The organism is Burkholderia gladioli (assembly GCF_000959725.1).
In the GTDB taxonomy this organism is placed as follows: Bacteria; Pseudomonadota; Gammaproteobacteria; order Burkholderiales; family Burkholderiaceae; genus Burkholderia; species Burkholderia gladioli.
The window spans coordinates 2,089,733-2,201,788 of the sequence record NZ_CP009323.1 but is presented as its reverse complement, the minus strand read 5'-3'; the positions used below and the strand labels follow the sequence as shown (position 1 = coordinate 2,201,788).

The window sequence follows — 112,056 nt, the reverse complement described above, 5'->3', positions numbered from 1 at the left end:
GCCGCCGGCACGCCGCTGGCTTCCGGCACCACCGTCAGCTTGGCGAAATCGCCGTAGGTGCCCGGCGCCACCACGCCCAGCGTGCGGATCCGTTCCGCCACCGAGTCCACCGCAAGCCATAGCTCGTTGTACTGCTCCTCGAACATCAGGTGCAGCGTGTTGAACATCGGACCGGTGACGTTCCAGTGGAAATAATGCGTCTTCAGATACAGCGAAAACGTGTCAGCGAGCAGCTTCGACAGGCCTTCCGCGATCTTCTTGCGGTCCTTGTCGCTGATGCCGATGTTGATCTGCGTTCCGTTGCCCTTTTTGGCCATGTTGCTGACTCCTTATCAATGAGTTGAACCGGCGAAAACGCCTCGAGATGACTCGCCTGTTTCTGCCTGAAACGAGTGACTCCAGCGCGCCCAGTGTAACGTAGAACCTTCGAAAGGGACGGATGGCCCGCCCTTCAGGCCCCGTTCAGGTGGGCCATCGCCTGGGCGGCCAGCGTCACGATGCCGGCAAAGGTGATCGCGAAACCGAAGGTCTGGCGAAAGGCGGAAGTGGCGGCGTGATTGACGGCTGCGGCATGCGATTGCGCGGGGCGGGCGGCTTGCGGATTCTGGCCTTGCGTGTTCATGGCGTGCTCCTCGGAGGCGATATCGATCAGACGCCGAGCAGACGGTCAGCCAGATAGGCCAGGGCCAGCGGGCGCAGGTAGCGCACCAGGACGCGCGTCCTGGCGAGCATCGGGTCGTGCGCGGCCGGCTGGTGAGGCTTGTTCATGATGGCTCCGTCGTTCGGGATGAGGCGCCGGGCCTGCTGCAGTTCCGGCGCGGGCCGCCTGTCGCGACCCATGGATGCCATCATAGAAAACCCTATCGTCAATGTGAATTTAATTGAATTTATTTATTCGATAGGTAAAGCCTTGGGCAAAACAAAACCGGGGCGCGAAGGCCCCGGTCGCTTGGGTGCCGCACGCAACAGCGGCGGCCAGCCCCGGCCTCAGTTCAGCGTGGCGGGCATGTCGAGCTTGGCCACGCCGGGCAGATCGCAGGCGGCGATCGCCTCGCTGATCGCGTCGATGGCCGGCATGCGCGTGAAGCTCTTGCGCCAGACCAGCACCACGCGGCGATCCGGGATCGGCTCGTCGAAGGGCACGTAGGACAGCAGGTCGGAATCGGCGTTGTTGGCCAGCGGCCCGATCTCGCCCACCGACATGCGCGGCAGCACCGTGATGCCCACGCCGCTCGCCACCATGTGGCGGATGGTTTCCAGCGAGGACCCCTCGAAGGTCTTCTGGATGCCGTCGGCGGTCTGCGAGAAGTGCATCAGCTCGGGACACACGCCCAGCACGTGATCGCGGAAGCAATGGCCGTTGCCCAGCAGCAGCATGGTTTCCTGCTTGAGGTCGGCCGCGTCGATCTTGCGGCGCTTGGACCAGGGATGGCTGGAGGGCAGCGCGACCACGAAGGGCTCGTCGTAGAGCGGGCGCACCATCAGGCCGGTTTCCGGGAACGGCAGGGCCATGATGGCCGCGTCGATCTCGCCCTGCTTGAGCAGCTCCAGCAACTTGAGCGTGTAGTTCTCCTGCAGCATCAACGGCATCTGCGGGACACGGTGGATCATCTGCTTGACGAGCGTGGGCAGCAGGTAGGGCCCGATGGTGTAGATCACGCCCAGCCGGAACGGCCCGACCAGCGGATCCTTGCCCTGCTTGGCGATTTCCTTGATGGCGAAGGTCTGCTCCAGCACGCGCTGGGCCTGGGTGACGATCTGATCGCCGATCGGCGTCACGCTCACCTCGCTCGCGCCGCGCTCGAAGATCTGCACGTTCAGCTCGTCCTCGAGCTTCTTGATCGCAACCGAGAGCGTCGGCTGGCTGACGAAGCAGGCTTCGGCCGCGCGGCCAAAATGCCGCTCGCGAGCGACTGCGACGATGTACTTCAGTTCAGTAAGCGTCATTGTGGGTCAATCACAGGAATACAGGCGATAGCTTTAATTTATACACCGGATAGAAGCGTTCCGCCAGCGTTCTCGGCGGCAATTGCTTGTTGCGATGCAGCATAGATAAACGGGAACAGCCCGAACCTTGCCCGATATCCCGCGCCAGGCGCCGGATTCGGAGAAATCAGGCCTTCAGGAACTGCTCGCGCGCGCCGAGCCAGCGCGCCAGATGCTGGGTAACCACCTCGGGATGATGCGCGATCAAGGCCGCCGCGGCCTCGCGGGCCGGCTCGATCAGCCAGCCGTCCTGCTCCAGGTCGGCGAAACGCAGCATGGCCGCGCCCGATTGTCGCGCCCCGAGAAATTCGCCGGGGCCGCGGATCTCGAGGTCGCGCCGGGCGATCTCGAAGCCGTCGTTGGTCTCGCGCATGGTCTTCAGGCGCGCGCGGCCAGCGATCGACAGCGGGCCACTGTACATCAGCACGCAGGCCGACGCTGCCGTGCCGCGCCCGACGCGCCCGCGCAACTGGTGCAACTGCGCGAGCCCGAAGCGCTCGGCATGCTCGATCACCATCAACGAGGCGTTCGGCACGTCCACGCCGACCTCGATCACGGTGGTTGCCACCAGCAGCTGCACCTCGTTGCGCGAGAAGGCCTCCATCACGCTGGCCTTCTCGGCCGGCGAGAGCCGTCCATGCACCAGGCCGACGTTGACGCCGGGCAGCGCGGCCGCGAGCGTCTCGTAGGTCTCCACCGCGGTCTGCAACTGCAGCGTCTCGCTCTCCTCGATCAGCGGGCAGACCCAGTAGACCTGGCGGCCGCCCAGCGCCGCGTCGCGCACGCGGCCGATCACCTCCTCGCGGCGCGCGTCGGCGACCAGCTTGGTGACGATCGGCGTGCGCCCCGGCGGCAGCTCGTCGATGGTCGAGACTTCGAGATCGGCGTAATACGTCATCGCCAGCGTGCGCGGGATCGGCGTGGCCGACATCATCAGCTGGTGCGGCTGGAAGCCCGCCGGGCCGCCCGCCTTGGCACGCAGCGCGAGCCGCTGCGCCACGCCGAAGCGATGCTGCTCGTCGACGATCACCAGGCCCAGTCGCGCGAACTCCACCGTGTCCTGGATGATCGCATGGGTGCCGATCACCAGTTGCGCGGTACCGAGCGCGGCGGCCTCGATCGCCGAGCGCTTGTCCCGGGTCTTGAGGCTGCCGGCCAGCCAGGCCACCGTCACGCCGAGCGGCTCCAGCCAGCCGCGCAGCTTGCGCGCATGCTGCTCGGCGAGGATTTCGGTCGGCGCCATCAGCGCGGCCTGGTAACCCGCGTCGATCGCCTGCGCGGCGGCCAGCGCGGCCACCACCGTCTTGCCGCTGCCCACGTCGCCCTGCAGCAGCCGTTGCATGGGATGCGCGAGCGTGAGGTCGCGCGCGATCTCGTCGACCACGCGCGTCTGCGCGCCGGTCAGCGAGAACGGCAGCGCCGCGAACAGGCGCGCCACCAGCGAATCCTGGTCGTCGGCGCCACGGCGCGGCATGGCCGGCGCCGCGCGCGTGCGGCGCTCCTCGTGGGCGCGCTTGAGCGAGAGCTGCTGCGCGAGCAACTCGTCGAACTTGATGCGAATCCAGGCCGGGTGGGTGCCGTCGATCAGCGCGGTCTCGTCCGAATCGACGCCGGGGTGATGCAGCTGGCGCACCGCGTCGGCCAATGCCGGCACGCCGAGCGGGCGCAGGTACGCGGCCTCGACCTCGGCCGGCAGCAGCTCGGGCAGCGGCGTGCGCACCAGCGCGTTGTCGATGGCCTTGCGCAGATAGGCCTGCGAGACGCCGGCCGTGCTCGGATAGACGGGCGTGAGCACCTGCGCCAGCGGCGTGTCCTCGTCGACCACGCGCACCGCCGGATGCACGATCTCGAGTCCGAAGAAACCGCCGCGGACGTCGCCGCGCACGCGCAGCCGCTGGCCGACCGCCATCTGCTTGACCTGCGAGCCGTAGAAATTCAGGAAGCGCAGCACCAGCTCGCTGCCGTCCTCGTCGCGCAAGCGCACCAGCAACTGGCGGCGCGGGCGATAGGTGATCTCGTTGTCGTAGACCACGCCCTCGGTCTGCGCGAGCTCGCCGGGCAGCAGTTCGCGCATCGGCGTGAGGGTGGTCTCGTCCTCGTAGCGCATCGGCAGGTGCAGGACCAGGTCGATCGAACGCGTGAGGCCGAGCTTGGCGAGCTTGTCGGCGGTCTTGACGAGCTTGGGCGCGGCCTTGGCGGCCTTCTCCTTGCCCGCCTTCGCGGGCTTGTCGCCGGCGCCTTCGGCATCGCCCTGCGCCGCGTCCGCGTCGGCCGATTCACTCTCGGCCGCCTTGCGCCGGCCGCGTCGGGCCGGCTTCGGCGCGGCGGCGTCGGCAGCTTCCACCGAGGGTTCGGCGAGCCGCCCGTCGGGCCCGCGCCGCGGCGTGCGCGAGCGCGCCGGCACGCGCGCCGCGTCGTCCTCGCGCCCGTGCTGCCCGTCGCGCGCGGGTTCGCTGCCGGTCTCGGCATCGGCGGCGGCATCGGCGGGAACGCTACGGCGGGAAGGTACGGGCATCGGATCGGAATTCGGCAAGGGACAAGCAAGTACAATGGCGGCTTTTGACGTCGCATCGTCGCACGGCCCGGCGGCGCCCGCGAGCCACGCGACCCCGCCATCATAGCGGCTCGCGCCGGCCATGACGCGGCTCGCGCACGGCTACGCCCCCATTTTCCATGTTCAAGCTTTCCGATTTCGATTTCGACCTGCCCCCCGAGCTGATCGCGCAGACCGCGCTGCCCGAGCGCAGCGCCAGCCGCCTGCTGGAGGTGGACGGCAGCGTCGCGCCCACGCGCCTGACCGACCGCCGCTTCACCGACCTGCCCGAGTGCATCGGCGCCGGCGACCTGCTGGTGTTCAACGACACCAAGGTGCTGAAGGCACGCTTCTTCGGCCAGAAGGCCAGCGGCGGCAAGATCGAGGTGCTGGTCGAGCGCGTGATCGGCCCGCGCACGGTGCTGGCGCAGATCCGCTCCAGCAAGAGCCCCGTCGAGGGCAGCACGCTGCGGCTGGCCGAGGCCTTCGAGGTGACGGTGGGCGAGCGCGTCGAGCCCTTCTTCACGCTGCACTTCCCCGAGGATTGCCTCGCGCTGATCGAGCGCCACGGCCGCCTGCCGCTGCCGCCCTACATCGAGCACGATCCCGACGCGACCGACGAGACGCGCTACCAGACGGTGTTCGCCAGCAACCCGGGCGCGGTCGCCGCGCCCACCGCCGGCCTGCACTTCGACGAGGCGCTGCTGGCCACGCTGCGCGCGCGCGGCGTCGAGACCGCCACGCTGACGCTGCATGTCGGCGCGGGCACCTTCCAGCCGGTGCGCGTCGACAACATCGCCGAGCACAAGATGCACAGCGAGTGGTACGAACTCAGCGACACGCTGGTGGCGCAGATCGCGGCCACCCGCGCGCGCGGCGGCAAGGTGGTGGCGGTCGGCACCACCTCGATGCGCGCGCTCGAGGCGGCCGCGCGCGACGCGCAACGCGAGGGCCGGGCGCTCGCGCCCACCCGCGCCGAAACCGACATCTTCATCACGCCGGGTTACGCGTTCCGCGTGGTGGACCGGCTGGTGACGAACTTCCACCTGCCGAAGTCGACCCTGCTGATGCTGGTCTCGGCCTTCGCCGGGGTCGGGACGATCCGCGACGCCTATCGCCACGCGATCGCCGAGCGCTATCGCTTCTTCAGCTACGGCGACGCGATGCTGCTGACGCGCCGCGATCCCGAATAAACCCGAAACGAGCGCCCCGCCCTCGTCTTCCAGAACGCGCCGCCGCGATTCCCGCGACGGCGCCCACCATGAGCGCCGGACTGTTCTCCGGTAGCAAGGAGCACCAAGCGATGACCGATCGCCAATCGGAACCCGTGCAAGCGCACGTTCCGCCCGAGAACGGGCTCAAGTTCGAACTGCTGACCACCGACGGCCACGCGCGGCGCGGCCGCGTCACGCTCAACCACGGCGTGGTGGAGACGCCGATCTTCATGCCGGTGGGCACCTACGGCACCGTCAAGGCGGTCCAGCCGCGCGAGCTGCACGAGATGCAGGCGCAGATCATCCTCGGCAACACCTTCCACCTGTGGCTGCGCCCAGGCCTCGAGACCATCGGCGCGCACGGCGGCCTGCATCGCTTCATGGGCTGGAACAAGCCGATCCTGACCGACTCGGGCGGCTTCCAGGTGTTCTCGCTGGGCGAGCTGCGCAAGATCACCGAGGACGGCGTGACCTTCGCCTCGCCGATCAACGGCGACAAGCTGTTCCTGTCGCCGGAAGTGTCGATGCAGATCCAGAAGGTGCTGAACTCGGACATCGTCATGCAGTTCGACGAATGCACGCCCTACGCCACCGACGGCGTGCCGACCACCCACAAGGAAGCGGCCGAATCGATGCGCATGTCGCTGCGCTGGGCCAGGCGCTCGCTCGACGAGTTCAACGGCCTGGGCAATCCCAACGCGCTGTTCGGCATCGTGCAGGGCGGCATGTTCGAGGACCTGCGCGACGAATCGCTGGCGGGCCTGGCCGAGCTCGACTTCCACGGCTACGCGATCGGCGGGCTGTCGGTCGGCGAGCCGAAGGAAGACATGATGCGCGTGCTGCAGCATGTCGGCCCCAAGCTGCCGGCGCACAAGCCGCATTACCTGATGGGCGTGGGCACGCCGGAGGACCTGGTGGAAGGCGTGGCCAACGGCGTCGACATGTTCGACTGCGTGATGCCGACCCGCAACGCGCGCAACGGCTGGCTGTTCACGCGCTTCGGCGACGTCAAGATCCGCAACGCGACGCACAAGAACTCGCTGCGCCCGCTCGACGAGAGCTGCGGCTGCTACACCTGCCGCAACTTCACTCGCGGCTACCTGCACCACCTGCACCGCGTGGGCGAGATCCTCGGCGCGCAGCTCAACACGATCCACAACCTGCACTACTACCTGACGCTGATGAGCGAGATCCGCGAGGCGATCGAGACGCACAGCTTCGAGGCCTTCCGCCTGCGCTTCGCGGCCGACCGCGCGCGCGGCGTGGAGCAGCGCGAGTAGCGCGAACGGCGGCGCGGCGGGCCGAGAAACGGGCGGCGGCATGCTCGAAGCCCGCGGTTTCGTCATACCCTTGTCGAACGATGTCGCCATGCTCGCCGCTGCGCGTTTTCGGCCAAGGCGCCGGCCGCGGCGGCGCCGACACATTACAATCTGCTTTCGCGAATCAGGGCGAATGCGCGGGAAATACGGGGCAAATCCCCGGGTGACGGCTTAACAGCTTGATCCCAAAGCGCATTTGCCATGCTGTCGCGGTTTTCGCCGGTGGTAGAATGACCGGCTATTTTTCTGATTTTCCCCAACGGAGAGACCAACGTGTCGTTGTCCATTATCAGCAATGCATTCGCGCAAGGCGCTGGCGGCAGCGCCGAATCGAGCCTGATGAGCTTCCTGCCGCTCATCCTGATGTTCGCGGTGCTCTACTTCATCATGATCCGTCCGCAGATGAAGCGTCAGAAGGAGCATCGCAACATGCTCGCCGCGATGGCCAAGGGCGACGAAGTCGTGACCAACGGTGGCCTGGTCGGCAAGGTCACCAAGGTCGGTGAAGCCTACGTCGGCGTCGAGGTGTCGGAAGGCACCGAGATCACGGTCCAGAAGTCGGCCGTGACGACCATCCTGCCGAAGGGCACGATCAAGTCGCTGTAAGTCGCACTTCGAGCGTCCGGCATTCCGGCAGGTCCGCGCATTCGACGCGCGGGCCACGCGGGAGCCGGACGCGACGCTTTTCAAGCCAACTATCCCGTTCGGCCCTTTCATGAATCGTTACCCAATCTGGAAATATGTCGTGATGGTCGTCGCGCTCGCGATCGGCCTTCTGTACACATTGCCCAACTTCTACGGCGAAGCGCCGGCGGTGCAGGTGTCGAGCGGCAAGGCCACGGTCAAGATCGACTCGGGCACGCTCGGCCAGGTGCAGGCCGCGCTGGCCGCCGCCCAGGTCGCGCCGGACGACATCACCTTCGACAATTCGGCGAACAACGCGAACATCCGCGTGCGCCTGAAGGACACCGATACCCAGCTGCGCGTGAAGGATCTCTTGCAGAAGGCGCTCAACAGCGACCCGAGCGATCCGCAATACGTCGTCGCGCTGAACCTGCAGAGCGCCTCGCCGCGCTGGCTGACCGCGCTGCACGCGCTGCCCATGTACCTCGGCCTGGACCTGCGCGGCGGCGTGCACTTCCTGCTGCAGGTCGACATGACCGGCGCGCTGACCAAGAAGCTCGACTCGGACGCCTCCGACGCGCGCTCGCAACTGCGCGACAAGGGCATCCGCGACGGCGGCGTGAACCGCGTCGACCTCTCGGTGGTCGCCAACTTCGCCGACCAGGACACCGCCGAGCAGGCGCGCCGCTTCCTCGCCGGCTCGATCACCGAACTGCAATGGGCCACCCAGCCCGGCGGCGGCGGCTACCAGGTGGTCGGCACCTTCTCGCCGGCCGTGCAGGCCACCGTCGAGGACGCCGCGCTCAAGCAGAACCTGACCACCCTGCACAACCGCGTCAACGAACTCGGCGTGTCGGAGCCGATCCTCCAGCAGCAGGGCCGCGACCGCATCGTGGTCGAGCTGCCGGGCGTGCAGGACACCGCCAAGGCCAAGGACATCATCGGCCGCACCGCCACGCTCGAAGCGCGCCTGGCCGACCCGGTCAACCTGCACCCGAACCCGAACGACCCGGTGCCGCCGGGCGACGAGCTGTTCACCCAGGGCAACCAGGCGCCGGTGCTGCTGCGCAAGTCGGTGATCTTCACGGGCGATCGCATCATCGACGCCTCGGCCGGTTTCGACGAACACCAGCGTCCCTCGGTCAACATCCGCCTCGACGCGGCGGGCGGGCGCGCGGTGCGCGCCGTGTCGCGCGAGAACATCGGCAAGCCGATGGCGATGGTGCTGTTCGAGAAGGGCAAGGGCGAGGTGCTGACGGTCGCGACCATCCAGTCCGAGCTCGGCGACCGCTTCCAGATCACCGGTCAGCCGACCCCGCAGGCCGCCACCGACCTGGCCCTGCTGCTGCGCGCCGGCTCGCTGGCCGCGCCGATGGACATCATCGAGGAACGCACCATCGGCCCGAGCCTGGGCGCCGACAACATCCGCATGGGCGTGCACTCGGTGATCTGGGGCTTCGTCGCGATCGCGGTGTTCATGATCGCCTACTACATGCTGTTCGGCCTGGTCTCGGTGATCGGCCTGTCGGTCAACCTGCTGCTGCTGGTGGCCGCGCTGTCGATGATGCAGGCCACCCTGACGCTGCCGGGCATCGCCGCCATCGCGCTGGCGCTGGGCATGGCGATCGACTCGAACGTGCTGATCAACGAGCGGATCCGCGAGGAGCTGCGCAGCGGCGCGGCCCCGCAGGTCGCGATCCAGCAGGGTTACGCGCACGCCTGGGCGACCATCCTCGACTCGAACGTCACCACACTGATCGCCGGCCTGGCGCTGCTCGCCTTCGGTTCGGGCCCGGTGCGCGCGTTCGCGATCGTGCACTGCATCGGCATCCTGACCTCGATGTTCTCGGCGGTGTTCTTCTCGCGCGGCCTGGTCAACCTCTGGTACGGCGGCCGCAAGAAGCTCAAGTCGGTGGCGATCGGCCAGGTCTGGAAGCCGGCCGCGGCCGACGCGGCAGGCGCCGGCCGCCAGGTCTTCCTCGAACAGGACGGCGACACCGATACCGCGAAGGCGGCTCGTCCGGCCGCGGCCAAGGGCGCCAAGGCAACGGCTGGCAAGGGCGGCGCGAAGCCGGTCGCACGCCGCCGCTCCGGCCCCGGCGTGCCGCCGAAGACGCCGGGCTCGTCCAACTAAGCGCCGGAGAACGCACATGGAATTTTTCCGCATTCGCAAAGACATCCCGTTCATGCGGCACGCGTTGGTCTTCAACGTGATCTCGCTGGTGACCTTCCTGGCCGCCGTGTTCTTCCTGGTGCATCGCGGCCTGCATCTGTCGGTCGAGTTCACCGGCGGCACGGTGCTGGAGGTGCAGTACCAGCAGGCCGCCGAACTCGAGCCGGTGCGCGCCACGCTCGGCAAGCTCGGCTACGGCGACGCGCAGGTGCAGAGCTTCGGCACCTCGCGCAACGTGCTGATCCGCCTGGCGCTGAAGCCGGGCCTGACCTCGGCCCAGCAGAGCGACCAGGTGATGGCGGGCCTCAAGGCGCAGAACGCCGACGTGCAGTTGCAACGCGTCGAGTTCGTGGGCCCGCAGGTGGGCAAGGAGCTCGCCACCGACGGCCTGCTCGCGCTGGCCTGCGTGGTGATCGGCATCGTGATCTACCTGTCGTTCCGCTTCGAGTGGAAATACGCGGTGGCCGGCATCATCGCCAACCTGCACGACGTGGTGATCATCCTCGGCTTCTTCGCCTTCTTCCAGTGGGAGTTCTCGCTGTCGGTGCTGGCCGCCGTGCTGGCCGTGCTCGGCTACTCGGTCAACGAGTCGGTGGTGATCTTCGACCGGATCCGCGAGACCTTCCGCCGCGAGCGCAAGATGACGGTCCAGGAGGTGATCAACCACGCGATCACCAGCACCATGTCGCGGACCATCATCACCCACACCTCGACGGAAATGATGGTGCTGTCGATGTTCTTCTTCGGCGGCCCGACCCTGCACTACTTCGCGCTCGCGCTGACGGTCGGCATCATGTTCGGCATCTACTCGTCGGTGTTCGTGGCGGGTTCGCTGGCGATGTGGCTCGGCATCCGTCGCGAGGACCTGATGCGCGAGAAGAAGGGCGCGCACGATCCGAACGATCCGAACGCCGGCGCGCAGGTCTGATCGACCCGCCCCGCTTGATGCGAAAAACCGGCCTTCGGGCCGGTTTTTTTTCGTCCGCGCGCTCTTGCCCACGCGATCGGGTGGAGCCGGCGGAGCCGATGACGGCATGGCGGTGTAAGCTCGACGCACCCGAACCCAGGAGCCGCGGCATGACGGAAGCCCGACAGATCAGCCGGACCCGGCACCCCGTCACGTCGGCGAGCCTCGCCGCCGACCTGCGCGCGCTCGGGCTGCGCGCCGGCGAGCTGGTCATCGCGCACAGCTCGCTCAGCGCGCTGGGCTGGGTCAACGGCGGCGCCGTGGCCGTCATCGAGGCCCTGCTCGACACGCTCGGCCCGCAAGGCACCCTGGTCATGCCCAGCCAGTCGCCGCACCTGAGCGATCCCGCCAACTGGAGCGCGCCGCCGGTGCCCGAAACCTGGTGGGACACGATCCGCGCCACCATGCCGGCCTACGATCCGCGCAGCACACCCACCAGCGGCATGGGCCGCGTGGCCGAGGCCTTCCGCGGCTGGCCGGGAGCGATCCGCAGCGCGCATCCGGCCAACTCCTTCGTCGCGCTCGGCCCGCTCGCCGCCGCCGTCGTGCGCGAGCACCGGCTGGAGGACCCCTTCGGTCCCGGCTCCCCGCTGGCCGAGCTGCATCGGCGCGATGCCCGGATCCTGCTGATCGGCGTCGGCTTCGACGCCTGCACCGCCCTGCACTTCGCCGAGCATCGCGCCTGGGCGCGGCGCCCGCTGGTTCGCGAAGGCGCGCCGCTGATGGTCGACGGCCGGCGGCAATGGGTGCGCTTCGAGATCGCCGAGCCGCTCGACAGCGAGCGCTTCGTGCCGGTCGGCGCCAGCGCACTGGCGGCCGGCATCGGCGCGCAGGGCCCGCTCGGCGAGGGACGCGGCGTGCTGGTCGCGATGCGGCCGCTGATCGATCACGCGTTGCGCTGCTGGTCCGGGGAGCCCGACGGCGACGCCTCCAGCGCCTGAGCATCGGTGTCGTCGCTTGCCCACGCGCCACACAGCGCTTTTGCACAGCCCGCCGTGGACAAGCGCTGTGCGCCACCCGCAACCGCCCATTCAAAAAAAATCGCCGCGCCCGTTTCCGAGGGCGCGGCGATCGAATCACATCGCGCGGCCGACCACGCGACGTCGTGAGGCTTGCAGCAAGGCGCTTACTGCGCGACGCCTTCCGCCGTGATCAGCAGCTTGGTCTGCATCTTGAAACCATAGGCCTTGCCGTAGTCGAGGCCGAACTCGTCGCGGTTGAATTCGCCGGCGGCATCCACGCCGCAGACTTCACGCTTGAGCATCGGGTGCTGCATGCACTTGAAGGAGTTGATGGTCAGCGTCAGCGGCTTGGTCACGCCATGCAGCGTCAGGTTGCCGACCGCGGCCACCGGCTTGTCGCCGTCGAACTTCAGGGTGCCCTTGAAGGTCGCGTCCGGGTACTTGGCGGCGTCGAAGAAGTCCGGCGTCTGCACGTGCTCGTCGAGCTTGGCGCTGCCGGTGTGGATCGAGGCGATCTTGGTGGTAACCTCGACGCTGCCCGTGTGGGCCGCGCGATCGATCGTCACCGTGCCGCTCGAGGTGTCGAACTTGCCGCGCCAGACCGACAGGCCGCCGAAGTGATCGGTCTCGAAGCTCGGGTAGGTGTGGCTCGGGTCGAGCTGGTAGGTCACCGGCGCGGCCATCGCCGGGATCGCCAGCGCCGCGGCGAGCGCGCCCGCCGCCATGATCAGGGTCTTCTTCAAGTCATTCTCCTAGCTACGGTTGGATGGAAGGCCACGGCGAGTCGCGGCCCCCGGAAGCGATTCGTCGGCGCGGCTTATTTCGCGGCGACGAGATGGAACTTGATCTGCACTTCGTCGGCGACGATCGAGGTGTCCTTCCACTCGCCGGCGCCGATTTCGAAGGTCGAGCGCTTGATCGGCAGCACGCCGTCGAACACGCGCTGGCCGCCGCTCTCGGTGACGGTGACCGGCACCGTGACCGGCACGGTCTTGCCCTTGATGGTCAGCTTGCCCGCGACGTTGTACTTGTTGCCGCCGGCCGGCGCGATCGAGGTGGAGACGAAGCTGGCCTGCGGGTAAGTCTTGGCGTCGAACCATTCCTTGCCGGCCACCTGGTCGTTGTACATCTTGTCGCCGAGGTCGAAGCTGGCGATATCGATGTTGACCTGGGCGTGGCCCTCGGCCGCCTTGGCCGGATCGAACTTCAGGTCGGCGCTGAATTTCTTGAAGCTGCCCTCGGTCGGCACGTTCATCTGCTTGGAGACCGCCGACACCTTGCTCTTGGCGAGGTCGACCTGGGCCGCGGCGGCGCCCGAGAAGGCCAGCGCGGCGGCAGCCACGGCCGCCAGCAGGGAGCGATTCAGGGAGATCTTCATGGCTTTCCTTTTCTTATTTGAGGAACGGGAGCATGCGGCCCAGCACCCCGTCGCGATCGACGACCTGGTGCTTGAGCGCGGCCAGCACGTGCAGCGCCACCAGCGCGAGCAGCGTGTAGTTGAGGAAGACGTGCAGCGTCTTCAGCGTTTCCTTCAGGACCGGATCGGGATCGATCAGGCGCGGCAGCGGGATCAGGCCGAGATAGACCACCGGGATGTTCGAGGCCGAGCTGTAGAGATAGCCGGTGATCGGGATCGCCAGCATCAGCAGGTAGAGCAGGCCATGCACTGCATGCGCGGCGCCCTTGGCCAGGCGCGAGGTGCCGGCCGGCAGCGGCGGCGCCGCGTGGGTGGCGCGCCACAGCACGCGGATCACGGCCAGCGCGAACACCGTCACGCCGATCCACTTGTGCCAGGAGAAATACTTGAGCTTGGTGGGCGTGAAACCGGGAATGTCGGTCATCACCCAGCCCAGCGAGAAACCGCAGATGATCAGCAGCGCGATCAGCCAGTGCAGCGCGATCGCGGTGCGCGTATAAGTGTCCGGCCGGTTCAGCGTGAGCGACGATGCCATAACGGAAAGCCTCGGATGGTGCGGGACGCGGCGCCGGCCCTGCCTGTAGGATTCCGACGCATTCAAGGCCGCCATGCTACCGCAACAATCCGGCAGGCGAGGAAACTGAAAACTGGCGCGGCGGTCAGAATTTGGCTCGTCTGCCCGATCCCGGCCCGGCCGGGCGCGGCGCGCCCCGAGCCGGGCTTGACACAACGAAAATCGCGTTTTGGTAAGATTGGCGCGGGTTCCAACCCGTCCCCGCGTCCCCCATGATGGCGCGCAACCGGCCTCCGAGATGGAAACACACGACCTGATTGCCTGTCATGAGTGCGACGCACTGTTGCACAAAACGCAGCTTAGCGGCAAGGACAGCGCCCGCTGCCCGCGCTGCGACGCGCTGCTCTACCGCAATACCGCCAACCAGATCGAGCGCATCTGCGCCCTGACGCTGGCCGCCCTGATCACCTTCGTGATCGCCCAGACCTTCCCGATCCTCGAGATGGACGTCAACGGCATGCGCGTGCAGACCACCCTGCTCGGCGCGCTCGAGGCGCTGTGGAACCAGGACATGCAACTGGTGGCGGTGATGGTGTTCTGCTCCACCCTGCTGTTCCCGCTGATCGAGATGGCCGCCCTGCTCTACGTGCTGCTCTCGCTGCGCGCCGGCCGTGTGCCGCCGGCCTTCAACGCGGTGCTGCGGGCGATCCAGCTGGTGCGCCCCTGGGGCATGATCGAGGTGTTCATGCTGGGCATCCTGGTGACCATCGTCAAGATGGTGAGCCTGGCGCGCGTGGTGCCGGAGGCGGCGCTGTTCGCGTTCGGCGCGCTGACCCTGATGCTGGCCGCGGTGATGATGTTCGACCCGCGCGCGCTGTGGGACCTCGCCGACGAGATCCGCGCGCGCCGCGCGGCGCAGCGGCACGCCCCTGCTGCCCCGGCCGCGCCGGCCGGCGGCACGCCCGCGAGCCACGCCGGAGCGCCGCGCCGATGAAGATCACCTCCGCCGCACGCGCGGGCATGGCGAGCTGCCATGCCTGCGGCCACGTGCAGAAGCTCGCGCGCGCCGACGCGCATCCGCCCGAGCGCTGCGCGCGCTGCGGCACCGCCCTGCACCTGCGCAAGCCCGACAGCATCGCGCGCACCTGGGCGCTGCTGCTGGCCGCCGCGATCCTGTATATTCCCGCCAACCTGCTGCCGATCATGCGCACCGCCTCGATCGTCGGCGCGCAGGAAGACACGATCATGAGCGGGGTGGTCTATTTCTGGGTGTCGGGCGACTGGCCGCTGGCCGTGGTGGTATTCGTCGCCAGCATCCTGGTGCCGATGCTCAAGCTCGGCGCGCTGACCATCCTGGTGATCTCCGCGCAGCGCCGTTCCGCCTGGCGGCCGGTGCAGCGCACCCGGCTGTATCGCATCGTCGAGCGGATCGGGCGCTGGTCGATGCTCGACATCTTCGTCGTCACGCTGACCGTCGCGCTGGTCCACTTCCGCTCGCTGGCCGAGATCACCGCCGGCCCGGGCGCGCTCGCGTTCGGCTCGGTGGTGATCCTCACCATGCTCGCCTCGATGCAGTTCGATCCCCGGCTGATCTGGGATCACGTCGTCACCTCTGGAAAACACCATGAATAGTCCGCAAGGCCCGCAACCCGACCCGAACCAGCCCAACCCGCCCGAGCTGCCCGAGGCCGTCGTCACGCGCCGCAGCGGCTGGCTGCCCTCGCTGGTCTGGCTGGTGCCGCTGGTGGCGGCGCTGATCGGCATCGGCCTGGTGGTGAAGTCGGTGTTCGACCGCGGCCCCGAGATCACCATCAGCTTCCGCAGCGCCGAGGGGCTCGAGCCGGGCAAGACCCAGGTCAAGTACAAGGATGTCGAGATCGGCACGGTCAAGACCATCAAGCTCTCCAAGGACCTCTCGCACGTGCTGGTCGACGTGCAGCTGAAGAAGGAGGCCGAGGACTTCGCCGTCAAGGGCAGCCGCTTCTGGGTGGTGCGCCCGCGGGTGGGCGCCTCCGGCGTGTCGGGCCTCAACACGCTGCTGTCGGGCGCCTACATCGGCGTCGACGCCGGCCGCTCGCCCAATACCCAGACCGACTTCGCCGGTCTGGAGACGCCCCCGCCCGTCACCGGCGACGACAAGGGCACCTCCTACGTGCTGCATGGCGATTCGCTGGGCTCGGTCGACATCGGCTCGCCGGTCTACTACCGCCGCGTGCAGGTCGGCCAGGTGGTCGGCTTCTCGCTCGACAAGGACGGCACCGGCGTGACCTTCAACGTGTTCGTCAACGCCCCCTACGACCAGTACGTCGGCACCAACACGCGCTGGTGGCAGGCCAGCGGCGTGGACCTGCGCCTCGATTCGAGCGGCTTCAAGCTCAATACGCAGTCGCTGGCCACCGTGATCCTCGGCGGCCTGGCCTTCCAGTCGCCGCCGAACCAGTCGGCCGGCGGCCCGGTGTCGAACGGCGCGACCTTCCGGCTCGGCTCCGACGAGGGCGACGCGATGCGCGATCCGGACGGCCTGCCGGTCGAGGTGGTGATGAACTTCAACCAGTCGCTGCGCGGGCTGTCGGTGGGCGCGCCGGTCGACTTCCGCGGCATCGTGCTGGGCAACGTCACCAACATCGCCATCGACTACGACCCGAAGACCAAGAACTTCCTGATGCCGGTCACCATGAACATCTATCCGGAGCGGCTCGGCAAGCGCTTCCGCGACCTGGTCGAGAAGAAGGGCGAGCCGGCCCAGCGCGACATCCTCACGCGCCTGGTCGAGCACGGCCTGCGCGGCCAGTTGCGCACCGGCAACCTGCTGACCAGCCAGCTCTACGTGGCGCTCGACTTCTTCCCGAAGGCGCAGAAGGTCCAGATCGACCTGACGCGCAAGCCGGTCGAACTGCCCACCGTGCCGAACACGCTCGACGAGCTGCAGCTGCAGGTGGCCGACATCGCCAAGAAGCTCGACAAGGTGCCGTTCGACCAGATCGGCAACAACCTCAACGACGCGCTCAAGCATGCCGACCAGCTGTTCCAGCAGCTCGACACGCAGGTCGCGCCGCAGGCGCGCGACACGCTGTCGGCGGCCAAGCAGACCTTCACCACGGCCGAGGCGACCCTGCAGCAGGATTCGCCGCTGCAGGCGGACGTGCGCGGCGCGCTCAAGGAGCTCACGCGCACCCTGCAGTCGCTGAACAACCTCGCCGACTACATGGAGCGGCATCCCGAGTCGCTGCTCCGCGGCAAACCCGGAGACCAGAAATGAGCGCCACCCCGCCCCGTTCGACTCGCCGCGCCGCGCGCGGCAGCCTGCCGGCGCCGGCCGCCGCGGCCTCCCGTACTTCCCTCGCGGCCCTGGCGGGCGCGGCGCTGCTGGCCGGCTGCGCCTCGGCGCCCTCGCACTTCTATACGCTGTCGGGCGACGCCGGCGCCGTCACGGCAGGCCGCAGCCTGCCGGCCAACCCCGCCTTCCTGATCCAGGTGCCGGCCGTCAACGTGCCCGAGCAGGTCGCCAAGAACCAGCTGGTGGTCCAGCGCGGCGAGTCGCGCGTCGACGTGCTCGAGGAGCATCGCTGGGCCTCGCCGCCGGCCGACGAGATCCGCCGCGCGCTGTCCTCGGCGCTCACGCGCCGGCTCGGCACCATCGACGTGGCCGACGCGCCCGCGCCGCCGGGCGTGCCGGTCTACCGCGTCAGCGTCGACGTGCAGCGCTTCGAGTCCTGGCCCGGCGACAAGGCCGCGCTCGATGCGGTGTGGAGCGTGCGCTCGCTGGCCACGCAGTCGGTGATGACCTGCCGCAGCACCCTGGTGGAGAAGGTCGGCAGCGGCTACGACGCGCTGGTGGCCGGCCACCGGCAGGCGGTCGGCGAGCTGGCCGCGCGGATCTCGGCCGGCGTGCGCGTGATGGCCGCCCAGCCGGCCCCGCCGAAAACTTCCACCAAGGGCGCGGTGCCGCCACCGGGCGCGGTGCGCTGCCCGAGCGAGGCAGAGGCCGCCGACGCCCAGCCGGCCGGCTGAGGCGCGGCGCTGCGGCCGGTGCCGGCGCGGTTCACCGCGCCGCGCGCATCGCCTCCTCCGGCCCTCTCCCTCTTCCGCTGCCTCGAATTCCCCCGAAAAACCCGCCCCGTCGCGGATTTGACAATTCTTGTCATGCCGCGCCGGAACCGCCGTCCGATGCGCCGGTCGGCTTGCCTTTTGCGCGACGATTGACGATCCTAGGCGCCTCCCGGCAAGCTCGACGCGGCGCAACTGCGCGCCGCCGGCGCGGCCGCCCACCGGCGGGCCGCGCGCGGCTTGCGCTGTCCGACGACCTGCGCCGCCATCCGCGGCGCCCGACCGTGCGCTGCCATGTTCCGTTCCCTGACCACTCTCCTGAAGAAATGGCGTGCCTCGCGCAGTGCCAGCCACCAGCTCGACGCGCTGCTGGCCACGGCCGACGCGAACGCGCCGCATGCCGAGCGCAGCGAGTGGCTGATCGAGCTCGCGCACTGGCTGCGCCGCGAGGGCAGCGTGCAGCCGCCGGCCGCCGAGGGGGCCGCCGCCGAGCCGCCGCGCGGTTTCACGGCCCACGCGCGACTGCGCTACGTGCTGCATGTGCTGGACCGCAATCCGGCCTGGAAGGCCAACGTGGCGCGCATGCTGCGAGCGCTGCTGCGCGAGAGCGACGGCATCTCCCTGCTCTGCGACGCCGGCATGCCGGTGCATTCCGGTTTCTTCGGCGCGCTGTTCGAGCGCATCGACGCCTCGCTGATCCCGCCCGCGCCGAACCGGCGCGAGCTGGCCGCGCTGTTTACGCTGATGTTCCCGGCGCCGTCCGACGCGGCCTGGATCGACGCGCTGCCCGAGGACCTGCTCGCGCGCCTGCAGGCGCTGTTCGCCTACGAGATCACCGAGACCGAGCGCCATGAGCCCGGCTCCTTCTCGCGCGACCTGCTGGCCGCGCTGCACAACCTGACCCTGCAGATCAGCTCGACCGGGCTGTCGCAGACGGTGCGCAGCCGGCTGTCGGGCGACGAGGCGCGCAAGCCCGCCGAGGCCCAGCCCTTCTACCGCCTGACGCGCGCCATGCTGGCGGTGGAGAGCGCGCAGGCCGCGCTGGAAGACAGCGGCCCGGGTGGTTCGGGTGGCGAGGCCAGCAAGCTGCTGCACGAGGTCAACTACCTGCGCGTGCTGCTCGACGAATGCCGGCAATCGGCCGACGAGGTCTCGGCGCACCTGTACCGCAACGGCGTGTCGGTCGACATCGTGTTCCAGGTCGAACGCATGCGCATGCGCATCCACCGCGCCGAATCGCTGCTCAACGCCTGGATGGCGCGCGACGAGCCGCGCGGCCTGGCGCGCCTGACGGCCGAGCTGGTGGACGCCAACCAGAACAGCCAGAGCGTCTCGCACCTGGTGCGCAGCAACTTCTCGCTGTTCGCGCGCAAGCTGGTGGAGACCAATGCCGATACCGGCGAGCACTACATCACGCGCGGCCGCGCCGACTACCTGAAGATGATGCGCATGGCCGCCGGCGGCGGCCTGGTGACGGTCGCCACCGTCTGCGTGAAGTTCTGGATCACCGGCGCGCACCTGCAGTCGATGATCGAGGGCTTCCTGGCCGGCATCAACTACGCGGCCAGCTTCACGCTGATGCACTTCCTGCACTTCACGCTGGCCACCAAGCAGCCGGCGATGACCGCGCCGACGCTGGCGCGCGAGCTCGACGACATCGGCCACGAGGAGGGCGTGAAGCGCTTCGTGGCCTCGGTGGTGGCGCTGATCCGCACCCAGGCGGCCGCCATCGCCGGCAACGTGCTGGTGGTGCTGCCGGTGTGCCTGGCCGTGCAGCTCGGCGCCCACGCCCTGCTGCATGCCGATGTGATCTCGGCCGACAAGGCCCATGCCACGCTGCGCTCGTTCGCGCTGCTCGGCCCCACGCCGATCTACGCGGCGCTGACCGGCGTGCTGCTGTGGGCCTCCAGCCTGATCGCCGGCTGGGCCGACAACTGGTTCGTGCTGCATCGGGTGGGCGACGCGATCGCCTACCACCGGCGCCTGCGCCTCACGCTCGGCGTGAGCGGCGCGGCGCGCCTGGCGAGGTTCTGCAAGAGCAACGTGGCCGGGGTGGTCGGCAACGTCGGGCTAGGCATGATGCTCGGGCTGGTGCCGGCCATCGTCAGCGCCTTCGCGTTCGGTTTCGAGGTGCGCCACGTGACGCTCTCGGCCGGCTCGATCGGCGTGGCGCTGGGCGTGCTCGGCAAGCCCGCGCTGGCCTCGGGCGAACTCTGGTGGGCGGCGGCCGGCGTGCTGTCGATGGCGGTGCTCAACGTGGCCGTCAGCTTCGCGCTGGCCTTCACCATGGCGGTGCGTTCGCGCGCGCTGCGGCCGACCAAGGTGCGCGCGCTGATCAGCGCGATCTGGCGCGCGGTGCGCGCCGATCCGATGAGCCTCATCTGGCCGCGCGCCGCGCGTGGCCCGCACGAGGCCGCGTCGGGACCGGGCGCGCACTGAGGTCGGACGGCCCCGGCGGCGCGCGCGCCGACGCCCGGCCGGCGGCGTCGCGCGATCGCGCCCCTTGGCGGCTTGCCGGGCCGCGTACAATGTCGGCTTTTGCACGCGCCGTCCCGCCCCCCTATGTCCTCCTCTGATTTCGATTTCTTCGCTCCCTGCCCGCGCGGGCTCGAAGCCGCGCTCGCGGCCGAGCTGGCCGAGATCGGCGCGCGCCGCACCGGCGGCGCACCGCTCGATGTCGGCGCCCAGGTGCCGGGCGGCGTCCATTTCCGCGGCGGCTGGACCGCCGGCATGGCCGCCAACCTGCATTCGCGTGTCGCCAGCCGGGTGCTGCTGAAGATCGCCGAGCGCGCCTACCGCAACGAGCAGGAAGTCTATGCGCTGGCGCTCGAGCAGGGCTGGGAGCGCTGGTTCGCCTCGACCCAGACGCTGCGGGTGGACATCACCGCCATCAAGTCGCCGCTCAAGAGCCTCGAATTCGCCACGCTGCGCGTCAAGGACGCGATCTGCGACCGGCTGCGCGAGAAGACCGGCTCGCGCCCGAGCATCGACACCGCGATGCCCGACGTGCGCGTGTTCGCCTTCCTGACCGCCAACCAGTGCACGCTCTACCTCGATACCTCGGGCGAGCCGCTGTTCAAGCGCGGCTGGCGCCTCGACAAGGGCGCGGCACCCCTGCGCGAGAACCTCGCCGCCGGCATCCTGCGCCTGGCCGGCTGGACCCCCGAGCTGCCGCTCTACGACCCGATGTGCGGCAGCGGCACCTTCCTGGCCGAGGCCGCCCAGATCGCGCTGGACGTCGCCCCCGGCGTGGAACGCCGCTTCGGCTTCGAGAAGCTCAAGCAGTACGACATCACCGCCTGGCAGACCCTCAAGGTCGGCGCGATGGACGCCAAGCGCGCCGCGCGCGGCCGCCGCGACGCGCTGCCCGTGTACGGCAGCGACATCTCGGGCGACATGCTCGACAAGGCGCGCGCCAACCTCGAGCGCGCCGGCGCGCCGGGCGTCTCGCTCAAGCAGGTGGACGCGCGCTTCATGGCGCCGCCCTGCGACGCGCCGGGCCTGATCATCGCCAATCCGCCCTATGGCGAGCGGATCGAGGTGCGCGGGCGCAGCGCGCGCGGCGAGGTCCGCGAGACGGGCCGCAACCGCGGCGCCGACGATGCCTTCCGCCGCACCCACACCGATGCGCCCGACGGTGAGTTCTTCGCCGCGCTCGGCACCGCGCTCAAGCAACGCTTCACGGGCTGGCAGGCCTTCCTGCTGAGCTCGGATCGCTCGCTGCCGGGCCAGCTGCGCCTGCGCGAATCGGCCAAGACGCCGCTGTTCAACGGCGCGCTCGAATGCCGGCTGTTCCGCTTCGACGTGGTGGCCGGCAGCGTGCGGCAGCGGCCGGCCGGCGAGGCTGGCGCCGGCGCGGACAACGCCGGGACGGGCCAGGACTGATGCCTGGACCGGCGCCCGAAAGGCGTCGCGCATGACACGACAGGGCCGGAATTTCCGGCCCTGTCGCGTTTCGTGAGCCCGCCCCGCGGCGCGCGGGCCGCGGCCATGCTGCCGGCTGCTGACAGCACGCTGTCAGCAGGGCCCCCGCACACTGCGTCTCACCGCATCGGCTGCGATGCGAACCACCCCGCCCCTCCAGGAGACGCAGATGAACACCGCCACCACCACCCGCGCGATCAGCTGGTTCGAGATCCCCACCCACGATCTCGATCGCGCCACGCGCTTCTACGAAACCCTGCTCGACAAGCGCCTGAAGCGCGAGAATCTCGGCGGCTCGCTGCTCGCGATCTTCGAGCACGACGACGGCCAGACCGGCGGCGCGCTGGTGCAGGACCCGCTCGGCAGCAAGCCGGCCGCGGCCGGCCCGGTGCTCTACCTCGAGGCCGGCGAATCGGCGCAGGCCGCGCTGGAACGCGCCCGGCGCGCCGGCGGCATCATCGAGGGCGCGGTGATCGAGCTGCCGCGCGAGATCGGCTACATCGCCTACGTGCTCGACACCGAGGGCAACCGCATCGGCCTGCACGCGCGGGGCCGATGAGCCGCTCCGGCACCGATCGGCACGCCAACCGGCCCAGGCCGTGCCAGGCGCACCGGGCGGCGCTATCATCGCCGCACCACCCTCGTGCCCGCTTGCCTCGTCACCATGACCCGTCGCGCCGACCGCCTGTTCCAGATCGCCGAGCTGCTGCGCGGCCGCCGCCTGACCACCGCGCAGCAGCTCGCGCAATGGATGTCGGTGTCGCTGCGCACCGTCTATCGCGACGTACGCGACCTGCAGCTCTCGGGCGTGCCGATCGAGGGGGAGGCCGGCATCGGCTACCGCCTGGACCGCTCGGCCAGCCTGCCGCCGCTCACGTTTACGGCCGACGAGCTGGCCGCGCTGGCGGCCGGCGCGCGCATGCTCGAATCCTGGGGCGGCGCGCGCTTCGCCGGCGGCGCCCGCTCGGCGCTGGCCAAGATCGCCTCGGCGATGCCGGCCGACAAGCGCATCGTGCTGGACCGGCTGCCGGTGTTCGCGCCCTCGCAGCGCGTGGACGCCACCTATTCGCAGACCATGGACGTGCTGCATCGCGCGCTCGACGAGCGGCGCGTGGTGCATTTCCAGTACCGGGACAAGCAGGATGCGGCCAGCGAGCGGCGCATCTGGCCGCTCGGGCTGGTGTATTGGGGCGGCCAGTGGACGCTGTCGGCCTGGTGCGAGCTGCGCGGCGACTTCCGCAACTTCGACGTGGCCCGCATCCGGGGGCCGAGCGTCCACGAGGTCCATCCCGACCTCGACGGACGCCGGCTGGCCGATTTCCTGCGCATCGCCCATCGCGAATGCGGGCAGGATCTGGACGGCAAGGCCCGGCGCGGCGGCCGGGCCGGATAAGGCTGGCGACGCCGGTGGCGCCCGGCGCGCCCTACTCGACCGCCTTCACCATGTCCTCGACCACCTTCTTGGCGTCGCCGAACACCATCATGGTCTTGTCCATGTAGAACAGCTCGTTGTCGAGCCCGGCGTAGCCGGAAGCCATCGAGCGCTTGTTGACGATCACGGTGCGCGCCTTGTAGGCCTCGAGGATCGGCATGCCCGCGATCGGCGATTTCGGATCGTTCTTCGCCGCGGGGTTGACCACGTCGTTGGCGCCGAGCACCAGCACCACGTCGGTCTGCCCGAACTCGTTGTTGATGTCCTCCATCTCGTAGACCAGGTCGTAGGGCACCTCGGCCTCGGCGAGCAGCACGTTCATGTGTCCCGGCATGCGTCCGGCCACCGGATGGATCGCGTAGCGCACGTCGATGCCCTTGGCGATCAGCTTGTCGGTCAGCTCCTTGAGGGCGTGCTGGGCACGCGCCACCGCCAGCCCGTAGCCGGGCACGATCACCACCGTCTCGGCATTGCCGAGCATGAAGGCGGCATCGTCGGCCGAGCCCGACTTCACCGGCCGCTGCTCCTTCGCGCCGCCCGCCTCGGCCCCGCCGGCCTCGCCGCCGAAGCCGCCGAGGATGACGTTGAAGAAGGAGCGGTTCATGGCGTGGCACATGATGTAGGACAGGATCGCGCCCGACGAGCCGACCAGCGAGCCGGCGATGATCAGCATCGGGTTGTTCAGCGAGAAGCCGATCCCGGCCGCGGCCCATCCGGAGTACGAATTGAGCATCGACACCACCACCGGCATGTCCGCGCCGCCGATCGGGATGATGATCAGCACGCCGAGCGCGAAGGCGATCGCGGTCATCACGATGAAGGGCAGCCAGGATTGCGTCAGGAAGAACAGGACGCCGAAGCCGAGCATGCCGATCGCCAGCATCAGGTTGATCAGGTGCTGGCCGGCGTAGACCACCGGCGCGCCCTGGAACAGCCTGAACTTGTACTTGCCCGAGAGCTTGCCGAAGGCGATCACCGAACCGGAGAAGGTGATCGCGCCGACGAAGGTGCCGATGAACAGCTCGATGCGATTGCCGTAGGGGATGAAGTTGGCCGCGGCCGCGTCCTGCGGCACCAGGCCGAAGGCTTCCGGCTCGGCCACCACGGCATAGGCGATGCAGACCGCCGCCAGGCCGATCAGCGAGTGCATCGCGGCCACCAGCTCGGGCATCTTGGTCATCTCGACGCGAGCGGCCACGTAGGCGCCCACCGCGCCGCCGACCACCAGCGCGCCGAGCACCAGGGCCAGGCCAAGCGGCAGGTTGGCGCCGAGCCAGGCGGCCTGCCTGGCGATCAGCGCGATCGTGGTGAGGATCGCGATCGCCATCCCGACCATGCCGAACAGGTTGCCGCGCCGCGCGCTCTTCGGGTTCGACAGGCCCTTGAGCGCCTGGATGAAGCAGACCGAGGCGAGCAGGTACAGCAGGGTGACCAGATTCAGGCTCATCGCGCGCCCTCCTTGCCCTCGCCGGCCGCGCGTTTCGGTTCCTTCTTCCTGAACATCTCCAGCATGCGCCGGGTGACCAGGAAGCCGCCGAACACGTTGACCGCCGCCAGCGCCACCGCCACCGTGCCGAACACCTTGCCGGTGGTGCCCACCGTGAGCGCCGCGGCCAGCATCGCGCCGACGATCACGATCGCCGAGATCGCGTTGGTGACGGCCATCAGCGGCGTGTGCAGCGCCGGCGTCACGTTCCAGACCACGTGGTAGCCCACATAGACGGCCAGCACGAAGATGATCAGGTTGATCACCGTGTGATTGATCAATTCCATCGCGGCCTTCCCCTTACTTGCGCACGACCTCGCCGTCGCGACACAGCAGCGTCGCGGCGACGATGTCGTCGTTCATGTCGATGTTCAAGGCGCCTTCCTTCGTCACGATCAGCTTGAGGAAGTCGGCGAGATTGCGCGCGTAGAGCGCCGAGGCGTCGGCGCCGACCTGCGCGGCGAGATTGGTGTGGCCGGCGATGGTCACCCCGTGCACCTTCACCACCTGGTCGGCCACCGTCAGCGGGCAGTTGCCGCCGCGCCGGCCGTCGGCGTTCTCGGGGCCGCGCCCGGCGGCCAGGTCGACGATCACCGCGCCCGGCTTCATGGCGGCCACCGTGTCGGCCTGGATCAGGGTCGGCGCGGGCCGCCCCGGGATCAGCGCGGTGCAGATCACGATGTCGGCCTGCTTCGCGCGTTCGTGCACCAGGGCCGCCTGGCGCGCCAGCCACGAAGACGGCATCGGCCGCGCGTAGCCGCCGGTGCCCTGGGCGGCCTCGCGCTCCTCGTCGGTCTCGAAGGGCACGTCGACGAACTTCGCGCCGAGCGACTCGATCTGCTCCTTCACCGCCGGGCGCACGTCGGAAGCCTCGATCACGGCGCCCAGCCGCTTGGCGGTGGCGATCGCCTGCAGGCCCGCCACGCCGGCGCCGAGCACCAGCACGCGGGCGGCCTTCACGGTGCCCGCGGCGGTCATCAGCATCGGCAGGAAGCGCGGATAGAGCGCGGCGGCCACCAGCACCGCCTTGTAGCCGGCGATATTGGCCTGCGAGGACAGCACGTCCAGGCTCTGCGCGCGCGTGGTGCGCGGCGCGGCCTCCAGCGCGAAGCCGGTCACGCCGGCCGCGGCGAGCCGCGCGGCCTGTTCGGCATTGAAGGGATCGAGCATGCCGACCAGCACCGCGCCACGCTTCATCTGCGGCAATTCGTCGCTGTCTGGCGCCTGCACCTTCAGCACGATCTCGGCGGCATAGGCGGCGGCACGCTCGCCGAGCGTGGCGCCGGCCGCGGCATAGGCCTCGTCGGGGAAACTGGCGGCCGCCCCGGCGCCGCGCTCGACGCACACCGAGTGGCCGGCCGCCACGTATTTCTTCACGGTTTCCGGCGTCGCGGCTACGCGCGCCTCGTTCGCCCGCGTCTCGGCAGGCACTCCGATAAGCATCGTGATCCCTCCAGCTTGCGTTCTGATTCTTGGTTTCGACGGCAAGGCGAGCCGGGGAAGCGACGACCGGCTCGAAGGCAACGGCAGATTCCACGCGCCAATGTACCCGAAAGCGCCGGGCGCGCCGAGATCCGGCCCTTTCCCGGTGGACAAACCGTGCCGGATCGTCCAGGCACGGCGCGCGGCGCTGAAAACGGGGCGGCATCGATGCCGGGCGCGGGCCGGCGACGGGCGCCGCGCCGCATCGGCGACGACGCGCCGCGCGAGGCTCGCCCGGGGTTCGGCAGCCGCGCCCGCCAACCGGTAAAATGCACGCCCATGAAACCCGAACTCTGGACCCCGCACGTCACGGTGGCCGCGATCGTCGAGCGCGACGGACGTTTCCTGCTGATCGAGGAACACACCTCGGGCGGCCTGCGGCTCAACCAGCCGGCCGGCCATCTCGAGGCCGGCGAGACGCTGGTCGACGCCGTGATCCGCGAAACCCTCGAGGAAACCGCGCATCCGTTCGAGCCGCAGGCGCTGGTGGGCGTCTACCAGACGCATTTCGAGCGGCCCGCCAAGGGCGGCGCGACCTACCTGCGCTTCACCTTCTGCGGGCGGGCCGGCGAGGCCGTCGCAGGGCTTGCGCTCGACGAGGGCATCGTCCGCACGCTATGGATGACGGCCGAGGAGCTGCGCGCCGCCGAGAACCGCCATCGCACGCCCGCAGTGATGCGCTGCGTCGACGACTACCTCGCCGGTCGCCGCGTGCCGCTGGAGTTCGTCCATACGCATTCCGTCGCGCCCTATCGCGCGACGCCCGAACATCAGGCTGTCAGCAAATGAAGAAGCAACGTGTCGTGGTCGGCATGTCGGGCGGTGTCGATTCGTCGGTCACCGCGTGGCTGCTCAAGGAACAGGGTTACGACGTGGTCGGCCTGTTCATGAAGAACTGGGAAGACGATGACGACGGCGAGTACTGCTCGACGCGCCAGGACTGGATCGACGTGGTGTCGGTGGCGGACCTGATCGGCATCGACGTGGAAGCCGTCAACTTCGCCGCCGAGTACAAGGACCGCGTGTTCGCGGAGTTCCTGCGCGAGTACTCGGCCGGGCGCACGCCGAACCCGGACGTGCTCTGCAATGCCGAGATCAAGTTCAAGGCCTTCCTCGACCACGCCATGTCGCTGGGCGCCGAGACCATCGCCACCGGCCACTACGCGCGCGTGCGCGAACGCGAGGGCCGCTTCGAGCTGCTCAAGGCCTTCGACCACACCAAGGACCAGTCCTACTTCCTGCACCGGCTGAACCAGGCGCAACTGTCGAAGACGCTGTTCCCGCTCGGCGAGATGCCGAAGACGCGGGTGCGCGAGATCGCCGAGCAGATCGGCCTGCCGAACGCGAAGAAGAAGGATTCGACCGGCATCTGCTTCATCGGCGAGCGGCCGTTCCGCGATTTCCTGAACCGCTACCTGCCGACCAGGCCGGGGCCGATGAAGACGCCCGACGGCAAGCGCGTCGGCGAGCATATCGGGCTGGCCTTCTACACCTTCGGCCAGCGCAAGGGCATCGGCCTGGGCGGCAGCAAGGACGGCAGCGGCGAACCCTGGTTCGTGGCCGGCAAGGACATCGCCTCGAACACGCTCTACGTCGCGCAGGGCCACGAGCATCCCTGGCTGCTGTCGCGCGAGCTGGTGGCGGGCAACGTCAGCTGGGTGGCCGGCGAGCCGCCCGCCGACGGCTTCGCCTGCGGCGCGAAAACGCGCTACCGCCAGGCCGACGCGCCCTGCTCCTTCGCCCGCGCGAAGGCCGGCGAAGCGGGCGAGGCGCGCTTCTCGCTCGGTTTCGACACGCCGCAATGGGCCGTCACGCCGGGCCAGTCGGCGGTGCTCTACGACGGCGAGATCTGCCTGGGCGGCGGCATCATCGAATCGGTCGCGACCGGCCAGCCGGGCTCGGCCGAGGCGGTCGCCGCGGCGCGCACGCACGAACTGGCGAGCGGCCTGGCGAGTTGAGCGCCGCGCCGGCCGACCCGGGCAACCGGGGCCGGCGGCGCCTGCGAGAGGAGCGCCAAGCTTTCAATCGCCTTCAAAGAGGGCACGCTTCGAGGCGCGCTGACACATTCTCGGTTTAGACTTGCGGCACGCGACAATCGGTCGCTGATCGGTGGCAGCCCCACCGGCGGCCTGCCTCGCGCGCCGCCAGCCGCAGGGCCGGCGGCGGCATGGCGGCCAACCGAAGAACAAGGAATCCCCCATGTTTGCAAGACGTTATCTCGCGATGTGGTGCGCGACGCTCGCGCTCGTGCTGCTCGTCGTGCTCGCCTCGGCCCACCTGATCGCCTGGCCCTGGTGCCTGATCCCCGCCGCCTTCGTCGCGCTCGGCCTCTACGACCTGAAACAGGATCATCACGCGATCCTGCGGAACTACCCGCTCTGGGGCCACTTCCGCTTCATGTTCGAGTTCATCCGCCCCGAGATCCGCCAGTATTTCGTCGAGGACGACACCGACGAGAAACCCTTCTCGCGCGCGCAGCGCAGCGTGGTCTACCAGCGCGCCAAGAACGTCGCCGACAACCGGCCCTACGGCACCGAGCTCAACGTCAAGGCCACCGCGCACGAATGGATCAGCCACTCGCTGGCGCCGACCAAGCTCGCCAACCACGACTTCCGGATCCGCGTCGGCGCGAGCCGCGCCCAGCCCTACGACATCTCGATCTTCAACATCTCGGCGATGAGCTTCGGCTCGCTGTCGGCCAACGCGATCCGCTCGCTCAACCTGGGCGCGAAGAAGGGCGGTTTCGCGCACGACACCGGCGAGGGCTCGCTGTCGAAGTACCACCGCGAGCACGGCGGCGATATCATCTGGGAAATCGCCTCCGGTTACTTCGGATGCCGTAACGACGACGGCAGCTTCAATCCCGACAAGTTCGCCAGGCAGGCGGCCGACCCGCAGGTCAAGATGATCGAGGTGAAGCTCTCGCAGGGTGCCAAGCCGGGCCACGGCGGCGTGCTGCCGGCCGCCAAGATCACCCCCGAGATCGCCGAGACACGCGGCGTGCCGATGGGCAAGGACTGCATCTCGCCGGCCACCCATTCGGAGTTCTCGACGCCGCGCGGCCTGCTCGAATTCGTCGAGCGGCTGCGCACGCTCTCGGGCGGCAAGCCGACCGGCTTCAAGCTGTGCATCGGCCATCCCTGGGAATTCTTCGGCATCGCCAAGGCGATGCTCGAGACCGGCATCGTGCCCGACTTCATCGTGGTGGACGGCGCCGAGGGCGGCACCGGCGCGGCGCCGCTCGAATTCACCGACCACGTGGGCGTGCCGCTGCAGGAAGGCCTGCTGCTGGTGCACAACACCCTGGTGGGGATCGGCCTGCGCGAGCGCGTGAAGATCGGCGCGAGCGGCAAGATCATCACCGCCTTCGACGTGGCGCGCACGCTGGCGATCGGCGCGGACTGGGTGAACTCGGCGCGCGGCTTCATGTTCGCGGTCGGCTGCATCCAGGCCCAGACCTGCCATACCGGCCGCTGCCCGACCGGCGTGGCGACCCAGGACGAGGTGCGCCAGCGCGCGCTGGTGGTGCCCGACAAGTCCGAGCGCGTCTACAACTTCCACCGCAACACGCTGCACGCGCTGCAGGAACTGGTGCAGGCCGCCGGCCTCGCGCATCCGGCCGACCTGCGCGCGCATCACATCGTGCAGCGTATCGCGCCGCACGAGGTCCGGTTGATGTCGCAACTGCTCAAGTATGTGAAGCCGGGCGCGCTGCTCGGCGGCGAGAAGCTCGGCCTCACGCTCTACGACACCTGGTGGCCGGTGTCGCGCAGCGATACCTTCACGATCGGCGACGCCGCCTACGCGGCCTACGATTGAGCCTCGGCCGGCGCTGGCCTCAAGCGTCGGCGCTGCCGCGCATGCATGAAAAAAACGCCCCGCCGGCTGATCCCGGCGGGGCGTTCTTGCTGACGGGCGGCCAGCTCGCGACTCAGTCCTGCGGCACCGTGTCGATGAAGGTCTGGCGCTGCGACAGCTTCTGGTAGTGCTTGTCGAGATTGGGATGGCGTTCGCGCCAGCCCAGCTCCGGCATGCGGAAATCGAGATAACCGAGCGCACAGCCGAGCGTGACGTCGGCCAGCGTGTAGTGGTTGCCGGCGCACCACGGCTTGCCGCCGAGGCCCTGCGACATGGCCACCAGGCCGTCGTCGATCTTGCGCTGCTGGCGCGCGATCCAGGCCTCGCTGCGCTGCTCGGGGGTGCGCTGCACGTTCTCGATGCGGATCCCGACCGAGGCGTCGAGCACGCCGTCGCCGAGCGCCTCCCAGCACCGCACCTCGACGCGTTCGCGGCCCGAGGCCGGGATCAGCTTGCCGACCGGCGACAGCGTGTCGACGTATTCGCAGATCACGCGCGAATCGAACACGGCCGCGCCGTCCTCCATCACCAGGCACGGCACCTTGCCGAGCGGATTGGCGGCGTGGATCGTGGTGTCGGCTGCCCACACGTTCTCGAGTTCCAGCTTGTAGTCGATCTTCTTTTCGGCGAGCACGATACGCGCCTTGCGCACGTAAGGGCTGCTGAGCGAACCGATGAGTTTCATCATCCTGCCTGAAATGTAAATAGCGCCCGAGAGTATACGTCGTCGGCGATCATAACCGGGCCTGCCGGCTGTCCGCCAAGTCGGCCATCCGGCCTGTGGATCGGATGCAACAGCCGCCGGGCGCCATTCGGCGGCCCGCGCGGCGGTGCCGGGGAGCGGGCGCGGCGCCCGCCACAGCGCTACAATCGCGCCATGAACGCCGCCACCGAAACCACCCTCGCCCCCGACGTCTACCGCCAGCGCCGTGCGCGCGTGCTCGCCGCGCTGCGCGCGGCAGGCGGCGGCGTCGCGATCGTCCCCACCGCCCAGGAAGTGATGCGCAACCGCGATGCCGGTTACCCGTTCCGGCACGACAGCTACTTCTATTACCTGAGCGGCTTCTGCGAACCCGACGCGCTGCTGGTGCTCGACGCGAGCGCCGCCGAGGGCGAGCCGCAATCGATCCTGTTCTGTCGTGCGAAACATCCCGAGCGCGAGATCTGGGAAGGTTTCCACTACGGGCCCGAAGCCGCGCGCGAGGCCTTCGGCTTCGACGCCGCCTTCCCCAACGACGCGCTCGACGCCGAGCTGCCGCGCCTGCTGGCCGACGCGGGCGCGGTGCACTACCGCTTCGGCGCCTCGCCCGAGCTCGAGCGCAAGCTCGCCGGCTGGCTCGACGCGGTGCGCGCCAAGGCCCGCTCGGGCGTGGCCGCGCCGGCCTCCGCCCACGATCTCGCGCCGCTGCTCGACGAGATGCGGCTGGTGAAGGACGCCCACGAGCAGGCCATCATGCGCCGCGCCGCCAGCATCTCGGCCAGCGCACATCGGCGCGCGATGGCGGCCACGCGCCCCGGCATCCGCGAATACGAGATCGAGGCCGAGCTGCTGCACGAATTCCGCCGCCACGGCTCGGCCGGCCCCGCCTATGGCTCGATCGTCGCGGCCGGCGCCAATGCCTGCGTGCTGCACTACCCGGCCGGCAACGCGGTGGCGCGCGACGGCGACCTGATCCTGATCGACGCGGCCTGCGAACTGGAGGGCTACGCCTCCGACATCACCCGCACCTTTCCCGCCAACGGCAAATTCTCGGGCCCGCAACGCGCGCTCTACGACATCGTGCTGGCCGCGCAGGCCGCCGCCGCCGCGGCCACGCGCCCCGGCGTGCCCTTCGAGGCGCCGCACGAGGCGGCGGTGCGCGTGCTCGCGCAAGGCCTGCTCGACACCGGCATCGTGCCGAAGTCGCGCTTCGCGAGCGTCGACGACGTGATCGCCGAGCGCGCCTACGCGCGCTTCTACATGCATCGCACCGGCCACTGGCTCGGCATGGACGTGCACGATTGCGGCGATTACCGCCAGCGCGACGCCGAACGCGACGCGCAGGGCATGCTGCCGTGGCGCGCGCTGCGCGAGGGCATGGCGCTGACCATCGAGCCGGGCCTCTACGTGCGCGCGGCCGACGACGTGCCGGCCGAATTCCACGACATCGGCATCCGCATCGAGGACGACGCCTTCGTGACGGCCGACGGCTGCGAGCTGATCACGCGCGAGGTGCCGGTGGCGGCCGACGAGATCGAGGCGCTGATGCGCGACGCCCGCGGCAGCTCGGGCACGCCCGCGCGATGATGCCGGCTTCCACCACCAACGCCCCGTTCGACGCCGATATCGCCATCGTCGGCGCGGGCCCGGTCGGGCTCGCGCTGGCCGGCTGGCTGGCGCGGCGCAGCGCGACGCAGGCGCTGTCGACGGTGCTGGTCGATGCGCGCGATCCCTCGGCGAGCCTCGGCGACCCGCGCGCGATCGCGGTCTCGCACGGCAGCCGCGTGCTGCTCGGCGCGCTCGGCTGGCCCGCCGACGCGACGCCGATCCACCATATCCACGTCTCGCAGCGCGGCCACTTCGGCCGCACCCTGATCGACCGCGATGAACACGGCGTCGATGCGCTCGGTTACGTGGCGCGCTACGGCTCGCTGGTCGACACGCTGGCGCGCGCGGTGCGCGGCACGCGCGTGCAGTGGCTGACCTCGACCAGCGCGCGCGCGCCGCAACAGGACGCCGAGGGCGTGACGGTCACGCTGGACACCCCGCAAGGCGAGCGCGCGCTGCGTGTGCGCACGCTGGTCAACGCCGAGGGCGGCCTGTTCCAGGACACGCCGCGCGACGACGCCGGCGACACGCGCCATCGCCGCGACTACGCGCAGACGGCGATCGTCGGCACGGTGAGCGTCTCGGCACCGAAACCGAACGTGGCCTGGGAACGCTTCACCGCCGAAGGCCCGCTCGCGCTGCTGCCCACCGGCGGCGCCGGCCAGGCCGACTACGCGCTGGTCTGGTGCTGCTCGCCCGCCGAGGCCACGCGCCGCGCGACGCTGCCCGACGAGGCCTTCCTCGAGGAACTGGGCATCGCCTTCGGCGAGCGCATGGGCCGCTTCACGCGCATCGTCGGCCGCGCGGCCTTCCCGCTCGGGCTGGCCGCCGCGCCGACCCTGGTCAAGGGCCGCATTGCGATCGTCGGCAACGCCGCCCAGACGCTGCACCCGGTGGCCGGCCAGGGCCTGAACCTGGGCCTGCGCGACGCGCACACGCTGGTGGACACGATCTCCGAGCATGGCGCCACGCCGCTCGCGCTGGCCGCCTTCAACACGCGCCGTGCGCTCGACCGCCGCCTCACGATCGGCGCGACCGATACGCTGGCGCGCCTGTTTACGGTCGAATCGCGCTCGCTCGGGGCGCTGCGCGGCGCCGCGCTGAGCGCGCTCGAGTTCGTGTCGCCACTCAAGACGGCGATCGCGCGACAGATGATGTTCGGCCAGCGTCGCTGAACGCGCGACGGGGCCATGCAGGGCCATGCGCGGCGCGGCAGGCCGCCCGGCGTGGATCCGCCCCGATTTTCCGGCCGCGCGCGCAGCGCGGCTTTCGCCGCCCGCCATCGCGCGCCGTCACCGCGCTTTCATCAAAGCTTCATCGCGATTTGACGTTAGTCGACAATTACGCCCGCCCGGCCCCTCGCCCGCTTACGGTAAAATGCGCGTTTTCCCTCCGCCCGATCCCGGCCCGCGTCCACGCGCGGGCGCTGCCATTGCGATGCCCGTTCTCGGCTCTCACGTCCTGCGCAACAACCTGTTCGTCGCCCCCATGGCCGGCGTCACGGACCGCCCGTTCCGCCAGCTCTGCAAGCGGCTCGGGGCCGGCTACGCCGTCTCCGAGATGGTCGCCTCCAACGCCCAGCTCTGGAAGAGCGAGAAGACCATGCGACGCGCCAACCACGCCGGCGAGGTCGAGCCGATCGCCGTGCAGATCGCCGGCGCCGATCCGGCCATGATGGCCGAGGCGGCGCGCTACAACGTCGCCAACGGCGCGCAGATCATCGACATCAACATGGGCTGCCCGGCCAAGAAGGTCTGCAACGTCGCGGCCGGCTCGGCCCTGCTGCAGAACGAGCCGCTGGTGGTGCGGATCGTCTCGGCGGTGGTAGCGGCGGTCGGCAGCGGGCCCGACGCGGTGCCCGTCACGCTGAAGATCCGCACCGGCTGGGACCGCGACCACAAGAACGCGCTGACCATCGCGCGCCTGGCCGAGGAGGCCGGCATCTCGATGCTGACCGTGCACGGCCGCACCCGCGCCGACCTCTACCGCGGCGAGGCCGAATACGAGACCATCGCCGCCGTGAAGGCCTCGGTGAAGATCCCGGTGGTCGCCAACGGCGACATCACCTCGCCGCGCAAGGCACGCGCCGTGCTCGACGCCACCGGCGCCGACGCGCTGATGATCGGTCGCGCCGCGCAAGGCCGGCCCTGGTTGTTCCGCGAAATCGATCATTTCCTGCAAACCGGCGAAACCCTGCCGGCGCCGAGCGTCGACGAGATCCAGCAACTGCTCAACGAGCACCTCGAGGATCACTACGCGTTCTACGGTGAATTTACCGGCGTACGTACTGCGCGCAAGCACATCGGCTGGTACACTCGCGGCCTTTCGGGCGCCAACGCATTCCGGCACCGGATGAACACGCTCGATACCACACGCGAACAGCTTGCCGCCGTCAACGACTACTTCGACGCGCAGCGCGCCCAGTCCGATCATCTCGTCTATGTCGACGACGAGGACAGCGCAACCGACCCTATTCAATAGCAGCATGAGCAAGCACAACATCGAACAATGTGTCCGCGACAGCCTGGACGTGTATTTCCGGGATCTCGACGGCTCCAATCCGCATGACGTCTACGACATGGTGATGTCCTGCGTCGAGAAGCCGATGCTCGAGGTGGTGCTCGAACAGGCGGGCGGCAACCAGTCGCTCGCCGCCGAGTACCTCGGCATCAACCGCAACACCTTGCGCAAGAAGCTGCAGCAGCACGGGCTGCTGTAGTCCGGCGGGCTCGCTCGCGCGGCCGCTTCGTTCCCGTTTTCCTGGCTATTGGCTACTGGTGCTCCCCATCATGATCAAGCAAGCGCTCCTCTCCGTTTCGGATAAAACCGGCATCGTCGAATTCGCGACGGCCCTCTCGCAGCAGGGCGTCAAGCTGCTGTCGACGGGCGGCACCGCGAAACTGCTCGCCGAGGCGGGCCTCCCGGTGACCGAAGTGGCCGACTACACCGGCTTCCCCGAAATGCTCGACGGGCGCGTGAAGACGCTGCACCCGAAGGTGCACGGCGGGATCCTGGCGCGCCGCGACCTGCCCGAGCACATGCAGGCGCTCGACGCGCACGGCATCCCGACCATCGACCTGCTGGTGGTGAACCTGTACCCGTTCGTCGCGACCATCGCCAAGGACGACTGCACGCTGGCCGACGCGATCGAGAACATCGACATCGGCGGCCCGACCATGCTGCGCTCGGCCGCGAAGAACCATCGCGACGTGACGGTAATCGTCGACCCGGCCGACTACGCCGTGGTGCTCGACGAGATGAAGGCCAACGGCAACACGGTCGGCTACCCGACCAACTTCCGTCTCGCCACCAAAGTGTTCGCGCATACCGCGCAATACGACGGCGCGATCACCAACTACCTGACCAGCCTGACCGAGGAGCTGCAGCACGCCACGCGCCAGCCCTACCCGGCCACGCTGAACCTGGCCTTCGACAAGGTGCAGGACCTGCGCTACGGCGAGAACCCGCATCAGAGCGCCGCGTTCTACCGTGACCTGGCCGCGCCGGCCGGGTCGCTGGCGAACTACAGCCAGTTGCAGGGCAAGGAGCTGTCCTACAACAACATCGCCGACTCCGACGCGGCCTGGGAATGCGTGAAGACCTTCGATGCCCCGGCCTGCGTGATCGTCAAGCACGCCAACCCGTGCGGCGTGGCGCTCGGCGTGGACGCGGCCGAGGCCTATGCCAAGGCCTTCCAGACCGATCCGACCTCGGCCTTCGGCGGCATCATCGCGTTCAACCGCGAAGTGGACGAAGCGGCCGCGCAGGCGGTGGCCAAGCAGTTCGTCGAAGTGCTGATCGCGCCGTCCTTCTCGGCCGCGGCGCGCCAGGTGTTCGCCGCCAAGCAGAACGTGCGCCTGCTCGAGATTGCGCTGGGCGACGGCTTCAACGCCTTCGACCTGAAGCGCGTCGGCGGCGGCCTGCTGGTGCAGTCGCTCGACTCGCGCAACGTGCAGCCCGACGAACTGCGCGTGGTCACCAAGCGCCAGCCGACCCCGAAGGAACTCGGCGACCTGCTGTTCGCCTGGCGCGTGGCCAAGTTCGTCAAGTCGAACGCGATCGTGTTCTGCGGCAACGGCATGACGCTCGGCGTCGGCGCCGGCCAGATGAGCCGCGTCGACTCGGCGCGCATCGCCGGCATCAAGGCGCAGAACGCGGGCCTCACGCTGGCCGGCTCGGCGGTCGCCTCGGACGCCTTCTTCCCGTTCCGCGACGGCCTCGACGTGGTGGTGGCCGCCGGCGCGACCGCGGTGATCCACCCGGGCGGCTCGATGCGCGACGACGAGGTGATCGCGGCGGCCGACGAACACGGCATCGCGATGGTGCTGACCGGCATCCGCCACTTCCGCCACTGATCGCGCGCCTTCGGGCGCCCGCCCGGCGCACTGGCGCCAAGGCACGAAACGGCGGCCGGGCCCTGCCCCGCCGCCGTTTTTCATGCCCGGCCGACGGCGATTCGCCTGCCGTGCCGGCGATCGTTGTACCATCGCCCCATCCACGGCCTTTCCTCCCGCTCCCCATCCGTTCTTCATGCGTATCATCGGCATCGACCCCGGCCTGCGCGTCACCGGCTTCGGCGTGATCGACGTGCAGGGCAGCCGGCTCGCCTACGTGACGAGCGGCGTGATCCGCACCCCGAGCGCCGAACTCTCGGTGCGCCTGGGCACCATCTTCGACGGCGTCTCGACCCTGGTGCGCGAGTACCGGCCCGACCAGTCGGCGATCGAGAAGGTGTTCGTCAACGTCAATCCGCAATCCACCCTGTTGCTCGGCCAGGCCCGCGGCGCGGCGATCTGCGGCCTGGTGGCAGGCGGCATGGCGGTGGCCGAGTACACGCCCACCCAGTTGAAGCAGGCGGTGGTCGGCTACGGCCGCGCAACCAAGGAGCAGATGCAGCAGATGGTGGTGCGCCTGCTCGGCCTGTCGGGCCTGCCCGGCACCGACGCGGCCGACGCGCTCGGCATGGCGATCTGCCATGCGAATGCCGGCGACGCGCTAGCCACGCTCGGCGGCCTGGCCCCGGCGCTCGGCAAGAAGGGCTATCGCGTGCGGCGCGGCCGGCTGGTCGGCTGAAGCCGCTGCGGCGCGTACCGCGCCCGTGCCTGCGCTACACTCGCGCTTTCCGTCCCTCCTCGTTCCCGTCCTCGCCATGATCGGTCGCATTGCCGGCACCCTGCTCGAAAAGAATCCGCCCCACCTGCTCGTGGACTGCAACGGCGTCGGCTACGAGCTCGACGTGCCGATGAGCACCTTCTACAACCTGCCGCACACGGGCGAGCGCGTGGTGCTGCTCACCCAGCTGATCGTGCGCGAGGATGCCCACCTGCTGTACGGCTTCCTGACCCCGCAGGAGCGCACCACCTTCCGCGAGCTGCTGAAGATCAGCGGGATCGGCGCGCGCATGGCGCTGGCCGTGCTCTCCGGCATGAGCGTGCAGGAGCTCTCGCAGGTGGTCACCCTGCAGGACAGCGCGCGCCTCACGCGCCTGCCCGGCATCGGCAAGAAGACCGCCGAGCGCCTGCTGCTGGAGCTCAAGGGCAAGCTCGGCGCCGATCTCGGCGAACTGGCCGGCCAGGCCTCGCAGTCGGACCACGCGGCCGACATCCTCAACGCGCTGCTCGCGCTCGGTTATTCGGAAAAGGAAGCGCTGGCCGCGATCAAGAACGTGCCGGCCGGCACCGGCGTGTCCGACGGCATCAAGCTCTCCCTGAAGGCGCTCTCGAAGGCCTGAGGCAGCGGCGCGCGGGTCGGCGGTTCGGCCGATTCTTGGGCGGCAGGCCGCGCGGTACAATGCGCCCATGATCGAAACCGACAAACTCGCCGGCGAACGCGTGATCGCCGCCACGCCCGCCTCGTCGCACGAGGAGGCGTTCGAACGCGCGCTGCGCCCGCGCCAGCTCGACGAATACGTCGGCCAGGAAAAGGTGCGCGGCCAGCTCGAGATCTTCATCGAGGCCGCCAAGCGCCGCTCGGAAGCGCTCGACCACGTGCTGCTGTTCGGCCCGCCGGGCCTGGGCAAGACCACGCTCGCGCACATCATCGCGCGCGAGATGGGGGTGAACCTGCGACAGACCTCGGGCCCGGTGCTGGAGCGCCCGGGCGACCTGGCCGCCCTGCTCACCAACCTCGAAGCCAACGACGTGCTGTTCATCGACGAGATCCACCGTCTCTCGCCGGTGGTCGAGGAAATCCTGTACCCGGCGCTCGAGGACTACCAGATCGACATCATGATCGGCGAGGGGCCGGCCGCGCGCAGCGTCAAGCTCGACCTGCAGCCCTTCACCCTGGTCGGCGCGACCACCCGCGCCGGCATGCTGACCAATCCGCTGCGCGACCGTTTCGGGATCGTCGCGCGGCTGGAGTTCTACGACGCGGGGCAACTGTCGCGGATCGTCCAGCGCTCGGCCTCGCTGCTGCAGGCCCGCATCGATCCGCAAGGCGCGCTCGAGATCGCGCGCCGCTCGCGCGGCACGCCGCGGATCGCCAACCGCCTGCTGCGCCGCGTGCGCGACTACGCCGAGGTCAAGGCCGACGGCGCGATCACCGCCGAGGTGGCCGATGCGGCGCTGGCGATGCTCGACGTCGATCCGGTCGGCTTCGACCTGATGGACCGCAAGCTGCTCGAGGCGATCCTGCACAAGTTCGACGGCGGCCCGGTCGGCGTCGACAACCTGGCCGCGGCGATCGGCGAGGAACGCGACACCATCGAGGACGTGCTCGAGCCCTACCTGATCCAGCAGGGTTTCCTGCAGCGCACGCCGCGCGGGCGGGTTGCCACCCTGCTGACCTACCGGCACTTCGGCCTGCCGGTGCCTGATACCGGCAGCCCCGCGCACGGCGTGCCCGACGCCGACCAGCCGCGCTAGCCGGGCAACGGGAGCCGAGAGATGTCCGAGCCGCCGCGTGAACCCAGCACCAGCGCCCCCGGACATCGGCTCGCCGAGCGCCTGCGCCGTCATCTCGCGGGCGGCATCACCCTGCTCACCTCGGGCGGCGGCGGCCCGAGCATCGATTTTTCCTCCCCGCCCGGCGATCCGGGGCTGTTCGGCCCCGAAGCCGTCTGCTGGCGCGTGCATGGCGACTTCACCTCGATGATGGCGGGCGGCATCGCCGCGCTGCTGCTGCAGGCCCTGCATCCGCTGGCGCTGGCCGGCGTCTGGGATCATTCGAGCTTTCGCACCGACATCCTCGGCCGGCTGCGCCGCACCGCCACCTTCGTCGCCGGCACCACCTTCGGCAGCCAGGCCGACGCGCTGGGCCTGATCGCGCGCGTCAGGTCGATCCACGACGGCGTGACGGGCACGGCGCCGGACGGCAGGCCCTATCGCGCCAGCGACCCGGCCCTCCTGACCTGGGTGCACGTGGCCGAGGTGTCGAGCTTCATGGCCGCGCACCTGCGCTACGTGAACCCCGCCCTGGGCGGCGAGGAACAGGACCGCTACTACGCCGAGACGGCGCGCATCGCGATGCTGCTGGGTGCCGGGCAGGTACCGGTCTCGCGCGCCGAGATCCGCGCCTATCTCGAACGGATGCGCGGCGAGCTGATCGCCAGCGAGCGCACCCGGGAGGTGATCCGCGTGCTGCGCGACACGCCGGTGCCGCGCCCCTCGATGCGGCCGGCGCTGCGCCTGCTGTTCCATGCCGGCGTCGACCTGCTGCCCGACTGGGCGCAGGCCCAGCTCGGGCTCGCTTCGCTGGCACCGGTCCGGCGTGTGGTCGCGCGACCGGGCGTGAGGCTGGTCGCGCCGGTGCTGCGCTGGGCGCTCGTCAACGGCGCCTCGCGGCGCGCGCGACGGCGCGTGGCGGCAGGCACCGCCCCGGCCGCGGCCGGCGGCGAGCCGCCCGGCCAGGCCGCGGATCCGCGCACCGAAACCGGCCCGTCCTCGCGTTAGATCCGCCAGGCCGGCAGGCCCGCGCGCCTCACGCCTTACCACCTGCTGTCGACAGACTTGCGATCATGATCGACATCATTTCAAATTGCTGTCATATCGAACCGGCAAGCTGGCGCCTTTTCGCGCGCCGCCCATGCCGCGCCGCCGTCACTCTCACCGACCGCTCACACCATGCCTGTCTCGCTCAGCCGTTTCGCCCTGGCCGCCTCGTTCTCGTCCCTGCTCGCGCTGGCCGCCTGCGGCGGCGACGGCACGGCAGCCACGCCCTCGCTCGCCGCCGCGCCGGCGCCGTCCTCGTCGACCTCCACCACGCCGGCCACGCCCGCTCCCACGCCCGGCAAATGGCAATCGGCCAGCGCCGGCCAGATGCTCGACGTCGCGCTCGGCGAGCTGCACCCGACCCAAGCCGCGCTCGGCTACGACCAGATCTATTACAAGCTCGGCCGCTACGAACTCGATCCGACCAAGAAGTTCGACGACTTCTGCGCCGACGAAGGCCTCGGCGGCCTGGTCTCGGGCAGCTCGGGCGCAAGCGCCAGGCTGAGCGACGCGAGCAGCTATGCCTGCAGCACCAGCGACGCGAGCAAGCGCGACACCAGCGTGCTGAACCCGGTGGTGATCGGCCCGAACGGCGACACGCTCTACCTGACCGACGGCCACCACGGCCTGTCGACCTATTACGAGGTGCCGGACGGTGGCGCGGCGCTGCACGTGCACGTGATCGTCAAGGACAACCTGAGCGGCTACAGCGGCAGCGCGTTCTGGGCCGAGATGCAGCGCCGCGGCTACACGCGCCTGAAGGACGCCAGGGGCGCGGCGATCACGCCGGCGCAGTTGCCCACCGGCCTGGGCCTCAAGCTCGGCATGCAGGACGACGTCTATCGCTCGCTGGTCTATTTCACGCGCGACATCGGCTACAGCAAGCCGACGCCCTCCACCGACTTCCTCGAGTTCTACTGGGCCGACTGGCTGCGCGCGAACTTCCCGCTGTCGGGCTACACGCTGAGCAAGCTCGGCGCGACCGACCCGGATCCGGCCACGGCCGACACGGGCTACCTGAACGCGACCTGGAACGCCTCGCTGAAGATGGTGGCCACCACCGATCCGGTGATCGACGGCAAGAGCGGCGCCGATCTCGGCCGCCTCGCGCAGATCAACGCGGGCAAGAAGTACGGCAAGGGCACCTTCGGCGACCTGATCGCGCCGATCACGGCCTCCAAGCCCGGCAAGCTCGCCTACACGCTCGACTACAAGACGCGTCACGGCATCCGGTAAGAACCGTGCGCCAAATGCAAACGGCCCCGCCTGAGCGGGGCCGTTTGCATTCGTGGACGCGCTTCAGAGCACCTTGCGGTAGCCGTCGTCGTCGCTCTCGCCGCCGAGATGGTCGACATCGGCCCAGCGCAGGATGCGCGGCGCGTCACCGTCGAATTCGACCAGGTTGATGCTGGTGTTGAGCAGCGCGTACTGGCGCGGCGCCTCCAGCGGCAGCGAGGCCGCGCGGCGATAGACGCAGTCGAGCACGCCGCCGTGCGTGACGATCGCGATGCGCCCGCCCGGATGCGCGGCCACGATCGGCGCGATCGCGGCCAGCACGCGGTGATAAAAGGCGCGATGCGATTCGCCGCCCGCCGGCTCGAAACCCGGGTCGCGCGTCTGCCAGTGCGCGTAGGCATCGGGAAACAGCTCGGCGATCTCGCCGCTGTCGTGGCCCTGGAAGGCACCGTAGTTGCGCTCGCGCAGCCCTTCGCCCAGGGCCACCGGCAAACCCAGCGCGTCGGCGCTCGGCTGCGCGGTCTGGCGCGCGCGCTGCAGGTCGCTCGAATAGATCGCGTCGAGCCGAGCGCCCTCGCCGGCCTCGCGCGCGAGCCGCTCGGCCAGGCGTGCCGCCTGCTCGACGCCGGTCTCGGCGAGCGGGATGTCGATATGCCCCTGGATGCGCTTGATGCGGTTCCACGGCGTCTCGCCGTGACGGATGAAGAGGATTTGCGTGGTCATCGATGTCGCGAAGCGTGAAACGGGCCGTCGCTGCGCCGCCCTCAGGACGGGCGCACCTGCAGCCAGAAGGTGACGGGGCCGTCGTTGACGAGCGAGACCTGCATGTCGGCGCCGAACTCGCCGGTCTCGACGATCGGGTGACGCGCGCGTGCGGCCTCGACGAAGTACGAGAACAGCCGCGCGCCTTCCTCGGGCGGCGCGGCCGGGGTGAAGCTGGGTCGCATCCCGCTGTTGGTATCGGCCGCCAGCGTGAACTGCGAGACCAGCAGCAGGCCGCCCGCCCGGCCCCCGCCGTCGAGGTTGCTGAGCGGCAGGTTCATCTTGCCGGCCGCGTCGCTGAATACGCGATAACCGAGCAGCTTGGTCAGCAGCTTGTCGGCCGCGGCCTCGTGATCCCCGCGCTCGGCGCAGACCAGCGCGAGCAGGCCCGCGCCGATCTCGCCCGTGACGCGCTCGCCGACGCGCACCTCGGCGCGCCGCACGCGCTGGATCAGCGCGATCATGCGCCGAGCGTGACGCGTGCGAAGCGGCGCTTGCCGACCTGCACCACGTACTCGCCGGCCTCGACCTTGAGGCCCCTGTCGGACACCGTGGCGCCGTCGATCTTCACGCCGCCCTGCTCGATGTTGCGCAGCGCCTCGCTGGTCGAGGGCACCAGCCCCGCCTGCTTGAGCAACTGGCCGATCGCGAGCGGCGCGCCGCCCAGCGTGACGGCCGGGATATCGTCGGGCACGCCGCCCTTGGCACGATGGTTGAAGTCCTCCAGCGCGCGCTCGGCGTCGGCCTGCGAGTGGAAGCGCGCGACGATCTCCTGCGCCAGCAGCACCTTGAAGTCGCGCGGGTTGCGGCCCGCCTCGATCTCGGCCTTGAACCTGGCGATCTCGGCCATCGGGCGGAACGACAGCAGTTCGAAGTAACGCCACATCAGCACGTCCGAGATGCTCATCAGCTTGCCGAACATGTCGGTGGGCTTCTCGCTGATGCCGACGTAGTTGGCCTTGGACTTCGACATCTTCTCCACGCCGTCCAGGCCCTCGAGCAGCGGCATGGTCAGGATGCACTGCGGCTCCTGGCCATACTGCTTCTGCAGCTCGCGGCCCACCAGCAGGTTGAACTTCTGGTCGGTGCCGCCGAGCTCGAGGTCGGCGTTGAGCGCCACCGAGTCGTAGCCCTGCATCAGCGGGTAGAGGAATTCGTGGATCGAGATCGGAACGCCGCCCTGGAAGCGCTTGGTGAAATCCTCGCGCTCGAGGATGCGCGCCACCGTGTAGCGCGAGGCCAGCTTGATCATGCCGTCGGCGCCTAGCGGCATCGACCATTCGCTGTTGTAGCGGATCTCGGTCTTCTCGCGGTCGAGCACCAGCGCGGCCTGCTCGAAGTAGGTCTTGGCATTGGCCTCGATCTGCTCGCGCGTGAGCGGTGGGCGCGTGGCGTTGCGGCCCGAAGGATCGCCGATCAGCGAGGTGAAGTCGCCGATCAGGAAGATCACCGTGTGGCCCAGGTCCTGCAACTGGCGCATCTTGTTGAGCACCACGGTGTGGCCGATGTGGATGTCGGGTGCGGTCGGGTCCAGGCCCAGCTTGATCCGCAGCGGCGTGCCGCTGGCCTCGCTGCGCGCCAGCTTCTGCGCGAACTCGTCCTCGATCAGCAGCTCGTCGACGCCGCGTTTCGTGATCGCGAGCGCTTCGCGCACGCCGTCGGTGATCGGCAGTGCCGGCTTCGTTTGGGAATCTTGGCTCATCGGGGGCGGGAACGAGGTTAGTCGGGAAAACCGGGATTTTCCCATAACTCGCGCGCGGACCGGTATCGCTTAACGGCGTGCTCGCTTGCGCGGATAATCGGGACACCCGCGGCCGGGCATGTCGCCCGCGCGCATCACGACAGGAGCGAAACCGTGGCGCCCAATCCAGCCAAGCGCACCCAGCCAGGCCATCCCGCCGATGGCGTCTATTTCGGGCTGATGTCCGGCACCAGCATGGACGGCTGCGACGGCATCGCCGTGCGCTTCGCGGCCGGCGAGCCGCCTGCCGTGCTGGCCGAAGCCTTCGTGGGCTTCGCCGATTCGCTGCGCGAGGCGCTGTTCGCGCTGCAGCAGCCCGGCAGCGACGAGATCGAGCGCGAATCGCTGGCCGCCAATGCGCTGGCCGCGCGCTACGCGGTCTGCTGCCACGAGCTGCAGCGCGCCGCCAACCTGGGCCCCGCCGACGTGCACGCGATCGGTGTACACGGCCAGACCGTGCGGCACCGCCCCGAGCGCGGCTACACGCGCCAGACCAACAACCCGGCCCTGCTCGCCGAACTCACGCATATCGACGTGATCGCGGATTTCCGCAGCCGCGACATCGCCGCCGGCGGCCAGGGCGCGCCGCTCGCGCCGGCCTTCCACGCCACGCTGTTCGGCTCGCCCGAGGAGACGCGCGTGGTCTGCAATCTCGGCGGAATCAGCAACATCACGCTGCTGCCGGCCGAGGGCGCGCATGGCGGCGCCGGCGTGCGCGGCTTCGACTGCGGCCCCGCCAATGCCCTGCTCGACGCCTGGGCGCTGCGCCATCTCGGCAAGCCCTACGACGAGGGCGGCCGCTTCGCCGCGCGCGGCAGGACCGATACGGCCCTGCTCGCCGCGCTGCTCGCCGAACCCTATTTCGACCTGCCGCCGCCCAAGAGCACCGGGCGCGACCTGTTCAACCCCGATTGGCTCGAGACGCGCCTGCAGGCCTTCGCCCAGGTCGCCCCCGAGGACGTGCAGGCCACCCTGACCACGCTCACGGCCGTCACGGTGGCGCGCGAGATCGCGCGACATGCGCCCGATTGCCGGGCCGTCTACGTGTGCGGGGGAGGCGCGCGCAACCCGGTGCTGATGAGCGCGCTCGGCGATGCGCTGGCCGCCGCCGGGCTGAGCGCCTCGCTCGACACCACGGCGGCGCTCGGCGTGCCGCCGCAGCAGGTCGAGGCGATCGCCTTCGCCTGGCTGGCCTACCGCTTCACGGCGCGCCTGGCCGGCAACATCCCCGGCGTGACGGGCGCCGCCGGCGAACGCGTGCTCGGCGCGCTCTATCCGCGCTGAAGTTCGCCGCGCCGTTCCTGTACGGCGCGGAAACGACAAAAACCCCACGCACGGCGTGGGGTTTTGCATGCACGGGCCGCCGCGACGGCGCCCGCGCGAACCGCTCAGTCGAGCCGGCTCAGACCGAGAACGACGAACCGCAACCGCAGGTGGTGGTCGCGTTCGGGTTCTTGATCACGAACTGCGCGCCGTTCAGGTCGTCCTTGTAGTCGATCTCGGCGCCGACCAGGTACTGGTAGCTCATCGAGTCGATCAGCAGCTGGACGCCGTTCTTGACCATCACGGTGTCGTCCTCGTTGACTTCCTCGTCGAAGGTGAAGCCGTACTGGAAGCCGGAGCAGCCGCCGCCCTGCACGAACACGCGCAGCTTCAGCTCGGGATTGCCCTCTTCGTCGATCAGTTGCTTGACCTTGTCGGCCGCCGCGTCGGTGAAGACGAAGGGCAGCGGCATTTCGGTGGCGGTGGTAACCGCGGATTCGGTGACAGCGTTCATTGCGAACTCTCCAGAAAACTCTAGCCGCTATTGTAGGGCGGTTCCGAAGATCGTGCCGAAGTCCGCGAAATCAAGCGGTTCGCGCCCTCATTCGCGCGCCGCGGGCACGCTCCTCGACCGGTTCCGGCCATAAAAAAACCGCCAGTCGATGACTGGCGGTTTTCGTCGGCGCATCGCCCTGGGGCGACCTGCCGGAAGCGCTTAACGCTTCGAGAACTGCTTGGCGCGACGTGCCTTGCGCAGACCCATCTTCTTACGCTCGACTTCACGCGCATCGCGCGTCACGAAGCCGGCCGTCGACAGTTGCGGCTTGAGCGTCGCGTCGTAGTCGATCAGCGCGCGGGTGATGCCGTGGCGCACTGCACCGGCTTGACCCGTCTCACCGCCGCCCGTGACGTTGACCTTGATGTCGAACGTCTGGCCGTGGTTCGTCAGCTCGAGCGGCTGGCGCACGATCATCAGCGAGGTTTCACGCGAGAAGTAGTCAGCGATGGGCTTGCCGTTGACGATGATGTCGCCCTTGCCAGCCTTGATGAAGACACGAGCGACTGCGCTCTTGCGGCGGCCCGTACCGTAGTTCCAGTTACCGATCATGTGGGTCCCCTTAGATCTCGAGCGCCTTCGGCTGTTGTGCCGAATGCGGATGCGTCGCTTCTGCGTAGACCTTCAGCTTCTTGATCATCGCGTAGCCGAGCGGGCCCTTCGGCAGCATGCCCTTGACCGCCTTCTCGAGCGCACGGCCCGGGAAGCGTTCCTGCATCTTGCCGAACGTCGTTTCATAGATGCCGCCCGGGTAGCCCGAGTGACGGTAGTACTTCTTGTCGAGAACCTTGTTGCCCGTGACCTTCAACTTGCTCGCGTTGATGACGATGATGAAATCACCGGTGTCGACGTGCGGGGTGAACTCAGGCTTGTGCTTGCCGCGCAGACGGCGTGCCACTTCGCTGGCGACACGGCCGAGAACCTTATCCGTCGCGTCAATCACGTACCATTCGCGCGTCACCTCATGGGCTTTTGCGGAAAACGTCTTCATGATCGATCCAAAAATAATGACTGCTGCCCTTGTTTTTTCCTGCTTGGATTGGTTGCGCTCTGGGCGCTGTGCAGGCTCTCCCTGGTCTTCTCCGCGGGCATGAATGCGGAAAACCCTGAATTATAAAGGAAATCTGCGGGAGCGGTCAAAGAAATCGAGGTCTAGCGCGGGGACCGGCTCGCGACGCCGCGATGAGGCGAGATCGGCTCGTATCGAGCCCCGTTTCTCGCGGTTCGAATCAGCGCCCGGGGACGGGTCGAAAGCCGCCCCCGCCTGCACGACCGGCGGCGGACCGGCGAAAAAAAGCCCGAACCATCGTTCGGGCTTAATCCACCTTTGGAGGAGGGTGGAGGAGACATGCAGGGATTGCCGCAGTGCGACAATCGATGAGGAAAATTATAGGAACCTGGGCAGCGCAATACAAGCAAATCTATATAGTGAAAACGCCAACCATAATATGAAATTCTCGTATCGATCGTTGCCGTTTCCGCAATCCCGATTGAAATCAGCGTCTTAGCCATCATCTCCGGGATCAGGGCGCGCCGCCGCCTGGAGGGAAACCTCGGGCGATGCGACGAGACCGCCGCCGTTCCCGCAGCGCATCAGCCGAGCCTGGTGGCACGGGCTACAATGCCGGTTCGCAATCGAATCGGCAAACGCTGGAGCACACGCATGGAATGCAAAGTTAGCTGGATGGGCCAGGATGGCATGGCGTTCGTCGCCGAGACGGGCAGCGGCCATCTGGTGACGATGGACGGCGCCCCCGAGGGCGGCGGCCACAACCTCGCCGCGCGCCCGATGGAAATGGTGCTGCTCGGCACCGGCGGCTGCACCGCCTACGACGTCGTGCTGATCCTCAAGAAGAGCCGCCAGGAAGTGACGGGCTGCTCGGTGTCGCTGAAGGCCGAGCGCGCCAGCGAGGATCCCAAGGTGTTCACCAAAATCCACTTCCACTTCACCGTGAAGGGCCGCAACCTGAACCCGACCACGGTCGAGCGCGCCATCAACCTGTCGCACGACAAGTACTGCTCGGCCTCGATCATGATCGCCAAGACGGCCGAGCTGACGCATTCGTTCGACATCGTCGCCGACTGAGGCCGGCCGGCGCGCCCGCGCGCCGAAAGCCCACGCGCCAAAGCAAAAGGCCGGCGCCCTTCCGGGGCGCCGGCCTTCTTCAATCCAGCGGCAAAGCGAGCCGATAAGCCGGATTCTGTGCACCTCGCGCGTCCAGGACGCGCGAGGCGTGGCAGTCATTCCTCTAGGCACGCCATTGCTGACGCGCTCAAGCTTCCTACCCGCAGGCGAAACGGGGGCACCGTCCTGCATCGCGAGGATGCGCGCCTGCCTACTTGGAATTGCTCCGGGTGGAGGTTACCGTGCCGGCCTACGTCGCCGCAGCCGCGGTGCGCTCTTACCGCACCGTTTCACCCTTACCTGATCCCGGCTTGCGCCGGGCCATCGGCGGTCTGTTCTCTGTTGCCCTGTTCCGCGTGTCACCACGGATGGCCGTTAGCCATCACCCTGCCCTGGCGGAGTCCGGACTTTCCTCGCCCCGCGCAGCCGAAACCGCGCAGGCCGCGACTGCCTGGCCCACTTTGCGAGGCGGATTTTAGCATCGACGGGGTCGCGCCGCGAGCCGGGAGCGGCGGACGTGGCCGTTTCGCGTCGGGAAGCCGCCGTGATTGCAGCGTAATCGATCGGGGTCGAATCGCCCGGCAATCCCGCCGCAGCCGGCCGGGCCGGACGTCGCGCTCAGGCCGGCTGGCGTCGCCCGGGCCGGAATACCTGCGCGTCCTCGTAGAAGCCCGGATCCTGGTTGGCCGGCCACCAACCCGGCACGCCGAGCACCGGCAGCGGTGCGAAACCGCGGCTCGAGGGCAGGCGCGCGTCGAAACCGGCAGCGACATGGGCATCGAGCCAACCGCGCCGCGCACCCTCGTCCCAATCGAAATAGGCGGGCGGTGCCGCGACGATCCAGGCATGCGCGGTACAGGCCTTGTAGGGCTGCACCAGCTTCTCGAGCAGCGCATGGCCGACCAGCCGCAATTCGCAGGCCCGGCCCCAGGCCGCGCGCGCCTCGACGAACAGCGCCTGCCAGCCGAAGCACCGCAGCGCCTCGCCGAGCGCGGGATCGGCGCACACGAACAGCGCGCCGTTCTCGTCGAGGAGGGTCAGCGCGTCGCGCAGCCCACCACGCGCGCCGCCCACGCCGAGCGTGTCGATCGCCGCGGCCTGCCGCGCGTTGATGGCGGCCTTGAAGCGCGGGTAGGCGAACCAGACCAGCGCATTGAAGAAATCGTGGAGGTTATGACGGGTGGGCACGCCGCCGGTGGCGGCGATCTGCGTCTCGTAGGCGACGCCGGGCGGCAGCTCGGACTGCGCGATGAAGCGCAGCAGCCGGCCGCGCCCGGTCGCGATGCCGGCCACGGCCGCATCCTCGCCCAGGGCCGCCAGCCAGTCGGCCTCGCCGGCCAGCGCCGCGGCCTGCCAGCGCGGGCCGCGCGCCGCGAAGGGCGCGAGCCACGGCGCGGCCCAGTCGATCGCATCGAAGCCGGGCGCGGCCGCGCGTGCGCCGCCGCCCCCCGCGTTCACGCGAGACGCCAGCCGATCGACTCGCCGCCGCGCAGCGGCACCACCGAGGTGTCGCCGGCCTCGACCGTGGCCGGCAGTTGCCAGCTCTCGCGACGCAGCGTGACTGTCTCGCTGGCGCGCGGCAGGCCGTAGAAATCGGCGCCGAAGAAGCTCGCGAAACCTTCCAGCTTGTCGAGCGCGCCGACCTGGTCGAAGGCCTCGGCGTACAGCTCGAGCGCATGCAGCGCCGTGTAGCAGCCGGCGCAGCCGCAGGCGGCTTCCTTGGCGTTCTTCTCGTGCGGCGCGCTGTCGGTGCCGAGGAAGAACCGCGGATTGCCCGAGGTGGCCGCCTCCACCAGGGCCACGCGATGGGTCTCGCGCTTGAGCACCGGCAGGCAGTAGTAATGCGGCCGGATCCCGCCGGTGAAGATCGCGTTGCGGTTGTAGAGCAGGTGATGGGCCGTGATGGTGGCGCCCAGCGTGCCGGGCGCGGCGTCCGCATCGCGCACGTAGTCGGCCGCGTCCTTGGTGGTGATGTGCTCGAAGACCACCTTGAGCGCCGGGAAATCGCGGCGCAGCGGCGTCATCACGCGGTCGATGAAGACCTTCTCGCGATCGAACAGGTCGATCTCGGCATTGGTCACCTCGCCGTGCACCAGGAGCGGCATGCCGACTTCCTGCATTGCCTCGAGCGCGCCGGCACACTTGCGCAGGTCGGTCACGCCGGCATCGGAATTGGTGGTGGCGCCGGCCGGATAGAGCTTCACGCCGTGCACGAAGCCGCTCGCCTTGGCGCGGCGGATCTCGTCGCCGGGCGTGTTGTCGGTCAGGTAGAGCGTCATCAGCGGCTCGAAGCGCATCCCGGCCGGCACGGCGGCGAGGATTCGCGAGCGATAGGCCTCGGCCTGCGCGGTGGTGGTGACCGGCGGCTTCAGGTTCGGCATGATGATCGCGCGGCCGAACTGGCGCGCCGTATGCGGCAGCACTGCGGCGAGCATCGCGCCGTCGCGCACGTGCAGGTGCCAGTCGTCGGGGCGGGCGAGGGTCAGCGAGGAAACGGGAGACACGGCGGGAGCGGCGTTCGGAGCGGTCATGGGGCGTCGTAGGGATGGACGGGCGGCGGGACGGCGGCCGCCGCGTTCGTGCCCCGTGACCGTCGGGAGTGACGGAAAACCGCAACACGGGGCCGTGCGCACGCGGGTTCCGCTTCAGCCGCCCGGGGCTCGGTGATATGCTTGAAACCGTCATTGTACCGGTTCCGCCCGGTGCCTCCCCTGCCTGACCTGCCGCAACACCTATGTGCCAACTCTTCGGAATGAACTGTGCCGAGCCCACGGACGTGACCTTCTCGTTCACCGGCTTCGCGGCCCGCGGCGGGCTCACGGATCATCACAAGGACGGCTGGGGCATAGCGTTTTTCGAGGACAAGGCCTGCCGCCTGTTCCTCGACCATCAGTCTTCGGCCACCTCGCCGCTGGCCGAGATGGTCAAGCGCTATCCGATCAAGTCGAAGAACACCATCGCGCACATCCGCAAGGCCACGCAGGGCGCGATCCTGCTCGAGAACAGCCATCCCTTCATGCGCGAGCTGTGGGGCCGGCACTGGATCTTCGCGCACAACGGCGACCTGCCCGGCTACGCGCCCACGCTCGAGGACGGCGTCTACCAGCCGGTGGGCACCACCGATAGCGAACGCGCCTTCTGCGTGCTGATGCAGGGCCTGCGCGACACCTTCCCGGGCGCCCAGCCGCCGCTGCCCGAGCTGTTCGAGCGGCTCGCCGAGCTGACCGAGGACATCACCTCGCACGGCGTGTTCAACTTCCTGCTGTCCAACGGGCAGGCGCTGTTCGCGCACTGCTCCACGCGCCTGCACTACCTGGTGCGCCGCTGGCCGTTCTCGACCGCGCACCTGATCGACGAGGATCTCTCGATCGATTTCGCCAAGTACACCACGCCCGAGGACCGGGTCGCCGTGATCGCCACCCAGCCGCTGACCGACGACGAGGTCTGGACCGCCTTCGAGCCGGGCCAGTTGGTGATGTTCCAGTGCGGCGACGTGGCCGCCAGCACGCGCGTGAAGGTGCCCGAGATCGTGCTGGAGAAGCTGCGCAATCCCTCGCTCGACCCTTCCGCCTCGCAGAACTGCCAGCGTGCCGCGGCGGTTGCCGCCAGCACCGCGCTGGGCGATGTCACGCTCGCGGCGGCCGCCGCCGAAGTCGCGGCCGGCGACGATCCCACCGATTTCTGAGCGGCGCGCGGCACGAGCCGCGCCCTGCCCGCTTCCCGCCATCCTCGCCCCCGCCTTCTTCGCCCCCGCCTTCTTCGCCCCCTACGCGATCGCGTCGATTCCGGCGCCGCAATGAAAAAACGCCCGGCACGAAGCCGGGCGTTCCGCTTGCGGCGATCGCGGCCGCGGCCGCGATCGATCAGTGCAGGATCTTCGCCAGGAAGTCCTTGGCGCGATCCGACTTCGGATTGGCGAAGAACTCGTCCTTGCGGTCGTCCTCGACGATGGCGCCCTTGTCCATGAAGATCACGCGATGGGCGACCTTCTTGGCGAAGCCCATTTCGTGCGTCACGCACATCATGGTCATGCCTTCCTGCGCGAGCTCGACCATCACGTCGAGCACCTCGTTGATCATCTCGGGGTCGAGCGCCGAGGTGGGCTCGTCGAACAGCATCGCGATCGGGTCCATCGACAGCGCGCGGGCGATCGCCACGCGCTGCTGCTGGCCGCCCGAGAGCTGGCCGGGATACTTGTGCGCATGCGCCTTCAGGCCGACGCGGTCGAGCAGCTTGAGGCCCTTCTCGTTGGCCTCGTCCTTGCCGCGGCCGAGCACCTTGATCTGCGCGAGCGTCAGGTTTTCCGTGATCGACAGATGCGGGAACAGCTCGAAGTGCTGGAACACCATGCCGACCTTCGAGCGCAGCTTGGACAGATTGGTGCGCTTGTCGCCGACCGATTCGCCGTTGACCAGGATCTCGCCCTGCTGGAACGGCTCGAGGCCGTTCACGGTCTTGATCAGGGTCGACTTGCCCGAGCCCGAGGGCCCGCACACCACCACCACCTCACCCTTCTTCACTTCCGTCGTGCAGTCGGTCAGCACCTGAAACTGGCCGTACCACTTCGAAACATTCTTGATGGAAATCATCTTGTGACCTTTTTCTGGAGACCCTTGACGAGCGCGGAGGCGAGCACGCACACGACGAAATAACAGGCGCCCGCGAACAGCACCATCTCGACGCTGGTACCGTCGCGATCGCCGATGTTGGTGGCGGTGCGGAAGAAGTCCGCGAGACTGATCACGTAGACCAGCGAAGTGTCCTGGAACAGCACGATCGCCTGCGTGAGCAGCAGCGGCACCATCGCCCGGAAGGCCTGCGGCAGGATCACGAGACGCATTGCCTGCCCGTAGCTCATGCCGAGCGCGAACGCCGCATTCACCTGGCCGCGCGGCACCGCCTGGATACCGGCGCGGATGATCTCGGAATAATACGCGGCTTCGAACAGCGAGAACGCGATCATCGCCGAGGCGAGCCGGATATCGATGGTCGGTGACAGCCCGAGCACGCCCTGCAGCACCTGCGGCACGATCAGGAAGAACCACAGCAGCACCATCACCAGCGGGATCGAGCGAAACACCGTGACGTAGAGCCGCGAGAACCACTGCAGCGGCTTCACGCCCGAGAGCCGCATCAAGGCCAGCAAGGTGCCCCAGACGATGCCGACCACGATCGCCAGCAAGGTGATCTGCAGGGTGACGATCGCGCCGGTCCACAGCGAGGGCAGCGCCCCCGGGATTCCACTCCAGTCGAAATCGTGCATCACTTGCCTCCGATATAGCCGGGCAGGCGCGTCTTCGCCTCGACCCAGCGCATGAAGGCCATCACGACCAGGTTGATGATCACGTAGGCGAGCGTCACCGCGATGAAGGACTCATAGGTCTGCGCGGTGTAGTCGACCAGCTGCCGCGCCTGCGCGGACAGGTCGAGCAGGCCGATCGTGGAGGCCACCGCCGAATTCTTGAAGATGTTCAGGAACTCGGAGGTGAGCGGCGGCACGATGATCCGGTAGGCCACCGGCAGCAGCACGTAGCGATAGGTCTGCCATTCGGTGAAGCCCATCGCCAGGCCTGCCGCGCGCTGGCCCTTGGGCAGCGCATTGATGCCCGAGCGCACCTGCTCGCACACGCGCGCGCCGGTAAACAGCCCCAGGCAGACGATCGAGGCGGTGAAGAACTGCGTGCCCGGCGGCAACTGTTTGATCCAGGTACCGATCGAGGCGGGCAGCAACTCGGGCACCACCAGGTACCAGACGAAGAACTGCACGATCAGCGGGATATTTCGAAAGATCGACACGTACAGCGTGCCGATCGCGGACAGGCGGCGATCCTGCACGGTGCGCAGCACGCCGAACAGCGAGCCGACGATCAGCGCGATCACCCAGGCGGCGAGCGAGACCTTGATCGTCACCCAGAAGCCCGACAGCAGCCAGCCGAGATAGGTGGTCGGCTCGCCCGTCGAAACGGGGCTCAGGAAGATGCCCCAGTTCCAGTGGTAAGACATGATGGACAAGACTCCGGCAAAAAGAAACGGAAGAAGCACATGCCTCTTCCGTTGCGTGAGAGCGTGGGGGGTGACCCGCGAAACTCAGTCGAGCGCCTTGTCGTTCGGGTTCGCGTACAGCTTCTTCATCGAATCCGACAGCGGGAAGTTCAGGTTCAGGCCCTTCGGCGGGATCGGCTTCTCGAACCAGGTGGTGTAGAGCTTGGCGGCCTCGCCCGACTTTTCGAGCTCGGTGATCGCGCCATCCACCACCGCCTTGAAGGCCGGATCGTCCTTGCGCATCATGCAGCCGTAGGCTTCTTCCGATTGCGGCGTGCCGACGATCACCCAGTTGTCGGGCTTCTTCGCCTTGGCGCGTTCGCCGGCCAGCAGCGCGTCATCCATCATGAACGCGACCGCGCGGCCCGTCTCCAGCGTCTGGAACGATTCGCCGTGATCCTTCGCGCTGATGATGCTCATGCCCATCTGCTTGTCGTTGTTCATCGCGCGCAGCAGACGCTCGGAGGTGGTGCCGGCGGTGGTCACCACGGTCTTGCCCTTCAGGTCGGCGAAGTCCTTGATGCCCGAATCCTTGGACGTCATCAGGCGCGTGCCGATCACGAAGTAGGTGGTCGAGAAGGCAGCCTGCTTCTGGCGCTCGAGGTTGTTGGTGGTCGAGCCGCATTCGATGTCGACGGTGCCGTTCTGCACCAGCGGGATGCGGTTCTGCGAGGTGACGGGAATGTCCTTGATCTGCAGGTTGGGCAGGTTCAGCTTCTTCTTGACCGCGTCGACGACCTTCATCTGGAAGTCACGCGCGTAGCCGACCACCTTCTGGTTCTGGTCGTAGTACGAAAACGGGATCGACGACTCGCGATGGCCGAGCGCAATCACGCCGGTGTCCTTGATCTTCTTCAGCGTTCCCGTTTCCTGCGCCATGGCGCCGCCGGCAAACGTGGCGAGAGCGGCGGCCAGCAGCAGCGCTTTATTGAAATTCATCTGGTATCTCCTAGGGCTAAGCTTTGGCAGTCTAGCAAAGTAACTTTTTTGAAAGAAATTATTATTAACCCGCTGTTCTTCTTACGCCACGGCTTCTGTCGGCCGCGGTGGGCGCGCATCCGAAGCTTGATCCGGATGCGCGAAGCGGGCGCCACCGGATCCGGTGGCGCCCGCCAGGCGCTGGCGTCACGGCCGGTAGGCCGCGATGCCGTGTCGATCGCTCGCGCGCGCGTCGATCAGGGGTACAGACCGCGCATTTCGCGCGCCATCAGGATGCGCTTGCAGGCCACGATGAAGGCCGCGGTACGCACCGACACCTTGTGCTCTTCCGCCACCGACCACACGCCGGCGAAGGCTTCGCGCATCACGCGCTCGAGGCGCTGGTTGATCTCGTCCTCGGTCCAGAAGAAGCTGGAGAAATCCTGCACCCACTCGAAGTACGAAACCGTCACGCCGCCGGCATTGGCGATCACGTCGGGGATCACCAGCGTGCCGTTGGCCGTGAGGATGTCGTCGGCGGCCGTGGTGGTCGGGCCGTTCGCGCCTTCCACCACGATCTTGGTGCGGATCTTGCCCGCGTTCTTCTCGGTGATCTGATTTTCCAGCGCGGCCGGGATCAGGATCTCGGTCTCGACGGTCCAGAACTCGTCGTTGGCCATCGGCTCGGCGCCCTCGAAGCCCGCCACGCCGCCGGTGCGCGCCACGTGGTCGAGCAGCTTGACCGCGTCCAGGCCCGCCGGCTGGTAGATCGAGCCGGTGTGATCCTGCACCGCCACCACCTTCGCGCCGGCTTCCTGGAAAAGCTTGCCGGCGATCCCGCCGACGTTGCCGAAGCCCTGCACCGCGATGCGCGCGCCCTTGATCTCGACGCCCTTCTTCTGGGCGGCCTCGCAGCCGACCACGAACACGCCGCGGCCGGTCGCCTCGCGACGGCCGAGCGAGCCGCCGAGCGAGATCGGCTTGCCCGTCACCACGCCGGTGGCGGTCAGGCCCTGGTTCATCGAATAGGTGTCCATCATCCACGCCATCACCTGTTCGTTGGTGTTGACGTCGGGCGCCGGGATGTCGGTGTTCGGCCCGATGATGATGCCGATCTCGCTGGTGTAGCGGCGCGTCATGCGCTCGAGCTCGCCGCGCGAAAGCTTGCGCGGGTCGACGCGGATGCCGCCCTTGGCGCCGCCGTACGGCACGTTGACGGCCGCGTTCTTGACCGACATCCAGGCCGACAGGGCCATCACTTCCGACAGCGTCACGTCCTGGTGGTAGCGCACGCCGCCCTTGCCCGGGCCGCGCGAGACGTTGTGCTGCACGCGGTAGCCCTCGAAGTGGGCGACCGTGCCGTTATCGAGCTCGATCGGCACGTCGACCACCAGGATGCGCTTCGGGCGCTTGAGGGTTTCGAGCCAGCGCGACAGCGAGCCGAGGTACGGCGCGACGCGATCGACCTGCTGCAGGTAGTTGCCCCAGGGACCGAGCGCCTCGGCGTTCAGGTAGGACGGCACGGATTGCACGGGGGACGTGGACTGCGGTTGCGAAGACATGGATTCTCCAACGGTCAGCGAATGACGCACATTGTCGAAAAACGCATTTTCGAAATCCAATGCCGTTTGATTATTCGATTATGCGTTTCTTGCATGATCGCGCTATTGCTGGACAAAGCGCGCGTTCCGCGTGTGAACGGAAGCAATCGCCATGCCTTTTCAGCGGCGCGCGCGAGTGGCGCCGGCGCGCCGGGCGGCGCCACCCGAAACTGCCGAAAATCGGCCGGAAGCCTTGCTGGGCAAGGCTCACCAACGGTTGCACCGGACGCGACGCGAGGCGCGTGCCGGTGATCGAGCGCGCCAATTAACCTCACCCGCGGGTCGGAATTGGCCGCAACCGGGCTGCAGGCCGCTCCGCCCTCAGCCGGCGCGCTGCGCCAGTTCCTCGATCACCGCGTCCCACAGCTCGCGCACCAGCGCCTGCCGGGCCTCGTCGCCATGCACCGCGAGCTTGTCGCGATAGAGCCGGATCTCCATGTTCAGCGTGAAGGGCTGCGCGCCGCCCTCGCGCGCCGGCCGGTCGAGGCGGATCAGCTCGCCGCCGGCCACCGCGTCCTCCACCGCGCTGTGCGGCAGGAAGGCCACGCCATGGCCGGCCAGCGCCATCGCCTTGAGCCCCTCGGCCATGTCGGTCTCGTAGACGCGGTCGAGGAACAGCGGTTCGCGCGCGTTGGCGATGATCACCTCGGTCATGCGACCGAGATAGGCGTTCGGCGTGTAGGACAGGTAGGGCACCGGCGCGTCGGCGGCGCCGGGCAGCGCGTAGCGCGGCCGGCCCGGGCGCAGCGGCGCCGAGAACGGGCTGATCGGCTCCATGCCGAGCGTGAGCATGTCGTAGCGGGCCGGGTCGAGCGCGACCGGGTGGCTTGGGTGGTGGTAGCCCATCACCAGGTCGCAGCCGCCCTCCACCAGCGAGAGCACCGCGTCGTGCACGTTCAGCGCGCGCAGCCGCGTATGCACCGGGCCCAGCTTGGCCTCGATGCGCTGCAGCCAGAACGGGAAATAGGTCAGCGAGAGCGTGTGCGGCACCGCGAACTCGATGGTCGGCACCGGCGCCGCCGCGTGGCCGCGCAGCAGCGTGCGCGCCTCGTGCGCCTGCGACAGCATCGTCAGCGCCTGTTCGAGGAACACCTGGCCGGCCTGGGTCAGCCGGGTCGGGTAGACCGAGCGATCGATCAGCTCGGTGCCGAGCCAGGCCTCGAGCGCCTGGATCCGGCGCGAGAAGGCCGGCTGCGAGACATGCCGCAATTCGGCCGAACGGCTGAAGCTGCGCGTCTCCGCGAGCGAGACGAAGTCCTCCAGCCATTTCAGTTCCATGCGGACCCTTGCTGCGCGCGGCGATTGTGAAGCCCGCATTGTAGCCGCGGCGGCGCCCCGCCAGCCGTGCCGATGACCGGCCCCACCACCTGCCGCCGCCGGGGCGCGCACCGATCCGATCCGGATGCACTTGTGCGGTGCCGCACGCGCGCCGCCGCCGGGCAGGCACCGCCTGCGAGCGATGCGCGGGCAGCGGCGCCTGGCGCCGCACCGGGCGCCACGGGCGCGCGCCGCATCCGCCCGCGCAAGGACGGAAACCGCGCCCGGCGCACGATCCCGCCGAGCGCCCGAAATCGGCGCGAAGCCGGGCACGAAAACATGCGCGGCAATGGCATGAAGCTTGCGGAAGGCGTGCCGCGGACGGCCGGGAAACGGGCGGCGGCCTCCGCGTGCATCGATCCGCCCCACCACGCATGGATTCCCCGGAGCTCCTCGATGATCCCCCTCCGTGCCTCGCTCTCGAGCGGCAACTGGCGCTCGCTGCTCGCCTGCTTCCTCTATTTCGACACGGGCTTCACCGTGTGGGTGCTGTACGGGCCGCTCGCGCCCTTCATCGGCAAGGACATCGTCATGTCGGCCGCGCAGCAGGGGTTCCTGGTCGCGGTGCCGGTGCTGGCCGCCGCGATCCTGCGCGTGACGCTGGGCAACCTCTACCAGTCGACCGACGGGCGCCGCATCGCCCTGATGGGCGTGCTGCTGTCGGCGATCCCCGCGGTGGTGCTGCCCTTCGTGCCGGGCACGCCCTCCTACACGCTGCTGCTGGTGCTGGGCGTGTTCCTCGGCATCGGCGGCGCGAGCTTCGCGGTGGCGCTGCCGATGGCCGGCAGTAGCTATCCGCCCAAGGTGCAGGGCCTGGTGCTGGGCCTGGCAGCGGCCGGCAACATCGGCGCGGTGCTGGACGGCTTCCTGTTCCCCCACATCGCGCAGGCGCTGGGCTGGAAATTCTCGACGGCGGCCGCCCTGCCGCTGCTGGCGATCGCCGGTTTCGCGCTGTTCGCCTGGGCCGAGGACCGTGGCGAGAAGTCGGGCAGCACGCGACGCGCGATGGCGGCCTTCCTGGTCTCGCTGGCGGGCCTGGTGGCGCTGGTGCTGGCGGTCCATGCCGGCCTGTTCGGCGCCGGCAAGACCGGCGTGCTGCTGTTGCCGGTGCTCGGCGCGCTGCTGGCCATCGCGGTGCTGCCGGCCCGCTATCGCGCGGTGCTGGCCGAGCGCGACACCTGGGTGGTGATGCTGGTCTACAGCATCACCTTCGGCGGCTTCGTGGGGATGTCCTCCTACGTAAGCCTGCTGCTGACCAACCTCTACCAGATGCCGAAGATCGACGCGGGCCTGTTCATGTCCCTGCTCGCCTTCCTCGGCGCGATCGTGCGGCCGTTCGGCGGCTACCTCGCCGACCGCGTGACCGGCGTGCGCGCGCTGATCGTACTGCTGGCGATCATCGCCGCGGCCGACTTCGCGTTCGCCGCCTGGATGCCGCCGCTGGCGGGCGGCATCGCGCTGCTAGTGTGCCTCTACCTCGCCTTCGGCCTGGGCAACGGCTCGACCTTCCAGCTGGTACCGCATCGCTGGCACGGCCGCACCGGGCTGCTGTCGGGAATCGTCGGCGCGGCCGGCGGCATCGGCGGCTTCTACCTGCCAGTGGTGATGGGCATCGCCAAGGAAAGCACCGGCAGCTACCAGCTCGGCTTCGCGACCTTCGGCGCGCTGGCCACCGTCGCCTGCGGCCTGGTGGTGATGCTGCGCTCGCAATGGCTCGGCTGGGCCAGCACCGCCGGCGCCGGCGCCCCGGCGGGCGTGGCGCTGCATGCCGCGCACGCCACCGAGTGAGCCGGCGCTGGCTGCGCTGCCGGGCCGGCAGTGGAGCCAGCCGTGATGCGAGAGGCCAGGCCGAACCGTCACGATTCGAAGCCAAGCTTCCGAGCGCGGCGTCGAAGCGGCACCCGGAGCGCCCGATCGAGCGGCAAGACGGGCCGCCGGGCAAGGCCTGCCGAAGCCGGTACCGCCCACCCACGAACGAGCAGCCGGCACGCCGGCCCCGCTCGCCATCCGGGCCACGCCATCGCCGGCCAACCACCGCGCCGGGGCCGGCCCGCGCCGATGGTAAAATTCCGGGTTGACTCTCTCCACGCCCGACCGGCAGCCCCATCATGTCCGACACCCGCCCCGACACCCTTTTCGCCCTCACCGCGCTCTCGCCGCTCGACGGCCGCTACGCCAGCAAGACGGAAGCCCTGCGCGACTGGCTCTCCGAGGCCGCGTTCATGCGCCACCGCGTGACCGTCGAGGTCCACTGGCTGATCGCGCTGTCGCGTGCCGGCTTCGCCGAGGTGCCGCGTTTCTCGGACGCCTCCGAACAGTTCCTGCTGCAGCTGGTCGAGCGCTTCACCGCGCACGACGCGGCGCGCATCAAGGAGATCGAGCGCGTCACCAACCATGACGTGAAGGCCGTCGAATACTGGCTCAAGGAATCGGTGAAAGGCCAGGCGGAACTCGAACGCGCCAGCGAATTCATCCACTTCGCCTGCACCTCGGAAGACATCAACAACACCTCGCACGGCATGATGCTGGCCGGCGCGCGCGACAACGTGATCGTCCCCGCGCTGCGCACCGTGCACCAGCGCCTGGTGGCGCTCGCGCACGCCCAGGCCGAGCAGCCGATGCTCTCGCGCACGCATGGCCAGCCGGCCAGCCCGACCACGCTCGGCAAGGAAATCGCCAACGTGGCGGCGCGCCTGGCGCGCGCCATCGAGCGCATCGCCAAGGTCGAGCTGCTCGGCAAGATGAACGGCGCGGTCGGCAACTTCAACGCGCACCTGTCGGCCTATCCCAGCTTCGACTGGGAAGCCTTCTCGAAGGACGTGGTGGAGAACCGCCTGAAGCTGAGCTTCAACCCCTACACGATCCAGATCGAGCCGCACGACTACATGGCCGAGCTGTTCGACGCGGTGGCCCGCGCCAACACCATCCTGCTCGACCTCGACCGCGACGTGTGGGGCTACATCTCGCTGGGCTACTTCAAGCAGAAGACCAAGGCCGGCGAGATCGGCTCCTCGACCATGCCGCACAAGGTCAACCCGATCGACTTCGAGAACTCGGAAGGCAACCTGGGCCTGGCCAACGCCACCCTGCGCCACCTCTCGGAGAAGCTGCCGGTGTCGCGCTGGCAGCGCGACCTAACCGATTCCACCGTGCTGCGCAACATCGGCGTCGCATTCGGCTACTCGCTGCTCGCCTACGACGCGCTCACGCGCGGCATCGACAAGCTCGAGGTCAACCCGGCGCGCCTGAACGAGGATCTCGACAACTGCTGGGAAGTGCTGGCCGAGCCGGTGCAGACCGTGATGCGCCGCTACGGCATCGAGAACCCCTACGAGCAACTGAAGGAACTGACGCGCGGCAAGGGCATCACGCGCGAGGCGCTGCAGCAGTTCGTCGGCGGCCTGGCGATCCCGCAGGACGCCAAGGACCTGCTGCTGGCGATGACGCCGGGCTCGTACATCGGCAAGGCGGTCGAGCTGGCCAAGCGGATCGCGTAAGACACATCGCCACATCGCGCGCGGTGCCCGCCGCGCGCGATGCAGGCCACAAGCAAAGGCGCCCGGGGCTCGTTGCCGCCGGGCGCCTTTTTTCATGCCTTTCGGTTGATGCGGGCCGGCTGCCGCCGGCCCGTCTGGTCGCAAGGGCGACTCAGGACTTCGCCGCCGGCAGCTTCAGCTTGGCCAGCACCTCGTCGACCATCTGCTCGGGCGTCTGGTCGATGCTGACCTGCACCGCCTCGTCCTCGCCCGGCACTTCCAGCGTGTCGAGCTGGCTCTTCAGCAGCGAGGGATCGAAGAAGTGGCCGGTGCGCGTCTTCAGGCGCTCGCTCAGCACCTCGACGGTGCCGTGCAGGTAGACGAAGCGCACATCGGCATCCTTGCCACGCAGCACGTCGCGATACGAGCGCTTGAGCGACGAGCAGGTGAACACGGCGGTCTCGCCGGCACGCTGCTTCTCCTCGATCGCCGCGCGGATCGACTGCAGCCACGGCCAGCGGTCGTCGTCGGTAAGCGGGATCCCGTGGTGCATCTTCTCCTTGTTGGCGGCGCTGTGGAACGCGTCGCCGTCGGTGAACGTACACCCGATACGCTCCGCCAGCAGTTCGCCGATGCGCGTCTTGCCGGCGCCCGAGACGCCCATTGCGATCAAAATCATTGACTACCCCTTGCTTGTTACAGAACGGTGGCGAGCACCATCGTGAACGCGAGGCCGAGCAGCGAAATCAGCGTTTCGAGCGCCGTCCAGGTCTTGAACGTCTGACCCACGGTCATCCCGAAATATTCCTTGATCAGCCAGAATCCGCCGTCGTTCACGTGCGAAAAGATCAGCGAGCCGGAGCCCGTGGCCAGCACCAGCAGCTCGGGCTTGACCGTGCCGCCGGCGGCCGCCGCGATCGGCGCGACGATGCCGCAGGCGGTGGTCATCGCGACCGTGGCCGAACCCGTCGCCAGACGGATCAGCGCGGCGGCGAACCAGCCCAGCAGCAGCGGCGACAGGTGCGCCTGGGTGGCGGTGGCGACGATCTGCTGCGAGATGCCGCTGTCGCGCAGGATACCGCCGAAGCCGCCGCCCGCGCCGACGATCAGCGTGATGCCGGCGATCGGCGCCAGGCAGTCGCCGCAGAACTTCTGGATCTGCTCGCGGTTGAAGCCCTGCTTCGCGCCGAAGGTCCAGAAGCTGACCAGCACGGCGATCAGGAGCGCCACGTCCGAGGTGCCGGCGAAGCGCAGCAGGTTGTTGGGCAGCGTCTTGGGCGCGAACAGCAGGTCGGCCCAGCTGCCGATCAGCATCAGCACCACCGGCAGCAGGATCGTGAACAGCGTGATGCCGAAGCTCGGCAGCTCGCGGTCACGCTTGGCCTGGTCGCCCGAGTCGATGAACTGCGCGGCCAGCGGATTGTTCTCCGGCAGCTTGACGTACTTGTGGATCACCAGCGCGAACAGCGGGCCGGCGATGATCGCGGTCGGGATCCCGACGATCAGGCCGTAGGCGATGGTCTTGCCGATGTCGGCGCCGTATTGCTGGACCGCGAGCAGCGCGGCCGGGTGCGGCGGAATCAGGCCGTGCACCACCGAGAGGCCCGCCACCATCGGCAAGCCGACCAGCAGCAGCGATTTGCCGGTGCGCTTGGCGACGTTGAACGCGATCGGGATCAGCAGCACGAAGCCAACCTCGAAGAACACCGGCAAGCCGATGATGATCGCGACGAACATCATCGCCCAGTGGATGTTCTTCTCGCCGAACCAGCCGATCATGGTGACGGCGATCCGTTCGGCGCCGCCCGATTCGGCCATCATCTTGCCGAGCATGGTGCCCAGGCCGACCACGATGGCGATGTGGCCCAGCGTGTTGCCGTTGCCGGTCTCGAACGACTTGACGATCTTGTCCATCGGCATGCCGACCACCAGGCCGAGGCCGAGCGAGACGATGATCAGTACCAGGAACGGATAGATCTTGTAGCGCGCGATCATGACGATCAGCAAGACGATCGCGATCAGCGCGCAAACCAGCAGCATGCTGCCTTGAACAGCCCCCATGGACTCCTCCTTGGATTGTTGGCACCGGGCAGGCGAGCAACGACGCCCGGCCTTCTTCAATGGGCCTGCAGGCACGCCGCCGGCGCCCTACAGGACGCTGAATTCTACTTTCGTTTCGCGGTGCGCGATAGAACCGGTTCCATGCGCAAAAACCCCTATAAAAGCAGCCAAGTCTGAGGAATCGTACGCGATGCCGGACGGGCCTGCAGCGAGCTCACGCTGGCGCGGATCACTATAGGGGAAGCGGGGAATGGATGGAGGCAGGCCGCGGCTCGCCGGCAAGCCGGGAACATGGGATCGGCGGCAGGCGAGCCGGCCGGTGCGGCCTGGCGTGATGATCACGCGGCAGGCGTGCCCGGCCCATGCAAGCAGCGCTCCCGCGCGGCCGCCGCGGGCATGTCGCCCGGCCGCACGGATCGCGCGCGAACGTTCAGCGCGGCAGTTGGCTGGCCGCCTGGGCCAAGCGCGTGACCTCGGCCCAGTCCTGCGCGGCCAGCGCCGCCTTCGGCGTGAGCCAGGAGCCGCCGACGCAGACCACGTTCGGCTGCTTGAGGAAGTCGGGTGCGCTCTGCGCGCTGATGCCGCCGGTCGGGCAGAACTTCAGCGTCGGGAACGGGCCGTGGAAGGCCTGCAGCATCGGGATGCCGCCGGCCTGCTGGGCCGGGAAGAACTTCACCACCTCGTAGCCGAGCTCAAGCGCGGCGATGATGTCGGTCGGCGTCATCACGCCGGGCAGCAGCGGCAGGCCCGCGTCCTTGGCGGCCTGGTGCATGTCGCGCGTCAGGCCCGGCGAGACGCCGAACTGCGCGCCGGCCTTCTTGGCCAGGGCGCAATGCTCGGGACGCGTGATGGTGCCCACGCCGACCACGATGTCGTCGGCCAGTTGGCTGGCGCGCTCGATCGCCTTCAGGCCCGCCTCGGTGCGCAGCGTGATCTCCAGCACCTTCACGCCGCCCGCGTGCAGCGCGCGCGACACGTGCTCGCCCTGCTCAACCGTCTCGAACGCGAGGACCGGAATCACCGGGCCGAGTTTCACGATGTCGTGGATCGTCTTCATCTGCTGCTTCTCCTGTAACTGGATTCGTCTCGTTGCGGTTCGCGAGGATATCAGTGGGCGCTCAGTGCGCCACGCCCACGCCGACGTGCGTGGTTTCGCCGACCAACGCGCCGAACACCGAGGCGCCCGCCTCGGCCGGCATCGCCGCGGCGCGGAACACGCCGAACAGCTCGCGGCCGAAGCCGACCTCGTTGTCGGCCTGGTGCGTCGGGCGCGCCAGCTCGCGCGCGGCCCATTCGCCAGCGTCGATCTCGACGTCGAGCACGCCGGCCTGCGCGTCGATCACGATGGTGTCGCCGGTGCGGACCTTGGCCAGCGGGCCGTCGAGCAGCGCTTCGGGCGAGACGTGGATCACCGCCGGCACCTTGCCCGAGGCGCCCGACATGCGGCCGTCGGTGACCAGCGCGACATGGAAGCCCTGATCCTGCAGCACGCCGAGCAGCGGCGTCAAACGGTGCAGCTCGGGCATGCCGTTGGCGCGGGCGCCCTGGAAGCGCACCACCGCGACGAAGTCGCGCTTGAGCTCGCCCGCGTCGAAGGCGGCCTGCACGGCTTCCTGCGATTCGAACACGATGGCCGGCGCGACCACCTTGCGGTGCTCGGGCGCCACCGCCGAGATCTTGATCACGCCGCGGCCCAGGCGACCCTGCATCAGGCGCAGGCCGCCGTCGGGCGCGAACGGCTCGCCGATCGGGCGCAGCACCTTGGCATCGCCGCTCTCGGCCACGCCCGGCACCCATTCGAGCTTGCCGTCGAGCAGCTTCGGCTCGAAGGTGTAGTGCGCGAGGCCCTTGCCGGCCACGGTATTGACGTCCTCGTGCAGCAGGCCGCCCTCGAGCAGGTTGCGCACCAGGAAGGCCACGCCGCCGGCCGCATGGAAGTGGTTCACGTCGGCCTTGCCGTTCGGGTAGATCTTCGCCAGCAGCGGCACCACCGCCGAGAGCTGGTCGAAATCGTCCCAGTCGATCAGGATGCCGGCCGCGCGCGCGATCGCCACCAGGTGCATGGTGTGGTTGGTCGAGCCGCCGGTGGCCAGCAGCGCGACGATGCCGTTGACCACCGCCTTCTCGTCGACCACGTGCCCGATCGGCGTGTAGTTGCCGCGCTCGACGGTGAGGTCGAGCACGCGGCGCGCGGCGGCCGCCGTCAGGGCGTCGCGCAGCGGCGTATGCGGATGGACGAAGGCCGAGCCCGGCAGGTGCAGGCCCATCACCTCCATCAGCATCTGGTTGCTGTTAGCGGTGCCGTAGAAGGTGCAGGTGCCGTGGCCGTGATAGGCGGCCGATTCGGATTCGAGCAGCGCGTCGCGGCCCACCTGGCCGGTGGCGAACTGCTGGCGGATCTTGGCCTTGTCGTCGTTCGACAGGCCGCTCGTCATCGGGCCGGCCGGCACGAAGATGGTCGGCAGGTGGCCGAACTGCAGCGCGCCGATCAGCAGGCCCGGCACGATCTTGTCGCAGATGCCCAGGCACAGCGCGGCGTCGAACATGTTGTGCGTCAGCGCGATCGCGGTGCTCATCGCGATCGTCTCGCGCGAGAACAGCGACAGCTCCATGCCCGGATTGCCCTGCGTGACGCCGTCGCACATCGCCGGCACGCCGCCCGCGAACTGCGCCACGCCGCCGTTCTCGCGCGCGGCCGCCTTGATGATGTCGGGGTAGTTCAGGTACGGCGCATGCGCCGACAGCATCTCGTTGTACGAGGACACGATGCCGATGTTCGGCTCGCGGATCGCCTTGATCACGAACTTGTCGTTGCCTTCCATGCCGGCGAAGCCGTGCGCGAGATTCGCGCAGGACAGCGCGCCGCGCGCCGGGAAGCGGCCCTGGGCGGCGGCGATGCGATCGAGATAGGCGATGCGGGTGGGACGGCTGCGCGCGATCACGCGCTCGGTCACGTTGAGCAGGGTGGGATGCAGCGAGGCCATGCGGGCGGCTCCTCTGTGGCCGGCGGCGCCGGCGGCTGGAATCGTGGGGAGGTCTGGCCGGATTGACCGACCGATCGCGGCAAAGTCTAGTAGAAAAACTACATGATCGCAATCTTGCGCCGCAGCATGGCCATTCTTCAATGCCGCACAAAGCCTGCTACATATGGCATCTCCATCAGTAGAAACCCTAATGACGACCGATCCTCGGGCAGAAATGTGCTGGGAATTTTCTGTAGTTTTTCTACAATACCTGCGCAAGACTACAATCCCGCTTTTCCGCCACGAGCCGCCGATGCTCCCTCGAATCGAAGCGCTGCGCGCGCAACTGCGCCCGTCCGAGCAGAAACTCGCCGAATACGTGCTGGCCGCGCCGCGCGAGATCCTCGATCTGTCGATGACCGACCTGTCGGCGCGCGCCGGCGTCAGCCAGCCCACCATCGCGCGCTTCTGCCAGGCACTGGGCTGCAGCGGCTTCCGCGAATTCAAGATCCGGCTGGCGCAGAGCGTCGCGCCGGGCGTGCCTTCCGTGTATCGCGACGTGGAGCCCGACGAACCTGCGCCCGGCATCATCGGCAAGGTGTTCGACCGCACCATCGGCGCGCTGATCGAGGTCCGCAACAGCCTGTCGGCCGGCAGCGTGGCCGAGGCCATCGCCCTGCTCTCGCGCGCCTCGCGCATCGAGTTCTACGGCGCGGGCGGCTCGGGCATCGCCGCGCAGGACATCCAGCACAAGTTCTTCCGGCTAGGCGTGCCGAGCGTGGCTTATTCCGACCCGCATACCTTCTCGATGTCGGCCGCCCTGCTGGGCCCGCAGGACATCGTGGTGGCGATCTCCAATACGGGTCGCACGCGCGATATCGTGGAGGCCGCGAAATCGGCGCTGGCCTGCGGGGCCAAGGTGGTGTCGATCACCCACAGCCATTCGCCGCTGGCCCAACTCGCCTCGGTCAACCTGGCCTCGAACATCGCCGAGGAAACCGACGTGTTCTCGCCGATGACCTCGCGCATGTCGCACCTGGCGATTGGCGACATTCTGGCGGTCGGCGTGGCGCTGCAGCGCGGCCCCGAATTGGTGGACCGGCTCGGCCGTGCCAAGGCCGCGATCGTGCGGCGCCGCATCGGCCCGGACGAGCGCGGCGGCGAGCGCCGAGGGGCGCGCGAGGAAGGACGCGAGGAAGGACGCGAGGAGGGCCGCGAGACGGCACGCGAAATCGCGCGCGGCGAATCGGAGCAACCGTGAGGAAAACAGGGACGGCGCGCCAAGGCGCCTGAAGGCAGGCGACGCGCCGCGGCACGCCAATGTGCCGGGTCGCGTCGTGGATTCAGAAGGGCTTGATGACGGCCAGCGCGACCGCGCCGAGCATGCCGAGCACCGGCAGCTCGTTGAAGAAGCGGTACCAGCGGTCGCTGCGGCGGTTCTCGCCGCGCTCGAACACGCGCAGCAGATGCCCGCAGTAGGCGTGATAAACGATCAGCAGCAGCACGATCGTCAGCTTGGCGTGGATCCAGCCCTGCCCGCGCCCGACCCCGGCCACCAGCCAGAGCCATGCCCCGCAGGCCAGCGCCGGCACGGCGATGAAGCTCATGAAGCGGAACAGCTTGCGCGCCATCGTCAGCAGCCGGCGCACCGCGCCGGGATCGGTCTCCATGGCGAGGTTCACGTAGATGCGGGGCAGGTAGAACAGCCCGGCGAACCACGCGGCGATCAGCACGATGTGGAAGGTCTTGACCCAGAGGTATGTCATCGAATGGTCCGTCCGTCTTGGCTGGAATGCGATTGCTGGAGACTTTGGAGGCGTTCGTGATTACTGCCGGCCCTCGCCGTGCCCGAGCACGACGTATTTCAGCGAGGTCAGGCCCTCGAGCCCGACCGGGCCGCGCGCATGCAGCTTGTCGTTCGAGATGCCGATCTCGGCGCCCAGGCCGTATTCGAAACCGTCCGCGAAGCGCGTCGAGGCGTTGACCATCACGCTGGCCGAATCGACCTCGCGCAGGAAACGCATCGCGCGGTCGTGATCCTCGGTGACGATCGCGTCGGTATGCGCGGAGCCGTAGGTGTTGATGTGCTCGATCGCCGCGTCGATGCCGTCGACCACCTTGATCGCCAGCACCGGCGCCAGGTACTCGGTGCGCCAGTCTTCCTCGGTGGCATCGACCAGCGGCGCGACGCCGGCCTCGGCCAGCACGGCCCGGGCGGCCGCGTCGACCCGCAGCTCGACCGACTTGTCGCGATACAGGCGGCCCAGTGGCGGCAGCACGGCGGCCGCGATGCCGCGCGCGACGAGCAGCGTTTCCATGGTGTTGCAGGTGCCGTAGCGATGCGTCTTGGCGTTGTCGCAGACGGTCAGGGCGCGGGCGAGATCGGCACGATCGTCGACATAGACGTGGCAGATGCCGTCGAGGTGCTTGATCATCGGCACGCGCGCGTCCTTCATGAGCCGCTCGATCAGGCTCTTGCCGCCGCGCGGCACGATCACGTCGACATGCTCGGTCATGGTGATCAGCTTGCCGACCGCCGCGCGATCGGCGGTGGCCACCACCTGCACCGCCTCGGCCGGCAGCCCCGCCGCGGCGAGCCCCTCGCCGATCAGCCCCGCCAGCGCGGTATTCGATTCGAGCGCCTCGGAGCCGCCGCGCAGGATGGTGGCGTTGCCGGACTTCAGGCACAGCGCGGCCGCGTCGATCGTCACGTTCGGCCGCGATTCGTAGATGATGCCGATCACGCCGAGCGGCACCCGCATCTGGCCGACCTGGATCCCGCTCGGGCGGAACTTCAGGTTCGAGATCTCGCCGATCGGGTCAGGCAGCGCCGCGACCTGGCGCAGGCCTTCGACCATGGTGTTCAGCGCCTTGTCCGACAGCGTCAGGCGATCGATGAAGGCGGCGTCCTGGCCGTTGGCGCGCGCCCGCTCGACGTCACGCGCGTTGGCCGACTTCAGCGTGGCGGCCTCGCGTTCGATCGCCGTGGCGATCGCGGCCAGCGCGGCGTTCTTGGCCGCCGTGTCGGCCCGCGCGATCGCGCGCGAGGCTTGCCGCGCGCGGCGGCCGACGTCCGTCATGTACTGATCGATATCCATCATGAAACCCGAATCCGGAAAGGCAGCCGCGCGCGGGCGGCGAAACGCCGTTGGAGTGATCGCCGGCCGGCCCGCGGGCGGCGGCGAATGAACGATTGTATGCGCCTGCGCGCGCGAGCGTCGGGCGCGGCGGGATCAGCCAGGGCGACGCGACACCGAACCTGCGCCCGCGGTCGAGCCTGAAACCTGCTGCCGCGCCGCCGCGCCGCGCGGGCCGGCCGGCGAACGCGACGCGCCCTGCGCGCCGGCAACCGTCATGGCGAGCTGGAACAGCCCGTCCCAGGGATCGGGCGGCGGCTCGTCGGCGCGCGGCAGGCCCGGCGTGGCGCCGGACAGGCCCTTGACCTGGCGGTCCAGCCTGGCGGCCAGCGCCAGCGCCTTTTCAAGCACCGGCTCCGTGACGCGCGACAGGGCCGGCCCGATCAAACGCTCGCGCGGCCCCCAGACGCGGTTCTCGCGCACCAGCACGGCGAGCGTCTTGCCGGCCTCGATCCCGCGCTTGATGCGCAGCAGCGTGCGCAATTCCTCGACCACGGCCCACAGCACCAGCACCAGCGCCTCGCCCTTCAGCCCGTCGATCATGCGCGCCAGCCGGCCGGCGTCGCCGGCCAGCATCGCCTCGTTGAGCTTGAAGACGTCGTAGCGCGCCACGTTGAGCACGGCATCCTGCACCTGCTCGAAGGCCAGCGCGCCGGACGGATAGAGCAGCCCGAGCTTCTGGATCTCCTGGTGCGCGGCCAGCAGGTTGCCCTCGACGCGCTCGGCGATGAACTGCAGCGCGCGCCGGCCATCGTCGCCGGCAGCCACGCGCTGGCCCTGCGCGGCGAGCCGCTGGCCGATCCAGTTCGGCAGTTGCGCGCGATCGACCGGGTCGATCTTCAGCGCGACGCCGCCGTTGCCCAGCGCGGTGAACCAGGCCGACTTCTGCGTGGCGGCATCGAGCCGCGGCAGCGTGACCAGCATCAGCACCTCGGGATTGCCCGCGCCGGCCAGCGTCTTCAGCGCGTCGGCGCCTTCCTTGCCCGGCTTGCCCGAGGGAATCCGCAACTCGATCAGTTGGCGCTCACCGAACAGCGACATCGCCTGGCTCGCGCCCAGCAGCGAACTCCAGTCGAAGCTGCGCTCGACCGTGAACACCGAACGTTCGGTGAAACCGGCCGCGCGCGCGGCGGCACGAATCCGGTCGCAGGCCTCCTGGGCCAGCAGCGGTTCGTCGCCGTAGACGGTGTAGAGGCCGGCGAGCCCCTTCGCCAGGTGCGGCTCCAGCGCCTCAAGTCGCAATTGCATCGATTCGAACGCTCAGCAGTCGGGAAAAACGGATTCGGACAAGCCGCCGCGCATCACAGCGGCGGCGGCGGCAGCGGCGCGCGCGGCGCGATGCCCGGCGCCACCTCGCCCGGCCTGGGCGTCAGCGTGTGCACCACCGACAGGCGGCGCGTGAGCTGGTCGACGGCGTCGTTCTGCATGTCCGCGAACAGGATGTCGCTTTCCTGCGCCTTGGCCTGCACGAACTGCGCGTTGTAGGTCATGGCGCGGTTCAGCGAGATCACGCTCGGCGCGATCAACAGGGCGCCGTCCTTGGTGGTCAGCGTGTAGCTCAGCGAATAGTTGAGCTGGTATTCCTCCACCGTGCCGAACTCGTCCAGCGTCAGCGTGCCGGTGCCGCGCGCCTCGGACACGCGCAGGATCGCGTCGGCATCGGCCTGGGCCTTGACCACCCTGGTATCGCTGCCGCCCTCGACCATCCGCGTCAGGCGCGCGGCCACCGCCGGCTGCGCGCCCACGATCAGCAGGTGCTTGAACGCGTAGTCCTGCGTGCCGCGCAGCTGGAAGCCGCATGCGGACAGCAGCACCGCGCTGCCCACGGCCATCAAAAACGATCTGCGGATCACCTTCGCTCCTTGGTTCGTACTGCGCGTCAGACCACCACGTTGACGAGACGGCCCGGCACGACGATCACCTTCTTCGCCGGCTTGCCCTCGCCGAACTTCGCGAATGCCTCGTCGGCGAGCGCGGCCGCCTCGATCACCTCGCGGCTGGCGTCCTTCGCGACCTTGACCGCGCCGCGCACCTTGCCGTTGATCTGCAGCACCAGCTCGATCTCGGCCTGCTCCAGCGCGGCCTCGTCGACCTTCGGCCAGGGCGCGTCGAGCAGCGGGCCGAATTCGTCGGCATAGGAGAGTTCCCGCCACAGCGCGAAGGTCAGGTGCGGCACCACCGGGTACAGCACGCGCAGCAGGATCCCGTAGGTCTCGCGCAGCACCGCGCCCGGCGCGCCCTTGGCACCCTCGATCGCGTTGAGCATCTTCATCGCGGCCGACACCACGGTGTTGTACTGCAGGCGCTGGTAGTCGAAATCGGCCTGCTTCAGCACGGCGTGGATCTCGCGGCGCAGCGCCTTGGCGGTCTCGTCGAGCGCGGTGGCGTCGAGCGCGTCGCGCGTCACCAGCGCCTCGCGATTGGCCGAGGCGAAGGCCCAGACGCGGCGCAGGAAGCGGCTCGCGCCTTCCACGCCGGCACCCGACCATTCGAGCTGCTGCTCGGGCGGCGCGGCGAACATGGTGAACAGCCGGGCCGTGTCGGCGCCGTGCTGGTCGATCAGCAGTTGCGGATCGACGCCGTTGTTCTTCGACTTCGACATCTTCTCGATGCCGCCCAGCACCACCGGCTGGCCGTCGCCGTTGAGCACCGCGCCGACCGGGCGGCCCTTGTCGTCGTGCGTGACGGTCACGTCGGCCGGGTTGAACCAGCTCTTCTTGCCGTTCGCGTCCTCGCGGTAGAAGGTTTCGTTGAGCACCATGCCCTGGGTCAGCAGGTTTTTGGCCGGCTCGCCGAACTTCACCAGGCCCAGGTCGCGCATCACCTTGGTCCAGAAGCGCGAGTACAACAGGTGCAGGATCGCGTGCTCGATGCCGCCGATGTACTGGTCCATCGGCATCCAGTGATCGGTGCGCGCGTCGACCATGGTCGTCGCGTCGGGCGCCGTGTAGCGCGAGAAGTACCAGGACGAGTCGACGAAGGTGTCCATGGTGTCGGTCTCGCGCTTGGCCGGCGCGCCGCACTTCGGACAGCTGCAGTTCAGGAAGGCTTCGGATTTCGCCAGCGGGTTGCCGGTGCCGTCCGGCACCAGGTCCTCGGGCAGGACCACCGGCAGGTCCGCCTCGGGCACCGGCACGTCGCCGCAGGACGGGCAGTGGATGATCGGGATCGGCGTGCCCCAGTAGCGCTGGCGCGACACGCCCCAGTCGCGCAGGCGCCAGGTGACCTGCTTGTCGCCGAAGCCGCCCGCGTTCAGGTCGGCCGACACGGCGTCGACCGCCGCCTCGTGGCCCAGGCCGTCGTACTTGCCGCTGTTGACGTTGACGCCCTTCGACTTGTCGCCGTACCACTCCTGCCAGGCCTCACGCGACCAGGTCTCGCCCTCGACGGCGATCACCTGCCGCATCGGCAGGCCGTACTTGTTGGCGAACGCGAAATCGCGCTCGTCGTGCGCCGGCACGCCCATCACGGCGCCCTCGCCATAGCTCATCAACACGTAGTTGCCGATCCACACCGGCACCGGCTCGCCGGTGAGCGGGTGCTTGACCGAGAAGCCGGTGGCCACGCCCTTCTTCTCCATGGTGGCCATGTCGGCCTCGGCCACGCCGCCCTGCTTGCACTCCTCGATGAAGGCGAGCAGCTCGGGACGGCCCTCGGCCAGGCGCGTGGCGAGCGGATGCTCGGCCGCCACCGCGCAGAAGGTCACGCCCATGATGGTGTCGGCGCGCGTGGTGAACACGCGCAGCAGCTTCTGCTCGCCGTCGAGCTCGTACGGGAAGCCGAAGTTCACGCCGAAGCTCTTGCCGATCCAGTTCTGCTGCATGATCTTGACGCGCTCGGGCCAGCCCAGGCCGTCGAGGTCGTCGAGCAGTTCGTCGGCGTACTGCGTGATGCGCAGGTAGTACATCGGGATCTCGCGCTTCTCGATCAGCGCGCCCGAGCGCCAGCCGCGCCCGTCGATCACCTGCTCGTTGGCCAGCACGGTCTGGTCGACCGGATCCCAGTTGACGGTGCCCGTCTTCTTGTAGGCGATGCCCTTCTCGAGCATCTTCAGGAACAGCCACTGGTTCCACTTGTAGTAGTCGGGCTTGCAGGTGGCGATCTCGCGCGACCAGTCGATCGCCAGGCCCATCGACTGCATCTGGCCCTTCATGTAGGCGATGTTGTCGTAGGTCCACTTCGCGGGCGGCACGCCGTTGGCCATCGCGGCGTTCTCGGCCGGCATGCCGAACGCGTCCCAGCCCATCGGCATCAGCGTGTTGTAGCCGTTCATCCGCAGATAGCGGTACATCACGTCGTTGATCGTGTAGTTGCGTACGTGACCCATGTGCAGCTTGCCGGACGGGTAAGGCAGCATCGACACGCAAAAGAACTTCGGCTTTTGCGAATCTTCCTTCGTCAGGTAGGCGTCGGTATCGCGCCAATCGCGCTGGACGGCGGCTTCGACGTCGGCGGGTACGTATCGTTCTTGCATGGTGTGGTTCGGCTAGGCTGTCGGCACGCGCGACGCGCGCGCAGGCTGGAGTGGATCGAAAGTCGCACTCCCCGGATCGCGGGGAAAGGGTCGATTATACCGCCCGCTCAGGCCCCTCAGGCCATCGCGCGCGGCGTGGGGCGGCAACGCCCGTCGGCCGGGGCAGCCGACGCGGGCGCGGGCCTGGCGAAGGCGCCTCGCCGGGCGGCTCAGCCGCCGCTCGGCCGGCCCGCTGCGGGGGCCGCGGGAGCTGCGGGCGTAGCCGCGCCGCGCGCGGGCGGCGCGACCGCCGCATCGGGATCGGTGACGAAACCGATGCGCGACAGGCCCGCTGCCTGGGCCGCGCCCATCACGCGCGCGATCACCTCGTAGCGAGCCGAGGCGGCCGCGCGCAGATGCAGCTCGGGAGGTTGCGGCTGCGCGGCGGCGGCGCGAAAGCGCGCCGCCAGCGCGTCATGGCTCAGCGGCGTCGCGTCCCAGAACAGATGGCCGTCGGCGTCGATCGACAGCGTGATGGTGTCGGGCAGCTCGCGCGCGCTGGCCGAGGCGACCTTCGGCAGGTCGAGCCGGATCGCGTGCGTGAGCAGCGGCGCGGTGATGATGAAGATCACCAGCAGCACCAGCATCACGTCGATCAGCGGCGTCATGTTGATATCCGCCATCGGCGCGGCCGCCTCCTGGTGATCGAGTCCGCCGAATGCCATCTCGCCTCCCGTGTCAGGCGCCGTCGCCGGCTGATTGGCCCGCTTCGCCGCCGGGCTCGCCGCCCGCCGTGGCATGCAGGTCGCGCGCGAAGCCGTCGAGATCCTCGCTCAGCTGGCGCACCAGGCGCCCGAGCAGGTTGTAGGCGAGCACGGCCGGGATCGCCACCACCAGGCCGAAGGCGGTCATGATCAGCGCCTCGCCGACCGGCCCGGCCACGTTGCCGATCTGCGCCTGGCCGCTCTCGGCGATGCTGCCGAGCGCGTGATAGATGCCCCACACGGTGCCGAGCAGCCCGACGAAGGGCGCCGTGCTGGCGATCGAGGCCAGCAGCACCAGGCCGAATTCGAGCCGGCGCTGCGAGCCGCGCATCGCCTGGCGCACCGCGCGCAGCACGCGTTCGCCGCGCTCCACGCGCGCCCCGAGCAGGCTGGGCGCGGCGTCGGCCGCCTCCCGCGCGGCCTCGGCCAGCGGCGCGAACACCCGCTCGCGATCAGCCGAGCGCAGCGTGGCCAGCCCCTCATCGAACGAGCCGGCGCGCCAGAACGCGGCGATCGCCTCCGGGCCCTGGCGCTTCGCGCGCGCCAGCGTCCAGGCCTTCACCAGCAGGAAGCACCAGCTCGCGACCGACATCGCGAACAGCAGCCAGGCCACGCCGTGCGTGACGGCATCGCCGCTCGCCAGATAGTGGACTACGCCGGTTTCCATCGCCATGCGCGCCTCCCGGGGTTGCGGCTCAGCGCAGGCCGAGCACGTCCTGCATGTCGAACAGCCCGGCCGGCTTGTCGGCCAGGAAGCGCACCGCGCGCATCGATCCCTGCGCATACGAGACACGGCTCGAGGACTTGTGGGTGATCTCGATGCGTTCGCCGATGCCGGCGAACAGCACGGTGTGGTCGCCCACGATGTCGCCGCCGCGGATCGCCGTGAAGCCGATCGTCGAGGGGTCGCGCGGGCCGGTCTCGCCGTGGCGGTCGTAGACCGCGCAATCCTCGAGCTTGCGACCCAGCGAGGCGGCCACGGTCTCGCCCATCATCAGCGCGGTGCCCGAGGGCGCATCGACCTTGTGGCGATGATGCGCCTCGATGATCTCGATGTCGTAACCCTGCTCGAATTGCCTGGCGGCGAATTCGAGCAGCTTCAGCGTGACGTTCACGCCCACGCTCATGTTCGCCGAGAACACGATGCCGATCTGGCTCGCCGCCTCGCGCAACTGCGCCTTCTGCGCCTCGCTGAAGCCGGTGGTGCCGATCACAAGCTTGACGCCATGGCGGCGCGCCGCGTCGAGATAGCCGATCGTGGTATCGGGCCGCGTGAAGTCGATCAGGCAGTCGGCCTCGGCGAACACACGCTCGACGTCGTCGGTGATGGCGACGCCGGTCGGCTTGCCGAGGAAGGCGCCCGCGTCCTGGCCCAGGTGGGCGGAACCCGGGCGGCCGAGCGCGCCGACCAGGGTGGCGTCGGCGTCGTTGAGCACCGCTTCGATCAGCATCCGGCCCATACGGCCCGATGCACCGGCAATGGCAATTTTCATGGTCGTGTTGCGTATCTGCTTGATGAGCTTGAAAACATGAAGGCTTCGCGCGACCGCCGGATCCAGCGCCGGCGAGGGAGGAAACGAACCGGGCGGCCGAAGCCGCCCGTCTGGGTAGTCTGCCCGCTCAGTTCGAGTTCGGCGGCGCCGAGATATCGGCCGGCGGCGCCGTCAGCGGCTGGTTCGGCAGTTGGTCGGAGCCCTGCGGGCCGACCGGCTGGCTGCCGTCGCTCGGCGCGGTGGGCTGCGGCGGACGATGGAACTGGAACTGCGGCTGGATCGCCGGGCTCGCTCCCGGCGGCAGGCCGCCTGGCGTCGGCGCGGACGGCGCGGTCTGCGAGGACGGCCGGAAGCGGCTGGCCTGCGAGCCCTGGCCCGACACCTGGGCGGTGGCGCGGTTGGCCGCGCGCGCGGCCTCGGTATTCGCGTCGGACTGGCCGACCTGGCTGGCCGAAGCCGGCGGCGCCGGGTTGGCCGGGGCAGCGGCGGCGGGTGCCAGGTCCGGTGGCACCGGCGTGCCGGCCGGGGCCGCGGCACTGGCCGAAGCCGCCGCGCTGGCCGAAGCGGCCGATGCCGGCGCCGCTGCGGCGGCCTTTGCCTTCTTCTTGCCGCGACGGTCGCCGTCGATGTCGGCCAGCAGGTCGAGTTCGGACGGGAGGTTGTCGGCGCCGCTCCAGCTCGCCAGGCGATCGTTCTGGAAGTTGACGACCAGGTCACGCTGCTGGACCACCGAGGTCGAGCCGCGCTTGAAGTAGAACAGGTAATCCCAACGGTCCGCGTGGAACATGTCGGCCAGCAGCGGCGTGCCGAGCAGCGCGCGGACCTGTTCGCGGGTCATGCCGGCCTGCAGTTGCGAGGCCTTTTCCTGTGAGACGAAATTGCCCTGGACGACCGTGATGCGGTAAGGCGTGATGCTCTGCGCGATTCGTTGCGTGACGCTGTCATAAGACGAACAGCCTGCCAGCGTGACGACGGCGACAACGACGGCAGCAGTGATGGCACTCCGCATGCGGGTCCTCTGAATGTTGCGAACGGGATACGGGAAACTTGTCCGTCACTGCGCCGATCTGCCGGGCGGGCCGCGCGACTCGGGTCACAGATGACTGACAGGGCGAAAAGCCGGTACTATTGGAACCCTGCATTGTACTCTAGGGACGCCTAGCCATGACCAATCCGACCGAGCTGAAGAATATCGGGCTCAAGGCCACCCTACCGCGCCTCAAGATTCTGGAAATCTTTCAGCAGAGCGAAGTCCGGCACCTGACCGCCGAAGACGTCTATCGCAACCTGCTGCACGAACAACTCGACATCGGCCTGGCCACGGTATACCGCGTGCTGACGCAGTTCGAGCAGGCCGGCCTGCTCACGCGCAGCAATTTCGAATCGGGCAAGGCGGTGTTCGAGCTGAACGAGGGTTCGCACCACGACCACCTGGTCTGTCTCGACTGCGGCCGCGTCGAGGAATTCTTCGACGCCGAGATCGAGAACCGCCAGCAGGCGATCGCCAAGACGCGCGGCTTCAAGCTGCAGGAGCACTCGCTGGCGATGTACGGTTCCTGCACCACCGAGAACTGCCCGCACCGCAAGCACTGATCGGCCGGCCGGCATCGCGCCGGCCCGCCAGGCAATCCGGCCCGACAAGGCGCAAGCCTTGCCGGGCCGGATCGTTTTCGGGCATCGGCCGGCTCGTCTTTCGGTTTCCTGACGAACGGCGCGCGCCAGTTCTTAAACGGGCGCCGAATTCACGCCGCGCCCTGCCGCGCGCCCGGCTCCGGCGACAGCAGCAGGCGCCGCGTGTCGAGCACGATCTCGTCGCAATTCGGCTCGCCGTTGCCGCCGCGGTCGATCACCACGAAATCGCTGACGCGATCGAGCGCGAGCAGCGGGTGATGCCAGACGCCGCGGGCATAGTTGACGCCCTGCCAGCCCTCGGCGAGAAAGGCGCGCAGCCGTGCCGGATCGAATTCGCCGGCCGGCGCGACCACCACCGCGTAGCGCCCGACCTCGGCCAGCGGCACGAAGGCCTGGCTGCCCAGCGGGTGCCGCTCCATCATCGCGATCTCGATCGGCCAGCGGCGCGGCTGGCCGCGGAACAGGTTGACGAGCGGCCGGCCGCCCGCCTCGCCGACATCAACGCTGGCGAGGTCGTGGAAGCGCTCGGTGGTGCCGCCGTTGATCGGAAAATGACGCGCGCCCTCCAGCTCGATCACGTCGCCGAACGGCGCGAAGGCCGCACGCGTGAGCGGCTCCAGCGGCAGCGCCTGCGGCAGGGGCGGCTGGTTCATGATCGCCTCCCGCTCAGGCCGGCTCGGCCCACAGACGCAGGCGCGAGACACCGCCGTCCGGGAAGATGTTGAAGCGCACGTGGGTGACCGGGCCCAGCGCGACCAGGCCGCTGTCGAACACGTGCAGGCTGTCCATCGACAGCTTTTGCTCGCCGAGCAGCTCCGGCCAGAACATCGCCTGCGTGACCAGCGAATCGTCGGTGCCGCCGGCCACCGAGGCGGCCTGCAGCGAGCAGCGATCGGGATAGTTGCCCTTGAAGTGCGCGGTGTCGACCTCGACGCGTCGGATGATCCCCGGGCGTGCCAGCGCCACGATCGCCCAGTCGTTGCCGGGTTCGCGGCGCCGCCGCGTCTCCCAGCCGTCGCCCATGTTCACGCCGCGCCCAGGCATCAGCATCTGCGAGGCGGGACCGAAGTGCTGGTTGTTGGCGGCGACCAGATAGGCGCCGTTCTCGATCGCGGCCAGGTCGACCAGCTCGCCCGTGGCGGCGCGGCTCCAGTCGCGCTGCGGCTGGCCGTACACGCGCAGCCGCGCCAGCCCGCCGTCCGGATAGAGATTGACGCGCAGGTGGGTGACCACGCGCGGCGCGTCGACGGCGACGTAGTGATGGCGATTGCCCTGCAGCGTGGTGGCCGGCACCAGCGGCTGCCAGTCGGCCTGCTCCGGCGGCAGCTCGCCGTCGAACGCGCAGGCCTCGATCGAGGCGGCCGGCGGGAAGTTGCCGGTGAAGTGGCTGGTGTCGAGATCGACGCCGTGGACCACGCCGGGGCGCGCCAGCCTGACGATGCACCAGTCGTGGCCGGCCACGCGCTTGCGGCGCGTTTCCCAACCATCCATCCACTTGCCGTGATCGTCGTACTTGCCGGGGATGAAGACGGCCGGCTCGGGGTTGAGCATGCGCTCCATCGGCGCGAAGAAGTCGTCGCTGGAGGCCAGCGCCTTGGCGCCCAGGCGCGGGTCGGCGAGATTCATGTAGCGGCGCGTGAAGGCGGGCGCGTCGGGATCGAGGATCGGTGCAGCCATGATGTCTCCAGTCGGGTGAGAGGCCCGGCGCGGTGCCGGGCTGCGAATCGGGAAAGCAGGGAAAGCGGGGAAGCGAGGAACAGGCGCGCAAGGAACGCGGTGGTGACGCGGCGCCCTCAGAGCACGTGCGCGTGCTCGCCGCCGGCGAGCTTGCCGGGCGCGGCACCGGCCTCGCCGTGCTCCTCCTCGACCGGCACGTAGCGCAGCTCGCGGTTCAGCACGCGGCGGGCACGGGCGACGTCGATGTCGTGCTCCCAGACCGCCACCACCACGGTGGCCACGCAATTGCCGACCAGGTTGGTGAGCGCGCGCGCGATGCCGACGAACCAGTCGACCGGCAGGATCAGCACCAGGCCGAGCACCGGAATCGCCGGGATCGCCGAGAGCGTCGCGGCCAGGATCACGATCGCCGAGCCGGGGATGCCGTGCGCGCCCTTCGAGGTGACCAGCGAGACCAGCAGCACGATGATCAGGTCGTGCGCGGACAGCGGCGTATTGGTGGCCTGCGCGATGAACAGCACGGCCAGCGTCAGGTAGATCGAGAAGCCGTCGAGATTGAACGAGTAGCCGGTGGGGATCACCAGGCCGACGGTGGAATCCTTCACGCCCATCCATTCGAGCTTGCGCATCACCTGCGGCAGCACCGCGTCCGAGGAGGCGGTGCCGAGCACGATCATCAGCTCCTCGCGCAGGTAGCGGATCAGCTTGAACACGCTGAAGCCGGCCAGCCGCATCACGGTGCCGAGCACCACCGCGACGAACAGCGCGCAGCTCACGTAGAACACTGCCACCAGCAGGCCGAGCTGCTTGAGCGAGGCCACGCCGTACTTGCCGGTGGTGAAGGCGATCGCGCCGAGCACGCCGAGCGGCGCGAGTCGGATGATGAAGCCCATCACGCGAAAGCAGACCTGCGAGAACTCGTCGATGATGCCGCTGATGCGGCTGGCACGCTCGCCGAGCAGGGACAGCGCCGAGCCGAACAGCACCGCGAACACCAGGATCTGCAGGATGTCGCCCTTGGCGAAGGCATCGAAGGCCGTGTCGGGGATGATCTTGAGCAGGTAGCCGGCGGTGTCCTTGAGGCTCTGCGCGTTCTTCGCGTAGTCGGCCAGCGAGGCCGCGTCGAGCGAGCCGAGCGCGACGTTCATGCCGGCGCCGGGCCGCGTGAGGACCGCCAGCAACAGGCCGATGCCGAGCGCCAGCGTGGTCATCAGCTCGAAGTAGACGATCGCCTTCACGCCGACGCGCCCCACCTTCTTCAAGTCGCCGGCATTCGCGATGCCGCCCACCACCACGCAGAACACGATCGGCCCGATCACCATCTTGATCAGCTTCAGGAAGCCGTCGCCGAGCGGGCGCAGCGACTGCGCCGCGTGCGGGAAGGCGGCGCCGAGCGCCACGCCGATCACCAGCGCGATCACCACGCGCCCGAACAAGGAATTCAGAAACCTCGCCATCACATCTCCCGTCACCGCGGTTGTCGTGGACTTCACTGTTCTGACTGGTCATACCAGTTAAGTTATGGCGAAGTGTAGGAAGCCGATATACGCGCGTCAACCGTGTCAAAAACCGGGATTACCCGATACGCGACAGCGGGCCGGGCGCCGGCGGCGCGGCATGGATGGGCGGATTACAATGCCGGTCTGACCGGCCCCGCATGCAGTCATGAAGAACCTGCCCCAAACCGTTACCGACGCCGCCGTGGCGACCATCCAGGCCCGCATCGAAACCGGCGCCTACCCGGTCGGCAGCCTGCTGCCGGCGCAGCGCCAGCTCTCCGAGGAACTGGAGATCAGCCGTGCCTCGCTGCGCGAGGCGCTGTCGACGCTGGAGGCGCTCGGCATGCTGACGATCCGGCCCGGCAAGGGCGTCTACGTGGAGCGCGCGCAGGCCGCGGCCGGCCATCCCTGGCGCTTCGCGGCGCAATCCTCGCCGCCCGATACCTACCAGATGCGTTATGCGCTGGAGGGTTTCGCGGCGCGCATGGCGGCGCTGGCGATCAGCGACACCGACCTCGCCTGGTTCGAGGAGAACCTGGCCGCGCTGCACGTGGCGCTGGTCGACAACGCGCTGGACGCCGCCGCCCAGCTCGACTTCGAATTCCACATGCGGATCCTCGCGCTGGCCGGCAACGCGGCAATCGAATCGGTGCTGCGCAACAGCGCCGACATCATGAAGGAAAGCCAGCGCATGCCCTTCTACCGGCGCGAGCTGATGCTCTCGACCTGGCACGAGCATCGCGCCATCGTCGACGCGCTCACCGCGCGCGACTCGGCCGCGGCCGGCCGGGCCATCGAGATCCACATCGAGAGCGCCGCGCAGCGCGCCGGCGTGTTCTTCCCCACGCCGCGCGGCTGAAGCCGCAGCACTGAACCCCCGCTCCAAAAGACAAACCCGCCGCCGCGCACGAGGCGCGACGGCGGGTTTTCGCGACTGGATCGAAACGGGCTCGGCCAGCCCGCCGCGCCCGAGCCGATTTACTTGGCGTTGGCGAACGCGACTGCCGTGTCCAGCATGCGGTTCGAGAAGCCCCACTCGTTGTCGTACCAGCTCGACACCTTCACCAGGCGGCCCGACACCTTGGTCAGCGTCGAATCGAACGAGGACGAGGCCGGGTTGTGGTTGAAGTCGACCGACACCAGCGGCTGGTCGTTATAGGCCAGGATGCCCTTGAGCGCGCCTTGCGAAGCTTCCTTCATGATCGCGTTGACTTCCTCGACCGTGGTATCGCGCTTGGCGATGAAGGACAGGTCGACGATCGACACGTTGATGGTCGGCACGCGGATCGCGTAGCCGTCCAGCTTGCCGTTCAGTTCCGGCAGCACCAGGCCGACCGCGGCCGCCGCGCCGGTCTTCGTCGGGATCTGGCTGTGCGTGGCCGAACGGGCGCGGCGCAGGTCCTCGTGATAGACGTCGGTCAGCACCTGGTCGTTGGTGTAGGCGTGGATCGTCGTCATCAGGCCGGTTTCGAGGCCGATCTTGTCGTGCAGCGGCTTGACCAGCGGCGCCAGGCAGTTGGTGGTGCACGATGCGTTCGAGATCACGGTGTGCTCGGCCTTCAGCACGTCGTGGTTGACGCCGTAGACGATGGTCGCGTCGACGTCCTTGCCACCCGGCGCCGAGATGATCACCTTCTTCGCGCCGCCCTTCAGGTGGGCGCTGGCCTTTTCCTTGGTGGTGAAGAAGCCCGTGCACTCGAACACCACGTCGACGCCGAGCTCGCCCCACGGCAGTTCGGCCGGGTTGCGGTTGGCCAGCACGCGGATGCGGTCGCCGTTGACGATCAGGTAGTCGCCGTCGACCGAGACTTCGCCGGGGAAGCGGCCGTGCGCCGTGTCGTACTGCGTCAGGTGCGCGTTGGTCTTGGCATCGCCGAGGTCGTTGATCGCGACGATCTCGATGTCATGCTTCTTGCCGTTTTCGTAGAAAGCGCGCAGCGTGTTGCGGCCGATGCGGCCGTAACCGTTGATTGCAACGCGAATCGTCATGGTCTATCTCCTGATGGCTGAAAAAATACGTTTCGTGCAGCTTCACGGCGGCGCGCTGCGCGCCCGGGGAGGCAGCGCAGCGCGCCTGGTATCACTTAGGCGAGCACCTTCTTCGCCGTCTCGACCACGTTCTCGACGGTGAAGCCGAAGTACTTGAACAGCACGCCGGCCGGCGCCGATTCGCCGAAGGTGTCGATCCCGACCACGCCGCCCTCCAGGCCGACGTACTTGCGCCAGAACTCGCTCACGCCCGCCTCGATCGCCACGCGGCGCACGCCGGCCGGGAGCACGCGCTCGCGGTACTCGGCGTCCTGGCGGTCGAACACGGTGGTGGCCGGCATCGACACCACGCGCGCGGCGATGCCCTGCTGCGCCAGCGGCTCGACGGCCTTCATCGCCAGCTCGACCTCGGAGCCGGTCGCGATCAGGATGATCTTGCGCGCGACGACGTCTTCCTGCCAGTCGCGCAGCACGTAGCCGCCCTTGGCGACATTGGCGATCTGGGCTTCGCTGCGCGTGTTGAACTGCAGGTTCTGGCGGCTGAAGATCAGGCAGGACGGACGCTGGGCGGCGATCGCCTGGGTCCAGCCCACCGCCGTCTCGACCGTGTCGGCCGGGCGCCAGACGTCGAGATTCGGGATCAGGCGCAGGCTGGCGACGTGCTCGATCGACTGGTGGGTCGGGCCGTCCTCGCCCAGGCCGATCGAATCGTGGGTGAACACGAAGATCGACGGGGCCTTCATCAGCGCGGCCACGCGCAGCGCGTTGCGGCTGTAGTCGGAGAAGGTCAGGAAGGTGCCGCCGAAGGGCTTGTAGCCGCCGTGCAGGACCAGGCCGTTGATGGCCGCGCTCATACCGAATTCGCGCACGCCGTAGTTGACGTGGTTGCCCCACTGGATGCCGTGCTCGCCGGCGCGCACCGGCTTGGAGGCCTTCCAGTTGGTGAGGTTCGAGCCGGTCAGATCGGCCGAGCCGCCAAGCAGTTCCGGCAGCGCCGCGGCCAGGCCTTCGATGGTCTGCTGCGAGGCCTTGCGGGTGGCGACCGTCTCGCCGCGCTCGTTGGCGCCGGCGACGATGGCGGCGGCCTTCTCGGCCCAGTCGGCCGGCAGCTTGTTGGCCGCGCGGCGCTCGAACTCGGCCGCCTCGGCCGGGTACTTGGCGCGGTAGGCGTCGAACGCGCCCTGCCAGTCGGCTTCGAACTTGGCGCCCGCGGCCTTGGCATCCCATGCCGCATAGACTTCCTGCGGGATCACGAAGGGTTCCCAGTTCCAGCCCAGCGCGGCGCGCGTCTTGGCGATTTCCTCGGCGCCGAGCGCCGCGCCGTGCACGTCGTGGCCGCCGGCCTTGGTGGCCGCGCCCTTGCCGATCACCGTCTTGCAGCAGATCAGGGTCGGACGATCCGATTGCTTGGCCTTTGCGATGGCCGCGTCGACCGCGTCGACGTCATGGCCGTTCACGCCCGGGATCACGTTCCAGCCATAGGCCTCGAAGCGCTTCGGGGTGTCGTCGTGGAACCAGTTGACCACGTCGCCGTCGATCGAGATGCCGTTATCGTCGTACAGCGCGATCAGCTTGTTGAGCTTGAGCGTGCCGGCCAGCGAGCAGGCCTCGTGCGAGATGCCTTCCATCAGGCAGCCGTCGCCGACGAACACGTAGGTGTGGTGGTCGACGATCTTCGCGTCGGCCTTGTTGAACTCGGCCGCCAGCAGCGCCTCGCCGAGCGCCATGCCGACCGCGTTCGCCAGACCCTGGCCGAGCGGGCCGGTGGTGGTCTCGACGCCCGGCGTGATGCCGTATTCGGGGTGGCCCGGCGTCTTGGAGTGCAGCTGGCGGAAGTTCTTCAGCTCCTCGATCGGCAGTGCGTAGCCGCTCAGGTGCAACAGCGAGTACAGCAGCATTGAGCCATGGCCGTTGGACAGCACGAAGCGGTCGCGGTCGGCCCAATGCGGGTTGGTCGGGTTGTGGCGCAGGTGGCGCGACCACAGCGCGACGCCGATTTCGGCCATGCCCATCGGCATGCCGGGGTGGCCGGAGTTCGCTTGCTGGACGGCATCCATCGCGAGCGCGCGGATCGCGTTGGCCATCAGGGAGGTGTTGGCGGGAGACGAGGTCGTCATGTCGAGTCCGGAGAACGAGTCGAGAAAAACGGGGCACGGCATGTCCGGAAGCTCGCGGGCCAGCCGACCCCGGCGCGCGATGCGGCGCCATCAGGACGCGAAGCGGACGAGCAATCAGACGGGAGGCTGCAAAGCCGGTCATTTTAACAGAGACCCGGCCGGCGCCCCGGCGAAAACGGCTTCGCGACCGGGCTGAACGGCGAAACCGCGTCGCCGCATCTTCTCATGGGCGTGATTTTTGCGGCGCCGCAAGCCGCCGCCGGAGCCAGCGGGCCGCTTCCTGCCTCGCCGCGTTCCACTCGCCGCGCTCTCGCCTCCTATAATTCCCGGCATCGGCCCTGCCCTCGCCCCACCCCGTGAACACGACGCTCTTCTTCCATCCGTCCCCCGACGCGACCTACGGCTTCCCGAACGCGCGGCGGCTCGAGGCGCTCGCCTCGCCGCACCAGCGCATCGAGGTCTGGGACACGCCGCAGCTCGGCCGCTTGTTCACGCTCGACGGCCGGCCGATGACCTCCGTCGGCGACGAATACGTCTATCACGAATGCATGACGCACCCGGCCGCGCTGGCCCATCCGCAGCCGCGCCGGGCGCTGGTGCTCGGCGGCGGCGACGGCGGCGCCGCGCGCCAGTTGCTCAAGCATCCCTCGATCGAGCGGGTGGTGATCGCCGAACTCGACGCGGTCGTGGTCGAGATGGCGCGCCGCCACCTCGCCGCTGTGCACGAGGGCGCGCTCGACGATCCGCGCGTCGAGCTGGTGATCGGCGACGCCGCGCAGTACGTGGCGCGCAGCAACTGCCACTTCGACCTGGTGGTGTTCGACCTGACGCCGCCCGATTCGCCGGCCGCCGGCCTCTACACGCGCGATTTCCTGGCGCGGCTCAAGCGGATCCTGACGCCCTGCGCGGCGCTCTCGATGCACCTGGGCGCGCCGGGCTTCCACGCGAAGCGGATCGCAGCGCTGGTGGCCGAGCTGCGCGCCAGCTTCGCGGTGGTCGCCCCGCTGACCGCGCCGGTGCCGCTGTACGGCGGCGAATGGCTGATGGCGGTGGCCAGCGACACGCTCGACGCGGGCGCGCTGTTCGCCCACGACGTCGGGGAGCGGCTGGCCGAGCGTGGCGTCGCGGGGCTGCGCTTCTACGATGCCGAACTGCATCCGGCCTTGTTCACCCTGCGTCGCACGCTGCGCGATACACTCGGCCTACGGCGCTGATCGGCGCCCATCGTCCCCCATCCCGCAGGAGACTGTCCGATGACCGACCCACGTCCGGCCAACGTGCCCTGGTTGACGCCCTATCTGGCCGTTCGCAACGCCCAGGCGTCGATCCGCTTCTATGGCGACGCATTCGGGTTCGAAACGCGTGAATTGATCGACGAAGACGGCGCGATCATGCACGTCGAGATGAGCTACCACGGCCAGCTGATCCTGATGTTCGCGCCCGAGGGCGCGTTCGGCTCGACCGCGCGCACGCCGCGCAGCGCCGACAGCATGGCGCCGCAATCCTTCTACCTGTATGTCGACGACGTCGATGCCGCGCACCAGCGCGCGCTCGCGGCCGGCGGCAAGTCTCTGACCTCGCCCTGCGACCAGTTCTGGGGCGACCGCTTCGCCCAGGTCGAGGACCTGGACGGCTACCGCTGGGCATTGGCGAGGCGCATCGAGGCATGAACGGCAGCAGCACTTCCGCGGTTCCGCGATTTTTCGTCGATGTCCCGCTGGCCGATCAGGCCAGCATCGTGCTGCCCGCCGAGGTCGCGCGCCATGTCCAGGTGCTGCGTCTGGAGCCCGGCGATGCGCTGACGCTGTTCGACGGCAGCGGCGGCCAGTATCGCGCCGAGCTGGTCGAGATCGGCAAGCGCACGGCTGTGGCCCGCACGCTGGCCTTCGAGGCGCGCGAGCTGGAGACGCCCTACCGGATCACGCTCGCGCAGGGCATCGCCGGCGGCGACAAGATGGACTGGCTGATCGAGAAGGCGGTCGAGCTGGGCGTGGCCGGCGTGGCGCCGCTATCGACCTCGCGCGGCGTGGTGAGACTGTCCGGCGAACGCGCCGACAAGCGCGTGGCGCACTGGCAGGGCGTGGTGCGCGCCGCCTGCGAGCAATGCGGGCGCAATCGCGTGCCGGCGGTGGCTGCCGTGTCCGACTACGCCGCCTGGCTGGCGGCGCTGCCGTCTCCGGTCGAGGATGAAGTGCGGTTGATGTTGTCGCCGCGAGCGAGCATCGCCTTCGCCGAGTTGCCGGAGCAAGCGCCAACCGGCGAGATCCGCCTGCTGATCGGCCCTGAAGGCGGCTTGTCGCCGGCCGAGGAAGATGCCGCGCGCGAATGCGGCTTCCGGGCGATCGTGCTGGGCGCGCGCGTGCTGCGCACCGAAACGGCCGGAATGGCGATGCTGGCGGCGCTGGCCGCGCGCTGGGGAGGCTGGTAGGCGGCGAGCAGGAACTCAAGGCTGCCCGGCCAACGGGCTTGTCGCGGCTTGCGCGCCGAACTGCCGCCAAATCCGCTCAATCTCCGCGCATCTGCGTCGGCATGCCCAGTGTCTCGAGGATCGGCTTCGATACCGTCTCGAGCAGCGTGCCGGGATCCGTCGCGCGCCAACCTTCCAGGTCACTGCCGCTCAGTTGGAGCGTGCCGCTGACCGGTAGCTCGATCGGCGCGGCGGGGATCATCCCGGCCAGCTTGGTGGCCATTGCCGCGCGAGCCTCGACGGCGGCCTGCTCCGACCTGACGACCTGGCGCGGCATCACCACCCGCAGACGCTCCATCACCGGCGCGAGGTTCGCTACCTCGCAGACATAGGCGACCTGGGCGCTCGACGGCCCGTCGCCGCCCGAATCGGCCTCACGCGTCTCGCCGGTGACGCGGCAGCGCGAACGCGCGATCGCGTCCGCCACCGCCGCGAACATCGCGCGCAAGGGTTCGCTCAAGGCCTCGCGCTGCGCCGGCGGCATCGATTCGGTGAGCCGCTCCGCCAGATGGCGCGGGTTTTCCGCCCGCGCCTGCGCATAGGCCTGGAGATCGATCGCATCACGGCCGCCCTCGATGCCGCGCATCGTGTCGTTGTACTGCTGGCCGCGCGCCAAATCTCCGTTGACGAACAGCGCCAGCAGCAATTCGGTGGTCTGGCTCGGCGACAAGAGCGCGGCGCGAGCGGGCACGGCCGCGATCAGCATCGCGCCGGTCAAGGCCAGCACGACGCGGGACAGGATGCGCGGGATCTGCATGGGAATCATGGAATGATGGCCCTGGAACCGGGCAAAAGCAGGAAAAGGAGATGGCAACCCGCCCGAGCATGCCCGAGGCCATCGGCGGATGCAAAAAAGCCCGCGCTCGGCGGGCTTTTTCACCACTGGCTGGGCGACCCCGGAACCTCGGTCCCGGCCGTCGCGTCCGGCGAAACTCGATTCGCCCGCTCAGGCGAACGAGTAGAACACGCGAAACGCGATCTTGCGCTCCGCCCAGAACTCGGCGGCCTCGCGGAACACGTCGAGCAGGGTCTCGCGGCCCTCCTTGTCGAACTTCTGCGCGATCGGCAGCGCCTCCAGCACGATCACGAAGCCCGGCTGCTCGCCGGCCTTGTGGACCAGGTCGGTCAGGCTGTCGTACAGCGCGTCGTAGTTCTTGCCGAAATGCTTGGGGAACAGGAACGAGGTCGCGATCGTTTCCAGCACTTCCTGCTTCGACTGCGCGGTGCCGCAATAGGCGAACAGGAAATGCTGGCCCAGCCGGGCGGCCTCGTCCGCGAGATCCTGCACGCGGAAGGCGCGGATCGACTGCACGAGATTGGGTCGCACGGTCGCGAAAAGACTCATAGGCTCCTCGGTTGATGAAAGCTCCGGGCAGTCCGGCCGCAAGGGTGCCGCCTCCGGCGCGGTATCGCCCTGGGCGACCGCGCGCAGCTGCATCACACGTTGGAACAGGTTGCCGTCGCCGGCTGCGAACAGGTCCGCCGCAGCCGACGTATCGTGCGCGTAGGTGGTGTCGCTCATGCCGATCATCCCGAAATCATTCAACAATACGTTTAAAACTGGCGTAGTGGTCGTCGGAGTAGTAACAGTTGTCGATCCGGCGCAGCGGCCCGCCGCAGACGATCCGTTTCGCGCCGCGATTGCGCGCGCGGGGCGTCGGCACCGTGTACTCATGGTAATAGCCGCGCCGCATCTTCGGCAGGATGCGCTCGAAGTTGCCGAACACGACGCCGTCTTTCGAATACGGATAAGGGCCACCTGAAGCAATCAGCCCGAGCGTCGTCACGGCTTCGCGCGGCAGCGCGGAGGTCGCAATCGTACCGACCGCCGCGCCCGTGGGCGCGATTTCCCGTGCGTAGGCGGAAGAAACCGGACCGCCCGCCGGCAAGCCGGCGCTACCCAGTGCGATGAGCGCGAAGACGGACGCGAGCGCGCCGTTGCGGAGCCACTTGCGTGTCATGAACCGGGGTTCCCGCTGTTAAATCAACAAGTTGACGACCAGGAAAGGCGTAAGCGTAGCGCTAATGACGAGCAGAATCAATGTTCGTCCGGGAATTGAAAGCGCCATTTGCGGCTATTTGACACATTTAGCGCATTTTCCTCGCTTCATCAAGAATTTTTTATCTCGACCAGGATAAACTGCGCCTCGGCAACATCGACTGACGAGTTCTTGCCTCCTCGTCGGTTGCCGGCGGCCCGGCGATGTTGTCGTTTGACCTTGGGACGGTCCCTGGCCATGCCCGACGGCGTGCCTCGCAACGAGGCACGCCGCTTTTCCTGTGGCAATTGAATACAGAAGCCGTCGCCTAGGCGGGAGAACAAGGCCGATACCATGAAAAACGCCCGGGCCAGGCCCGGGCGTCTTTGATCATGAGGCCGCGACGCGGGCGCCGCCTGCCTCGTACGCTCAGCGCGTCGCGTTGACGTCGGCCACCAGCAGGGCCGCCATGTTGACGATCCGGCGCACCGTCGCCGATTCGGTCAGCACATGCACCGGCTGCGCCGCGCCGAGCAGGATCGGCCCGATCGCGATGTTGTTGCCGGCTGCCGTCTTCAGCAGGTTGTAGGCGATATTGGCCGCGTCGATGTTCGGCAGCACCAGCAGGTTCGCCTCGCCCTCGAGCGTCGAATCCGGCAGGATTTCCTTGCGCAGCACCGGGTCGAGCGCCACGTCGCCGTGCATTTCGCCGTCCACTTCCAGGCCCGGCGCGAGTTCCCTCAGGATCGCCAGCGTCTCGCGCATCTTCGCCGCGGTCGGCGCGTTGCTGGTGCCGAAGTTCGAGTGCGAGAGCAGCGCGACCTTCGGCTCGATGCCGAAGCGGCGCACTTCCTCGGCCGCCATCATGGTGATCTCGGCCAGTTGCTCCGGGGTCGGATCGACGTTGACGTGCGTGTCGACGATGAAGATCTGGCGACCCGGCAGGACCAGCCCGTTCATCGCGGCGTAGACGCTGCAGCCCTCGCGCTTGCCGATCACCTGGTCGACGAAGTGCAGGTGGCGATGCGTGGTGCTGATGGTGCCGCAGATCATGCCGTCGGCCTCGCCCTTCTTGACCAGCATCGCGCCGATCAGGGTGGTGCGGCGGCGCATCTCCAGCTTGGCGAGCTGCTGGCCCATGCCCTTGCGCGCCATCAACTGGTAGTAGGTCTGCCAGAAATCGCGGTAGCGCTCGTCGTGCTCGGTGTTGACGATGGTGAAGTCGACGCCCGGCGTGATGCGCAGGCCGAAGCGCTTGATGCGGTTCTCGATCACGTTCGGGCGGCCGATCAGGATCGGCTTGGCGACGTTCTCGTCGATCAGGATCTGCACCGCGCGCAGCACGCGCTCCTCCTCGCCCTCGGCGAACACCACGCGCTTCTTCTCGGCCGGGGCGCTGCGCGCCACCTGGAACACCGGCTTCATGGTGTTGCCGCTGTGGTAGACGAACTGCTGCAGATGCTGGACGTAGGCGTCCATGTCCTCGATCGGGCGCGTGGCCACGCCGCCTTCCATCGCCGCCTTGGCCACCGCCGGCGCGATCTTGACGATCAGGCGCGGGTCGAAGGGCTTCGGGATCAGGTATTCGGGGCCGAAGGAGATGTCCTCGATGCCGTAGGCGGTCGCCACGATATCGCTCTGCTCCTGCTGGGCCAGTTCGGCGATCGCGTTCACGGCGGCGATTTCCATCTCGCGCGTGATGGTGGTCGCGCCGACATCCAGCGCGCCGCGGAAGATGAACGGGAAGCAGAGGACGTTGTTGACCTGGTTCGGGTAGTCGGTGCGGCCCGTCGCGAGGATCGCGTCCGGGCGCACTTCATGGGCCACCTCGGGCAGGATTTCCGGCGTCGGGTTGGCCAGCGCGAGGATCAGCGGGCGCTCGGCCATGCCCTTGACCATCTCCTGCTTGAGCACGCCGGCGGCCGACAGGCCCAGGAAGATATCCGCGCCGTCGATCACCTCGGCCAGCGTGCGCGCCTCGGTCTCGCGCGCGAAACGCTCCTTGTCCGGGTCCATCAGCTCGGCGCGGCCCTTGTAGACCACGCCCGCCAGATCGGTCACGTAGATGTTCTCGAGCGGCAGGCCGATGTCGACCAGCAGGTCCAGGCAGGCCAGCGCGGCCGCGCCGGCGCCCGAGGCGACCAGCTTGACCTGCTTGATGTCCTTGCCGACCACCTTCAGGCCGTTGGTGACGGCCGCCGCCACCACGATCGCGGTGCCGTGCTGGTCGTCGTGGAACACCGGGATCTTCATGCGCTTGCGGCACTCGCGCTCGACGATGAAGCAGTCCGGCGCCTTGATGTCCTCGAGGTTGATGCCGCCGAAGGTCGGCTCCAGCGCGGCGATCACGTCGACCAGCTTGTGCGGGTCGGATTCGTTCAGCTCGATGTCGAACACGTCGATGCCGGCGAACTTCTTGAACAGCGCGGCCTTGCCTTCCATCACCGGCTTCGAGGCGAGCGGGCCGATGTTGCCCAGGCCGAGCACGGCGGTGCCGTTGGTGACCACGCCCACCAGGTTGCTGCGCGAGGTGAAGCGCGCAGCGTTCAGCGGGTTCTCGACGATCTCCTCGCAGGCGAAGGCCACGCCCGGCGAATAGGCCAGCGCCAAATCGCGCTGGTTGATCATCTGCTTGGTTGGCTGGACGGCGATTTTGCCCGGCGTCGGGAATTCGTGGTAATCGAGGGCGGCGGCGCGCAGGTCGGCTTTGGGGGAGGACTTGGTGGACATGAGTCGAGAGAGGCGGGATTAGAATACCTGTTCGGCCCACATTGTAGCGCCAATCCCCCGCCGGATTTTTCGATTCCGGTGACAACTGCCGCAGCCGGAATGCGCGTAAGGCCGAGCCGCCGCCTTACAATATCCGCCCTCCATCTGCTCGCCGGAACCGTTCGCCGTGGCCGCCTCCCCGTTGTCCGAATTCTCCCTGATCGACCGCTATTTCGCGCGCCGCGCGCAGCGCTCCGGCGCGCGCGCCGTACTCGGCATCGGCGACGATTGCGCCCTGCTGGCGCCCAAGGCCGGCACGATGCTGGCGATTTCGACGGACATGCTGGTGGAAGGCCGCCATTTCTTCCCCGAGGTGCCGCCGCGCGCGCTCGGCCACAAGACGCTGGCCGTCAATCTCTCGGACCTCGCCGCGATGGGCGCCCAGCCGCGCGCCTTCACGCTCGCCTTCGCGCTGCCGCGCGCCGATGCCGACTGGCTCGACGCGTTCGCCGACGGTTTGTTTACGATCGCCGATCGCCATGGCTGCGAGCTGGTCGGCGGCGATACCACCAGCGGGCCGCTCAATCTCTGCGTGACCGTGTTCGGCGACGTCGGCCCCGATCGCGCGCTGCGCCGCGACGCGGCGCGCGCGGGAGACGAGGTCTGGGTTTCGGGCACGCTAGGCGACGCGCGCGCCGGGCTGGGCGTGGCGCGCGGCGAATGGACGGCCGGCGAGGCCGAGGCTGCGGCATTTCGCCGCGCACTCGAATGGCCCGAGCCGCGCGTCGCGCTCGGCCTGGCGCTGGCCGGCGTGGCGCATGCCGCGCTGGACCTCTCCGACGGGCTGGCCGGCGACCTGCGCCACATCCTCGAGCGTTCGCGGGTGGCGGCCGAGATCGACGTCGACGCGGTCCCGCGCTCGGCGGCACTGGCCACGCTCGCGCCCGAGTTGCAGCGCACCTGCACGCTGGCCGGCGGCGACGACTACGAACTCTGCTTCACCGCGCCGGCCGGGGCGTACTCGGCCGTGCTGGCCGCTGCCGAGACGGCCGGCGTGCCGGTCACGCGGATCGGCACGATCCGCGCGCTGGCCACGGGCGAGGCGCCCGGGGTCCACTGGCGCGACGGCCAGGGCGCGCCGCTGTCGCTGACCCTGCATGGCTTCGACCACTTCCATGACGAGCAATGACCCTCACGCGCGGCCGGTGCCGCCGGCCGGGGACGACGGCCGCCCCGCCGCCCTGCCGCTGATCCCCGCCGCATCCGAGCCGCCGCCCGGGCTCGGGGCCGATGCATCGAGCAGGGCGCCGGATTCGCGCGAGACTCGCGATCGCGCCCGCCGGTCGGATCGCGCTCCAGACCTCGACGATGGCCCCACCCTGCACGAGATCCACGAGGTGCGGGACGTCCACGACATCCACGAGATTCGCGAAATCCACGACGACGCGCGGCCGGCGCCGCGCCGCGCCAGCGCGCCCTTCATGCGCTCGCATCCGCTGCACCTGGTCTCGCTAGGTTTCGGCACCGGCCTCGCGCCTTTCGCGCCCGGCCTGGTCGGTTCGTTGTTCGGCTGGCTCAGCTTCGTCGCGCTGGCGCCGCACCTGAGCCCGGCCCGCTGGCTCGTGCTGATCGCCGCCGGCTTCGCGCTCGGCCTGGTCGCCACGCACTACACGGCCCGCGCGCTCGGCGGCGGGCGGCCGCGCGCGATCGTCTGGGACCAGATCCTCGCCACCTGGATCGTGATGCTGCTGGTCACGCCGGCCAGCTTCGGCCAGCAACTGGCCGCCTTCGTGCTGCTGCGCCTGGTGCTGCGGCTCAGGCCGCCGCCGATGCGTCGCTTTGACCGCCGCTTCGATCACCGCTTCGATCACCGTTTGAAAGCTGGCTTTGGCATCATGATCGACGACCTGGTCGCCGCGTTCCTCACCCTGCTCGCGATCGCGACCTGGCACGCGGTGTTTTCCACCCCTGGCTGATTTTCCCGGATACCACTACGCATGCCGACCGATTCCGTCGTCCACCAGCTCGCGATCCGCGCCGGCAACAAGCTGCGCGACGAACACCTGATGCTCGCCACCGCCGAGTCCTGCACCGGCGGCATGATCGCGACCGCGATCACCGACATCTCCGGCAGCAGCGGCTGGTTCGAGCGCGGCTTCGTGACCTACTCGAACCAGGCCAAGAGCGAGATGATCGGCGTGCCGCCCGAGCTGATCGAGCGGCACGGCGCGGTCAGCGAGCCGGTCGCGCGCGCGATGGCCGAAGGCGCGCTGCGCAACAGCCGCGCCCAGGTCGCGCTGTCGGTGACCGGCATCGCCGGGCCGGGCGGCGGCTCGGAGCTCAAGCCGGTCGGCACCGTCTCGTTCGGCTGGAGCAACCGCCTGCATACCGAGGTCGAGACCCTGGTGTTCCGCGGCGATCGCGAACAGATCCGCGTGCAGGCCGCCACCCACGCGCTGCGCGGCCTGCTCAAGCTGCTCGACGAGCGCGAGCGTTGAAGCCGCTTCGCTGCCTGGTCGAACCCATGAAAAAAGCGCCCCGTGGGGCGCTTTTTGCTGTCTGCGTGGCCGGCGCGTCTACCGGCCGGCGCATCGCTCAACGATGCGCGTTGATGGTGTCGCGCGTGGTCTGCGCGACGCGCGCGGCGGCCTCGGCGAAGTCCTCGTCCTTGCTCGCGTAGAGGATCGCGCGCGAGGAGTTGATCATCATGCCGCCGCCGTCGGCCGTGCGGCCGGCGGCCACCGTCGCCTGCACGTCGCCGCCCTGCGCGCCGATGCCGGGAATCAGAAGCGGCATCTCGCCGACGATGCCGCGCACGATCTCGATCTCCTTCGGGAAGGTCGCGCCGACCACCAGCGAGAGCTGGCCGGTCTTCGCATTCCAGCGCGTGGCGGCCAGCTCGGCCACCACCTGGTAGAGCGGGCGGCCGCCGGTCTCGAGGAACTGCAGGTCCGAGCCGCCCGGGTTCGAGGTCCGGCACAGCACCACCACGCCCTTGTCCTCGTAGGCCAGGTAGGGCTCGATCGAGTCGTAGCCCATGTAAGGATTGACCGTCACGGCATCGGCCCGGTAGCGCTCGAAGGCCTCGCGCGCGTATTGCTCGGCGGTGCTGCCGATGTCGCCGCGCTTGGCGTCGAGGATCACGGGCAGGCCCGGGTGCTGCAGGTGGATGTGGGCGATCAGCCGCTCGAGCTGGTCCTCGGCGCGATGCGCGGCGAAGTAGGCGATCTGCGGCTTGAAGGCGCTCGCGTAGGGCGCGGTCGCGTCGACGATCTCGCGGCAGAAATCGAAGATCGCCTCGGGGCGGTTCGCGAACTGGGCGGGAAAGCGCGTCGGTTCGGGATCGAGACCGACGCAGAGCAGGGAATTCGTGCGCTGCCAGGCGGCGCGCAGCGTATCGATGAAGGTCAGCGGAGCGGACATGTTTCGCGGCGGGTCGTTTGAGGAATGGCGCGTATTTTACCCGCAGCGCCCGCTTGCCTCTGGCGCGTGCCGCCGTTTCAGCGCGTTTCGGCCGCTTTTCCAGCCGTTTTTTCGGCGCCCTGTTCCGCCGCCTTGGGCGCGCCCGCGCGCGGATCGGCGCGCTCCACCGTGAAGCGGAAGCGCCGCGTCAGGCGCTCGCCGGGCCCGAGCAGGGTCATGCCGTGCGCGTCGGCGCCGCCCGGCAGGTTCACCGCGTTGATCGGGTGATCGACCGGCTCGAAGCAGAAGAAGCGCTCGCCCGGCGGCGTGTAGAGCACGTAGCAGTCGGCATCCGACTCGATCGCCATGCTCAGGCCGCGCGTGGGCCAGGCCACCGTGGCGCGCCCGCCCCAGCCCGTGAAGGCATGGTTGACCAGGGTCGAGGGCAGCGGATAGGCGATGCCGAACTGCCAGGCAGGCGGCACGTTCACATGGCGGCGCGGCAGCCAGTCGGGGCCGGACAGCCACAGCCCGTTGGCGGCCGCCGCCAGCTCGGTGCGCTCGTCGCGCACGATGAAGGGATGCACGCCGAGCCCGAACGGCAGCCGTTCGGGCCCGCAGTTCTCGATCGCCAGCGCGATCGTCAGGCTGGCGCCGTCCAGCGCGTAGGACTGGGTGGCGCGATAGGCATAGGGGCTGCCCTGGCGGCGGTCCAGCGACAGTTGCAGCTCGGTGGCCGAGAGATCGTCGATCTGCCAGCGCGCGAGCCAGCCGTCGCCATGGATCGGCAGCGGCTCGCCGCTGCGGTTGCGCGGCACCTCCACGCGGCGCCCCTCGCAATCGAAGGCGCCCGCGCCGATCCGGTTCGAATAAGGCAGCAGCGGGTAGCAGCCGAGCGCGTTCGGGTCGGTGCCCGCCTCGACGTGCTCGCAGCCGCGGAAGATCGGCGTGGTGGCGCCGTCGCCGCGCCAGTCGAAGCGCGCGACGCCGCCGCCCAGATGCGGCACCACGTCGAGCCGCAATTCCGGGCTGGCCAGCGTGACGGCCGCGTCAGCCGCCGCCAGCACGCCTTGCGCGATGCTCGCGGTCTGCGGGCCGGGGCTGACCGGCTGCGCGGCGGCCGCCAGGCGCGCGCGCCGCGTGCGCGCGGCGGCCGGCGAGGAAGAACTGCCCAGTGTCGAGCTCGTCATGGTCGTTGCTCCTGTGCGCGTCGCGCGCGGCAATGCGGGTGCCGGATCAGGCCCAGCCGCCGTCGACGACGACGTCCTGGGCCGTCATCATACGACTGTCGTCGGCGGCGAGAAACAGCGCCGTGCGCGCCAAGTCGTCGGGCAGCAGCTCGGCATCGATGCACTGCCCGGCCTTGATCGCCGCGCGGCCCGCATCGTCGAGCCACAGCCGGCGCTGCTTGTCGGTCATCACCCAGCCCGGCACCAGCGCGTTGACGCGGATCCCGAATGGGCCGAGGTCGCGCGCCAGGGTGCGCGTGAGCCCCTGGATCGCGGCCTTCGAGGTGGCGTAGACGGGATAACCGCCGTTCTTGAGCATCCAGCTGATCGAGCCGAGATTGATGATCGAGCCGCCGCCGAGCGACTTCATGTCCTCGATCACGGCCTGCGCGGCGAAGAACTGGTGCCGCAGGTTGACCGCGATCGCCGCGTCGAACGACTCGGGGGTGACTTCCTCGATGCTGTGGCGCTTGTCGTTGGCCGCGTTGTTGAGCAGCACCGCGATCGGGCCGGTGCGCGCGCGCAGCTCGACGATCGCGCGCCGCAACGCGTCGATATCGGTGATGTCGGCCGCCACGAACACCGGCGCGTGGCGCGACTCCGTGAGGCGCTCGGCCAGTGCCGCGCCGGCCTCGGCGTCGAGGTCGAGGAAACCCACCCGCGCGCCCTGCGCGGCGAAGTGCTCGACGAAAGCCGCGCCGATGCCGGTGGCGCCGCCCGTGATCAGCACCGCGCGGTCGGTCAGGCTCGGGTAGCGCGCGCCCTGCGCGGCATCGGCCGTGATCGCTTGATTCATCTGCCTGTCCTCCGCCGCGTCAGTCGCGCGAACCGCGGTTCTTCAACTGGTCGAGCAGCACCGCCGCCAGCAGGATCGCGCCGCGCACCAGGTACTGGTAGAACGCGTCGATGTTGAGCAGGTTCATGACGTTCTCGACCGTGCCCATGATCAGCACGCCGATCACCACGCCCGAGATGGTGGCGCGCCCGCCGAGCAGGGACACGCCGCCCAGCACGCAGGCCGAGATCACGTTCAGCTCGAAGCCCTCGGCCGCGTTCGGCTGGCCCGAGGTGATGCGCGAGGCGAGGATCACGCCGGCCAGTGCGGTGACCGCGCCCTGCACCAGGAAGATCCACACGCGCGTGCGCTCGACGTTGATGCCGGCCAGCCGCGAGGCTTCCGGGTTGCCGCCGATGGCCAGCGTGTTGCGGCCGTAGACGGTCTGGTTGAGCATCACGCCGAACACGATGAAGCACAGCAGGGTGACCCAGATCGGCAGCGACACGCCGAACAGGCTCAGGCCCCCCAGCGCGATGAAGGTATCCGAGGACACGCCCACCGCCTGCCCGTGCGAGACGATGAAGCCCAGGCCGCGCACGATCTCCATGGTGGCCAGGGTGGTGATCAGCGCGTTGATGCGCAGGTAGGCGATCACGGCGCCGTTCACGAAGCCGATCGCGGCACCGGCGGCGATCGCCGCGACGATGGCGATGAAGGTGTTGTCGGTGGCGTTGAGCACCATCGCGCAGAGCACGCCCGAGAAGGCCACCGTCGAGCCGATCGAGAGATCGAAGTCGCGCGAGGCGAGACAGAACATCATGGTGCAGGCCACCATGCCGATCTGCGAGATCGACAGCGCGAGACCCAGCATGTTGTCGATCGAGAAGAAATGATCGACCGTCACGGACATGGTGACGAACATCACCGCGAAGATCACGATCAGGCTGTAGTCGGTGACCTGCTGCCACCACTTCTGCTTGTCGTTCTTCTGCGGAATCAAGGCCTCGGCCGCGGTCTTGGCGGCTGCCTGCGTGAGATTTTCCCTGGCTTGCATCGTGTCGCTCCCTGCATGGGCGCGGAATCGCCGCGCCGTCTCCCTAACTCGTTTCGTCCGTGAGCGCGCCGCTTCAAGCGGCCTGCTCGGCCGGCCCCTGCGGCAGCGCCAGATTCAGCACCACCTGTTCGTTCGCCCCCTCGCGCGTGACCTCGCCCGCGATCCTGCCCTCGCGCATCACCACGATGCGATCGGACACGCCGAGCACCTCGGGCAGCTCCGAGGACACCATCACGATCGCGCAGCCGCGCTCGGCCAGCTCGTAGATCACCTGGTAGATCTCGTTCTTGGCGCCCACGTCGATGCCGCGCGTCGGCTCGTCGAGGATCACCACCTTCAGGTCGGGCTCGGCCAGCCAGCGCGACAGGATCGCCTTCTGCTGGTTGCCGCCCGACAGGAAGCGGATCTTCTGCCGGCGGCTCGGCGTCTTGATCTTGAGCAGCTTGATGAAGCGCTCGGCCGTCTCGGCTTCCTTGCGTCCGTTCAGGAACATGCCGGCGCGCAACGAATGGCGGCGGCAGCTGATATTGATGTTCTCGGCGACCGTCGCCATCGCGACGATGCCCTCCTCCTTGCGATCCTCCGGACACAGCACGATGCCGTGGCGGATCGCGTCGCCGGTGCGGCGGATCTCGATCGGCTTGCCGTCGAGCACCAGCGCGCCGCCGCGCTTGCGATCGGCGCCGTAGATCACGCGCATCAGCTCGCTGCGCCCCGCGCCGACCAGGCCGAAGAAACCGACGATCTCGCCCGCGCGCACCGAGAAGTCGGCCGGCGCCTTGAGCGCGTCGCCGGCCAGCGCCTTGACCTCGAGCCGCGTCTGGCCGAGCGGCCGCGGCCGGTAGTGATAGATGTCGTTGATCTCGCGGCCGACCATCTGGCTCACCAGCTGCTCGCGCGGCACCTCGGCCAGCACGGCGTGCGAGGCGATGCGGCGGCCGTCGCGGAAGATCGTGCAGGCGTCGCAGAGCCGGTAGATCTCGTCCATGCGGTGCGAGATGTAGATCAGCGCGCGGCCCTCGGCGCGCAGGTCCTCGACCAGCTTGAACAGCACCTCGGTCTCGCGGTGCGAGAGCGAGCTGGTCGGCTCGTCGAGCGCGATCACGCGCGCGTTGCGCATCAGCGCCTTGCAGATCTCGACCATCTGGCGCTGCGCGATCGACAGCTTGCGCAGCTTGGCCTGCGGATCGAGATCGACGCCCATCGCCTGCAGGCGCTCACGCACGTGGCGGCGCGCATCGCCCTTGCGCACCCAGCCGAGCGCGTTCGGCAGGCGCCCGAGCAGCAGGTTCTCGGCCACCGTCAGGTCGGGCACGTATTGCAGCTCCTGGTGGATCACCGCGATGCCGGCGCCGATCGAGGCCGCCGCGCTCGCGAAGCGTACCGGCTGGCCGTCCACCAGCACGCTGCCCGAATCGGGCTGGTATTCGCCGCCGAGAATCTTCAGCAGCGTGGACTTGCCCGCGCCGTTCTCGCCCATGAGGCCATGGACCTGCCCGCCGTGCACGTCGAACGAGATGCCGTCGAGTGCCCGCACGCCGGGGAAGACCTTGCCGATATTGTCGAAACGCAGAACCGCAGCCAACTTCGCCTCCACTTCGTTGCCGGGCCGCCGCAGCACGCGACGGCCCGCTTTCACTTCAAGCCACTGCGCCGAATCACGCTTGAATCACGCGTGAATCGCGCTTACTTCGAGGCCAGGCCCATCTCGGTGCGCACCATGCCGACGTTCGCGCGCGTGGCCAGCATGCCGGTGGTCAGCGTCAAGAGCGGCGGCATCTTGCCCTGCGTGATCCACGCGTACATCAGGTCCGAGGTTTCCTCGCCGTGGCGCTTCGGGCTGATGATCACGGTGCCGTAGAAGCCGGTCGGCTGCGGCTTCTTGAACTCGCTGAGCGCCGAGTCCGAACCGCCGATGCCGATGCCGATCATGTTGTCGGCCTTGAAGCCGCGGCCCTCGGCGGCGCGCACGGCGCCCAGCACCGCCTCGTCGTTGAGGCCGTAGGCCACCCAGTGCTTGAACTGCGGGTTCTTGGTCAGCGCGATGTTGGCCGCGTTGAAGGCGTTCTCGGTATCGGTCTTGGCCTGCGGCGCCGCGATCACGTTGGCCTTCGGGAAACCGGCCGCCACCAGCGCGTCGGTCGCGCCGCTGGTGCGGTCGTGCGCGGTCGGCAGTTGCTCGTAGGTGATGTCGATCGCGCCGACCTCGGCCATGTTCCAGCCGCGCTTCTTGATCTCGGCGGCCAGGCCGTCGCCGACCTGCTTGCCGATGTTGTAGGCCGAGATGCCCATGTGCGGCACCGACTCGATCGGCTTGCCGCTGCCGTCCACCAGGCGGTCGTCGACCGTCATCATCTTCAGGTTGTGCGACTTGGCCTTGGCGACGATGCCCGGCCCGAGCTTGACGTCGGGCGTGCAGATGATGAAGCCCTGCGCCTGCTGCGCCGAGAGGTTGTCGATCGCGCTCATCACCTTCTCGCCCGAGGGCGCGCCGATCTTCACCAGCGTGAAGCCCTTGGCCTTGGCGGCCATTTCGGCGAACTTCCACTCGTCCTGGAACCACGGTTCCTCGGGCTGCTTGACGAGGAAGCCGATCTTCACCGGGTCCGCCGCCTGGGCGAACGGGGCGCCTGCCAGCACGGCCGCTGCCGCCGCGAGCGTGACAAAGGTTCTGCGTTTCATCTGTGTCGTCTCCTGTGATGCCATTCAAGGTCCGGCCGCCTGGTTCTGTGCCGCGGCACGCGCGCGGCCGTCGCGTGCTGCGGTCTTTCCGAGATACTGCGGGTGCTGCCTTGCTGCGAATGCTGCCTGCCGCCGGCCCGCCTGGCGGGCGCCGGCCTCAATCGTGGTAGAGCGCGGTACGCCCGCCGTCGATCGTGATGCAAGTGGCGTTGATGAAGGGCGCCTCGTCGGAGGCGAGGAACACCGCCGTCATCGCCACTTCGTCAGGCCGGCCGATGCGCTTCATCGGCTGCAGCGCGAGGGTCGCCTCGCGCGCCGCGGCCGGATCCGCCTGCGAATTCCACCAGTCGTGCGTGAGCTGGGTCTCCACGTAGCCGGGCGCGATCGCGTTGACGCGCAGGTTGCGCGGCGCGTATTCGATGCCGAGCGCGCGCGTCAGGCCCAGCACGCCGTGCTTGGCGACCGGATACGGGAAGCAGCCCGGGATGATCTGGAAGGCATGCGTCGAGGCCACGTTGACGATGCTGCCGCGACCGCGCTCGACCATGCCCGGCAGCGCCGCGCGGCAGCCGTTCCAGACGCCGTCCAGGTCGACCGCGAAGCAGCGCCGCCAGTCCTCGTCGCGCATCGTCAGCGGATCGCAGAACACGTTCACGCCGGCGTTGTTGACCAGCACGTCGAGCGCGCCGAACTCGCGCTCGGCCAGCGCCACGGCCTCGGCCACCGAGGCCGGCTCGGTCACGTCGGTGCGATGCGCGAGCACGCGCGCGCCGTCCACCTCGGCGGCGATCGCGGCGGCCGCCTCGTGGCCCGCGCGCTCGTCGAGTTCGGCGATCAGCACCGCCGCGCCCTCGCGCGCGAAGGCCAGCGCGATCGCCGCGCCGATGCCGCGGCCGGCGCCTGTCACCAGCGCCGTCTTGCCGGCCAGCCGATTCACTTCCCGGCCCCGCCGCGCGCGATCGCCAGGCCCTTCACATAGGCCTGCGCATGCCGCGCGGTGGTGGCCGCGTCCTGGCCCGGCTTGTAGAGCGCCGAACCCAGGCCGAAGCCGTTGGCGCCCGCCGACAGGTAAGGGCCCATGTTGTCGGGCGTGACGCCCCCCACCGGCACCAGCGGCACACGCTTGTCGATCACCGCGCGCCAGGCCTTCACGGCCACCGGGCCGAGTTGCTCGGCGGGGAACATCTTCAGCACGTCGGCGCCGGCGCGCAGCGCGGCGAAGGCCTCGCTCGGGGTGGCCACGCCGGGCGCGGCGGCCATGCCCAGTGCCTTGGCACGGTGAATCACCTCGGCATCGGCATGCGGCATCACGATCAGCTCGCCGCCGGCACGCGACACTTCGTCGACATACTCGGGACGCAGCACGGTGCCCGCGCCGACCAGCACCTCGGCCGGCAGCGCGGCGCGCAGCGCGGCGATGCTGGCGAACGGATCGGGCGAATTGAGCGGCACCTCCAGCAGCCGGAAGCCGGCCTCGACCAGGGCGGTGCCGTGCTCGACCGCTTCCTCGGGCCGCAGGCCGCGCAGGATCGCGATCAGCGGGCAGGCCGCGAAGGCGCGCGCCAGGGCCTCGTGCGGGACATAGGGGGCGGGCAGCGTCAGTTCGGATGACATCGTGTCGATCTCCTCGATTCGGTGGGCCGGGCTCAGCCCGGCGTGCAGGCTGCCGCGCCGATCAGGCCGGCCTGCGTGGCGATGCGCCAGAGCCCGCGCTCGGTGGCGCGCTCGACCAGGCGCGCGCCGTCGCAGCCGAATTCGCGCAGCGCGCTCAGGTAGCGCGCGCACAGCGTGGCGTCGCCGATCAGGCGCGGCGGCTGGGCGGCCAGCGTGGTGCCGACGCCGGCCAGCATGGCTGCCAGCGCGTTCAGTTCATGGCCGATCAGGAGCCCCGACAGGTAGTCGCCCTGCGACTCGGGCGCGAGTTGCCCGGTCAGGCCCAGCGTGCGGGTGCTGAAGATGGTGGCCAGCAGGCCCGCCTCGCGGCCCTCGCGGGCCACCGCCACGCCGCGCCGGAAGGCTTCGGCGTCGGCATGCTCGCCGGCGCGCATGGTGCGGCCCAGGATGGTGTGGTCGCGCAGCACGGCGAACAGCTCGCCCGTCATGTAGGTGCGGAAGCGCTCGATGCGCCCGGCGCGGACCCAGGCCCATTTCGCATGCGTGCCGGGCAGGCCGATCAGCGCGCCGGCCGCGCCGCTGGCCAGCGCCGGATCGTCGGCCAGCGCGCCGACGATCTGGGTTTCCTCGCCGCGCATCACGTCGGGCAGCGTGCCCGCCTCCAGCACGCCGGGCACGATCGCCACCGGCACGCCGCGCGCCGACTCGACGCGGATCAGGCCAGCCGCCAGCGCGTCGGCATCCACCGGCGTGTTGACGTAGGGCGCCTCGCGCCAGCCCTGCGCGCTGCCGACCATGCCCGCGGCCAGCACCGGCAGTTCGGGCCAGCGGTCCAGCCAGGCGCCGCAGGCGGTCTCGAAGGCGGCGTCGAAGGCCGCCGCGCCGCCCGCGCGCGGCAGGCTCATCACGCCGGCCGCATGGGCGCCGGCCTCCAGCACGCTGCCGTCGGCCGCGAACAGGAAGGCCCGCATCGAGGTGGTGCCCCAGTCGATCGCGATCAGCGCCGGCGGGGCGGGGTTCGGTCGGTCCATCGTCATCGCTTGATCCTGCGGGTCGTTTGCGGCGCGCTCCAGCCGAGCTCCGCCGAGATCGCGCGCGCCTCGCGCTGCACGATCGGAATCAGCTCGTCCATGCGGTCGAGCGGCATGTAGGGAATCGTGCTGGCCACCGAGACGGCCGCCACGATCGCGCCCGAGGCGTCGCGCACCGGCGCGGCCACGCAGCGGATCGAGGCCTCGTTCTCTTCCAGGTCGAAGGTGTAGCCGCCGGCCGCGTAATGCGCCATGCGCTGCAGGAAGGTGGTCGCGTCGGGGCGGCGGTCGGGCTTGAAGCTGACGCCGGCCAGCGAACGGCGCGAGGCCTCGAACAGCGAGGCCCAGGTGTCCGGCGGCAGGTCCAGCATCATCGCCTTGCCGATCCCGGTCGAGGCCAGCGGCATCCGGTGGCCGATCCGCGAGCGCATCTCCAGGCCGCGCGTGCCGGGGATCTTGTCGATGTAGAGCACGTCGTCGCCGTCGCGCATGCCGAGGTGAATGGTGTCGAGCGTGGCGTCGGCCAGCGCCTCGAGATGCGGGCGCGCCACCGCCGTCAGCGGCATCTGCTCCAGCGCGATGGTGCCCAGCTCGATCAGCTTCGGGCCCAGCAGGTAGCCGCCCTGCACCTGGCGCAGGTAGCGCGCCTGCACCAGGCTGCTCACCAGCCGGTGGGTGGTGCTGCGGGTGGTGCCGAGCGCCGCGCCGATCGCCCGCATGTCGCGCGCGCCGCCGGCGATCGCCTCGAGGATCGCCAGGCCGCGCAGCAATGTCTGCGTGCCGGCCTGCTGGGCCGCCAGGTCGAGCGGCGAACCGGTCGCGCCGATGCTGTCGGACAAGGCGTCGAGCGCGGCGCCGGAGGCGCGCGCGTCGTGCGAGGCGCCGTTCGAGGCGGAGGCGCCGGCGTTCGGCGCGAGGGAAATCGGTGTCTTGTTCATGGATGGCTCGGGTCGCTGGAACGGGCGATCACGAAGCGGCAGGCCTAGACGGCCCGGGAACGGACCAAGGCACGCGGAACGGCGAACTGTTGAATCGGCTTCATCGCTTGTCTCCTGGTTGCCGCGGCTGCGGATCCCTGGTTCGGATCTCGCGCCGGTGCATATCGATTGGTTGCCGATTGTAGAGGCCGCCCCTGGCATCTCCAATATTTGAATGCATCGCCCAAATATTGAGATATTCGCAGAAGACGGCGCGAGGGCGGAACCGGTTTCTCGAAGATGCGCGACGATGCGGATCGAACGCGGCAAGGGCGGGGCGAGGCCGCGGCACGCGATGTCGGGAAGGAAGGCCGGTGATACGCGAGAGGACGAACGGCCGGCGCCGTTCCTCTCGTCATCTCATTGCGAGGCGGGCAGCTCGGCGGCGCCCATGCGCCGCGCGATCACGCGCGTGCGTTGAGCGAGATACGGGGAATTGCGATGCGCGTCGAAGAACTTCGGGTTGGGCAGCATCACCGCGAGCCGCGCGGCCTGCCAGGCCGTTAGCTGGCTGGCGGGCACCCGGTAGTAGTAGCGCGCGGCGGCCTCGGCGCCATACACGCCGCGACCGAATTCGACCGAGTTCAGGTAGATCTCGAAGATCCGCTCCTTGTCGAGCAGGGTCTCGAGCATCCAGGTGATGATCAGTTCCTGCCCCTTGCGCAGGTAGCTCTTCTGGCTCGACAGGAACAGATTGCGCGCGAGCTGCTGCGAGATGGTCGAACCACCGGCGACGATGCGTCCGCGCGCGCGGTTCTTCTCCCAGGCCTGCAGGATCGCGTCGACCTCATAGCCGTTGTTGCTGGCGAAATCGGCATCCTCGGAGGCGATCACGGCGCGCTTGAGATTGCGCGAGATCTGCGCGTAGGGCACCCACTGGTGCTGGATCGCCACGGGCGGCGTCTCGCCCTTGAGGCGCCAGGCGTCGGCCCGCATGAAGGCGGTCGAGCCCGGATCGATCACGCTCCAGAGCGCGATCTGCGTGAAGTAATAGAGCTGGGTGACCAGCCAGGCGCCGGCCAGCACCGCCGCCACATAAACGGCCCAGCGCGCCAGGCCGCGCCGCCGCGCCTCGCGGCCGGGGCGGGCCTTGCCGGCGCCGAGCGGGATCACCATGCGCGAGGGCCGGCGAAGCTGCCGGCGCTCCGCTCAGGCCGCGGCGGCCAGCGCATCGCGCAGGGCCGCCAGCACGGGCGCGCCGTCGGGCCGCACGCCGCGCCACAGATGGAAGGATTCGGCCGCCTGCTCGACCAGCATGCCGAGCCCGTCGGCGGCGCGCGCGCCGAGCGACTCGGCATGGCGCATGAACACCGTCGGCTGGGCACCGTACATCATGTCGTAGGCCAGCGTGCCGGCGCCGAACGCGGCCGGGTCGCATTCGGGCAGCGCCGCGTCGAGACTGCCGGCGGTGGCGTTGACGATCACGTCGTAGGGATGCCGCTCGACCAGCGCCGCGCCGCCGCCGGCCAGCGCGCAGCCGGCATCGTGCGCGGCCTGCGTGAACTGGCCGACCAGCTCCTCGGCCTTGCTGGCGGTGCGGTTGACGATGCTGATCGCGAGCGGGCCGCGATCGAGCATCGGCAGCACCACGCCGCGCGCCGCGCCGCCCGCGCCGAGCAGCAGGATGCGCGCGCCGGCCAGCGACACGCCGAGGTTCTGCTCGATGTCGCGCACCAGGCCGACGCCGTCGGTGTTGTCGCCGTGGATCCGGCCGTCGGCCTCGAAGCGCAGCGTGTTGACGGCACCGGCGGCGGCCGCGCGCGGCGAAAGCGTGTCGGCCAGCGCATGCGCCTCCAGCTTGAAGGGCACGGTGACGTTCGCGCCGCGCCCGCCCGCGGCGATGAACTCGCGCACCGCGGCCGCGAAGCCGTCGAGCGGCGCGAGCCGGGGCGTGTAGTCGATCGCCTGGCCGGTCTGCTCGGCAAAGCGCGCGTGGATGAACGGTGACTTGCTGTGCGCCACGGGATTGCCGAACACCACGTAGCGCTCGCGCGCGACGGCCTCGGCCGGATTGCGCGGCTCGCTCATTTCGGGTTCTCCTCGCCGTCTCCCGGGGCCGGGGCGGCTGCCTCGCCGTCGGCCTCGGCGAGCGCTTCCGCCTCGCTCTCGGCCGAGGCGTCGGGCGCGTCGACGATGGTGTCGTCGCCGGCCGCCTCGTCAGCGCCCTCGTCAGCGCCCTCGTCCTCGTCGGCGGTCTCGCCGCTCGACACGGTCGGCGCGTCCAGCACGTTGAGCAGCCGCACCGAGGCCTCGATGGTCAGCTCGTCGATCGACATCACGTCGAGCAGCACGCGCGTGCCGCGCGCATGCACGCCGAGCCCCGGCACATGCAGCAGCAACGGCACTTCCTCGAGCCGCACCAGGTCGCCCTTGACCACCGCGGCGACCACCTGGCGGCGATTCTCCTGGCGCAGCCAGCGCAGGCACCAGAAATACTCCATGCGGCGCTGGTGATCGGCATAGGCCGTGTAGGTGTCGTCGAAGCCCTGCACCACCGCGTAGAGATCCGCGTCCTTGGGCTTGAAGGGCGCGGCCAGCTTGGCGGTCACGCCGTGCTGCACGCAGGCCAGCAGTTGCCACTGGTTGACCAGGTCGACGTAGCGGCGCAGCGGCGAGGTGCTCCAGGCGTACTGCGCCACGCCCAGCCCCTCGTGCGGCGCGGCCGAAGTCTGCATGCGGGTGCGCTTGGGGCCGGTCGGCACGCCGAGCGCGCGCTGCGAGCGGTAGATGCCCGGCACCGTGTGGTCGTGCAGGAAGGCGCCCCAGGTCGAGTTCGAGAGGATCGCCAGCTCCGAGACGATCAAATCGAGCGGCGAGCCGCGCCGGCGCGGCGTGATCGAGATGTGCTCGCCCTCGACGTAGAAGTTGTAGTCGGTATTGCGCTGCACCTCGCGCTTGAGGCCGTAGCCGGCGCGCGCCACCTGGCGCTTCTCGAACAGCGCCTGGGCCAGCGGCCAGAGCACGGCGATGTCGTCCTTGTGCGGGTAGTCGCCGCTGCCGGCCGCCAGCGTGTCCTCGGTGACCAGCTCGTCGAGCGTGTTGTGGCGCAGGTTGCTCTTCACGAACACGTATTCGGCGCGCGTCTCGTTGGCGACGATGTCCTGGGTTTCGCGATCGACGATGATGTAGAGCGACAGCGCGGGGCGGAAGTCGCCCTCCTTGAGCGTGAACACCTCGACCACGTCGTCGGGCAGCATGGTGATCTTGTCGCCGGGCATGTAGACGGTCGACAGCCGGGCGCGCGCGATCGCGTCGACCTCGTCGCCGCGCGTGATGCCCAGCGCCGGCGCCGCGATGTGCACGCCGATCCGCACGCGGTTCTCGGGCAGATGCTCGACCGAGAAGGCATCGTCGATCTCGGTGGTGGTCACGTCGTCGATCGAGAAGGCGTCGACCTTGGCGCGCGGCAGGTCCTCGGGCAGCGGGCCCACCGTGACGGGCGGGAAACCGGTGCCGTGCGGGAAATGCTCGGCCAGGAAACGCGCCTCGTGCAGCGCGCGCGGCGAGGCGATGCCGCCGCAGTCGAGCATCAGCCGCGCCTGCGAGACGCCCAGCGCGATCGCCGCCGCGTCGAGCGCCTTGTACTCGATGGAGTTCTTGTCCGGGCGCGTGAGCAGGGCCAGCGCCTTGCCCTCGAACGCGGCCGGCAGCCGGCCGGCCTTCAGCTCGTCCTCGTAGCCGACCTGCACCAGCGCCTGCTGGCGCTTGCGCTCCAGCGAGGCGAGCGCCATCTTCAGTTGCTCCTCGGGTGCGCGCTGGTACTGGCCGCGCCCCTTGCGGCGGAAGTAGACCGGCGAGCCGTGCATGCGCAGCACCAGCGCCGCGCGCTCGACCGGGCCGTAGCTGCTGCCGAAGTACTCGTCGGCCAGCACGCCGTAGGCGAATTCCTCATCCGGCGCGCATTCCCACAGGAAATCCAGGTCGATCTCCTGCGCGGCCGCGTCGGCCTGCTGCATCAGCTCGCCGGCGGCGGGCTTGTCGAATTCGATCAGCACATCCTTGGCGCGCACCTTGGCGCGCCGTCCACCCGGCAACTCGACCTGAAACGCGTCGCCCTGGCGCGACAGCACGCTGCCTGCCTTGAAACTGCCCGATTCCTCGAAAAAAACGTTCACTCGTCTGACTCTCGTTGAGACTGTCCGGCACCGCCACGCAGCGCCTCGTCCAGCTTGGGATTGAATTCGTTCGTCCGCCGGGGCACCCCGGCCGGGTTCAGCGCAACCGCTCGGCGTCGCAGAAGGCGAGCACCTCGTCGGCATAGTCGGCAAATTCGCTGATGCCGTGGTCGCTGCCGTCGATCACGCGGGTCCGGGCGCCCGGGTAGTGCGCGAGCATCTCGCGATAGTCCAGCACCTCGTCGCCCGTCGCGGCGATCAGATAGTAGCGTTCCGGGCGCGTGATTGCGTTCACGCGCAGCGCGTCGAGCTCGCCGAGATGGCGCGGCTCCACCACGATGCTGCCGCCGCCGTGCCACAGCGGCTGCTCGCCCAGGTAGCGCGCCAGGTCGCGCTGCGGCCGGGTGGCCGGATTGAGCAGCACCGCGCGCCAGCCGTGCTTCTCGGCCAGCCAGGTGGCGTAGTAGCCGCCCAGCGAGCTGCCGATCACCGTCACCTGCTGTGCCGCGACGCCGGCCACCTCAGCCTCGGCCAGCTCGATCGCCTCGAGCGGCGACACCGACAGGCTCGGGCAGCGCCATTGCGCGGCGCGGCCGAGCTCGGCCAGGCGGGCCGCCAGCAGGCGCGACTTGAACGACTGCGGCGAGGAGCGGAAGCCGTGCAGGTACAGGATCACGCGCCGCTCCCCTGGCGGGCGCCGAGCGCGTCGAGCAGCTTCTGGTGGACGCCGCCGAAGCCGCCGTTGCTCATCACCAGGATCTGGTCGCCGGGACGCGCGGCGGCCGTGATGGCCTTGACCAGCGCGTTGAGGTCGTCGAAGGCCTGGGCGCGCGCACCGAGCGGCAGCAGCGCGTCGGCCAGGCTCCAGCCCAGCGCGTCGCGCCCGGCGGCGGCGCCGTAGCCGAATACCAGGTCGGCATCGGCCAGGCTGCCCGGTAGCTGCGCCTTCATGGTGCCGAGCTTCATGGTGTTCGAGCGCGGCTCCAGCACGGCCAGGATCCGCGTGTGCTCGCGGCCGACCCGCGCGCGCAGGCCGGCTATGGTGGTCTCGATCGCGGTCGGGTGATGGGCGAAATCGTCGTAGACGGTCACGCCGTCGACGCTGCCGCGAATCTCCATGCGGCGCTTGACGTTGCGAAACGCCGAGAAGGACCGCGCCGCCTGCGCGGGCGGCACGCCCACCGAGCGCGCCGCGGCGATCGCGGCCAGCGCGTTCTGCCGGTTGTGCTCGCCCTGCACGGTCCACTCGACCTCGCCCATGCGCTCGCCGCGCCAGTAGACGGCGAAGCGCTCGTCGACCGGCACCCCGTCCTCGGCCGGCAGCGCCTGCCAGCCGCCCTCCACGCCGAAGCGCTCGACCTCGCTCCAGCAGCCGCGCGCGAGCACGCGTTCGAGCGCGGTCTCGCGGCCGTTGCTGACGATCCGGCCGATGCCGGGCACGGTGCGCACCAGGTGGTGGAATTGGGTTTCGATCGCCGCCAGATCGGGGAAGATGTCGGCGTGATCGTATTCGAGGTTGTTGAGCACGGCCGTGCGCGGCCGGTAATGGACGAACTTCGAGCGCTTGTCGAAGAAGGCCGTGTCGTATTCGTCGGCCTCGATCACGAAGAAGCTTGAATCGGTCAGCCGCGCCGACACGCCGAAGTTCAGCGGCACGCCGCCGATCAGGAAACCAGGGTTCAGGCCCGCGTCCTCGAGCAACCAGGCCAGCATCGAGCTGGTGGTGGTCTTGCCGTGCGTGCCGGCCACCGCCAGCACCCACTTGCCGGCCAGCACGTGCTCGCCCAGCCATTGCGGCCCGGATACGTAAGGCAGGCCGCGATCGAGGATCGCCTCCATCAGCGCATTGCCGCGCGAGACCACGTTGCCGATCACGAACAGGTCCGGGGCCAGATCGATCTGCTCGGCGCCGTAGCCTTCGATCAGCTGTATACCCTGTGCCTCGAGCTGGGTGCTCATCGGCGGATAGACGCCCGCGTCGCATCCGGTCACGGTATGGCCGGCCTCGCGGGCAAGCACGGCGAGACCGCCCATGAACGTGCCGCAGATGCCAAGAATATGGATGTGCATAGAGAACTGTCGCGCCGCGCGGGCGCCTGCGAAGTCGCGATTCGAAAGCGGCGGGCCGCCGCCGCGCCGGCCTGCGCCGACGCGCACGCAAGCACCATGGCGACCGGCGCCGGAAGAAAGGCTGTCATTGTAACTGAGCCGTCCGGTCGCGCCCGGGCGCTCGCGCGGCGGCCCGGGCGGGCCGCGCCGATCGAGTATGATTGCCGGATCATGCCTCGAAAACCCCTGCTCGACCCGCGGCGCGTGCGCGAGGAAATCGCGCTGGCCGCCGCCCGCCTCATCGCCGAGGACGGGCTCGACTATGCCTCGGCCAAGCGCAAGGCCGCCCGCCATCTGCTCGGCGAAAGCCGGATTGCCGGCGAATGGCTGCCCGATAACGACCTGATCGAGGCGGAACTGCACGAATACCTGGCGCTGTTCCAGGGCGACACGCAGCCGGCCGAGCTGGAGCGGCTGCGGCGCATCGCGCTCGACTGGATGGAGCGGCTCGCGCCGTTCTCGCCCTACCTGGCCGGCGCGGTGCTCAACGGCACCGCCAACGCGCATTCGGACATCCATCTGCAGACCTTCTCGGACAGCCAGAAGGAGGTCGCGATCTACCTGCTGAACCAGAACATCCAGTACGACGTGTCCGAGACGCGCCATTTCGCGGGCCGCGGCGACGTCGAGACGCTCAGTTTCCTCTGGCGCGAGCGCCGCGACAGCGATGCGATCGGCATCCATGTCGCGCTCTACGACAGCGACGACCTGCGCGGCGCGCTCAGGGCCGACGCGCGCGGCCGGCTGGCCCGCGCCGATGCGGCGGCGCTGCGCGCCCTGATGGCCGCGCCGGCCAACCCCGCCAGTCCTTCAACCTCGATTCGAAGCGAAGATGAACAGTAAACGACTCCTCCCCGTGGCCGTGGTGGCCGCGGTCGCGATTGCCGGCGGCCTGGCCGCCGGCCACTGGG

Annotated in this window: 105 protein-coding genes and 1 other RNA gene (2 of these 106 only partly in view); 43 read left to right on the top strand and 63 right to left on the bottom strand. The window is 69.1% G+C overall.

The window, feature by feature from the left end:
* The 4 genes from BM43_RS26905 to recG form a co-directional block, all read right to left on the bottom strand.
* Positions 1-317 carry the 5' portion of a Dps family protein gene (locus BM43_RS26905; RefSeq protein WP_013696698.1) on the bottom strand. 172 nt of this gene lie to the left of the window's left edge, so the window shows 317 of its 489 coding nt (coding positions 1-317); its start codon is at positions 315-317; its stop codon lies off the left edge, out of view.
* Between the two features lie 134 nt (positions 318-451).
* Entirely contained in the window at positions 452-622 is a 171-nt protein-coding gene (locus BM43_RS41770) for a hypothetical protein (protein WP_166914189.1), read from the bottom strand.
* 365 nt (positions 623-987) lie between these two features.
* On the bottom strand, positions 988-1,947 hold the full coding sequence (locus BM43_RS26895; RefSeq protein ID WP_013696697.1) for a hydrogen peroxide-inducible genes activator: 960 nt from the start codon (positions 1,945-1,947) through the stop codon (positions 988-990).
* A 166-nt stretch (positions 1,948-2,113) separates the two neighbouring features.
* Positions 2,114-4,501: an ATP-dependent DNA helicase RecG gene (recG, locus tag BM43_RS26890; RefSeq protein ID WP_036048210.1), complete on the bottom strand. Its 2,388-nt coding sequence runs from the start codon at positions 4,499-4,501 to the stop codon at positions 2,114-2,116.
* 158 nt (positions 4,502-4,659) lie between these two features.
* On the opposite strand from recG, the gene queA reads away from it, so the two are divergent.
* The 6 genes from queA (at position 4,660) to BM43_RS26860 (ending at position 11,757) form a co-directional block, all read left to right on the top strand.
* On the top strand, positions 4,660-5,712 hold the full coding sequence (gene queA / locus BM43_RS26885) for a tRNA preQ1(34) S-adenosylmethionine ribosyltransferase-isomerase QueA (protein WP_036048211.1): 1,053 nt from the start codon (positions 4,660-4,662) through the stop codon (positions 5,710-5,712).
* A 110-nt stretch (positions 5,713-5,822) separates the two neighbouring features.
* A complete protein-coding gene (gene tgt, locus BM43_RS26880; RefSeq protein WP_036048212.1) occupies positions 5,823-7,013 on the top strand; it encodes a tRNA guanosine(34) transglycosylase Tgt in 1,191 nt (396 codons plus the stop codon).
* A gap of 318 nt (positions 7,014-7,331) precedes the next feature.
* The gene (gene yajC / locus BM43_RS26875; protein WP_013696693.1) at positions 7,332-7,658 is read left to right on the top strand and encodes a preprotein translocase subunit YajC; all 327 of its coding nucleotides are present in this window, start codon (positions 7,332-7,334) and stop codon (positions 7,656-7,658) included.
* 109 nt (positions 7,659-7,767) lie between these two features.
* The gene (gene secD / locus BM43_RS26870) at positions 7,768-9,810 is read left to right on the top strand and encodes a protein translocase subunit SecD (RefSeq protein WP_013696692.1); all 2,043 of its coding nucleotides are present in this window, start codon (positions 7,768-7,770) and stop codon (positions 9,808-9,810) included.
* A 16-nt stretch (positions 9,811-9,826) separates the two neighbouring features.
* Entirely contained in the window at positions 9,827-10,777 is a 951-nt protein-coding gene (gene secF, locus BM43_RS26865; protein WP_013696691.1) for a protein translocase subunit SecF, read from the top strand.
* A gap of 149 nt (positions 10,778-10,926) precedes the next feature.
* Entirely contained in the window at positions 10,927-11,757 is an 831-nt protein-coding gene (locus BM43_RS26860) for an AAC(3) family N-acetyltransferase (protein ID WP_036048213.1), read from the top strand.
* Between the two features lie 185 nt (positions 11,758-11,942).
* Here the strand turns inward: BM43_RS26860 and BM43_RS26855 are convergent, their stop codons facing one another.
* From BM43_RS26855 to BM43_RS26845, 3 genes are all read right to left on the bottom strand, one after another.
* A complete protein-coding gene (locus BM43_RS26855) occupies positions 11,943-12,503 on the bottom strand; it encodes a YceI family protein (RefSeq protein WP_370449000.1) in 561 nt (186 codons plus the stop codon).
* Between the two features lie 92 nt (positions 12,504-12,595).
* Positions 12,596-13,156: a YceI family protein gene (locus BM43_RS26850; RefSeq protein WP_036048216.1), complete on the bottom strand. Its 561-nt coding sequence runs from the start codon at positions 13,154-13,156 to the stop codon at positions 12,596-12,598.
* Between the two features lie 13 nt (positions 13,157-13,169).
* On the bottom strand, positions 13,170-13,730 hold the full coding sequence (locus tag BM43_RS26845; protein WP_036048217.1) for a cytochrome b: 561 nt from the start codon (positions 13,728-13,730) through the stop codon (positions 13,170-13,172).
* A 277-nt stretch (positions 13,731-14,007) separates the two neighbouring features.
* On the opposite strand from BM43_RS26845, the gene BM43_RS26840 reads away from it, so the two are divergent.
* From BM43_RS26840 to BM43_RS26805, 8 genes are all read left to right on the top strand, one after another.
* The gene (locus BM43_RS26840) at positions 14,008-14,703 is read left to right on the top strand and encodes a paraquat-inducible protein A (RefSeq protein ID WP_013696686.1); all 696 of its coding nucleotides are present in this window, start codon (positions 14,008-14,010) and stop codon (positions 14,701-14,703) included.
* Positions 14,700-15,341, top strand: coding sequence for a paraquat-inducible protein A (locus tag BM43_RS26835; RefSeq protein WP_036048218.1), 642 nt, complete (start codon positions 14,700-14,702; stop codon positions 15,339-15,341). The genes BM43_RS26840 and BM43_RS26835 overlap by 4 nt, the downstream gene beginning before the upstream one ends.
* Complete coding sequence (locus BM43_RS26830) at positions 15,334-16,968, top strand: PqiB family protein (protein WP_013696684.1); 1,635 nt, start codon at positions 15,334-15,336, stop codon at positions 16,966-16,968. The genes BM43_RS26835 and BM43_RS26830 overlap by 8 nt, the downstream gene beginning before the upstream one ends.
* Complete coding sequence (locus BM43_RS26825) at positions 16,965-17,720, top strand: PqiC family protein (protein WP_036048219.1); 756 nt, start codon at positions 16,965-16,967, stop codon at positions 17,718-17,720. Before BM43_RS26830 ends, BM43_RS26825 begins: the two co-directional genes overlap by 4 nt.
* A 330-nt stretch (positions 17,721-18,050) precedes the next feature.
* A complete protein-coding gene (locus tag BM43_RS26820; RefSeq protein ID WP_036048220.1) occupies positions 18,051-20,195 on the top strand; it encodes a site-specific recombinase in 2,145 nt (714 codons plus the stop codon).
* 123 nt (positions 20,196-20,318) lie between these two features.
* Entirely contained in the window at positions 20,319-21,641 is a 1,323-nt protein-coding gene (locus tag BM43_RS26815) for a THUMP domain-containing class I SAM-dependent RNA methyltransferase (RefSeq protein WP_036048222.1), read from the top strand.
* Between the two features lie 208 nt (positions 21,642-21,849).
* The gene (locus tag BM43_RS26810) at positions 21,850-22,239 is read left to right on the top strand and encodes a VOC family protein (RefSeq protein WP_036048225.1); all 390 of its coding nucleotides are present in this window, start codon (positions 21,850-21,852) and stop codon (positions 22,237-22,239) included.
* Positions 22,240-22,344: 105 nt separating this feature from the next.
* Complete coding sequence (locus BM43_RS26805) at positions 22,345-23,073, top strand: helix-turn-helix transcriptional regulator (RefSeq protein WP_036048228.1); 729 nt, start codon at positions 22,345-22,347, stop codon at positions 23,071-23,073.
* A 31-nt stretch (positions 23,074-23,104) separates the two neighbouring features.
* Here BM43_RS26805 and BM43_RS26800 read toward each other — a convergent pair whose 3' ends face one another.
* Genes BM43_RS26800 through BM43_RS26790 form a run of 3 tightly spaced genes read right to left on the bottom strand, consistent with a single transcriptional unit; the run spans position 23,105 to position 26,041 of the window.
* Positions 23,105-24,559 (bottom strand): NAD(P)(+) transhydrogenase (Re/Si-specific) subunit beta, encoded by a 1,455-nt coding sequence (locus BM43_RS26800; protein WP_025096759.1) that lies wholly within the window; start codon positions 24,557-24,559, stop codon positions 23,105-23,107.
* Complete coding sequence (locus BM43_RS26795) at positions 24,556-24,885, bottom strand: NAD(P) transhydrogenase subunit alpha part 2 (RefSeq protein WP_013696677.1); 330 nt, start codon at positions 24,883-24,885, stop codon at positions 24,556-24,558. Before BM43_RS26795 ends, BM43_RS26800 begins: the two co-directional genes overlap by 4 nt.
* 13 nt (positions 24,886-24,898) lie before the next feature.
* Positions 24,899-26,041, bottom strand: a complete 1,143-nt coding sequence (locus BM43_RS26790) for a Re/Si-specific NAD(P)(+) transhydrogenase subunit alpha (RefSeq protein WP_036048231.1) — start codon at positions 26,039-26,041, stop codon at positions 24,899-24,901.
* 318 nt (positions 26,042-26,359) lie between these two features.
* Between BM43_RS26790 and BM43_RS26785 the strand changes: the two genes are divergently transcribed.
* The 3 genes from BM43_RS26785 to BM43_RS26775 all read left to right on the top strand — a co-directional run bounded on the left by BM43_RS26785 (position 26,360) and on the right by BM43_RS26775 (position 29,899).
* On the top strand, positions 26,360-26,869 hold the full coding sequence (locus BM43_RS26785) for an NUDIX hydrolase (RefSeq protein ID WP_013696675.1): 510 nt from the start codon (positions 26,360-26,362) through the stop codon (positions 26,867-26,869).
* Entirely contained in the window at positions 26,866-28,038 is a 1,173-nt protein-coding gene (mnmA, locus tag BM43_RS26780; protein WP_036048232.1) for a tRNA 2-thiouridine(34) synthase MnmA, read from the top strand. The genes BM43_RS26785 and mnmA overlap by 4 nt, the downstream gene beginning before the upstream one ends.
* A gap of 241 nt (positions 28,039-28,279) precedes the next feature.
* A complete protein-coding gene (locus BM43_RS26775) occupies positions 28,280-29,899 on the top strand; it encodes an FMN-binding glutamate synthase family protein (RefSeq protein WP_013696673.1) in 1,620 nt (539 codons plus the stop codon).
* Between the two features lie 112 nt (positions 29,900-30,011).
* On the opposite strand, the gene BM43_RS26770 is transcribed toward BM43_RS26775, so the two are convergent.
* Positions 30,012-30,626, bottom strand: a complete 615-nt coding sequence (locus BM43_RS26770) for a glutathione S-transferase family protein (RefSeq protein ID WP_013696672.1) — start codon at positions 30,624-30,626, stop codon at positions 30,012-30,014.
* Between the two features lie 189 nt (positions 30,627-30,815).
* Between BM43_RS26770 and BM43_RS26765 the strand changes: the two genes are divergently transcribed.
* The 10 genes from BM43_RS26765 to BM43_RS26720 all read left to right on the top strand — a co-directional run bounded on the left by BM43_RS26765 (position 30,816) and on the right by BM43_RS26720 (position 41,413).
* Positions 30,816-32,225, top strand: a complete 1,410-nt coding sequence (locus tag BM43_RS26765) for an aminopeptidase P N-terminal domain-containing protein (RefSeq protein ID WP_036048234.1) — start codon at positions 30,816-30,818, stop codon at positions 32,223-32,225.
* On the top strand, positions 32,225-33,421 hold the full coding sequence (locus BM43_RS26760) for a UbiH/UbiF/VisC/COQ6 family ubiquinone biosynthesis hydroxylase (protein ID WP_370449001.1): 1,197 nt from the start codon (positions 32,225-32,227) through the stop codon (positions 33,419-33,421). Before BM43_RS26765 ends, BM43_RS26760 begins: the two co-directional genes overlap by 1 nt.
* Positions 33,422-33,683: 262 nt before the next feature.
* Positions 33,684-34,727, top strand: coding sequence for a tRNA dihydrouridine synthase DusB (gene dusB, locus BM43_RS26755; protein ID WP_036048237.1), 1,044 nt, complete (start codon positions 33,684-33,686; stop codon positions 34,725-34,727).
* A gap of 4 nt (positions 34,728-34,731) precedes the next feature.
* A complete protein-coding gene (locus BM43_RS26750; protein WP_013696668.1) occupies positions 34,732-34,965 on the top strand; it encodes a Fis family transcriptional regulator in 234 nt (77 codons plus the stop codon).
* A gap of 70 nt (positions 34,966-35,035) precedes the next feature.
* A complete protein-coding gene (gene purH, locus BM43_RS26745; protein WP_036048239.1) occupies positions 35,036-36,601 on the top strand; it encodes a bifunctional phosphoribosylaminoimidazolecarboxamide formyltransferase/IMP cyclohydrolase in 1,566 nt (521 codons plus the stop codon).
* Positions 36,602-36,776: 175 nt separating this feature from the next.
* Positions 36,777-37,319, top strand: a complete 543-nt coding sequence (gene ruvC / locus BM43_RS26740; RefSeq protein WP_013696666.1) for a crossover junction endodeoxyribonuclease RuvC — start codon at positions 36,777-36,779, stop codon at positions 37,317-37,319.
* 76 nt (positions 37,320-37,395) lie between these two features.
* Positions 37,396-37,977 carry a Holliday junction branch migration protein RuvA gene (ruvA, locus tag BM43_RS26735; RefSeq protein WP_013696665.1) on the top strand — a complete coding sequence of 194 codons (582 nt, stop codon included), beginning with the start codon at positions 37,396-37,398 and terminating at the stop codon, positions 37,975-37,977.
* A 67-nt stretch (positions 37,978-38,044) separates the two neighbouring features.
* Positions 38,045-39,112: a Holliday junction branch migration DNA helicase RuvB gene (gene ruvB / locus BM43_RS26730; protein ID WP_013696664.1), complete on the top strand. Its 1,068-nt coding sequence runs from the start codon at positions 38,045-38,047 to the stop codon at positions 39,110-39,112.
* Positions 39,113-39,133: 21 nt separating this feature from the next.
* The gene (locus BM43_RS26725; RefSeq protein WP_036048242.1) at positions 39,134-40,138 is read left to right on the top strand and encodes an oxygenase MpaB family protein; all 1,005 of its coding nucleotides are present in this window, start codon (positions 39,134-39,136) and stop codon (positions 40,136-40,138) included.
* Positions 40,139-40,309: 171 nt separating this feature from the next.
* The gene (locus tag BM43_RS26720) at positions 40,310-41,413 is read left to right on the top strand and encodes a ParB/Srx family N-terminal domain-containing protein (RefSeq protein ID WP_036048243.1); all 1,104 of its coding nucleotides are present in this window, start codon (positions 40,310-40,312) and stop codon (positions 41,411-41,413) included.
* A 63-nt stretch (positions 41,414-41,476) separates the two neighbouring features.
* Here the strand turns inward: BM43_RS26720 and BM43_RS26715 are convergent, their stop codons facing one another.
* The 3 genes from BM43_RS26715 to tyrS are packed head-to-tail and all read right to left on the bottom strand — an operon-like array spanning position 41,477 to position 43,877.
* Positions 41,477-42,136 (bottom strand): histidine phosphatase family protein, encoded by a 660-nt coding sequence (locus BM43_RS26715; protein ID WP_013696661.1) that lies wholly within the window; start codon positions 42,134-42,136, stop codon positions 41,477-41,479.
* 41 nt (positions 42,137-42,177) lie between these two features.
* Complete coding sequence (gene dtd / locus BM43_RS26710) at positions 42,178-42,639, bottom strand: D-aminoacyl-tRNA deacylase (protein WP_036048245.1); 462 nt, start codon at positions 42,637-42,639, stop codon at positions 42,178-42,180.
* Positions 42,636-43,877 carry a tyrosine--tRNA ligase gene (gene tyrS / locus BM43_RS26705; protein WP_036048246.1) on the bottom strand — a complete coding sequence of 414 codons (1,242 nt, stop codon included), beginning with the start codon at positions 43,875-43,877 and terminating at the stop codon, positions 42,636-42,638. The genes dtd and tyrS overlap by 4 nt, the downstream gene beginning before the upstream one ends.
* Before the next feature lie 153 nt (positions 43,878-44,030).
* On the opposite strand from tyrS, the gene BM43_RS26700 reads away from it, so the two are divergent.
* Positions 44,031-45,200, top strand: a complete 1,170-nt coding sequence (locus BM43_RS26700) for an anhydro-N-acetylmuramic acid kinase (RefSeq protein ID WP_036048249.1) — start codon at positions 44,031-44,033, stop codon at positions 45,198-45,200.
* A 118-nt stretch (positions 45,201-45,318) separates the two neighbouring features.
* On the opposite strand, the gene erpA is transcribed toward BM43_RS26700, so the two are convergent.
* The 3 genes from erpA to rplM all read right to left on the bottom strand — a co-directional run bounded on the left by erpA (position 45,319) and on the right by rplM (position 46,726).
* Entirely contained in the window at positions 45,319-45,693 is a 375-nt protein-coding gene (gene erpA, locus BM43_RS26695) for an iron-sulfur cluster insertion protein ErpA (RefSeq protein ID WP_013696657.1), read from the bottom strand.
* 201 nt (positions 45,694-45,894) lie between these two features.
* Positions 45,895-46,287 (bottom strand): 30S ribosomal protein S9, encoded by a 393-nt coding sequence (rpsI, locus tag BM43_RS26690; protein ID WP_013696656.1) that lies wholly within the window; start codon positions 46,285-46,287, stop codon positions 45,895-45,897.
* Between the two features lie 10 nt (positions 46,288-46,297).
* Entirely contained in the window at positions 46,298-46,726 is a 429-nt protein-coding gene (rplM, locus tag BM43_RS26685; protein WP_012734653.1) for a 50S ribosomal protein L13, read from the bottom strand.
* Between the two features lie 630 nt (positions 46,727-47,356).
* Here rplM and BM43_RS26680 point away from each other — a divergent pair.
* Entirely contained in the window at positions 47,357-47,821 is a 465-nt protein-coding gene (locus BM43_RS26680) for an OsmC family protein (protein ID WP_172535096.1), read from the top strand.
* Between the two features lie 88 nt (positions 47,822-47,909).
* Here BM43_RS26680 and rnpB read toward each other — a convergent pair.
* The 3 genes from rnpB to pyrC all read right to left on the bottom strand — a co-directional run bounded on the left by rnpB (position 47,910) and on the right by pyrC (position 50,391).
* Positions 47,910-48,323: RNase P RNA component class A (gene rnpB / locus BM43_RS37790), an RNA gene on the bottom strand.
* Between the two features lie 155 nt (positions 48,324-48,478).
* The gene (locus BM43_RS26675) at positions 48,479-49,318 is read right to left on the bottom strand and encodes a DUF3025 domain-containing protein (RefSeq protein WP_036048252.1); all 840 of its coding nucleotides are present in this window, start codon (positions 49,316-49,318) and stop codon (positions 48,479-48,481) included.
* Positions 49,315-50,391, bottom strand: coding sequence for a dihydroorotase (gene pyrC, locus BM43_RS26670; protein WP_036029781.1), 1,077 nt, complete (start codon positions 50,389-50,391; stop codon positions 49,315-49,317). The genes BM43_RS26675 and pyrC overlap by 4 nt, the downstream gene beginning before the upstream one ends.
* Before the next feature lie 203 nt (positions 50,392-50,594).
* On the opposite strand from pyrC, the gene BM43_RS26665 reads away from it, so the two are divergent.
* On the top strand, positions 50,595-51,545 hold the full coding sequence (locus BM43_RS26665; RefSeq protein WP_036048253.1) for a class II glutamine amidotransferase: 951 nt from the start codon (positions 50,595-50,597) through the stop codon (positions 51,543-51,545).
* Between the two features lie 178 nt (positions 51,546-51,723).
* Here BM43_RS26665 and BM43_RS26660 read toward each other — a convergent pair whose 3' ends face one another.
* The 6 genes from BM43_RS26660 to BM43_RS26635 form a co-directional block, all read right to left on the bottom strand.
* The gene (locus BM43_RS26660; protein WP_017920956.1) at positions 51,724-52,449 is read right to left on the bottom strand and encodes an amino acid ABC transporter ATP-binding protein; all 726 of its coding nucleotides are present in this window, start codon (positions 52,447-52,449) and stop codon (positions 51,724-51,726) included.
* The gene (gene gltK, locus BM43_RS26655) at positions 52,446-53,123 is read right to left on the bottom strand and encodes a glutamate/aspartate ABC transporter permease GltK (RefSeq protein WP_013696649.1); all 678 of its coding nucleotides are present in this window, start codon (positions 53,121-53,123) and stop codon (positions 52,446-52,448) included. The genes BM43_RS26660 and gltK overlap by 4 nt, the downstream gene beginning before the upstream one ends.
* Entirely contained in the window at positions 53,123-53,863 is a 741-nt protein-coding gene (locus tag BM43_RS26650; RefSeq protein ID WP_013696648.1) for an amino acid ABC transporter permease, read from the bottom strand. The genes gltK and BM43_RS26650 overlap by 1 nt, the downstream gene beginning before the upstream one ends.
* A gap of 84 nt (positions 53,864-53,947) precedes the next feature.
* On the bottom strand, positions 53,948-54,841 hold the full coding sequence (locus tag BM43_RS26645) for a glutamate/aspartate ABC transporter substrate-binding protein (RefSeq protein WP_036048257.1): 894 nt from the start codon (positions 54,839-54,841) through the stop codon (positions 53,948-53,950).
* 236 nt (positions 54,842-55,077) lie between these two features.
* Positions 55,078-56,382: a Glu/Leu/Phe/Val family dehydrogenase gene (locus tag BM43_RS26640; RefSeq protein ID WP_013696646.1), complete on the bottom strand. Its 1,305-nt coding sequence runs from the start codon at positions 56,380-56,382 to the stop codon at positions 55,078-55,080.
* Positions 56,383-56,742: 360 nt separating this feature from the next.
* Positions 56,743-57,699, bottom strand: a complete 957-nt coding sequence (locus tag BM43_RS26635) for a LysR family transcriptional regulator (protein WP_013696645.1) — start codon at positions 57,697-57,699, stop codon at positions 56,743-56,745.
* Between the two features lie 435 nt (positions 57,700-58,134).
* Between BM43_RS26635 and BM43_RS26630 the strand changes: the two genes are divergently transcribed.
* Together BM43_RS26630 and purB are read left to right on the top strand one after the other, a co-directional pair.
* Positions 58,135-59,526, top strand: a complete 1,392-nt coding sequence (locus BM43_RS26630) for an MFS transporter (RefSeq protein WP_036048261.1) — start codon at positions 58,135-58,137, stop codon at positions 59,524-59,526.
* Between the two features lie 320 nt (positions 59,527-59,846).
* Positions 59,847-61,235, top strand: coding sequence for an adenylosuccinate lyase (gene purB / locus BM43_RS26625; protein ID WP_036048264.1), 1,389 nt, complete (start codon positions 59,847-59,849; stop codon positions 61,233-61,235).
* Positions 61,236-61,386: 151 nt separating this feature from the next.
* Here the strand turns inward: purB and BM43_RS26620 are convergent, their stop codons facing one another.
* From BM43_RS26620 to edd, 4 genes are all read right to left on the bottom strand, one after another.
* Positions 61,387-61,893 carry a gluconokinase gene (locus BM43_RS26620; protein ID WP_013696642.1) on the bottom strand — a complete coding sequence of 169 codons (507 nt, stop codon included), beginning with the start codon at positions 61,891-61,893 and terminating at the stop codon, positions 61,387-61,389.
* Between the two features lie 17 nt (positions 61,894-61,910).
* Positions 61,911-63,275: a GntT/GntP/DsdX family permease gene (locus BM43_RS26615; RefSeq protein WP_013696641.1), complete on the bottom strand. Its 1,365-nt coding sequence runs from the start codon at positions 63,273-63,275 to the stop codon at positions 61,911-61,913.
* 430 nt (positions 63,276-63,705) lie between these two features.
* Entirely contained in the window at positions 63,706-64,332 is a 627-nt protein-coding gene (gene eda, locus BM43_RS26610) for a bifunctional 4-hydroxy-2-oxoglutarate aldolase/2-dehydro-3-deoxy-phosphogluconate aldolase (RefSeq protein ID WP_013696640.1), read from the bottom strand.
* A gap of 61 nt (positions 64,333-64,393) precedes the next feature.
* Entirely contained in the window at positions 64,394-66,259 is a 1,866-nt protein-coding gene (gene edd / locus BM43_RS26605; protein WP_025096785.1) for a phosphogluconate dehydratase, read from the bottom strand.
* Between the two features lie 292 nt (positions 66,260-66,551).
* Between edd and BM43_RS26600 the strand changes: the two genes are divergently transcribed.
* The gene (locus BM43_RS26600; RefSeq protein ID WP_036048268.1) at positions 66,552-67,499 is read left to right on the top strand and encodes a MurR/RpiR family transcriptional regulator; all 948 of its coding nucleotides are present in this window, start codon (positions 66,552-66,554) and stop codon (positions 67,497-67,499) included.
* An 82-nt stretch (positions 67,500-67,581) separates the two neighbouring features.
* On the opposite strand, the gene BM43_RS26595 is transcribed toward BM43_RS26600, so the two are convergent.
* The 9 genes from BM43_RS26595 to BM43_RS26555 form a co-directional block, all read right to left on the bottom strand.
* Entirely contained in the window at positions 67,582-68,004 is a 423-nt protein-coding gene (locus BM43_RS26595) for a CopD family protein (protein ID WP_013696637.1), read from the bottom strand.
* Positions 68,005-68,064: 60 nt separating this feature from the next.
* Positions 68,065-69,336 (bottom strand): glutamate-5-semialdehyde dehydrogenase, encoded by a 1,272-nt coding sequence (locus BM43_RS26590; protein ID WP_036052878.1) that lies wholly within the window; start codon positions 69,334-69,336, stop codon positions 68,065-68,067.
* Positions 69,337-69,471: 135 nt separating this feature from the next.
* A complete protein-coding gene (gene holA / locus BM43_RS26585; protein WP_036048271.1) occupies positions 69,472-70,623 on the bottom strand; it encodes a DNA polymerase III subunit delta in 1,152 nt (383 codons plus the stop codon).
* 53 nt (positions 70,624-70,676) lie between these two features.
* Positions 70,677-71,228, bottom strand: coding sequence for an LPS-assembly lipoprotein LptE (locus BM43_RS26580; RefSeq protein WP_025096790.1), 552 nt, complete (start codon positions 71,226-71,228; stop codon positions 70,677-70,679).
* Between the two features lie 26 nt (positions 71,229-71,254).
* On the bottom strand, positions 71,255-73,849 hold the full coding sequence (gene leuS / locus BM43_RS26575) for a leucine--tRNA ligase (RefSeq protein WP_036048274.1): 2,595 nt from the start codon (positions 73,847-73,849) through the stop codon (positions 71,255-71,257).
* Between the two features lie 209 nt (positions 73,850-74,058).
* Entirely contained in the window at positions 74,059-74,553 is a 495-nt protein-coding gene (locus BM43_RS26570) for an ExbD/TolR family protein (RefSeq protein ID WP_036048277.1), read from the bottom strand.
* Positions 74,554-74,566: 13 nt separating this feature from the next.
* Positions 74,567-75,265, bottom strand: a complete 699-nt coding sequence (locus BM43_RS26565) for a MotA/TolQ/ExbB proton channel family protein (RefSeq protein WP_036048278.1) — start codon at positions 75,263-75,265, stop codon at positions 74,567-74,569.
* A 22-nt stretch (positions 75,266-75,287) separates the two neighbouring features.
* Positions 75,288-76,085, bottom strand: coding sequence for a 4-hydroxy-tetrahydrodipicolinate reductase (gene dapB / locus BM43_RS26560; RefSeq protein WP_036048279.1), 798 nt, complete (start codon positions 76,083-76,085; stop codon positions 75,288-75,290).
* Between the two features lie 127 nt (positions 76,086-76,212).
* Positions 76,213-77,094 carry an outer membrane protein assembly factor BamE gene (locus tag BM43_RS26555; RefSeq protein ID WP_036048281.1) on the bottom strand — a complete coding sequence of 294 codons (882 nt, stop codon included), beginning with the start codon at positions 77,092-77,094 and terminating at the stop codon, positions 76,213-76,215.
* Between the two features lie 155 nt (positions 77,095-77,249).
* Between BM43_RS26555 and fur the strand changes: the two genes are divergently transcribed.
* The gene (gene fur / locus BM43_RS26550; RefSeq protein WP_013696628.1) at positions 77,250-77,678 is read left to right on the top strand and encodes a ferric iron uptake transcriptional regulator; all 429 of its coding nucleotides are present in this window, start codon (positions 77,250-77,252) and stop codon (positions 77,676-77,678) included.
* Between the two features lie 149 nt (positions 77,679-77,827).
* On the opposite strand, the gene BM43_RS26545 is transcribed toward fur, so the two are convergent.
* From BM43_RS26545 to BM43_RS26535, 3 genes are all read right to left on the bottom strand, one after another.
* Positions 77,828-78,370 carry an ureidoglycolate lyase gene (locus BM43_RS26545; RefSeq protein WP_036029838.1) on the bottom strand — a complete coding sequence of 181 codons (543 nt, stop codon included), beginning with the start codon at positions 78,368-78,370 and terminating at the stop codon, positions 77,828-77,830.
* 13 nt (positions 78,371-78,383) lie between these two features.
* On the bottom strand, positions 78,384-79,394 hold the full coding sequence (gene alc / locus BM43_RS26540; protein WP_036048283.1) for an allantoicase: 1,011 nt from the start codon (positions 79,392-79,394) through the stop codon (positions 78,384-78,386).
* A gap of 116 nt (positions 79,395-79,510) precedes the next feature.
* Entirely contained in the window at positions 79,511-80,851 is a 1,341-nt protein-coding gene (locus tag BM43_RS26535) for a C4-dicarboxylate transporter DctA (protein WP_013696625.1), read from the bottom strand.
* A 208-nt stretch (positions 80,852-81,059) separates the two neighbouring features.
* Here BM43_RS26535 and BM43_RS26530 point away from each other — a divergent pair, with 208 nt between their 5' ends.
* Positions 81,060-81,752, top strand: coding sequence for a FadR/GntR family transcriptional regulator (locus tag BM43_RS26530; RefSeq protein ID WP_013696624.1), 693 nt, complete (start codon positions 81,060-81,062; stop codon positions 81,750-81,752).
* Between the two features lie 119 nt (positions 81,753-81,871).
* Here the strand turns inward: BM43_RS26530 and gap are convergent, their stop codons facing one another.
* A complete protein-coding gene (gene gap, locus BM43_RS26525) occupies positions 81,872-82,882 on the bottom strand; it encodes a type I glyceraldehyde-3-phosphate dehydrogenase (protein WP_036048285.1) in 1,011 nt (336 codons plus the stop codon).
* A 95-nt stretch (positions 82,883-82,977) separates the two neighbouring features.
* Entirely contained in the window at positions 82,978-84,999 is a 2,022-nt protein-coding gene (gene tkt, locus BM43_RS26520; protein WP_042283800.1) for a transketolase, read from the bottom strand.
* Between the two features lie 356 nt (positions 85,000-85,355).
* Here tkt and speE point away from each other — a divergent pair, with 356 nt between their 5' ends.
* The 3 genes from speE to BM43_RS26505 are packed head-to-tail and all read left to right on the top strand — an operon-like array spanning position 85,356 to position 87,427.
* The gene (gene speE / locus BM43_RS26515) at positions 85,356-86,213 is read left to right on the top strand and encodes a polyamine aminopropyltransferase (protein WP_036048289.1); all 858 of its coding nucleotides are present in this window, start codon (positions 85,356-85,358) and stop codon (positions 86,211-86,213) included.
* A gap of 39 nt (positions 86,214-86,252) precedes the next feature.
* On the top strand, positions 86,253-86,669 hold the full coding sequence (locus BM43_RS26510) for a VOC family protein (RefSeq protein ID WP_013696620.1): 417 nt from the start codon (positions 86,253-86,255) through the stop codon (positions 86,667-86,669).
* The gene (locus tag BM43_RS26505; RefSeq protein ID WP_036048291.1) at positions 86,666-87,427 is read left to right on the top strand and encodes a 16S rRNA (uracil(1498)-N(3))-methyltransferase; all 762 of its coding nucleotides are present in this window, start codon (positions 86,666-86,668) and stop codon (positions 87,425-87,427) included. Before BM43_RS26510 ends, BM43_RS26505 begins: the two co-directional genes overlap by 4 nt.
* A 76-nt stretch (positions 87,428-87,503) precedes the next feature.
* Here the strand turns inward: BM43_RS26505 and BM43_RS26500 are convergent, their stop codons facing one another.
* The 4 genes from BM43_RS26500 to BM43_RS26485 all read right to left on the bottom strand — a co-directional run bounded on the left by BM43_RS26500 (position 87,504) and on the right by BM43_RS26485 (position 92,175).
* Positions 87,504-88,346 carry a hypothetical protein gene (locus BM43_RS26500; RefSeq protein ID WP_144417697.1) on the bottom strand — a complete coding sequence of 281 codons (843 nt, stop codon included), beginning with the start codon at positions 88,344-88,346 and terminating at the stop codon, positions 87,504-87,506.
* Between the two features lie 66 nt (positions 88,347-88,412).
* Entirely contained in the window at positions 88,413-88,988 is a 576-nt protein-coding gene (locus tag BM43_RS26495) for a barstar family protein (RefSeq protein WP_025096804.1), read from the bottom strand.
* Between the two features lie 16 nt (positions 88,989-89,004).
* Complete coding sequence (locus tag BM43_RS26490) at positions 89,005-89,427, bottom strand: ribonuclease (RefSeq protein WP_036038859.1); 423 nt, start codon at positions 89,425-89,427, stop codon at positions 89,005-89,007.
* A gap of 447 nt (positions 89,428-89,874) precedes the next feature.
* Complete coding sequence (locus BM43_RS26485; protein WP_036048295.1) at positions 89,875-92,175, bottom strand: NADP-dependent malic enzyme; 2,301 nt, start codon at positions 92,173-92,175, stop codon at positions 89,875-89,877.
* Between the two features lie 166 nt (positions 92,176-92,341).
* Between BM43_RS26485 and thiL the strand changes: the two genes are divergently transcribed.
* The 3 genes from thiL (at position 92,342) to BM43_RS26470 (ending at position 94,652) form a co-directional block, all read left to right on the top strand.
* Positions 92,342-93,343 carry a thiamine-phosphate kinase gene (gene thiL / locus BM43_RS26480; protein WP_036048297.1) on the top strand — a complete coding sequence of 334 codons (1,002 nt, stop codon included), beginning with the start codon at positions 92,342-92,344 and terminating at the stop codon, positions 93,341-93,343.
* A gap of 208 nt (positions 93,344-93,551) precedes the next feature.
* The gene (locus tag BM43_RS26475; RefSeq protein WP_042283831.1) at positions 93,552-94,130 is read left to right on the top strand and encodes a phosphatidylglycerophosphatase A family protein; all 579 of its coding nucleotides are present in this window, start codon (positions 93,552-93,554) and stop codon (positions 94,128-94,130) included.
* A gap of 21 nt (positions 94,131-94,151) precedes the next feature.
* Positions 94,152-94,652: a CinA family protein gene (locus BM43_RS26470; protein ID WP_013696612.1), complete on the top strand. Its 501-nt coding sequence runs from the start codon at positions 94,152-94,154 to the stop codon at positions 94,650-94,652.
* 97 nt (positions 94,653-94,749) lie between these two features.
* Here BM43_RS26470 and pyrF read toward each other — a convergent pair whose 3' ends face one another.
* The 15 genes from pyrF to mpl form a co-directional block, all read right to left on the bottom strand.
* Positions 94,750-95,577: an orotidine-5'-phosphate decarboxylase gene (pyrF, locus tag BM43_RS26465; RefSeq protein WP_036048299.1), complete on the bottom strand. Its 828-nt coding sequence runs from the start codon at positions 95,575-95,577 to the stop codon at positions 94,750-94,752.
* A gap of 77 nt (positions 95,578-95,654) precedes the next feature.
* Entirely contained in the window at positions 95,655-96,746 is a 1,092-nt protein-coding gene (locus tag BM43_RS26460) for an aldose 1-epimerase (RefSeq protein WP_036048301.1), read from the bottom strand.
* A gap of 46 nt (positions 96,747-96,792) precedes the next feature.
* Positions 96,793-97,581: an SDR family NAD(P)-dependent oxidoreductase gene (locus BM43_RS26455; RefSeq protein WP_036048303.1), complete on the bottom strand. Its 789-nt coding sequence runs from the start codon at positions 97,579-97,581 to the stop codon at positions 96,793-96,795.
* 19 nt (positions 97,582-97,600) lie between these two features.
* Positions 97,601-98,617 (bottom strand): L-arabinose ABC transporter permease AraH, encoded by a 1,017-nt coding sequence (gene araH / locus BM43_RS26450; protein WP_025096812.1) that lies wholly within the window; start codon positions 98,615-98,617, stop codon positions 97,601-97,603.
* Between the two features lie 73 nt (positions 98,618-98,690).
* A complete protein-coding gene (araG, locus tag BM43_RS26445; RefSeq protein ID WP_025096813.1) occupies positions 98,691-100,202 on the bottom strand; it encodes an L-arabinose ABC transporter ATP-binding protein AraG in 1,512 nt (503 codons plus the stop codon).
* Between the two features lie 101 nt (positions 100,203-100,303).
* Positions 100,304-101,299, bottom strand: a complete 996-nt coding sequence (locus BM43_RS26440) for an arabinose ABC transporter substrate-binding protein (protein ID WP_013696606.1) — start codon at positions 101,297-101,299, stop codon at positions 100,304-100,306.
* A 157-nt stretch (positions 101,300-101,456) separates the two neighbouring features.
* A complete protein-coding gene (locus tag BM43_RS26435) occupies positions 101,457-102,236 on the bottom strand; it encodes an SDR family oxidoreductase (RefSeq protein WP_013696605.1) in 780 nt (259 codons plus the stop codon).
* Positions 102,233-102,913, bottom strand: a complete 681-nt coding sequence (locus BM43_RS26430; protein WP_036048306.1) for a 2-dehydro-3-deoxy-6-phosphogalactonate aldolase — start codon at positions 102,911-102,913, stop codon at positions 102,233-102,235. Before BM43_RS26430 ends, BM43_RS26435 begins: the two co-directional genes overlap by 4 nt.
* Positions 102,914-102,945: 32 nt before the next feature.
* Positions 102,946-103,950 (bottom strand): 2-dehydro-3-deoxygalactonokinase, encoded by a 1,005-nt coding sequence (locus tag BM43_RS26425; RefSeq protein ID WP_036048307.1) that lies wholly within the window; start codon positions 103,948-103,950, stop codon positions 102,946-102,948.
* A complete protein-coding gene (locus tag BM43_RS26420; RefSeq protein WP_025096817.1) occupies positions 103,947-104,882 on the bottom strand; it encodes an IclR family transcriptional regulator in 936 nt (311 codons plus the stop codon). Before BM43_RS26420 ends, BM43_RS26425 begins: the two co-directional genes overlap by 4 nt.
* Positions 104,883-105,281: 399 nt before the next feature.
* On the bottom strand, positions 105,282-106,037 hold the full coding sequence (mtgA, locus tag BM43_RS26415; protein ID WP_036048309.1) for a monofunctional biosynthetic peptidoglycan transglycosylase: 756 nt from the start codon (positions 106,035-106,037) through the stop codon (positions 105,282-105,284).
* Positions 106,038-106,070: 33 nt separating this feature from the next.
* Positions 106,071-106,949: a shikimate dehydrogenase gene (gene aroE, locus BM43_RS26410; protein ID WP_036048310.1), complete on the bottom strand. Its 879-nt coding sequence runs from the start codon at positions 106,947-106,949 to the stop codon at positions 106,071-106,073.
* Positions 106,946-109,036, bottom strand: a complete 2,091-nt coding sequence (locus BM43_RS26405; protein ID WP_036048312.1) for a ribonuclease catalytic domain-containing protein — start codon at positions 109,034-109,036, stop codon at positions 106,946-106,948. The genes aroE and BM43_RS26405 overlap by 4 nt, the downstream gene beginning before the upstream one ends.
* Before the next feature lie 97 nt (positions 109,037-109,133).
* A complete protein-coding gene (locus BM43_RS26400) occupies positions 109,134-109,712 on the bottom strand; it encodes a YqiA/YcfP family alpha/beta fold hydrolase (protein ID WP_036048313.1) in 579 nt (192 codons plus the stop codon).
* Positions 109,709-111,106 carry a UDP-N-acetylmuramate:L-alanyl-gamma-D-glutamyl-meso-diaminopimelate ligase gene (gene mpl, locus BM43_RS26395; RefSeq protein WP_036048316.1) on the bottom strand — a complete coding sequence of 466 codons (1,398 nt, stop codon included), beginning with the start codon at positions 111,104-111,106 and terminating at the stop codon, positions 109,709-109,711. The genes BM43_RS26400 and mpl overlap by 4 nt, the downstream gene beginning before the upstream one ends.
* 210 nt (positions 111,107-111,316) lie before the next feature.
* On the opposite strand from mpl, the gene BM43_RS26390 reads away from it, so the two are divergent.
* Positions 111,317-111,988 carry a hypothetical protein gene (locus BM43_RS26390; RefSeq protein ID WP_025096823.1) on the top strand — a complete coding sequence of 224 codons (672 nt, stop codon included), beginning with the start codon at positions 111,317-111,319 and terminating at the stop codon, positions 111,986-111,988.
* Positions 111,978-112,056, top strand: partial view of a TlpA family protein disulfide reductase gene (locus BM43_RS26385; RefSeq protein WP_036048317.1) — the beginning only. 473 nt of this gene lie beyond the right edge of the window; 79 of the gene's 552 nt are visible here — the first part of the coding sequence; its start codon is at positions 111,978-111,980; its stop codon lies off the right edge, out of view. The genes BM43_RS26390 and BM43_RS26385 overlap by 11 nt, the downstream gene beginning before the upstream one ends.

What these genes read in the sequence shown, in the direction of transcription:
- BM43_RS41770 (WP_166914189.1), bottom strand. Translation starts at nt 622, where the DNA reads ATGAACACGCAAGGCCAGAATCCGCAAGCCGCCCGCCCCGCGCAATCG.
- BM43_RS26895 (WP_013696697.1), bottom strand. Translation starts at nt 1,947, where the DNA reads ATGACGCTTACTGAACTGAAGTACATCGTCGCAGTCGCTCGCGAGCGG.
- recG (WP_036048210.1), bottom strand. Translation starts at nt 4,501, where the DNA reads ATGCCCGTACCTTCCCGCCGTAGCGTTCCCGCCGATGCCGCCGCCGAT.
- queA (WP_036048211.1), top strand. Translation starts at nt 4,660, where the DNA reads ATGTTCAAGCTTTCCGATTTCGATTTCGACCTGCCCCCCGAGCTGATC.
- tgt (WP_036048212.1), top strand. Translation starts at nt 5,823, where the DNA reads ATGACCGATCGCCAATCGGAACCCGTGCAAGCGCACGTTCCGCCCGAG.
- secD (WP_013696692.1), top strand. Translation starts at nt 7,768, where the DNA reads ATGAATCGTTACCCAATCTGGAAATATGTCGTGATGGTCGTCGCGCTC.
- secF (WP_013696691.1), top strand. Translation starts at nt 9,827, where the DNA reads ATGGAATTTTTCCGCATTCGCAAAGACATCCCGTTCATGCGGCACGCG.
- BM43_RS26860 (WP_036048213.1), top strand. Translation starts at nt 10,927, where the DNA reads ATGACGGAAGCCCGACAGATCAGCCGGACCCGGCACCCCGTCACGTCG.
- BM43_RS26855 (WP_370449000.1), bottom strand. Translation starts at nt 12,503, where the DNA reads ATGGCGGCGGGCGCGCTCGCCGCGGCGCTGGCGATCCCGGCGATGGCC.
- BM43_RS26850 (WP_036048216.1), bottom strand. Translation starts at nt 13,156, where the DNA reads ATGAAGATCTCCCTGAATCGCTCCCTGCTGGCGGCCGTGGCTGCCGCC.
- BM43_RS26845 (WP_036048217.1), bottom strand. Translation starts at nt 13,730, where the DNA reads ATGGCATCGTCGCTCACGCTGAACCGGCCGGACACTTATACGCGCACC.
- BM43_RS26840 (WP_013696686.1), top strand. Translation starts at nt 14,008, where the DNA reads ATGGAAACACACGACCTGATTGCCTGTCATGAGTGCGACGCACTGTTG.
- BM43_RS26835 (WP_036048218.1), top strand. Translation starts at nt 14,700, where the DNA reads ATGAAGATCACCTCCGCCGCACGCGCGGGCATGGCGAGCTGCCATGCC.
- BM43_RS26830 (WP_013696684.1), top strand. Translation starts at nt 15,334, where the DNA reads ATGAATAGTCCGCAAGGCCCGCAACCCGACCCGAACCAGCCCAACCCG.
- BM43_RS26825 (WP_036048219.1), top strand. Translation starts at nt 16,965, where the DNA reads ATGAGCGCCACCCCGCCCCGTTCGACTCGCCGCGCCGCGCGCGGCAGC.
- BM43_RS26820 (WP_036048220.1), top strand. Translation starts at nt 18,051, where the DNA reads ATGTTCCGTTCCCTGACCACTCTCCTGAAGAAATGGCGTGCCTCGCGC.
- BM43_RS26815 (WP_036048222.1), top strand. Translation starts at nt 20,319, where the DNA reads ATGTCCTCCTCTGATTTCGATTTCTTCGCTCCCTGCCCGCGCGGGCTC.
- BM43_RS26810 (WP_036048225.1), top strand. Translation starts at nt 21,850, where the DNA reads ATGAACACCGCCACCACCACCCGCGCGATCAGCTGGTTCGAGATCCCC.
- BM43_RS26805 (WP_036048228.1), top strand. Translation starts at nt 22,345, where the DNA reads ATGACCCGTCGCGCCGACCGCCTGTTCCAGATCGCCGAGCTGCTGCGC.
- BM43_RS26800 (WP_025096759.1), bottom strand. Translation starts at nt 24,559, where the DNA reads ATGAGCCTGAATCTGGTCACCCTGCTGTACCTGCTCGCCTCGGTCTGC.
- BM43_RS26795 (WP_013696677.1), bottom strand. Translation starts at nt 24,885, where the DNA reads ATGGAATTGATCAATCACACGGTGATCAACCTGATCATCTTCGTGCTG.
- BM43_RS26790 (WP_036048231.1), bottom strand. Translation starts at nt 26,041, where the DNA reads ATGCTTATCGGAGTGCCTGCCGAGACGCGGGCGAACGAGGCGCGCGTA.
- BM43_RS26785 (WP_013696675.1), top strand. Translation starts at nt 26,360, where the DNA reads ATGAAACCCGAACTCTGGACCCCGCACGTCACGGTGGCCGCGATCGTC.
- mnmA (WP_036048232.1), top strand. Translation starts at nt 26,866, where the DNA reads ATGAAGAAGCAACGTGTCGTGGTCGGCATGTCGGGCGGTGTCGATTCG.
- BM43_RS26775 (WP_013696673.1), top strand. Translation starts at nt 28,280, where the DNA reads ATGTTTGCAAGACGTTATCTCGCGATGTGGTGCGCGACGCTCGCGCTC.
- BM43_RS26770 (WP_013696672.1), bottom strand. Translation starts at nt 30,626, where the DNA reads ATGATGAAACTCATCGGTTCGCTCAGCAGCCCTTACGTGCGCAAGGCG.
- BM43_RS26765 (WP_036048234.1), top strand. Translation starts at nt 30,816, where the DNA reads ATGAACGCCGCCACCGAAACCACCCTCGCCCCCGACGTCTACCGCCAG.
- BM43_RS26760 (WP_370449001.1), top strand. Translation starts at nt 32,225, where the DNA reads ATGCCGGCTTCCACCACCAACGCCCCGTTCGACGCCGATATCGCCATC.
- dusB (WP_036048237.1), top strand. Translation starts at nt 33,684, where the DNA reads ATGCCCGTTCTCGGCTCTCACGTCCTGCGCAACAACCTGTTCGTCGCC.
- BM43_RS26750 (WP_013696668.1), top strand. Translation starts at nt 34,732, where the DNA reads ATGAGCAAGCACAACATCGAACAATGTGTCCGCGACAGCCTGGACGTG.
- purH (WP_036048239.1), top strand. Translation starts at nt 35,036, where the DNA reads ATGATCAAGCAAGCGCTCCTCTCCGTTTCGGATAAAACCGGCATCGTC.
- ruvC (WP_013696666.1), top strand. Translation starts at nt 36,777, where the DNA reads ATGCGTATCATCGGCATCGACCCCGGCCTGCGCGTCACCGGCTTCGGC.
- ruvA (WP_013696665.1), top strand. Translation starts at nt 37,396, where the DNA reads ATGATCGGTCGCATTGCCGGCACCCTGCTCGAAAAGAATCCGCCCCAC.
- ruvB (WP_013696664.1), top strand. Translation starts at nt 38,045, where the DNA reads ATGATCGAAACCGACAAACTCGCCGGCGAACGCGTGATCGCCGCCACG.
- BM43_RS26725 (WP_036048242.1), top strand. Translation starts at nt 39,134, where the DNA reads ATGTCCGAGCCGCCGCGTGAACCCAGCACCAGCGCCCCCGGACATCGG.
- BM43_RS26720 (WP_036048243.1), top strand. Translation starts at nt 40,310, where the DNA reads ATGCCTGTCTCGCTCAGCCGTTTCGCCCTGGCCGCCTCGTTCTCGTCC.
- BM43_RS26715 (WP_013696661.1), bottom strand. Translation starts at nt 42,136, where the DNA reads ATGACCACGCAAATCCTCTTCATCCGTCACGGCGAGACGCCGTGGAAC.
- dtd (WP_036048245.1), bottom strand. Translation starts at nt 42,639, where the DNA reads ATGATCGCGCTGATCCAGCGCGTGCGGCGCGCCGAGGTGCGCGTCGGC.
- tyrS (WP_036048246.1), bottom strand. Translation starts at nt 43,877, where the DNA reads ATGAGCCAAGATTCCCAAACGAAGCCGGCACTGCCGATCACCGACGGC.
- erpA (WP_013696657.1), bottom strand. Translation starts at nt 45,693, where the DNA reads ATGAACGCTGTCACCGAATCCGCGGTTACCACCGCCACCGAAATGCCG.
- rpsI (WP_013696656.1), bottom strand. Translation starts at nt 46,287, where the DNA reads ATGATCGGTAACTGGAACTACGGTACGGGCCGCCGCAAGAGCGCAGTC.
- rplM (WP_012734653.1), bottom strand. Translation starts at nt 46,726, where the DNA reads ATGAAGACGTTTTCCGCAAAAGCCCATGAGGTGACGCGCGAATGGTAC.
- BM43_RS26680 (WP_172535096.1), top strand. Translation starts at nt 47,357, where the DNA reads ATGCCGGTTCGCAATCGAATCGGCAAACGCTGGAGCACACGCATGGAA.
- pyrC (WP_036029781.1), bottom strand. Translation starts at nt 50,391, where the DNA reads ATGACCGCTCCGAACGCCGCTCCCGCCGTGTCTCCCGTTTCCTCGCTG.
- BM43_RS26665 (WP_036048253.1), top strand. Translation starts at nt 50,595, where the DNA reads ATGTGCCAACTCTTCGGAATGAACTGTGCCGAGCCCACGGACGTGACC.
- BM43_RS26660 (WP_017920956.1), bottom strand. Translation starts at nt 52,449, where the DNA reads ATGATTTCCATCAAGAATGTTTCGAAGTGGTACGGCCAGTTTCAGGTG.
- gltK (WP_013696649.1), bottom strand. Translation starts at nt 53,123, where the DNA reads ATGCACGATTTCGACTGGAGTGGAATCCCGGGGGCGCTGCCCTCGCTG.
- BM43_RS26650 (WP_013696648.1), bottom strand. Translation starts at nt 53,863, where the DNA reads ATGTCTTACCACTGGAACTGGGGCATCTTCCTGAGCCCCGTTTCGACG.
- BM43_RS26645 (WP_036048257.1), bottom strand. Translation starts at nt 54,841, where the DNA reads ATGAATTTCAATAAAGCGCTGCTGCTGGCCGCCGCTCTCGCCACGTTT.
- BM43_RS26640 (WP_013696646.1), bottom strand. Translation starts at nt 56,382, where the DNA reads ATGTCTTCGCAACCGCAGTCCACGTCCCCCGTGCAATCCGTGCCGTCC.
- BM43_RS26635 (WP_013696645.1), bottom strand. Translation starts at nt 57,699, where the DNA reads ATGGAACTGAAATGGCTGGAGGACTTCGTCTCGCTCGCGGAGACGCGC.
- BM43_RS26630 (WP_036048261.1), top strand. Translation starts at nt 58,135, where the DNA reads ATGATCCCCCTCCGTGCCTCGCTCTCGAGCGGCAACTGGCGCTCGCTG.
- purB (WP_036048264.1), top strand. Translation starts at nt 59,847, where the DNA reads ATGTCCGACACCCGCCCCGACACCCTTTTCGCCCTCACCGCGCTCTCG.
- BM43_RS26620 (WP_013696642.1), bottom strand. Translation starts at nt 61,893, where the DNA reads ATGATTTTGATCGCAATGGGCGTCTCGGGCGCCGGCAAGACGCGCATC.
- BM43_RS26615 (WP_013696641.1), bottom strand. Translation starts at nt 63,275, where the DNA reads ATGGGGGCTGTTCAAGGCAGCATGCTGCTGGTTTGCGCGCTGATCGCG.
- eda (WP_013696640.1), bottom strand. Translation starts at nt 64,332, where the DNA reads ATGAAGACGATCCACGACATCGTGAAACTCGGCCCGGTGATTCCGGTC.
- edd (WP_025096785.1), bottom strand. Translation starts at nt 66,259, where the DNA reads ATGGCCTCGCTGCATCCCACCCTGCTCAACGTGACCGAGCGCGTGATC.
- BM43_RS26600 (WP_036048268.1), top strand. Translation starts at nt 66,552, where the DNA reads ATGCTCCCTCGAATCGAAGCGCTGCGCGCGCAACTGCGCCCGTCCGAG.
- BM43_RS26595 (WP_013696637.1), bottom strand. Translation starts at nt 68,004, where the DNA reads ATGACATACCTCTGGGTCAAGACCTTCCACATCGTGCTGATCGCCGCG.
- BM43_RS26590 (WP_036052878.1), bottom strand. Translation starts at nt 69,336, where the DNA reads ATGGATATCGATCAGTACATGACGGACGTCGGCCGCCGCGCGCGGCAA.
- holA (WP_036048271.1), bottom strand. Translation starts at nt 70,623, where the DNA reads ATGCAATTGCGACTTGAGGCGCTGGAGCCGCACCTGGCGAAGGGGCTC.
- leuS (WP_036048274.1), bottom strand. Translation starts at nt 73,849, where the DNA reads ATGCAAGAACGATACGTACCCGCCGACGTCGAAGCCGCCGTCCAGCGC.
- BM43_RS26570 (WP_036048277.1), bottom strand. Translation starts at nt 74,553, where the DNA reads ATGGCATTCGGCGGACTCGATCACCAGGAGGCGGCCGCGCCGATGGCG.
- BM43_RS26565 (WP_036048278.1), bottom strand. Translation starts at nt 75,265, where the DNA reads ATGGCGATGGAAACCGGCGTAGTCCACTATCTGGCGAGCGGCGATGCC.
- dapB (WP_036048279.1), bottom strand. Translation starts at nt 76,085, where the DNA reads ATGAAAATTGCCATTGCCGGTGCATCGGGCCGTATGGGCCGGATGCTG.
- BM43_RS26555 (WP_036048281.1), bottom strand. Translation starts at nt 77,094, where the DNA reads ATGCGGAGTGCCATCACTGCTGCCGTCGTTGTCGCCGTCGTCACGCTG.
- fur (WP_013696628.1), top strand. Translation starts at nt 77,250, where the DNA reads ATGACCAATCCGACCGAGCTGAAGAATATCGGGCTCAAGGCCACCCTA.
- BM43_RS26545 (WP_036029838.1), bottom strand. Translation starts at nt 78,370, where the DNA reads ATGAACCAGCCGCCCCTGCCGCAGGCGCTGCCGCTGGAGCCGCTCACG.
- alc (WP_036048283.1), bottom strand. Translation starts at nt 79,394, where the DNA reads ATGGCTGCACCGATCCTCGATCCCGACGCGCCCGCCTTCACGCGCCGC.
- BM43_RS26535 (WP_013696625.1), bottom strand. Translation starts at nt 80,851, where the DNA reads ATGGCGAGGTTTCTGAATTCCTTGTTCGGGCGCGTGGTGATCGCGCTG.
- BM43_RS26530 (WP_013696624.1), top strand. Translation starts at nt 81,060, where the DNA reads ATGAAGAACCTGCCCCAAACCGTTACCGACGCCGCCGTGGCGACCATC.
- gap (WP_036048285.1), bottom strand. Translation starts at nt 82,882, where the DNA reads ATGACGATTCGCGTTGCAATCAACGGTTACGGCCGCATCGGCCGCAAC.
- tkt (WP_042283800.1), bottom strand. Translation starts at nt 84,999, where the DNA reads ATGACGACCTCGTCTCCCGCCAACACCTCCCTGATGGCCAACGCGATC.
- BM43_RS26510 (WP_013696620.1), top strand. Translation starts at nt 86,253, where the DNA reads ATGACCGACCCACGTCCGGCCAACGTGCCCTGGTTGACGCCCTATCTG.
- BM43_RS26505 (WP_036048291.1), top strand. Translation starts at nt 86,666, where the DNA reads ATGAACGGCAGCAGCACTTCCGCGGTTCCGCGATTTTTCGTCGATGTC.
- BM43_RS26495 (WP_025096804.1), bottom strand. Translation starts at nt 88,988, where the DNA reads ATGAGCGACACCACCTACGCGCACGATACGTCGGCTGCGGCGGACCTG.
- BM43_RS26490 (WP_036038859.1), bottom strand. Translation starts at nt 89,427, where the DNA reads ATGACACGCAAGTGGCTCCGCAACGGCGCGCTCGCGTCCGTCTTCGCG.
- BM43_RS26485 (WP_036048295.1), bottom strand. Translation starts at nt 92,175, where the DNA reads ATGTCCACCAAGTCCTCCCCCAAAGCCGACCTGCGCGCCGCCGCCCTC.
- BM43_RS26470 (WP_013696612.1), top strand. Translation starts at nt 94,152, where the DNA reads ATGCCGACCGATTCCGTCGTCCACCAGCTCGCGATCCGCGCCGGCAAC.
- pyrF (WP_036048299.1), bottom strand. Translation starts at nt 95,577, where the DNA reads ATGTCCGCTCCGCTGACCTTCATCGATACGCTGCGCGCCGCCTGGCAG.
- BM43_RS26460 (WP_036048301.1), bottom strand. Translation starts at nt 96,746, where the DNA reads ATGACGAGCTCGACACTGGGCAGTTCTTCCTCGCCGGCCGCCGCGCGC.
- BM43_RS26455 (WP_036048303.1), bottom strand. Translation starts at nt 97,581, where the DNA reads ATGAATCAAGCGATCACGGCCGATGCCGCGCAGGGCGCGCGCTACCCG.
- araH (WP_025096812.1), bottom strand. Translation starts at nt 98,617, where the DNA reads ATGCAAGCCAGGGAAAATCTCACGCAGGCAGCCGCCAAGACCGCGGCC.
- BM43_RS26440 (WP_013696606.1), bottom strand. Translation starts at nt 101,299, where the DNA reads ATGAAACGCAGAACCTTTGTCACGCTCGCGGCGGCAGCGGCCGTGCTG.
- BM43_RS26430 (WP_036048306.1), bottom strand. Translation starts at nt 102,913, where the DNA reads ATGTCATCCGAACTGACGCTGCCCGCCCCCTATGTCCCGCACGAGGCC.
- BM43_RS26425 (WP_036048307.1), bottom strand. Translation starts at nt 103,950, where the DNA reads ATGACGATGGACCGACCGAACCCCGCCCCGCCGGCGCTGATCGCGATC.
- BM43_RS26420 (WP_025096817.1), bottom strand. Translation starts at nt 104,882, where the DNA reads ATGAACAAGACACCGATTTCCCTCGCGCCGAACGCCGGCGCCTCCGCC.
- mtgA (WP_036048309.1), bottom strand. Translation starts at nt 106,037, where the DNA reads ATGGTGATCCCGCTCGGCGCCGGCAAGGCCCGCCCCGGCCGCGAGGCG.
- aroE (WP_036048310.1), bottom strand. Translation starts at nt 106,949, where the DNA reads ATGAGCGAGCCGCGCAATCCGGCCGAGGCCGTCGCGCGCGAGCGCTAC.
- mpl (WP_036048316.1), bottom strand. Translation starts at nt 111,106, where the DNA reads ATGCACATCCATATTCTTGGCATCTGCGGCACGTTCATGGGCGGTCTC.
- BM43_RS26390 (WP_025096823.1), top strand. Translation starts at nt 111,317, where the DNA reads ATGCCTCGAAAACCCCTGCTCGACCCGCGGCGCGTGCGCGAGGAAATC.